This window comes from Rathayibacter sp. PhB1 (assembly GCF_004362935.1).
Lineage (GTDB): Bacteria > Actinomycetota > Actinomycetes > Actinomycetales > Microbacteriaceae > Rathayibacter > Rathayibacter festucae.
Genome location: NZ_SNYD01000004.1, coordinates 223,012 through 338,354, shown reverse-complemented (window position 1 = coordinate 338,354; position 115,343 = coordinate 223,012). Strand labels below are relative to the sequence as shown.

Genomic DNA, 115,343 nt, shown 5'->3' with positions numbered 1-115,343 from the left:
TGGCATCCTGGAACGCGGGACACGCGCGCTCGTCGATCGGCTCGGTCGGCGTCGTGCTCGGGGCCACGGTCGCACTCGGCGACTACGGCATCGGCACGGGCACTCCGCTCCGCCCCGCACTGCCGGTGCTGGCGCCCGGCTTCGGCCACCAGGGCGCCGACACCGCGGACGCGTCGAGGCTGTTCGGGGCGCTGGCCGCCTCGACGATCGTGAGCGAATCGCGCAGTGTCCTCGGCGCCGGACCCGACGGGATCGCCGCCGAGATCGACCGCCGAGCCGCACACCTCCAGGAGACCCTTGTCCGCTGAAGCCGTCAGCCCGATCGATCCCGCCGCCGAGGCGCCGTCCGCTGCGCGCCGCCCCGCGCCGCCCGCGGTCGACCGCCGCGCCGCCTCCGAGGCCGCGATCGCCGCCCGCCGCGCCCGCGCCCAGGTGAAGAAGGGCGTCGCCGCCGGCGACCGGCCCGCCACCGCCGTGCTCGCCGCCGCGCAGGAGGACCCGACCGGCGTCGAGGGCCGGATGCGCGTCAGCGAGCTGCTGCGCGCGGTGCCCGCCCTCGGCGTGGTCAAGACCCCGCGGGTGATGGAGCAGCTCGGCATCGCGCCGTCCAAGCGCCTGGGCGGTCTGGGCCGGCGCCAGGTCGAGGGCCTCGGCGCCTTCCTGGAGGAGCGCGAGTCGCGCCAGCGCCGCGGCGAGCGCAACCGGCTCGTCGTGCTGGCCGGTCCGACCGCGGTCGGCAAGGGCACCGTCTCCGGCTACATCCGCGAGAACTACCCCGACGTCCTGCTGTCCGTCTCGGCGACCACCCGCGCACCGCGCCCCGGCGAGATCGAGGGCGTCAGCTACTACTTCGTCGACGACGCCGAGTTCGACCGCATGGTCGAGGCGGGGGAGTTCCTCGAGTACGCGACGGTGCACAACGCGTACCGCTACGGCACGCCCCGCGGCCCGATCGACGCGGCCCTCGCCGCCGGCCGCCAGGTCATGCTCGAGATCGACATCCAGGGCGCCCGGCAGGTCCGCGAGCGGATGGGCGACGCCCGGCTGGTGTTCCTGCTGCCCCCGAGCTGGGAGGAGCTGGTGCGCCGCCTGGTCGGCCGCGGCACCGAGAGCCCCGAGGAGCAGGAGCGCCGGCTGGCCACCGCGAAGGTCGAGCTGGCCGCGCAGGACGAGTTCGATTTCTGCGTCGTGAACAGCACCGTGCCCGAAGCGGCCCGCGAGGTCGTACAATTGATGTCGCCTCGTGCCGACAGCACGCCCGCCGATCCGGGCCGCTGAGACCGAGACCACCGACCACCTCCGGGCCTTGCCCCGATCGCCCTCCCCGGTGATCGCGCGCCGTGCCGCTCCGGAGCCGCAGATCGGCGCTTCGCGCCACGCTAGGAGACACCATGGCCAACAACCTCGGCATCATCGACCCGCCCATCGACGAGCTGCTCTCGAAGGTCGACTCGAAGTACGCGCTCGTCATCTTCGCCTCCAAGCGCGCGCGCCAGATCAACGACTACTACGCCGACCTGCACGAGGGCAGCCTGTTCGACAACGTCGGCCCGCTGGTCGACTCCACCATCGACGACAAGCCGCTCTCCGTCGCGCTGCACGAGATCAACGAGGACAAGCTCGTCGCCCGTCCGGTCGCCGAGCCCCTCGACGAGTAGTCCCGACCGGGGGCGCTCCGCGACATGCGGTCATCGAGACGGGCCGCACGGCTGAACGTCGTCGTCGGGATCACCGGCGGCATCGCCGCCTACAAGGCGGTCGGAGTCGTCCGCGCGCTGGTCCTCGAGGGCCACGACGTCCACGTCGTGGCCACCGAGGCGGCGCTGCGCTTCGTCGGCAAGCCGACGCTCGAGGCCATCTCGCGGAACGCGGTGCACACCGAGCTCTACGAGGGCGTCGCCGAGGTGCGGCACGTGGCGATCGGCCAGGCGGCCGACCTCATCGTAATCGCCCCGGCGACGGCGCACACCCTGGCCAAGCTGGCGACCGGCCTCGCCGACGACCTGCTCGGCAACACCGTGCTCGCCAGCACCGCTCCGGTCGTGGTCGCTCCGGCGATGCACACCGAGATGTGGGCGAACGCGGCCACGGTCGCGAACGTCGCGACGCTCCGCTCCCGCGGCGTCCACCTCGTCGGCCCGGCCGTCGGCCAGCTCACCGGCGCCGACTCGGGCCCGGGCCGGATGGAGGAGCCCGCGACGATCGTCGCCGAGGCCCTCGCCGTCCACGCCCGCGCCACCGCCGCCCGGCGCGACCTCGAGGGCCTGCGCGTCCTCGTCACCGCCGGCGGCACCCGCGAGCCGCTCGACCCCGTCCGCTTCGTCGGGAACCGCTCCAGCGGCCGGCAGGGCGTCGCGCTCGCGGTCGCCGCGGCCGCGCGCGGAGCGAGGGTCACCCTCCTCGCCGCGAACCTCGACATCGAGGCGCCGCAGGGCGTCACGGTGATCCCCGTCGGGACCGCCCTCGAGCTGCGCGAGGCCGCGCTGGCCGCCGCCCGCGACGCCGACATCGTCATCATGGCCGCGGCCGTCGCCGACTACCGGCCGGCCGACGTCTCCGAGGCCAAGATCAAGAAGGAGCAGCAGGGCGACCGCCTCGTCCTCGAGCTCGTGAAGAACCCCGACATCCTCGCTGAGATCTCCGCCGCGAAGACCGACGGGCAGCTGATCGTCGGCTTCGCCGCCGAGACCGAGCCCGACCGGGACGCGATGCTCGCGCTCGGCCGCGCCAAGATCGCCCGCAAGGGCTGCGATCTGCTCGTCCTCAACAGGGTCGGCTGGGCCGAGGGCTTCCAGAGCGACAGCAACACCGTGGTGGTCCTCGATCCGGCCGGAGATATAGTGATCGAGGCTTCCGGCAGCAAGGCGTCGGTCGCCGATCGCGTCCTCGACGTGGTCGCGCGCTAGGGCGCCTCCCTGGCCCGGTCCGCCCCCGGTGAGAGGGCGAGCCCGGTGCGGGACTGCACCGGATCGAGACAGCTCCGGCTGCCGCGCCCTACGGAATGAGACGCTCGACATGACCTCCGGCCCCCTCCGCCTGTTCACCTCCGAGTCCGTGACCGAGGGTCACCCGGACAAGATCTGCGACCAGATCTCGGACCGCATCCTCGACGCGCTCCTCCGCGAGGACCCGCGCAGCCGGGTCGCCGTCGAGACGCTCGTCACCACGGGGCTCGTGCACGTCGCCGGCGAGGTCTCCACCTCGGGCTACGTCGAGATCCCCGCGATCGTCCGCGACACGATCGTCGACATCGGCTACGACTCCTCGCTCAAGGGCTTCGACGGCCGCTCCTGCGGCGTCTCCGTCTCGATCGGGCAGCAGTCGCCCGAGATCGCCGCGGGGGTCGACACGGCCCTCGAGGTGCGCGGCGACGCCTCCGACGAGGACGCGTTCGACCGCCAGGGCGCGGGCGACCAGGGCCTGATGTTCGGCTTCGCCACCGACGAGACCCCCGAGTACATGCCGCTGCCGAGCTGGCTCTCGCACCGCCTCGCGGAGCGCCTCGCCGAGGTCCGCAAGACCGGCGAGCTGGACTACCTCCGGCCCGACGGCAAGACGCAGGTCACCATCGGCTACGACGGCACGACGCCGGCGACGATCGACACGGTCGTGCTCTCCACCCAGCACGCCGAGCACGTCAGCACCGCCACGATCCACGCGGACATCGAGGAGCACGTGATCCGCCCCGTGCTCGAGCGCGTCGACCTCGACTCCTCCGGTGTGCGCCTGCTGATCAACCCCTCCGGCCGCTTCGAGATCGGCGGCCCGCAGGGCGACGCCGGGCTCACCGGCCGCAAGATCATCGTCGACACCTACGGCGGAGCCGCGCGCCACGGCGGCGGTGCCTTCTCGGGCAAGGACCCGTCGAAGGTCGACCGCTCGGCCGCCTACGCCATGCGCTGGGTCGCGAAGAACGCGGTCGCCGCAGGGCTCGCCCGCCGGATGGAGGTGCAGGTCGCCTACGCGATCGGCAAGGCCGCCCCGGTCGGCCTCTACGTCGAGACCTTCGGCACCGGCACGCTACCCGACGAGCAGATCACCGAGGCGATCCGCTCGGTCTTCGACCTGCGTCCCGCCGCGATCATCCACGCGCTCGACCTGCTCCGCCCGATCTACTCGCAGACCTCGGTCTACGGGCACTTCGGCCGCGAGCTGCCCGACTTCACCTGGGAGCGCCTCGACCGCGTCGACGACCTCCGCTCCGCCGCGGGTCTCTCGTAGGCGCCGACGCGGCGGGGGAGGCGGTGACCGGTCCGGCGGGGCGCGTCGCGCGCGTGCTCCTCGACTCGCCGCTCCCGCAGCTCGACCGGCTGCTCGACTACGCGATCCCCGAGGCGCTCCGCGAGGGCGTCCAGCCGGGTGTCCGGGTCCGCGTCCCGCTGCGCACCGGCGGGCGGATCGCGGACGCTTTCGTCGTCGAGGTCGGCGAGGGCTCCGAGCACGCGGGAGCCCTGAGCGAGCTCGAGGAGCTCGTCTCGCCGCTCGTCGTGCTCACCCCGGAGGTCTGGGCACTCGCCCGGCGGGTCGCCGACCGCGCCGCCGGGGGAGCGAGCGACGTGCTGCGCCTCGCCGTGCCGCGGCGCCACGTGCGGGTCGAGCGGGCGCACCTCGCGGCCCTCGCCGAGGCGGCGGCGACCGCCACCTCGTCCGAGGCGGACGCGGACGCCGGCCCGGCCGAGCCGGTCGCGGACGGCCCCGGGCCCGGCGCGGTGACCGGCTACCCCGTGGAGACGTTCGACGGCCTCCTCGACGGCGGCCGCCTCGCGGTGAACGCCGTGCCCGCGCCGGTGCAGCTCGCCTCGGAAGCCTGGGTCGGCGGCTGGGCGGTGACGCTCGCCGAGCTCGCCCGCACCGCGCTGGCGGCCGGACGCGACGCGATCCTGGCAGTGCCGGACTACCGCGACCAGGAGCAGCTCGAGCAGGCCCTCGCCGAGCACGTCCCCGAGGACGCGGTCGTCCGCCTCGACGCCCGGCAGAAGGGCGCGGGCCGCTACGCCGCGTTCCTGCGCTGCCTCACCCCCGGGCCGCGGGTCATCGTCGGCAACCGCTCCGTGCTCTACGCGCCCTCGTCGGCGCTCGGCCTGATCGCGCTCTGGGACGACGGCGATCCGCTCTTCGCCGAGCCGCTCGCCCCCTACGCGCACGCCCGCGACGTGGCGCTGGTGCGGCAGGAGCAGAGCGGCGCCGGGCTGGTGCTGCTCGGCAACACCCGCACGGTCGAGGTGGAGCGGCTGGTCGGCCTGGGCTTCGCCGCGCCGGTGCAGCCGCGGCCCTCGCGGCGCCCGCACGTCGTGCCGACCGCGCAGCAGACGGCCGCCGACGAGCACGACCAGGCCGCGCGCATCCCGTCCACCGCCTGGCGGCAGGCGCGGATCGCCCTCGACTCGGGCCCGGTGCTCGTCCAGGTCGCCCGTCCCGGCTACGCGCCGGTGGTCGCCTGCGCGCGCTGCCGCACCGTGGCGCGCTGCAACCGCTGCCAGGGTCCGCTCGCCGTGCACTCCGCCGGCGCGCGGCCGAGCTGCGGCTGGTGCGGCCTGATCGCCGCCGACTGGCACTGCTCGGTCTGCGAGGCGACGGCGCTGCGCCTGGTGAGCCTCGGCGCGGGACGGACGGCGGAGGAGCTCGGTCGCGCGTTCCCGGGAGTCAAGGTCGTCGTCGCGGACGGCGCGCATCCGATCCTCACCGTGCCCGGCACGCCCGCGCTCGTCGTCGCCACCCGCGGCGGCGAGCCCCGGGCCGACGGCGGCTACCACGCCGTGCTGCTGCTCGACGGCGAGCGGATGCTCGCGCGGGAGAGCCTGCGCGTCGCCGACGACGCCCTGCGCACCTGGTCCAACGCGGCCGCGCTGGCCCGCCCCGGCGCTCCCGTGCTGCTGGTCGGCGTCGCCGGGCGCCTCGCGACGGCCCTCGCGACCTGGCGCCAGGACGAGTACCTCCGCGCCGAGCTGATCGAGCGGCGCGAGCTGCGCTTCCCGCCCGCCGTCCGGCTCGCGACCGTCAGCGGCGACGCGCACGCGGTGACGGAGGCGCTCGACGCGCTGGACGAGGCGGACCGGCACGAGGTGCTCGGCCCGGTCGGGCTCGAGGACGGCTCCGTCCGGGCGATCGTGCGCTTCGACTACGCTCGCGGGGCGGAGGTCGCCGCCCGCCTCCGGTCCGCCGTGATCCGCAACGCGACCCGCCGCCGCCGGCCGCCCACCACGCCGGGCCGCTTCCGGCCGGCGCCGAAGCTGCGCGTCCGGCTGGACGACCCCGACATCCTCTAGACCCGTCCCTCCCGGACCCGTTCTCCGCTCGACCCCCACGCTCAGGAGCTCCTCGTGCGCCTCGTCTTCGCCGGCACGCCGGCCGCCGCCGTCCCCACTCTGCGCGCCCTCGCCGCCTCCGAGCACGAGATCGTCACGGTGGTCACCCGGGCGGACGCGCCCGTCGGCCGCAAGCGCGTGCTCACGCCCTCGCCGGTCGGCGCGGTCGCCGAGGAGCTCGGTCTGCCGGTGCTCAAGGCGAACCGCCTCGACGAGGAGGTCACCGACCGGATCGCGACCCTCGAGCCGGACCTCGGCGTGATCGTGGCCTACGGCGGCCTGGTCCGAGCGCGGCTGCTGGCGGTGCCGCGCCTCGGCTGGATCAATCTGCACTTCTCGCTGCTGCCGCGCTGGCGCGGCGCGGCGCCGGTCCAGCGCGCGCTGATGGCGGGGGAGCAGCGGATCGGCGCGGCCGTCTTCCAGCTGGTCGCCGAGCTCGACGCGGGCGACGTCTTCGCCGCGATCGAGGAGGAGGTCGCCGGGCGCTCGGCCGGCGAGCTGCTCGAGGTGCTCGCCGAGCGCGGCGCCGGGCTGACCGGCGAGGTCGTCGACGGGCTCGCCGCCGGCACCGCGGTGGCCGTGCCGCAGTCGGGCGAGGTGACCCTCGCGCCCAAGCTCGACGTGACCGACGGCCGGATCGACTGGACCCGGCCGACGTACCGGATCCTCGCGCTGGTCCGCGGGGTGACTCCTGAACCCGGCGCGTCCACGACGGTCGGCGACGCGCGGCTCAAGGTGCTCGCCGTCGACGAGGCGCTCACGGACGCTCCCCTCGCGCCCGGCGCCGTGCTCCTCGACGCCGGGCGCGCCCTGGTCGGCACGGGCGACGGCGCCGTCGAGCTCGTCTCGGTGCAGCCCGCCGGCAAGACCCCGATGCCCGGCGCCGCCTGGGCCCGGGGCCTGCGCGAGAGCACGGTGCTCGCGTGAGCGGCCGCACCCGCGTCGCGCCGGCGCGGCAAGTCGCCTACGACGTCCTGCTCGCGGTCAGCGGCGGCGACGCCTACGCCAACCTCGTGCTGCCCGCCCGGATCCGCGCCGCCGAGCTCTCGCCGGCCGACGCGGGCCTGGCCACCGAGCTCTGCTACGGCACGCTCCGCCTCTCCGGCTACTACGACCGGGTGATCGCCCTCGCCGCCGGCCGCGCCGTCGAGACAATCGACGCCCCGGTGCTCGACGCGCTCCGGCTCGGCGTGCACCAGCTGCTCGGCACCCGCGTCGCCGCGCACGCCGCCGTCAACGAGAGCGTCGCGCTGGTCGCGGGCGGCTCCTCCCGCGGCGCCGTCGCTTTCGCGAACGCGGTGCTGCGCTCGGTGACCCGCTCGAGCGCCGAGGAGTGGCAGCAGCGCGTCGCGGACGCGGCGACCTCGGGTGACGACCGGATCGCCGCGGCGACCTCGCATCCGGTCTGGATCGTCAAGGCCCTGCGCCGCGCCCTCGCCGCGGAGGGCGCCGCCGACGAGCTCGAGGCCCTGCTCGCCGCCGACAACGCGGCGCCGCGGGTGAACCTCGTCGCCCTGCCCGGTCTCGCGGAGGCCGCGGAGCTGCCCGACGCGGAGCCCGACCGCTACTCGCCGGTCGGTCTCGTCAGCACCGGAGGCGACCCCGAGGCGATCGCGCCCGTGCACGAGGGCCGGGTGCGCGTCCAGGACGAGGGCTCGCAGCTGGCCGCGCTCGCGCTCTCCCGCGCCGAGCCCGTCCGCGCGGGCGAGCGCTGGCTCGACCTCTGCGCCGGACCCGGCGGCAAGGCGGCGCTGCTGGCCGCCGAGGCGCGCGCGGGCGGTGCGACGCTGCTGGCCAACGAGGTCGTCCCCGCGCGGGCCGGGCTGGTCCGCCAGGCCCTCGCCGCGGTCGACCCGACCGTCGAGGTGCGCACCGGTGACGGACGCACGCTCGGCGAGGAGCAGCCGGGCGCCTTCGACCGTGTCCTCCTCGACGCGCCGTGCACCGGACTCGGCGCCCTCCGCCGCCGTCCGGAGGCGCGCTGGCGGAAGAGCGCCGACGACGTCGCCCCGCTCGCCGCTCTGCAGGGTGAGCTGCTCGACTCCGCCCTCGCCGCTCTCGCTTCCGGCGGTCTGCTCGCCTACGTCACCTGCTCGCCGCACCTCGGTGAGACCAAGCGCGTGCTCGCCCTCGCCGCGGAGCGCCACCCCGGCGGCTTCGAGCTCGTCGACACCCCCGCGGTCCTCGACGGCATCACCCGCGAGCCGCTGCCGCTCGCCGAGGGCGCACTGCACGCGCAGCTCTGGCCGCACCGGCACGGGACGGACGCGATGTTCATCCAGCTGCTGCGCCGCACGGAGGCCTGAGCACTCCACTCGGCGCTCCAGGCAGTCCACCCGGGGTGCCTGAGCGCTCCGTCCGCCGCGCCTAGGCTGGGGAGCATGCCCGCACGGATCAATCCCAGCATCCTGTCCGCCGACTTCGTCAACTTCGAGGCCGAGCTGCAGCGGATCGCCGGGGCCGATCTCGTGCACGTCGACGTGATGGACAACCACTTCGTGCCGAACCTCACCTTCGGCCTGCCGATGGTGCAGCGCCTGCAGGAGGTGTCGCCGCGCCCGCTCGACGTGCACCTGATGATCGACGACCCGGACCGCTGGGCGCCGGGCTACGCCGAGACGGGCGCCTACTCCGTCACCTTCCACGCCGAGGCCGCGCGCGACGCCGTCGCGCTGGCGCGCCGCCTCCGTGAGATCGGCGCGCGCGCCGGCATCGCGCTCAAGCCCGGCACCGCCGTCGACGACTACCTCGACCTGCTGCCCGAGTTCGACCAGGTGCTCGTGATGACGGTCGAGCCCGGCTTCGGCGGCCAGTCCTTCATGGCGGAGACGATGCCGAAGCTGCACGCGCTGCGAGAGGTCGTCGACCGCACCGGCCTCGACGTCTGGCTCCAGGTCGACGGCGGCATCGCCCCCGGCACGATCGAGATCGCCGCCGAGGCGGGCGCCGACACCTTCGTCGCCGGCTCCGCCGTCTTCGGCGCCGACGACCCGGAGGCGGCCATCGCCGCGCTCCGCGACACCGCGTCCTCCCTCCTGCACCGCCACTGACCCGGCCGCCCTCGCCGGTCCGCCGCCGCGTATAGACTTCCCCGGTGAAAACTTTCGACGACCTCTTCGCTGAGCTGGGCGAGAAGGCCGCCGCGCGTCCCGAGGGTTCGGGCACGGTCCGCGAGCTCGACGCCGGTGTGCACTTCATCGGCAAGAAGATCGTCGAGGAGGCCGCCGAGGTGTGGATGGCCGCCGAGTACGAGGGCGACGAGCGCACGGCCGAGGAGATCTCGCAGCTGCTCTACCACCTGCAGGTGCTGATGCTCGCGAAGGGCCTGACGACGGCCGACGTCTACCGACATCTGTGAGCGTCCCCCCGATCGCCGGAGTGCGCCGCCGCCACGTCGCCGCGCGCTCCCACGCTCTCCGAGGCGCCGTCGCGCCTCCGCTCACCGAATCACCCTCGACCTCCAGAGGACGTCCCGTCGTGACCACGACCACCCCCACCACTCCTGACACCACCGGTACCACCGCTCCGCCCGCGCTCCTGCGCGTCGCCGTCCCGAACAAGGGCTCGCTCTCCGAGACCGCCGGCCAGATGCTGGCCGAGGCCGGCTACACCGGCCGTCGCGATCCCAAGGAGCTGCACGTCGTCGACGTGCGCAACGGGGTCGAGTTCTTCTACCTCCGCCCGCGCGACATCGCGACCTACGTCGGCTCCGGCGCGCTCGACGTCGGCGTCACCGGCCGCGACCTGCTGATCGATTCCGGCTCCGAGGCGCGCGAGATCGCCAGCCTCGGCTTCGCCGACTCGACCTTCCGCTTCGCCGGTCCGGCCGGCCGCTACACCGAGCTGCAGCAGATCGACGGCCTCCGCGTCGCGACCAGCTACCCCGGCCTCGTCGGCCGCTTCCTCCGCGAGCACGGCGTCGAGGTCACCCTCATCCGCCTGGACGGCGCGGTCGAGTCGGCCATCCAGCTCGGCGTCGCCGACGTGATCGCCGACGTCGTCGAGACCGGCACCACGCTGCGGAAGGCGGGCCTGGAGATCTTCGGGCCCGTCATCCTGAAGTCCACGGCCGTCCTCGTCTCCGGCGCGGGCGAGCCCGAGGGCATCCCGGTCCTGCTGCGCCGCCTGCAGGGCGTCCTCGTCGCCCGCGAGTACGTGCTGCTCGACTACGACTGCCCCGTGGCCCTGCTCGAGACCGCCACCGCGCTCGCGCCCGGCTTCGAGTCGCCGACGGTCTCGCCGCTGCACGACCCCGAGTGGGTCGCCGTGCGCGTGATGGTGCCGCGCGCCGACATGAACCAGGTGATGGACCGCCTGTACGACCTCGGCGCCCGCGCGATCCTGGTCACCTCGATCCACGCCGCACGCCTCTAGGAGGGGGAGCGATGAGTCTCGCCGTCCGCGTCATCCCGTGCCTCGACGTGGCCGCCGGCCGCGTCGTCAAGGGCGTCAACTTCCAGAACCTGCGCGACGCCGGCGATCCGGTCGAGCTCGCCCGCCTCTACTTCGAGCAGGGTGCCGACGAGCTGACCTTCCTCGACGTCACCGCCACCGTCGACGACCGCTCCACCACCTACGAGGTCGTCCGCGCGACCGCCGAGCAGGTCTTCATCCCGCTCACCGTCGGCGGGGGAGTGCGCTCCGTCGAGGACGTCTCGCGCCTGCTCGCGCACGGCGCGGACAAGGTCGGCGTCAACTCCGCCGCGATCACCCGCCCCGAGCTGATCGGCGAGATCGCCGACGTCTTCGGCGCGCAGGTGCTGGTGCTCTCGCTCGATGTCAAGCGGAGCGACGCCACGCCCTCCGGCTTCGTCGTCACCACCCACGGCGGTCGCCGCGAGACGACCCTCGACGCCCTCGCCTGGGCGGCCGAGGCTGTCGAGCGCGGCGCGGGCGAGCTGCTGGTCAACTCCATCGACGCCGACGGCACCAAGCAGGGCTTCGACCTGCCGCTGATCACGGCGATGCGCGAGCTGAGCACCGTGCCGGTGATCGCCTCGGGCGGCGCCGGCGCCGTCGAGCACTTCGCCCCCGCCATCGAGGCGGGCGCCGACGCGGTGCTCGCCGCCTCCGTCTTCCACAATCGCGAGCTGACGATCGGCGACGTGAAGCGCGCCCTCGACGACTCCGGGATCGAGATCCGCCGATGAGCACCGAGACGACGACCGACGGCACGACGACCCCCGGCACGACGACCCCCGACGAGCTCACCGCGGTCCTCGACCGGGCGACCTTCGACGCGAGCGGCCTCCTGCCCGCCGTCATCCAGCAGCACGACACCGGCGAGGTGCTGATGCTCGGGTGGATGGACCGCGAGGCGCTGCGCCGCACGCTGACCGAGGGCCGGGTGACCTTCTGGTCGCGCTCCCGCCGGGAGTACTGGCGGAAGGGCGACACCTCCGGGCACGCCCAGTACGTCCGCGGGGCCGCGCTGGACTGCGACGCCGACACGCTGCTCGTGCAGGTCGAGCAGATCGGCGCCGCCTGCCACACCGGCGAGCACTCCTGCTTCGACGTCGATCCGCTCGCCCCGGTGACGGACCTCGGGCCGCAGGCGTGAGCGGCCGGCGCCTGAAGTACTCCGCGATCCTCGGGATCGTGCTGCTCGCCGCGCTCGAGCTCACCGCCTCCACCCAGCCCTGGGCGACGCTCGTGCTCACCCCGGGCGTCGGCGACGGCCGGGCGCTCTCCGTCGTCGGCACCGTCGCCGCGCCGGCCCTGTCGGCCCTGGCCCTCGCCGGGCTCGCTCTCGCGGCCGCGCTCGCCATCGCCGGGCCGGCCTTCCGGATCGTCCTCGGGCTGCTGCAGATCGTCCTCGGCGGCTCGGTCGTCCTGGCCGCCTCGACCGCGCTCGCCGATCCCGTGCGCGCCGGCTCGTCGCTGGTCACCGATGCGACCGCGATCGCGGGCCGGGAGTCGGTCGCGGCGCTCGTCGCCTCGTCCTCCGTCACCGCCTGGCCGGTCGTCGCGCTGGTGGCCGGAGTGCTGACCGCGGTCATCGGCGTGCTCGTGCTCGTCACGGTCCGGCGCTGGCCCGGCGCGAAGAAGAAGCGCGTCTCCCGGTTCGAGCCCGCCGACGGCTACGGCCACGGCGCGACGACCGTGCGGACCGACGACGGCGACATCGATCCCGTCGTCTCCTGGGACGAGCTGTCCCGCGGCGACGACCCCACGTCGGCCCGCTGAGCAAGCCCTCCGCAGACCCCGCCCGGCGGCGGAGCCCTTCGGCCCCGAGCCGCTAGACTGCTCTGGTTCCCACGCACGTCCAGGAGGAGAGCCATGAGCACCGAGCACGACGACGACAACCACGGCCACTCGCCCGCAGCGTGGACGGCCGTCGTCATCATGCTGGTCGGCTTCACGGTCGGCACGATCGCCTTCTGGTTCGACCTGCCCCTCGTCGTCTGGCTGTCCGCCGGGCTCGTCGTGGTCGGCCTCCTCGTCGGCGTGATCCTGGCCCGCCTGGGCTACGGCGTCGACGGCGCGAAGGCCAACCCGAAGGCGCGCGCGTAGAGTGCTCGGCGATCTGACCGCCGGCGCCCTGGCCGACGCGGCCCGGCGTCGCGAGACCGTCCCGCTCGCCGCCCTCGAGCGGCGTGCCGCCGAGCGCCCGCCCGCCCTCGACGCCCTCGCCGCGCTGGCTCCGGCCGAGCGCGTCAGGATCATCGCCGAGGTCAAGCGGTCCAGCCCGTCCCGCGGCGCCCTCGCCGAGATCCCCGACCCCGCGCTGCTCGCCGGGCAGTACGAGCTCGGGGGAGCGAGCGCGATCAGCGTCCTCACCGAGGAGCGCCGCTTCAAGGGCTCCCTCGCCGACCTCGAGGCCGTCCGCGCGAAGGTGTCGATCCCGGTCCTGCGCAAGGACTTCATCGCGGAGCCCTACCAGGTGCTCGAGGCGCGCGCCTCCGGAGCGGACCTCGTCCTGCTCATCGTCGCCGCGCTCGAGCAGCCCGTGCTGGCCGAGCTGCACGCCCTCGTCCTCGAGCTCGGGATGACCCCGCTGGTCGAGACGCACTCGGGCGACGAGCTCGAGCGGGCCGCCGACCTCGGCGCGCGCCTGATCGGGGTCAACGCCCGCGACCTCTCCACCTTCGAGCTCGACCGCGACCTCTTCGGCCGGCTCTCCGAGCGCTTCCCGGCCGACGCCGTCAAGGTCGCGGAGTCGGCGGTCCTCTCGGCCGACGACGTCGCGCACTACCGCCGCTCCGGCGCGGACGTCGTCCTCGTCGGCGAGGCCCTCGTCACCGGCGGCGACCCCGTCTCCACCCTCGCCGGCTTCCTGGCGCACTGATCACGATCCACCGATAGGCGGCACTGCCATGGCACTCCGAGACGAACTCGGTCCCTACTTCGGCGACTTCGGCGGACGCTACGTCCCCGAGTCGCTCGTGAAGGCGCTCGACGAGCTGAGCGCCGAGTACGAGCGCACCAAGGTCGACCCGGCGTTCCGCGCCGAGCTGACCGAGCTGCACCGCAGCTACACCGGCCGGCCCTCGATCATCACCGAGGTGCCGCGCTTCGCCGAGCACGCGGGCGGTGCGCGGATCATCCTCAAGCGCGAGGACCTCAACCACACCGGCTCGCACAAGATCAACAACGTGCTCGGCCAGGCGCTGCTGACCAAGCGCATCGGCAAGACCCGCGTGATCGCCGAGACCGGCGCCGGCCAGCACGGCGTCGCCACCGCCACGGCCGCCGCGCTCTTCGGGCTCGACTGCGTCGTCTACATGGGCGAGGTCGACACCGAGCGCCAGGCGCTCAACGTCGCCCGGATGCGCCTGCTCGGTGCCGAGGTCGTCTCGGTGACCACCGGCTCGCGCACCCTCAAGGACGCGATCAACGACGCGATGCGCGACTGGGTCACCAACGTCGAGACGACGAACTACGTCTTCGGCACCGTGGCCGGCCCGCACCCCTTCCCGGCGATGGTGCGCGACTTCCAGAAGATCATCGGCGAGGAGGCGCGCGAGCAGGTCCTCGCCCTCACCGGCGCCCTGCCCACCGCGGTCACCGCCTGCGTCGGCGGCGGCTCCAACGCGATGGGCATCTTCCACGCGTTCCTCGACGACCCCGAGGTCAGGCTGGTCGGCTTCGAGGCCGGCGGCGACGGGATCGAGACCCCGCGCCACGCGGCGACCATCAGCAAGGGCCGCCCCGGCGTGCTGCACGGCGCCCGCAGCTTCCTGCTCCAGGACGAGGACGGCCAGACCGTCGAGTCGCACTCGATCTCGGCCGGTCTCGACTACCCGGGCGTCGGCCCCGAGCACGCCTGGCTCTCCAGCATCGGCCGCGCCGACTACCGCGCGGTCACCGACTCCGCCGCGATGGACGCACTGATGCTGCTCAGCCGCACCGAGGGCATCATCCCCGCGATCGAGTCGGCGCACGCCCTCGCCGGCACGCTCGAGCTCGGCCGCGAGCTCGGCCCCGACGCGACCATCCTGGTCAACCTCTCCGGCCGCGGCGACAAGGACATGACCACCGCCGCGCGCTACTTCGGACTCGTCGACCAGGGCGCGGTGCAGTCGTGAGCGGCGTCGGCCCGAGCGTCGCCGAGACCGTCCGCCGCCGCAACCAGGAGGCCGCGGGCGCCCTGATCGGCTACCTGCCCGCCGGCTTCCCCGACCTCGCGACGAGCATCGACGCCGCAGTGGCCCTCGCCGAGAACGGCGTGGACGCGATCGAGCTCGGCCTGCCCTACTCCGACCCGGTGATGGACGGCCCCGTCATCCAGGAGGCGACCCAGGCCGCCCTCGCCGGCGGCTTCCGGCTGCGCCACGGCTTCGACGCGGTCCGCGAGATCCGCGCCCGCGTGGACGTGCCGGTGCTGGTGATGACGTACTACAACCCCGTGCTGCAGTACGGCGTCGAGCGCTTCGCCACCGACCTCGCCGAGGCCGGCGGGTCCGGTCTGATCACGCCCGACCTCATCCCCGACGAGGGAGCCGAGTGGATGGCCGTCTCCGAGCGCCTCGGCCTCGACCGGGTCTTCCTCGCCGCCCCCTCCTCGAGCGACGAGCGCCTGCGCGCGACCGTCGAGGCGAGCCGCGGCTTCGTCTACGCCGTCTCGACGATGGGCATCACCGGAGCGCGCGCCGATGTGGACCGCGCCGCCCGCACGCTCGTCGAGCGCCTGCGCACGGCCGGCTCGGACAGCGCCTGCGTCGGCGTGGGCGTCTCGACCGGCGACCAGGTCGCCGAGATCCTCGCCTACGCCGACGGCGCGATCGTCGGCTCGGCCCTCGTGCGCGCGCTCGCCTCCGGGGGAGTCGCCGCGGTGGCGGAGACGGCTCGCGGTCTGGCAGAGGGCACGCGTCCGCGCGCCTGACGCCTCCCAGTACACTCGGGATGCCCGTCGGGGCGCGGCGCCGCCGCGACCGCGGGATCCCTCCTTCGAAAGGTCGACGTACCGGTGTCCGTACCGCTGAGCATCCCGAGTCCGCCCGAGGCGTGGAGTCAGTACGACTTCACGCTCTTCGATCGCGCGTTCTCGATCCACACCTACGCCGTCTGCATCCTGGTCGGCATCGTGGTCGCCACGATCATGACGAACGCCCGCCTCAAGCGCCGCGGCGCCGAGCCGTGGGTCGTCCTCGACATCATCATCTGGGCCGTGCCGCTCGGCATCATCGGCGCGCGGCTCTACCACGTGCTCACGCACCCCGGCGACTACTTCTACGCCGGCGCGGACCCGTGGGAGATCATCCGGATCTGGAACGGCGGCAACGCGATCTTCGGCGGCCTCATCGGCGGCGCCGTCGGCGCCTGGATCGGCTGCCGCTGGACCGGCGTCCGGTTCTGGACCTTCGCCGACGCGCTCGCGCCCGGCATGCTCGCCGCGCAGGCCATCGGCCGCCTCGGCAACTGGTTCAACCACGAGCTGTTCGGCCTGCCGACGACCCTGCCCTGGGGCCTCGAGATCGAGAGCAGCAACCCGGCCTTCCCCGTCGGCCTGCCCGCCGGCACGCTCTTCCACCCGACCTTCCTCTACGAGATCCTCTGGAACGTTGTCGGCATCGCGGTCATCCTGCTGCTCGAGCGCCGCCTCAAGCTGCAGTGGGGCACCGTCTTCGCCGCCTACCTGATCTGGTACGGCATCGGCCGCGTCTGGTTCGAGTCCATCCGGATCGACCCGAGCGAGTTCTTCTGGGGCATCCGCACCAATGTCTGGGCGGCGCTGGCCGCCGTCGTCGTCGGCCTGATCCTCGTCGTGATCCAGCGGCGCGAGCACCCGGGTCGCGAGACCTCGGCCTATCGGCCCGGCCGCGAGTGGACGCCCGCCCCGGCTGCGGTAGAATTCGAGGACGTCGAGTCCGACTCCGACGCCACCACTCCTTCTTCCGGCACCGACGCCGAGAAGTCGACGGTCTCCCGCAGCTGACGCGGTCCGCGGCACCCCCGCGGCCCCGCATCCAGCTCACCTCTCCGTCCGTCCGCCCCACCGCGGCTCAGCCACAAGCGCTGCCGCGGGGGAGCGAGCGCACGACCCCGACGACGGCGCCAGACCTCCGCTCCGCGACCACCGAATGCACGGCCCTCCCGATCGGGGAGCCGCTCCTCCACCACCACACCGCGGGCCAGCGACGTCCCGATCCGCTACGACTCTCGTGAGGACGGTCCCCATGGCTCCCGTTCAGCCCTCGCCCCGCGTCCCCGCCGTGCCGTTCCTCGGCACCCCGTCCGCGCAGGGGATGTACGACCCGGCGGCCGAGAAGGACGCCTGCGGTCTCGCCATGGTCGCCACCATGCGCGGGACGGCCGGGCACGACATCATCGACGCCGCGCTCGACGCGCTGCGCAACCTCGAGCACCGCGGCGCGGTCGGCTCCGACGCCGGCACCGGGGACGGCGCGGGGATCATCACCCAGATCCCCGACGACTTCCTGCGCGCCGTCGCGGCCGTCGAACTGCCCCCCGTCGGGCAGTACGCGGTCGGCAACGCCTTCCTCCCGGTCGACGTCTTCGAGCGCGAGCGGGTCAAGTCGACCATCGCCGAGATGGCGCGGGAGGAGAACCTCACCGTCCTCGGCTGGCGCTCGATCCCGGTGCAGCCGGACGAGATCGGCACGCTCGCCCGCGCCGCCATGCCGGCGATCGAGCAGCTCTACGTCTCGAGCGAGCTCACCGACGCGGCCGGCGTGCCGCTGGCCGGGCTCCGCCTCGACCGCCTCACCTTCCGCCTGCGCAAGCGCGTCGAGCGCGAGCTCGAGGTGTACTTCATGTCGCTCTCGAGCCGCACGCTCGTCTACAAGGGCATGGTCACCACGCTCCAGCTCGAGCCGTTCTACCCGGACCTCTCCGACGAGCGCTTCACCTCCAAGCTCGCGCTGGTGCACTCGCGCTACTCGACCAACACCTTCCCGTCCTGGCCGCTCGCGCAGCCGTTCCGGATGATCGCGCACAACGGCGAGATCAACACGGTGCAGGGCAACCGCAACTGGATGCGCGCGCGCCAGTCGCAGCTGAAGAGCGCCGAGCTCGGCGACCTCTCGCCGCTGTTCCCGATCGTCTCGACCGGCCGCAGCGACTCCGCCTCGTTCGACGAGACGGTGGAGCTGCTCACGCTGGCCGGCCGCTCGCTGCCGCACGCGATCATGATGATGGTCCCGGAGGCGTGGGAGAACCAGGCCGCCGCGATCGACCAGAAGCGCCGCGCCTTCTACGAGTACCACTCGATGCTCATGGAGCCGTGGGACGGCCCGGCCGCGATCGTCTTCACCGACGGCGACCTCGTCGGCGCCACGCTGGACCGCAACGGCCTGCGCCCCGGCCGCTACGTCGTCACCGACGACGGCCTCGTCGTGCTCGCCAGCGAGATCGGCGTCCTCGACATCGACCCCGCGAAGATCGTCCGCAAGGGCCGGCTGCAGCCGGGCCGGATGTTCCTGGTCGACACCGAGCAGGGCCGCATCGTCGAGGACGAGGAGATCAAGGCGCAGCTCGCGGACTCCGGTCCCTTCGACGAGTGGCTCGACAAGGGCCGCATCAACCTCAAGGACCTGCCCGAGCGCGAGCACATCGTGCACACGCCCGCGTCGGTCAACCGCCGCCAGCGCACCTTCGGCTACACCGAGGAGGAGGTGCGGCTGCTGCTGCTGCCGATGGCGAAGGCGGGCGCCGAGCCGCTCGGCGCGATGGGCTCCGACACGCCCGTCGCGGTGCTCTCCAAGCGCCCGCGGCTGCTGTTCGACTACTTCACCCAGGCGTTCGCGCAGGTGACCAACCCGCCGCTCGACTCCATCCGCGAGGAGGTCGTCACCTCGCTGCGCCTCGGCCTCGGCCCGGAGCGCAACCTGCTCTCGGCCGGCGCCGAGCACGCCCGCCAGGTCGTCCTCGACTTCCCGGTGATCGACAACGACGAGCTGGCCAAGATCCAGCACATCGCGCCGCGCCCGCTCAGCCACATCACCACGACGATCCGCGGTCTCTACCGCGTCGACGCCGGTCCCCGCGCCATGCAGGACCGTCTCGACGCGATGTGCGCCGAGGCCGACGAGGCGATCGCCGCCGGAGCGCAGTTCCTCGTGCTCTCGGACCGCGACTCCACCAAGGACCTCGCGCCGATCCCCTCGCTGCTCATGCTCGCCGCCGTGCACCACCACCTGATCCGCACCGAGAACCGGATGCGCGTCGGGCTGGTCGTCGAGGCCGGCGACGTCCGCGAGGTGCACCACGTCGCGACGCTGATCGGCTACGGCGCCTCCGCGGTGAACCCGTACCTCGCGATGGAGACCTGCGAGCAGCTCGTCCGCAGCGGCATGATCTCGGACCTCTCGCCCGAGAAGGCCGTCAAGAACGTGATCAAGGCGCTCGGCAAGGGCGTCCTCAAGATCATGTCCAAGATGGGCATCTCGACCGTGTCCAGCTACGCCGGCGCGCAGACCTTCGAGGCCGTCGGCCTCAGCCAGGTCTTCGTCGACCAGTACTTCACCGGCACCGCCTCCAAGCTCGGCGGCATCGGGATCGAGGTCGTCGCCGAGGAGAACGCCGCGCGCCACCGCGCCGCGTACCCCGAGGACGGCGCGGTCGTCGCGCACGAGCGCCTCGCGGTCGGCGGCGAGTACCAGTGGCGCCGCGACGGCGCGCCGCACCTCTTCAACCCGGACACCGTCTTCCGGCTGCAGCACTCCACCCGCAACCGCCGCTACGACGTCTTCCGCGAGTACACCAAGATGGTCGACGACCAGGCGCTCTCGCTGATGACCCTGCGCGGCATGTTCACCCTCGACACGGAGGGCCGCACGCCCGTCCCGATCGACGAGGTCGAGCCGGTCGAGTCGATCGTCAAGCGCTTCTCCACCGGGGCGATGAGCTACGGCTCCATCTCGCCGGAGGCGCACGAGACGCTCGCCATCGCGATGAACCGCCTCGGCGCGAAGTCGAACACCGGCGAGGGCGGCGAGGACACCGAGCGACTGCTCGACCCGGAGCGCCGGTCCGCGATCAAGCAGGTCGCCTCGGGTCGCTTCGGCGTCACGAGCATGTACCTGACCCACGCCGACGACATCCAGATCAAGCTCGCCCAGGGCGCCAAGCCCGGCGAGGGCGGCCAGCTGCCGCCGACCAAGGTCTACCCGTGGATCGCGCGCACCCGGCACGCGACCGCCGGCGTCGGCCTGATCTCGCCGCCGCCGCACCACGACATCTACTCGATCGAGGACCTCAAGCAGCTGATCTTCGACCTCAAGCGGGCGAACCCGAAGGCGCGCATCCACGCGAAGCTCGTCAGCCAGTCGGGCATCGGCGCGGTCGCGGCCGGCACTGCCAAGGCCCTCGCCGACGTGATCCTCGTCTCGGGCCACGACGGCGGCACCGGCGCGAGCCCCGTCAACTCGCTCAAGCACGCGGGCACGCCGTGGGAGCTCGGTCTCGCCGAGACCCAGCAGACGCTGATGCTCAACGGCATGCGCGATCGCGTCGTGGTGCAGGTCGACGGCCAGATGAAGACCGGCCGCGACGTCGTGATCGGCGCCCTGCTCGGCGCCGAGGAGTTCGGCTTCGCCACCGCCCCGCTGATCGTCGAGGGCTGCATCATGATGCGCGTCTGCCACCTCGACACCTGCCCGGTGGGCGTCGCGACGCAGAACCCGGAGCTGCGCAAGCGCTTCAACGGCAAGCCCGAGTTCGTCGTCAACTTCTTCGAGTTCATCGCCCAGGAGGTGCGTGAGTACCTCGCCCAGCTCGGCTTCCGCTCGATCGACGAGATCGTCGGCCACCGCGAGCTGCTCGACGTCAACCGCGCCATCGAGCACTGGAAGGCGAGCGGGCTCGACCTGACGCCGATCCTGGTCGGCCCGGTCTTCCGCGCCGAGGAGCCGCGCCGCCACGGTCGCGCGCAGGAGCACGAGCTGGAGAAGCACTTCGACAACGAGCTGATCCGCCTCGCCGCGAACGTGCTCGACCACCGCGGCACCGTGGTGATCGACCGCGAGATCAAGAACACCGAGCGCGCGGTCGGCACGATGCTCGGCCACGCGGTGACCGTCCGCTACGGCGAGAACGGGCTGCCGGCCGACTCCATCACGGTGAACCTGCGCGGCTCGGCCGGGCAGTCGCTCGGCGCGTTCCTGCCCGCGGGCATCACGCTCCGCCTCGAGGGCGACTCGAACGATTACGTCGGCAAGGGCCTCTCCGGCGGCCAGATCGTGGTGCGGCCCGACCGCCGCAGCACCTTCGACGCGTCGGCGAACGTCATCGCCGGCAACGTCATCGGCTACGGCGCGACCCAGGGCACGATGTTCATCCGCGGGATGGTCGGCGAGCGCTTCCTGGTCCGCAACTCCGGTGCCACGGCGGTCGTCGAGGGCGTGGGCGACCACGCGCTCGAGTACATGACCGGCGGGCTCGCCGTCATCCTCGGCGCCACCGGCCGCAACCTCGGCGCGGGCATGTCCGGCGGCACCGCCTACATCCACGACCTGAGCCGCGAGCTCGTCAACCGCGACGCGATCGCCACCGGGGAGCTGACGCTCTCCGAGCTCGGCAGCGCCGACGTGGAGATCCTGCGCGACCTGCTCGAGCGGCACGTGGCCGAGACCGAGTCGACCCTGGCCCAGGGGATGCTCGACGATTTCGACGGAACCGTCTCGCGTTTCGTCAAGGTACTGCCCCGCGACTTCGCCGCGGTGCTCGCGACGCGAGCATCCGCTGTGGAGGAGGGGCTCGACCCCGACGGCGACGTCGTCTGGGGACGGATTCTGGAGGTGACCGGTGGCTGATCCCAAGGGATTCCTGAAGGTGCAGGACCGGGAGCTGCCCAAGCGGCGCCCGGTGTCCGTGCGACTGATGGACTGGAAAGAGGTGTACGAGCAGGGCGACACCGCCGTGCTGCGCCGGCAGGCCGGCCGCTGCATGGACTGCGGCATCCCGTTCTGCCACAAGGGCTGCCCGCTCGGGAACCTGATCCCCGAGTGGAACGACCTGATGTGGCGCGGCGAGGGCCGCCAGGCGATCGAGCGCCTGCACGCGACCAACAACTTCCCGGAGTTCACCGGCCGCCTGTGCCCGGCGCCCTGCGAGTCGTCCTGCGTGCTCGGCATCAACCAGCCCGCGGTCACGATCAAGCAGATCGAGGTCTCGATCATCGATCAGGCCTTCGGCAACGACTGGGTGCAGCCGCACCCGCCGGAGCGCCTGACCGGGAAGACGGTCGCCGTCGTCGGCTCCGGCCCCGCCGGTCTCGCCGCCGCGCAGCAGCTCACCCGCGCCGGCCACACCGTCGCGGTCTACGAGCGCGACGACCGCATCGGCGGCCTCCTGCGCTACGGCATCCCCGACTTCAAGATGGAGAAGAAGCACCTCGAGCTGCGCCTGAACCAGATGAAGGCCGAGGGCACCCGCTTCCGCGCCGGCGTCGACATCGGCACGGACATCACCTGGGACGACCTGCGCGCGCGCTACGACGCCGTCGTGGTCGCCACCGGCGCGATGGTCCCGCGCGATCTGCCGATCCCCGGCCGCGACCTGGCCGGCGTGCACTTCGCCATGGAGTACCTGGTGCAGTCGAACCACGCCATCGCGGGCGACCGCGTGTTCGAGCAGATCTCGGCCGAGGGCAAGCACGTCGTCGTCCTCGGCGGCGGCGACACCGGAGCGGACTGCATCGGCACCGCGCACCGCCAGAAGGCGGCCTCGGTCACCAACCTCGCGATCGGCACCCAGCCGCCGTCGCAGCGTCCGGACAGCCAGCCCTGGCCGATGGACCCGACCGTCTTCGAGGTCGCCAGCGCCCACGAGGAGGGCGGGGAGCGCGTCTACCTCGCCTCCACCGTCGAGTTCCTCGCGAACGAGGTCGGCGAAGTCCGCGCCGTGCGCGTGGCCGAGACCGAGTACCTCGACGGCCGCCGCGTGCCCAAGGCGGGCACCGAGCGCGAGATCCCGGCCGACCTGGTCCTCCTGGCCCTGGGCTTCACCGGCCCCGAGTCGGAGCACCTCGCCGGCCAGCTCGAGGTCCCCTTCACGGACCGCGGCAACGTGGTCCGCGGCGACCGCTTCGAGACCAGCGTCCCGGGCGTCTTCGTCGCCGGGGACGCCGGCCGCGGCCAGTCGCTGATCGTCTGGGCCATCGCCGAGGGCCGCTCCGTCGCGGCCGAGATCGACCGCTACCTCGAAGGCACCACCCAGCTGCCCGCGCCCGTCGGGCCCAACGACCGGGGCTTCACGCTCTAGTCCCACGGACGCGATAGTCTTCGCGCGCCAGCTTCACAGCTCACCCTCCCCGCTATCGACGCGCCCTCGGGCGCAGAACAACGGAGCACCCCCTCAATGAGACGAGCGAAAATCGTCGCCACCCTCGGCCCGGCAACGTCGTCGTACGAGACCATTCGTGCGATCATCGACGCCGGCGTGGACGTGGCCCGCATGAACCTCAGCCACGGCAGCTACGACGTGCACGAGGGCATCTACCGCCTCGTGCGCAAGGCCGCCGAGGACTCCGGTCGCGCCGTCGCGATCATGGTCGACCTGCAGGGTCCCAAGATCCGCCTCGGCAAGTTCGAGGGCGGTCCGTACCCCCTCGCCGAGGGCGACGTCTTCACCATCACCACCGAGGACGTCCTCGGCACCAAGGAGCTCTCGGGCACCACGTTCAAGGGCCTGCCCGACGACGTGAACCCCGGCGACATGCTCCTGATCGACGACGGCAAGGTCGCGGTCCGCGTCACCGCCGTCGAGGGCCCCCGCGTCATCACCGAGTGCGTCGTCCCCGGCAACATCTCGAACAACAAGGGCATCAACCTGCCCGGCGTCGCGGTCAACGTGCCCGCGCTGTCGCAGAAGGACGAGGACGACCTCCGCTGGGCCATCCGCCTCGGCGCGGACATCATCGCGCTGTCCTTCGTGCGCAACGCCAGCGACATCGTCCGCGTGCACGAGATCATGGCGGAGGAGGGCCGCAAGGCCCCCGTCATCGCCAAGATCGAGAAGCCGCAGGCCGTCGACAACCTGCAGGAGATCATCGACGTCTTCGACGGCATCATGGTCGCCCGCGGCGACCTCGGCGTCGAGCTGCCCCTCGAGGCCGTGCCGATCGTGCAGAAGCACGCCGTCGAGCTCGCCCGCCGCTGGGCCAAGCCCGTCATCGTCGCGACCCAGATGCTCGAGTCGATGATCGAGAGCCCGCGCCCCACCCGCGCCGAGGCCTCCGACGTCGCGAACGCCATCCTCGACGGAGCCGACGCGGTCATGCTCTCCGGCGAGACCAGCGTCGGCGCCTGGCCGGTCGTCACCGTCCAGACCATGGCCCGCATCGTCGAGTCCACCGAGGAGCACGGACTCGAGCGGATCCCCCCGCTCGGCAGCAAGCCGCGCACCCAGGGCGGATCCGTCACCCTCGCCGCCGCCGAGGTCGCCGAGTTCGTCGAGGCCAAGTTCCTCTGCGTCTTCACCGAGTCCGGCGACTCCGTCCGCCGCATGACGCGCCTGCGCCACGGCATCCCGATCATCGGCTTCACCCCCGAGCCCTCGGTCCGCCGCCGCATGGCGCTCAACTGGGGCGTCCAGTCCTACGTCACGCCCCGCGTGAACCACACGGACGCGATGTTCGCCCAGGTCGACGCCGTCCTCCTCCGCGAGAACCTCGCGAAGGCCGGCGACACCGTCGTCGTCGTCTCCGGATCGCCCCCCGGACGCGCCGGCACCACCAACGACATGCGCGTGCACGTCGTCGGCTCCTCCAGCTCCTCCGAGCCGGTGGAGAACTGGGACCACTGAGTCTCTGCAGAAGGGCCCGGTCGCTAGCGCGACCGGGCCCTTCTGCGACGGACTCCTCGTTCCTCGTCGTCCGTCGGCGGTCGGCTTCGCGACGGGTCGCGCTGGCAGGGGCCGGTCGCGTTCCGGGTACGACGATCCGCTGGCACGCGGATCGCCGGTGACCCTGCGGAGCGGCGGCCGGTCTGCCGGGGTGGCGACCCCTCCGGGGCGCCACGCTCCCGAGCGGGGGTGGGGGCTTCCGCTCCTGCTGATCGAGCAGCCGCGCCTTCCATGCTGGTCGAGTAGCCGCGCAGCGGCGTATCGAGACCCGGCGTCGTCAGCAGGGCGGGTCTGCAGACTCGTCTTCGGGCGTGGTGGATCTCGATACGCCGCGCTCCGCGGGCTACTCGATCGGCGTGCTCACGCCCACGGGTGCGGTGCCGATCCTCGGGGCGTCGCCGCCGGTCCGAGGGCGGCCGCGGGCCGCGCTAGCGTGGGGGCATGCGACTCGGCGTGCTCGACATCGGCTCCAACACGGTCCATCTGCTGCTCGTCGACGCGCACCCGGGGGCGCGGCCCGTGCCGTACCGCTCGCACAAGCGCAGCCTCGCGCTGGTCGCCTACCTCGACGCCGCGGGCGACATCACCGAGGAGGGGCAACGCGAGCTGATCGCCTTCGTCGCGGAGGCGCACGAGGTCGCCCGCCGCCACCGCGCGGAGGACCTGCTCGCCTTCGCCACCTCCGCGATCCGCGAGGCCGGCAACGGCGCCGCGGTGCTCGAGCGAGTCCGCACCGAGACCGGCGTGCACCTCCAGGAGCTCGGCGGCGAGGCCGAGGCGTCCGCGACCTTCCTCGCCGTGCGCCGCTGGTTCGGCTGGGGCGCCGGCTCGATCCTCGACCTCGACATCGGCGGCGGCTCCTTCGAGCTGTCGATGGGCGTCGACGAGGTGCCCGAGCTCGCCGTCTCGGTGCCGCTCGGTGCCGGCCGCGTCACCCGCGACCTCCTCGACGGCGACCCCGCCTCCGCCACGAGCGTCAAGGCCGCCCGCAGGCACGCCCGCGAGGTGCTCGCCGAGCCCGTCCGCGCCTTCCTCGCCCTCGGCACCCCCGACCTCGTCGCGGGCACCTCGAAGACCTTCCGCTCCCTGGCCCGCATCGCCGGCGCCGCTCCCAGCGCCGCCGGCCCGCTCGCCCGCCGCGAGCTGCACCTCGTCGACCTGCGGCTGTGGTCCTCCCGCCTCGCCGCGATCAGTGCGGCCGACCGCTCGGCGCTGCCCGGCGTCTCGACGCTCCGCGCCCCGCAGCTGCTGGCCGGCGCGCTCGTCGCCGAGGCGGCCATGGAGGCGCTGCACGTCGAGACGCTCGTGATCTGCCCGTGGGCGACCCGCGAGGGCCTGATCATCCGCCGCTTCGAGCTCCTCGACGCGCAGCTGCAGCGCGAGGAGCCTCAGCTGAGCGTGATGCTGTAGGAGAAGGCGCGCTGCTCGCCCGGGGCGAGCACGAACTGCCGCGGCTTGTCGACGATGTCGCCGTCCCAGCCCTCCGGCGTCGGCACGCTCCGCCACGGCTCGATGCAGACGAACGGCGCGCCGACCGGCTTCCAGACGCCGACGACGTCGAAGTCGCCGCTGTCGACCGCGATCGAGCGCGCGCCCTCGGCCTCGAGCGTCAGGGTGCGGCGTCGCGGCTCGTCGAAGATCAGCACGCCCTCCTCGAAGTGCGCGTCGTCCACCGTGAGCACGCCGTCCTCGAGCGGCGCCGGGTGCCGCTCGGCGACGAGCAGGTTCTCGGGAGCCCGGCGGAACCCCTCCGGCTCGGGCTGCGCGAAGCGGATCCGGTGCTCACCGGTCGCGCCGGGCAGCGGCAGGGCGAACGCCGGGTGGTTGCCGACCGAGGCGCCGAGCGGCTGCGTGCCGCGGTTCTCGACGGTCTGCGTGATCCGCAGCGTCGATCCGGTCACCGCGTAGGCGATCAGCAGCGACCAGTCGAAGGGGAACACCGCGCGGGTCGCGTCGTCGCTGCGCAGCCGGAAGACGGCCTCGTCGCCGCCGACGCCGGCCAGCTCGAAGACGCGGTCGCGCGCGAAGCCGTGCTGGCCCATCGGGTGGTCGCGGCCGTCGTGGTGCAGGGTGTCGCCCGGCAGCCGCCCGATGATGGGGAAGAGCACGGGAGCGTGCCGTCGCCACTCGGGGCCGGCCTGCCAGAGGTACTCGCGGTTCTCGGCGTCGCGGAGGGAGGTCATCTCGGCGCCCGCGGTCGTCAGCGCCACGCGCAGCTCGTCGCTGCCGATCGCGAGGACGGTGGGCTCGGGGGAGTCGTTGCTGCTCATCCTCCGATTCTGCCGCTGACCCGGGCCGGCGCGGTGACCGGCGCCGCACCGACCGCGGATCGGTGCCGGACCGGCGTGACAGCATGGGGCGATGCCTCCCGAGAAGTCCGCCGCCTCCTGGCGCGCCCGCGTGGGCGAGCTCAGCGGTGGCGAGCCCGGAGAGCCGACTCCGACGCTCACGCCGATCGGCCTGCAGTTCGAGCTGCGCCGCGTGGTCCGGCGCGCCGACGACCCGTGGCGCGCGCCGACGAGCGAGCGCGTCACCGCCGCGACCTACGTCCCCGCCGAGCGCGACGACCACCGCCTCGCCACCCGCCCGGTCGTGCCCGGCCGCGGCGGCGCCTGGAACCGCTCGACCCTCACCTGGAAGTCGCTGAACTTCCAGACCCACCGGCTCTCGCTCGATCCGGCGCACCAGCGCTGGTTCGCCGAGTTCGCCGCACTGCACCGGGCCACCCGCACCGTGCACCTCGGCCAGGACCCGGACTGGATCCACCTCGACGACTACGAGAGCCCGCTGCTCTGGCGGCTGCTCGAGCAGGCGGAGGGCCTGCGCATCCCGCTGCTCACCACCGGCGCGGGTGCTCTCGCGCGCTCCGCCTCGGCGCACGTCGCCCTGGTCGCGTCCGATCAGGCGGGCGCCCTGGAGCTCACCCCCGTCCTCCGGCTCGACGCCGGCGAGCGACCGCTCGAGGCCGCCCGGCCGATCGCCCGGCACGGCGTCTACCTGGTGGAGTCCGGCGACCCGACCGCGCTGCTGCTCGCGCCGACCCCGCAGCCGCTCGATGAGGAGGAGCTGCGGCTGCTCCGCCATCCCGAGCCGACGGGCATCCCGGCGGAGGACGTCGCCGAGTTCCTGGCGGAGCACCTGCCGACCCTGCGCGGCCGCGTCGCTGTGCGGGGCGCGGACGCCGGGATGGAGCTCGACGAGCCCGAGCCGCCCCAGCTGGTCTGCACCGTCTCGTTCGAGCCGCGCCGCGTCGTCCGCGTCGGCTTCCACTGGCGGCGCCGCCCCGACCGGGCGCGCGAGCTCGACGGGGGCGGGGACGACGTGCTCGAGGACTCGATCCTCCGCCGCGCCCGGACCGTCCTGGCCGCCGCGCAGTCGGACGTCGTCCCCGACGTCGACCGGCCCGCGGTCCTGCGCGGCGCGGCGGCGGCGGTCTTCGTCGTTGAGCAGCTGCCGCTCCTGGAGGGCGTCGGCGGCGTGCGGATCGAGCGCGAGGGCAAGCAGCCCGACTACCGGCTGCTGAACGGACCGCTCACCCTCACTCTCACCGCGGCCGACACCGAGAGCGCCGACTGGTTCGACCTCGGTGTCGTCGTCACGATCGGCGACGCGAGCGTCCCCTTCGGCCCGCTGTTCCGCGCGCTCGCGAACGGCGGCGACCGGATCCGGCTCGTGGACCACTCCTACCTCTCGCTCGCGCACCCGGGCCTCGACCGGCTCCGCGAGCTGCTGCAGCGCGCCGACGAGCTGGAGGAGTGGGAGACCGGCCCGCGGATCGGCCGGCACCAGACCGCGCTCTGGGAGGAGCTGGACGAGCTCGCCGATGCGAGCACCGCCTCCGACGCCTGGAAGGACGTGCTCGAGAACGCTCTGGCGGCCGGTGCGCCGGTCGACGTCGAGCCGCCGGCCGGCCTCACGGGCGAGCTGCGCTCGTACCAGCGCGAGGGCTACTCCTGGCTCGTGCACCGCCGCCGGCACGGGCTCGGCGGGATCCTCGCCGACGACATGGGGCTGGGCAAGACGCTGCAGACCCTCGCGATGATGCTCCAGGCGGTGGAGGAGGCGCGCGCCGCCGGAGTCCGCGCCGCGCCCTTCCTCGTGGTCGCGCCGACCTCGGTGCTGCCCGGCTGGCTCTCGGAGGCGGCCCGGTTCGCCCCGTCGCTCCGGGTCGCGGCGGTGACCAGCACCCGGGACGGGCGCGGCGACACCCTCGCCGCCCCGCCGGCCGATGTCGACGTCGTGGTCACCAGCTACGCGGTGCTCCGCCTGGCCGGCGAGCAGTGGGCCGAGCGGGAGTGGTCGGCCCTCGTCCTCGACGAGGCGCAGTTCGTGAAGAACCCGTCCTCGCAGGCGCACCGGGCCGCCCGCGGCGTCGGCGCGCCGATCACCCTCGCCCTCACCGGCACGCCGCTGGAGAACTCGCTCGACGAGCTGTGGGCGGTCCTCGCGCTGACCGCGCCCGGTCTCCTGCCGTCGCTGCGGCGCTTCCGGGAGGAGTTCACCCGCCCGATCGTGCACGCGGACGAGCCGGTCGGCATCGTCTCGCCGGACCTGTCGGCGGGGCGCACGGTCTCGCACTCCGAGGGAGCGCGGCGGCGCCTCGACCGGCTGCGCCGCCGGATCCGCCCGTTCCTCCTGCGCCGGACGAAGGAGGCGGTGGCGCCCGAGCTGCCGGAGAAGCAGGAGCAGACCCTCGAGGTCACCCTCGCCCCGAGCCACCGCGTGCTCTACGACGGCTATCTGCAGCGCGAGCGGCGGAAGCTCCTCGGGCTCGTCGATGACCTCGACCGCCAGCGCTTCACCGTGTTCCGCTCCCTCACGCTGCTCCGGCTGCTCGCCCTGGACGCCTCGCTGGTCGATCCTGCGTACCGGCACGTGCCCTCCGCCAAGCTCGACGCGCTGATCGAGCAGCTCGACGACGTGCTGGCCGAGGGGCGCCGGGCGCTCGTCTTCAGCACCTTCACCTCGTACCTCGAGCGGGCGGCCGAGCGGCTGCGGCGGCGGGGGATCCCGTTCGTGCAGCTCGACGGCTCCACCCGCGACCGGGGCGCGGTGATCGACGAGTTCCGCTCCGGAGCCGCGCCGGTGTTCCTGATCAGCCTGAAGGCGGGCGGGACGGGACTCACGCTGACCGAGGCCGACCACGTCTTCATCCTCGACCCCTGGTGGAACCCCGCCGCCGAGGCCCAGGCAGTGGACCGCGCGCACCGGATCGGCCAGGAGCGCCGGGTCAACGTCTACCGGCTGGTGGCGAAGGACACGATCGAGGAGAAGATCGTCCGGCTGAAGGAGCGCAAGGCTCGTCTGAGCACCGCCGTCCTCGACGAGGGCGACCTGTTCGCGCAGGCGCTCACCGCCGACGACCTGCGCGAGCTGCTGGGGGAGTGAGGCGGGCCCGGCACACCCGGCGTGATCCGAGGACCTCGGACGAGCCCGGCGGCCGGGAACCTCCTGCCCTGTAGCACCCCTGGCGGAGTGAGGGAAGAGACGGTCGCACCCAGGATCCGAGCGCAGACTCGACGGATGAGTCGACGCCGTCCCCGCCCCCGCCCCGATTGGGTCGCCGCCCTCGAGACGGGCGACGACGCGGGACTCTTCGGCCCCGGCAGCGCCGTCTGGGCGGTGAACGGCGCGATGCCGACGATGGTCGCCGGCGTCCGCGCCCTGCTGATGCAGACACTGCACGCGGGCGCGATGGCCGGCGTGCACGACCACTCCCGCTACCGCGAGGACCCGATGGGCCGCCTCGACAACACCGTGCGCTGGGTGCTCACCACCAGCTTCGGCGACACCGCCACCGCCTCCGGAGCCGCCCGCTGGGTGACCGGAGTGCACGAGCGGATCGTCGGCACCTACCAGGACGCGGCCGACGTCGAGCGGCACTACTCGGCCCAGGATCCGCGGCTGCTGCTCTGGGTGCACGACGCCTTCACCGATGCCTTCCTCGGCGCGCACGAGCTGTGGGGCGGTCCGATCCCGGGCGGCGCCGACGCCTACGTCCGCGAGTGGGCCGCGTCGGGCCGCCTGCTCGGGGTGGAGAACCCGCCCGAGAGCGTCGCCGAGCTGCGCGAGCAGCTGGCCGGGTTCGCGGGCGAGCTGCGCCCCGACGAGCGCGTGCACGAGGCGGTCGAGTTCCTCCGGACGGTGAAGCTCCCCGGGGAGGCGGGCGTGGTCTACCCGCTGCTCTTCGCCGGCGCCACCGCCTCGCTGTCGCCCGAGGTGCGCCGCCTCCTCGGCCTCCGCCGCCCGTGGTGGCCCGCGATCACCGCGACCCGCCTGCTGATGCGCTCCCTCGAGCTGTACCTCGGCCGCGTCTCGCCCAGCGAGCGCGCGGCACGTACCCGCCTCGGTCGCCTCGCCGCGACGCGCACCGCCGCGAGCTGACCGCGGGCTCGGACTCCGCCGTTCTGCCGCGGCCCATTCCGTGCACCTCCGGCTCGCGGAATCGCTCCCGGCACGCCGGAACCGCTCGTCCCCGCGTGCCGAAGCCGCTTCCACGGGCCGAAGGTGGCGCGCGGAGCAGCCGACTGCCCGTTCGGCTCGCGGATTCACGTCCGGCACGTCGGATCGGCTCGTTTCCGCGTGCCGAACGTGGTTTCGCGAGCCGGAGGTGGTGCGGCGAGTGGCCGCGTACCCGTTCGGCTCGCGGAATCACGTCGGGCACGTCGAACCAGCTCGTTCCCGCGTGCCGAAGCCGGTCTCGCGAGCCGGAGGTGGCCCGGAGAGCGGCCGGGCACACGTTCGGCTCGCCGAATCACGTCCGGCACGTCGGAACTGCTCGATTCTGCGTGCCGAAGCCGGTTCCGCGTGCCACGGGTGATGGCGCGAGCAGCCGCGCACGGCTCCGGCACGCAGAAACGCGTCCGCACGTCGGAGCCATCGGATCCCGCGTGCCGAACCGCTTCTCGCGAGCCGGAGCCGACCCCGCACCAGTTCTCCGGGCTTTCCGAACACCTGTCCGGGAAGTGGTAGACTGCCGGAGATGTCTTCCGCTCGAGCCGCCTCTCCGCACGGAGTGGAGGCACCCGTCACCCCCGGGCCCGCGTCGGCCGATCCGCGCACGCGCCGCACCCGCCGCCGGGTCTTCGACGCGGTCGAGCGGCTCGTCATGCAGACCGACGGCGGCCGTGCCGAGGGCATCGCGGTCAGCGACATCGTCCGCGAGGCCGGCATCAGCCGCAGCTCGTTCTACTCGCACTTCGAGGACGCGGCGGCCGTCGCCTCCGCCCTCCTCCGCGAGGACCTCGTCGTCGCGGACGTCGCCGCTCCCGACCCCGCGGACCGCACCGGCGCCCGCGCGCTCCGGCGCGGCTACGTCCGCCTCGTCGACCGGCTGGTCGACCGGCACGCCTTCCACGCCCGGCTCCGCGCCCGTGCCTCAGCCCGGGTCGCCTCGGACGACGCCGTCCTCGACACCGTGCTCGCGCTCCACCGCGAGGTGCTCGCCCGCGTCGACGCCCCCGCCGGCGTCGATCCCGAGCTGACGGCGACCTTCGCGGCCGGCGGCGTGCTCGCCGTGGTCGGCGCCTGGCTCGCTGGCGGCCTCGACGGCACCGACGAGGAGCTCGTCGAGCAGCTCGTCGCCCTCCTCCCGCCCTGGCTGGCCGACGCGCCGCTGCGGGCCCCGGACTCCTCCTCCCTCCCACCACGCCCCACGATGAAAGGCACGACATGATGACATTCGAGGTCGGCGAGACCCTGGTCTACCCGCACCACGGAGCGGTGACGATCACCGGGCTCGAGAAGCGCTCGGTCAAGGGCGTCGAGAAGACGTTCATGACGATGAACGTGCACACCAGCGAGCTCACGATCACCCTGCCCGTCGAGAACGCCGAGCTCGTCGGCGTGCGCGAGATCATCGACGACGCCGGTGTGCAGGCCGTCTACGACGTGCTCCGCAGCGACGTGGCCGAGGAGGCCAGCAACTGGTCGCGCCGGTTCAAGGCCAACCAGGAGAAGATGGCGAGCGGCAGCGTCTACCGCGTCAGCGAGGTCGTCCGCGACCTGTGGCGCCGCGAGCAGGCCGGCGGAGTCTCGGCCGGCGAGAAGCGCATGCTGCTGAAGGCCCGCCAGATCCTGGTCTCGGAGCTCTCGCTCGCGCTGAAGGCCACCGACGAGGAGGCTTCCGCGAAGCTCGACGAGGTCCTCGCCTCGGCGATCTGATCCGCCCCGACGGCGCGTCCACCCTCCGGGGCGGGCGCGCCGTCGGCGTCTCCGGACCCCGGCTCGCCGCCGTCGTCAGCCGTCCTAGGCTGGTGGAGCCGGCCGGACGCGGTCGCGTGCAGGGGAGCGGACGGGAGCGCGGGTCGATGACGGCATCGGACGAGGCGATGAGCGCCGCCGCCGCGCTGCAGGAGCTGCTCGCGCAGACCGTCGTCGAGCTCGAGCTCCGCGGTGTGCCCGATCAGGCCCTCGCCGAGCTCCGCCGGCCGCGCGCGATCCTCGGCTTCCGCCGCGCGCCCGTGATGGCCCCGGTCACCCGGGCCTGGCGACTCGGTGTCCTGCTGCTCGGGCACGACGGCGACGTCTTCGCGACCGGCTCGGTCACCCGCTCCGTGGCCCCGCTGCACGCCAACAACCAGTCGGAGTCGCAGGAGGCGCGCCGGGAGATCCGGAAGGCCGCCTTCGACGGACCCTTCCAGCAGGGCGAGATCGTCAACCACGGCTGGCGCCGCCTGGCGATCGACGCCGAGAGCCTCGCCGATGGTCAGGAGCCGCTGTCGCTCCGCGGCGACCGGGTGGTGGTCCGCTGGGCGCCCGGCCTGGGCGAGCAGGGCCTCATGCCCCTCGAGCGCTACCTCGCCGACCGGCTCGACCTGCTCGAGGGGGCGTAGGAGCCGACCGCTCCGGCCGGCTCCGCCGCGTCACCCCGCAGAGTCACTCCTCTTCGGCGACCGGGTGGAACCAGGGCGGGTAGACCGCGACGCGGGGAGTGGCCCCGCTGTTCTCGAACATCGCCTTGACCTTGTTCTTCATGGTGACCGACGGCACGCCGACGACGGCGATCTCCTCGATCGGGAAGCGGTCCGGCACGAGTGCCTCGGCGCTGCGCAGCGCGGGCTCGTCGACGAGGAGCCGCGCGAAGGTGCGGACGAGCGCGTCGCCCTCGGTGAAGCGGGTGAGCACGTGCGACGCGTCGCCGTCGCTCAGCACGGGGGCGGAGGACAGCGAGCCGACCAGGACGACGAACTGCGACGCCGTGGTGGTGTGCGCGCGGGGCGACCAGTGCGGCAGGACGCGGTCGCCGCGGAGGTCGGCCCAGAGCGCGGCGTCGGGGGAGAGGAAGAACGGGACGTAGCCGGCGACGCTGACGCCGTCCTTGACCTGGACGGCGCGGCGGTGCTCGCGGGTCGTCTCGGCGCTGACGTCGACCGCGGGGCGGCCCTCGAGGTACTGGTCGGCCAGGACGGCGCCGGCGGCGACGATCGCCTCGAGGTTGTCGAGGTGGGTCACGTGGTAGATGCGCTGCGCGGTGATGTCCACCTGCGGGAGCGGCTTCTCGCGGGCGGTGCCGCGGGCGGCGGCGCGAGCGGTGGCCGCGCGGGACGTGCCGGGCACGCGCACCGGAGCCCGGGTGCGGCCCTGCGGCTCGGGGAGCTTGGCGGGGGAGCAGACGTCGCAGAGAGCGATGTCCAGACCGTGGATGCATTCTTCGGGCACGCGTGTAATCCTTCTGCGCGCGGTCTCGGGATTCCGGCGCAAGGTCGACGTTACGCGACCGCGGCGACCCCGTGCCGTCCCGGCGGTGATCCGCGGACCTCCGACGTGCCCGGCCGCGCATCGCCTGGGAGCGGGAGAGGCGCCGCCGCCCGCCCGCGTAGCGTGGTCCGGATGAAGCGCACACCCCCCGCTGAGGGACAGGAATCCGTCTGGGACTACCCGCGACCGCCCAGGGTCGAGCCGACCTCCGAGCACGTCGTGGTCCGGCTCGGCGGCGTCGTCGTCGCCGACACCCGGGAGGCGTTCCGCGTCCTCGAGACCAGCCACCCGCCCGTCTACTACCTGCCGCGCAGCGCGTTCGCCGACGGCGCGCTCGAGCCCGCCCCCGGTCGCAGCATCTGCGAGTTCAAGGGCGCGGCCTCCTACCTGACGGTCCGCGGCGGCGAGGCCGTCGCCGAGGCGGCCGGCTGGATCTACCCCGAGCCGATGCCGGGCTTCGAGCAGCTCGTCGACACGGTCGCGCTCTACCCGGGGCGGATGGACTCCTGCACCGTCGACGGGGAGACCGTGCAGCCGCAGCCGGGCGACTTCTACGGCGGCTGGATCACCTCGCGCGTGGTCGGTCCGTTCAAGGGCGCGCCGGGGACGATGTTCTGGTGACGCTCCGGCGGCTCCGGCGTAACGCCGGGTAACCGCCCGACGCGCCGCCCCCCTCCTCTGCCACGGTGGTGCCCACTGCCGGAGGGCGGGCACGAGGGAGGCGGATCATGGCACGGCACGGGCACGCGAGCGAGGACGGCTGGGGCTTCTCGACCCGGCAGCTGCACGCCGGAGCGGTCGAGGACGCGCTGCACGCGCGGCGCACTCCGATCTACCTCACGGCCGGCTTCAGCTTCGACTCCTTCGACGAGGCGCGCGACCGCTTCGCCGGCGCGGACGGCTACACCTACACCCGGGTCGGCAACCCGACCACCGACGCCGTCGAGCGCCGCCTCGCCGCCCTCGAGGGCGGCGTCGAGGCGCTCCTGGTCGGCAGCGGCCAGGCAGCCGTCTCGGTCGCGCTGCTCGCGCTCGCCTCCGCCGGAGACCACGTGGTCGCCGCCGCGAGCCTCTACGAGGGCACCCGCAACCTCCTGCTGGAGAACCTCGCCCGCCTCGGCGTCGGCGCCACGTTCGTCGAGGACGCCGACGATCCGCTCGCCTGGGCCGCCGCGATCACCCCGCGCACCCGCGCCGTCCTGATCGAGTCGATCCCGAACCCGCGCAACGACGTGGTGGACGTCCGGCTCGTCGCCGAGGTCGCGCACCGCGCCGGCGTCCCCGTGGTCGTCGACAACACCTTCGCGACCCCGTACCTCCTCCGCCCGCTGGAGCACGGCGCCGACATCGTCGTGCACTCGGCGAGCAAGTTCCTGGCCGGGCACGGCGCCGTGATCGCCGGGGTGATCGTGGACGGCGGCCGCTTCGACTGGCGCACGACGCAGTACCCGCACCTCGCCGCCGCGATCGAGCGCGGTGGCGACCCCGAGCGGGCCTTCGCCGACTACGCCCGCCACGTCGTCGCCGGCCGGATGGGGCCGACCGTCTCGCCGCTCACCGCGTTCCTGCTCGAGCAGGGGCTCGAGACGCTGTCGCTGCGGGTCCGCCACCAGTCGCGCAGCGCCCTCGCCGTCGCGCGCTGGCTGGAGGAGCGGCCCGAGGTCGCGAGCGTCGACTACAGCGGACTCGCCTCCAGCCCCTCGCACGCGCTCGCCCGCCGCCTGCTGCCGCGCGGGCAGGGCTCGGTCTTCTCCTTCACCCTGCACGGCGGCGAGGAGGCGGCGCGCCGCTTCTCCGACGCCCTCGGCCTCTTCACCCGGATGACCCACCTCGGCGACGTCCGCTCGCTCGTGCTGCACCCGGCCTCGACCACGCACGTCGGCCGCACCGCCGAGCAGCTCGAGGCCGCGGGGATCGGCCCCGGTCTGCTGCGGCTCTCCATCGGCATCGAGGACGTCGAGGACCTCCTCGCCGACCTCGAGCTCGGGCTGCGCGCCGCAGCCGTCCGGCCGCTCGTGCTGGCGGAGGCGTCGTGAGCCGGCCGCAGCACTTCGCCTGGTTCCTCTCCCGCGGCTTCGGGCCGCAGGCCTGGGGGCAGCCCGGCTGGGAGTGGGACCACTCCTGGACGACGGCGGAGGTCTACCGGCGCAGCGCCCGCGAGCTCGAGCAGGCCGGCTTCGACCTCGTCATCATCGAGGACGCGCTGTCGCTCGGGAACGCGAGCACCCTCGACCTCCGGATCCGCCGGGCCTACGGCGGACCCAAGCACGATCCCCTGCTGCTCGCGCCCTCGCTCTTCGAGGCGACGCAGCACCTCGGCGTCGCGCCGACCGTGAACCCGATGGCCTACAGCCCGTATCAGGCGGCGCGCCAGTTCGCCACGCTGCAGCACCTCAGCGGCGGCCGGCTCGGGCTCAACGTCGTCACCGACGTCGGCAGCAGCAGGCACTTCGGCCTCGAGCCGCTGCCGCACGACGGCGCCTACGACCGCGCGCACGAGTGGCTCGACTCCCTGCGCGAGCTCTGGCGCAGCTGGGACGACGGCGCGCTCATCCAGGACGAGGCGACCGGCCGCTTCGCCGACGGCGACCGGCTGCACGCCCTGCAGCACCGCGGGACGCACTACTCCTTCGACGGCCCGCTGAACGCGCTGCCGTTCGGCACCGGGTCCTCCTCGGCCGCCGCCGGCCCGGGCGAGCCGGTCATCGTCTCGCCCGGCGGCTCGCCGCGCGGTATCGACTTCGCCGGCGCGCAGTCCGAGATCCAGCTGGCCCTCGCCTCGCTCGACACCGCGACGGTCCGCGCCTACCGCGAGCGGGCTCGCGCCGCGGCCGCCGCGCACGGCCGGAACCCCGACGACCTCACGATCCTCTTCGTCTTCAAGCCGATCATCGTGTCGAGCCGGGAGGAGGCGCAGCGTCTCGTCGACGCCTCCGCCCACCCCGACGACGCGGCGCTGCTCACCGCCGCGGCCGCCTGGTCGAGCGACCTCGAGACCGATCTGACCGCGCTCGACCTCGATCGCCCGATCGACCCGTCCGTCTTCGGCGAGCACGTCTCGCGCGGCAGCATCGCCGGCCTCTACGGCGGTGCCGACGAGGACGCCCCGCTGCGCGCCCTGCTCACCGCGAAGGCGCGGCTCGGCCTGATCGCCGACCGCGGCGGAGTGGTGGGCACCGCGGAGGAGGTCGCCGACTTCGTCCAGGAGCTCGGCGACGACGCGGACAACGACGGCGTCGCGTTCTCCGGCGACTTCCACCCGGTGACGCTGCACCGGATGCTCGACGAGCTGGTGCCGATCCTGCGCCGCCGCGGGATCCTGCGGCGGGAGTACCCCGGGGGCGGTCTGCGCGGGAGCCTCGCGGAGTTCTGAGCGGCTCGGCCCGGTCGGTCTCTCGCTAGGAGTCCGCCGCCGGCCCGGCGATCAGGAACGCACGGGCCGCCTCGAGACCGGACACCTCGAGCTCCCACTCCGGGCGGCGGAAGGTGTCGGGCGTGACGCGGAACCGGACCTCCTCGACCGCCACTCCGTCGGCGCCGACCGTGCGCTGGGTGCCGTTGGGCTCGTAGCCGAGCCCGGTCGACACCCGGATCGACGCCGTGTTCCACGCCAGCGCGCTGCTCTCCGCCACCTCCGCACCGAGGTGGTCGAAGGCGAGCAGGAGGGCCGCCGCCCGCATCTCCCGGCCGAGGCCGCGGCCCTGAGCCGCGCGGGTGAGCCACGAGCCGGAGGAGACGGTGCGCCGCGCCGCGAACTCGTCGGCGAGCAGGTCCTGGCAGCCGATCACCGCCCCGTCCTCGACGATCGCGAAGGCCACGCGCCAGGAGTCCGGCCGCGTCGCCGCCCGGAGCGACCACTGGTAGCGGGCGAGATCGGCGGGCAGCTGCTCGGCGGGCACCTCGGCCCAGGCCGCGGGGAACGGCGAGCGGCCGGGCTCGTGGATCCCGGCGACGGCGGCCGCGGCGAGGGCCGGCAGATCGGCGTCGCGGACCGCGTGCAGCTCGAGGCGCGGCGTGCGCAGCACGAGGGAGAAGAGCGGCCAGGCCGCGGAGGAATCGTCCATCCGACGACGCTAGCGAAGCGGCGACGCGCGCGGGGCGCCTGCGGTACCGGTGGTGGGACTCGAACCCACAAGCCCTCTCGGACAGAGCATTTTGAGTGCCCCGCGTCTGCCATTCCGCCACACCGGCTCATCACGAGCCTGTCGAGAATACCGTAGGCTCTTCGGCGTGACAGACCAGGAAACTCCGCAGACCGCACCCCGTCGGGTCGTCGTCGCAGAGGACGAATCGCTCATCCGCATGGACATCGTGGAGATCCTCCGCGACAACGGCTTCGAGGTCGTCGGTGAGGCGGGCGACGGCGAGACGGCCGTGGCCCTCGCCACCGAGCTGCGCCCCGATCTGGTGATCATGGACGTGAAGATGCCCCAGCTCGACGGCATCTCCGCCGCTGAGCGCCTCTCGAAGGCGCACATCGCCCCGGTCGTCCTGCTGACCGCCTTCAGCCAGAAGGAGCTGGTCGAGCGTGCGAGCGAGGCAGGCGCGCTGGCCTACGTGGTCAAGCCGTTCACGCCGAACGACCTGCTGCCGGCGATCGAGATCGCCCTCTCCCGCTACGCCCAGATCCTCACCCTCGAGGCCGAGGTCGCCGACATGGTCGAGCGCTTCGAGACCCGCAAGCTCGTCGACCGGGCCAAGGGCCTGCTCAACGAGAAGATGGGCCTCTCCGAGCCCGAGGCGTTCCGCTGGATTCAGAAGGCGTCGATGGACCGCCGCCTCACCATGCACGACGTCGCCCAGGCGATCATCGAGCAGCTCAGCCCCAAGAAGTAGGGCGGCGGCGGCCCGAGGGCCGCGCCGTCACGGCCAGAGGCGGGTGCGCTCCCACGGGGAGCCGCCCGCCTCTGTCGTTCCTGCGTCCGTCGTTCCCGCAGCGTCCGTGGCGCTGTACAGCAGGCGGGTGTGGTCCTGCTCCGCCCTGGTCGAGCCCTGCCAGAACTCGATCCGCTCGGGCACGACGCGGTAGACGGCCCAGTCGCGGTCGAGCGTCGCGGGGGAGCAGGCGACGGCGACGCCGGTCTGCAGTGTCACCAGGTCGAAGTCCTCGGCGCGTTTCATCGGCTCGCTCTGCCGGCCGACCAGCAGCGCCGTGCGCGCGGCCACCGAGCGCCGCTGGAAGTCCTTCTTCGACTCCTCGGCGGACGCGCGCTCGACGCGGCCCTCCACCCGGACCTGCCGGCCCTGCACCGGCCAGAAGAAGGTCAGCGCGGCGTGCGGGTTCGCCGCCATCGCGCGCCCCTTGGGGCTGGAGGCGTGGGTCGAGAACGCCCAGCCGGCGTCGTCGATGTCGCGGAGCACGAGCACGCGCGCCGAGACGGTCCCGTCGGCGTCGGCGGTCGACAGCGTCGCGCCGTGGGGGAGGAGCTGGCCGGCGTCCTTCGCCGCCTCCAGCCACTGCCCGAACAGCTCGACCGGATCGGCCGGAGCCGCCTCCGCATCGAAGTCGGGCAGCTCGGAGGGCATGGACGGCAGGGAGCGCAGCAGATCGCGGAAGGTCACGCCCCGAGCCTAGGTCGCCCGCCCCGCGATCGCGGGGGCTTGCGGACTCGTCCCGGCCTCCTCGTCCGGAGCGGCTGACCATCGACCTGCGCCGGCTCTGTCGCGTGACGACCGGCACAGGGCGACAGCGGTTGCACCCGGTCGGATCTCGTTGCTATCAATGCCATACCAGGATGGTCGTCGGGTCTCGCTGAGATGGTCCGCCTTCTCCGATGAAGACACCGAGGCATCCGGGTGGAGAGATCATCGTTCGAGTTCGACGAGGCCCAGCGACCGCAGGTGCAAGCTTTCTCGTGCGATGTCGACGCAATGGAGCGCACGATGAAAACACTGACCAGGCCTTCCTCCGTTCTTCTCACCGCTCTCGTCTTCGCGGCCGCTGCGCTCGGGAGCGCCCCTGCTGAGGCGAGTCCACGGTCGCTGTCGGAGTCGTCGGCGGCGAGTACCGCCGAGGACAGCAGGATTGCGCTGAACGCCCTGGCTGAGCGCGACCTCCTGGCTTCCGGAGTGACGGGACCCGAGGCGGGCATCGTCGCGGACGAGTCCGCGCCCTCAGGCGAGGGGATCCACTCGGAGGGAGCGCGTGACCTCGCCTCTGAGGAACTCGACGACGTCGACGGACTGACGGTGTCCACTTCGCAGGGGTCCCTCTCGCTGGCACCGGTGACGGAGTCGACCGGCGAGGAGGTGCAGCCCGGTGTCCTCCTCTACGAGGGCGAGCACGCCGACTACGTGCTCACCAGTTCCGAGAAGACCGCGGCCGCCGCCGGCTACGTGGTCGTCAAGGGAGCGGAGGCGCCGGAGGAGTACCGCTTCGCGGTCACCGCTGCAGGCGCTGACGCGCACCTCGAGCTCACGAGCAGTGGCGGCATCACCGTCTCCGACTCGCTCGGGAACGTCGTCAACACGATCGCGGAACCGTGGGCGGTCGACGCCGACGGTGCTCCTGTCGACACCTGGTACGAGATCGACGGCGCCGTCGTCGTCCAGCACGTGCAGCACGCGGGAGCCACCTATCCCGTCGTCGCGGATCCGAGTGTGGAATGCGATGCGGCCTTCTGCACCTTTCTGCTGAGCCGTTCCGACACTCACCGTCTGGCTAGCCAGTCCGGTGCCGTGACGGTCGTGTTGGCCTTCATCTGCGGTGGCGCCAGCTGGGCGTGTGAGCTGGGGGCGGCGGTCGCGATCGATGCCGCCAATCGTGCAGAGGACGAGGGGAAGTGCGTCGGCATCCGTCATCTGCACTATGTGGCGGTGGCTTCGTTCCCCGTCAGCGAGCCCTGCAAGGAGTGATTCCGTGAGGAAGACGTCGACGACACCCGAGGCACGGTGGGGTGCACCTCGATCGAGGCTCGGCTTGATCGTCTTCACGGTGTGCCTGGTTTCGTTCTTCATCATCGGGGCGTCGTTCCCCGAGGTGCGGCACTCCTCTCCGCTGGTGACGCTTCTCGTCATGGTCCCGCTGCTGGCGTTCGTTCCCCGAGCGATTCCGCTGGTCGAGAGATCGTGGCTGCTCGAACGGACGGCTCCACGAGTGACATCTGCTTCGTACTACTCCCAGGGTGCGGTCGGGCTGGTGGGGGCGACGCTGGCGCCCCTCGTCGATTCTCAGACGCCGAACCTGGTCGCTGCGGGGCTGATGCTTCTCATCGGGTCGGTCGTCGTCGTGACCGTTCCCGCCGCGCCTTGAACGGAACGGCCAGCGTGTGAAATCGCGCACGCTCACGCGTCACCCGTCGAAATCGCCGGCCGGGGCCGGCGGCGCGGGCACGCCCCGCCGGAGCTCGTCGCCCGCCGGCCGGCGGGCGGCTCGCGCCATTCAGCTCACGTCGGGCGACAGGGCGGTACGGCTGAGGCGGGCCGCCGCTAGAACGGACGAGGCGCGGGTGCAGGACCCGTCCGCAGATGAGGGAGTCGATCGTTGCGCCCTGCGAACCGATCACGGCAGCCGACCCGGCGCGCGTCCCGGTCCCGGCTCGCGTTGCTGCTCGTCTCTGCGACCGTCGTGCTCCAGCTCATGCTGGGCGCCTGCCTGCCGGAGCTGTGGCGGACACCGCCGCTGGTGCTCCTCCCGCTCGTCGTCTCCCTCCTCGCGCTCCTGCCTCGCGCCTTCCCGGTCGTCGAGGACTCGTGGCTGCTGGAGCGCACGGCGGCGCGGCCGATGATCGTCGCGTGCTCCGCGGAGGTGGCGGTCGGTCTCGCGGGGGCGCTCCTGGCGGTCGCCGTGGACTCGCCCAAGCCCCTCGTCGCGGCGGCGGGCGCGGTCCTCGTGCTCGGCTGCGTCGTCGTCGCCGTCGTTCCCGGCGCGGGCTGAGCGCAGCGGTCAGCGCGCGTCGCGGAGGATGTTCGTGATGCGGACCGTGCTGAGGCGGCGGCCCTGCTCGTCGCGGACGACGATCTCGTGCGTGGTGAGGGTGGAACCGAGGTGGATGGCGTCGCAGGTGGCGATCACGTGGCCGTGGGTGATCGAGCGGCTGTGGCTCGCGTTCAGCTCGATGCCCATCGCGAGGCGGCCCGCGCCGGCGTGCACGTTCGCGGCGATCGAGCCCATCGACTCGGCGAGGACGACGTGCGCGCCGCCGTGCAGGATGCCGACCGGCTGGCGGTTGCCCTCGACGGGCATCGACGCGACCGAGTGCTCGGGGGTGAGCTCGTGCCAGACGATGCCCATCCGCTCGGCGAGCTCGCCCATGCCGCGCCCGATGTGCGCCTCGAGGTCGAGGGCGGGCGGGCGGACCCAGGGGGCGGCGGTCGCGGCGGCGGGGGCGGATTCGGTCACGGTGCTCCTCGTGCTGGGCCTCCCGGAGGCCCTCCGCCGACGGGCGGGACCGGGCCCGAACCGGTGTCGGAGGCGCTGTGTAGTCTTGCCCTGTGTCAGATCCGGAACAGCCTACCCTCCTGCTCATCGACGGTCATTCCCTCGCGTTCCGGGCGTTCTACGCCCTCCCGGTCGACAGCTTCCAGACCCGCGACGGGCAGCACACGAACGCCATCCACGGCTTCCTGTCGATGCTGATCCTGCTGCTGAAGAACGAGAAGCCGACGCACCTCGGCGTCGCCTTCGACATCTCCCGCTACTCGTTCCGCACCCGCGAGTACCCGGAGTACAAGGGCACCCGCGGCGAGACCCCGCCCGAGTTCAAGGGCCAGGTCCCCCTCCTCGAGGAGGCGCTGCACGCGATGAACATCCGCACCGTCTCGAAGGAGGACTTCGAGGCCGACGACATCCTCGCCACGCTCGCCCGCCAGGGCGCAGAGGCGGGCTTCCGAGTGCTGGTCGTCTCGGGAGACCGCGACACCATCCAGCTGGTCACGCCCGACGTCACGCTGCTCTACCCGTCGACCCAGGGCGTCTCGCAGCTCACCCGCTACGACCGCGACAAGGTCTTCGAGAAGTACGGCGTCGAGCCGCACCAGTACCCCGAGATCGCCGCGCTCGTCGGCGAGACGAGCGACAACCTGCCCGGCGTCGACAAGGTCGGCCCGAAGACGGCCGCGAAGTGGGTCAACCAGTACGGCACCGTCGCCGACATCATCGCCCACGCGGACGAGATCAAGGGCGTCGTCGGCGAGAAGCTGCGCGAGCAGAAGGAGAACGCGCTCCGCAACCGCCGGCTCAACCGCCTGATCACCGACGTCGAGCTGCCGCTCGGCCCGCACGACCTCGACCGCCGTCCGATCGACCCGGACGCGGTCCGCGAGATCTTCAGCCGGCTCGAGTTCCGGACGCTCCAGGAGCGCGTGCTCACGATCGCCGCCGACGAGGGCGTCGAGGGCGCGGCGGAGGCGCTCGCGGGCGACACCGTCGTCACCGCGGCCCCGGCCGTGCGGAACCTGGTCGACGAGGAGCTCGCGCACTGGCTCGCCCGCGTCTCCGCGGACGGCACCGTGCCCGTCGCCGTGCAGGTGCAGCTCGGCGAGAGCGGGCTCGAGGGCGTCGGCCTGTCGGTCGAGGCCGAGTCGGCCTTCGTGCCCTGGGCCGCGGGCCGGCCCGACTACACCGCGCTCGAGGAGTGGCTCGCGAGCGACGCCCCCAAGTACTTCGCCGATGCCAAGCCGCAGGTCAAGGCGCTGCGCCGGGCCGGGCTCCCGGTGGCCGGACTCGCCTTCGACACCCGCATCGCGGCGTGGCTCCTGCAGCCCACCGGTCACGCGGCGACGCTGCCGGCCCAGGTCCAGCAGTACCTCGACGAGGCGATGATCCAGGGGGACCCGAACCAGCTCGTCCCGACCGCCCCGCCGATCGGTCCCGCGACCGAGGCCTGGTACGCGCACCGCCTGGTCGGCGTGCAGACCGAGCTGCTCGGCGAGGGCATGCTCTCGGTGCTCGTCGACATCGAGCTGCCGATCGTGCAGGTGCTCGCGACGATGGAGCTCACCGGCGTCGCGATCGACGCCGAGGTCCTCGCACGCCTGCGCGGCGAGCTCACCGCCACCTCGGTGGACCTCGCGAACCGCGCCTTCGCCGAGATCGGGCACGAGATGAATCTCGGCTCGCCCAAGCAGCTGCAGCAGGTGCTCTTCGAGGAGCTGGCGATGCCGCGCACCCGCGCGACGAAGACCGGCTACACGACCGACGCGTCCGCCCTGGCGGACCTGCAGGAGTCGCACCCGCACCCGTTCCTCGGTCTCCTGCTCGAGCACCGCGACGCGACCAAGCTCAAGCAGATCATCGAGACGCTGGAGAAGTCGGTCGCCGCCGACGGCCGGATCCACACCAGCTACGACCAGACCGGCACCGCGACCGGACGGATCTCCTCCAACGACCCGAACCTGCAGAACATCCCGGTCCGCAGCGAGGTCGGCCGCCGCATCCGCACCGCGTTCGTGCACGGCGAGCAGGCGAGCACCCTGATCACCGCCGACTACTCGCAGATCGAGATGCGGATCATGGCGCACCTCTCCGGCGACGCCGGCCTGATCGAGGCCTTCCACAGCGGCGAGGACCTGCACCGCTTCGTCGGCGCGCGGATCTTCGGCGTCGAGCCGTCGGACGTCACCTCGGCGATGCGCAACAAGGTCAAGGCGATGTCCTACGGGCTCGCCTACGGACTGAGCGCGTTCGGCCTCTCCAAGCAGCTGCGCATCTCCAGCAACGAGGCGAAGCAGCTGATGACCGACTACTTCGTCCGCTTCGGCGCGGTCCGCGACTACCTCCGCACGGTCGTCGAGCAGGCGCGGGAGACCGGCTACACCGAGACGATCTTCGGTCGCCGCCGCCCCTTCCCCGACCTGCAGAGCGGCAACCGCGTCCTCCGCGACAACGCGGAGCGCGCCGCGCTGAACTCGCCGATCCAGGGCTCGGCCGCCGACATCATGAAGATCGCGATGATCGGCGTCCAGGCCGACATCGGCGAGAAGGGCCTGGAGTCGCGGATGCTGCTGCAGGTGCACGACGAGCTGATCTTCGACGTGGCTCCCGGCGAGGAGGACGTGCTCGAGGAGGTCGTCCGCGCGCGGATGGCCGGCGCCGTCGATCTCTCCGTCCCGCTCGAGGTGCAGGTCGGCCACGGCTCCGACTGGGACGTCGCGGCGCACTGACGTCGCGCGGCGCCCGCCGGCCCGGGCCGTTCCGGACCGCTGGCTAGGCTCGAAGGCATGACCTCCGACATCTCCCGCGAGCCCACCGCCGTCGACCTCGTCGCCGAGCGGTGGGTCGACACCCTCGTCGAGCTCGAGCCCACCCTCGGCACCTCGATCGGCCGCGCCGAGGCGAACCGCCGCCTCGGCGACCTGTCGCCGGAGGGCGTGGAGCGGGCGCGGGCGGCGACGGCCGCCGCGCTGGCCGAGCTCGAGTCCGCCGTGCCGGTCGACGCCGTCGACGCCGTCACGGTCGCCGATCTCGGCGCCGATCTGCGGCTGTCGCTCGAGGCGCACGCGGCGCAGCTGCCACTCCGCGATCTGAACGTGATCGCCTCGCCCGCGCAGGAGCTGCGCGACGTCTTCGACCTGATGCCGACCGACTCCGTGAGCGACTGGGAGGACGTGGCGGAGCGGCTCCTCGCCGTCCCGGCCGCCCTCGCCGGCTACGCGGAGACCCTCCGCTCGGGCATCGGCGCCGGAGTGACGCCGGCGCGCCGCCAGGTCGGCCTCGTCGCCGAGCAGGCGGAGACGATCGCCGGCCCGCGGGGGTTCTTCGCGGCACTGGCCGCCGACGCGGCTCCGGCCACCGGATCGCTGCCCGCATCCCTCTCGCTGCGGCTCGAGGAGGGCGCGCGTCGCGCCTTTGCGGCCTACGGCGGCCTCGCCCGGTTCCTCCGCACCGAGCTCGCCTCGGCCGCGACGGAGCAGGACGCGGTGGGCCGCGAGCACTACGCGCTGCAGTCGCGCCGCTTCCTCGGCGCTGTGGTCGACCTCGACGAGACCTACGAGTGGGGGATCGAGGAGCTCGCGCGGATGACCGCCGAGCAGGAGGCGATCGCCCGCGAGATCCTGCCCGGCGCGAGCGTCGCCGAGGCGATCGCGCACCTCGACACCGACCCCGCCCGCACCCTGCACGGCGTCGACGCGCTGCAGCGCTGGATGCAGGAGACCAGCGACCGGGCCGTGAGCGAGCTCGCGGGCACCGCCTTCGACATCCCGGACGAGCTCCGCCGCCTCGAGTGCCGCATCGCGCCGACCCAGGAGGGCGGCATCTACTACACCGGCCCGAGCGACGACTTCTCCCGCCCGGGCCGGATGTGGTGGTCCGTCCCGCCGGGCGTCACCGAGTTCGCCACCTGGCGCGAGCTGACGACCGTCTACCACGAGGGCGTCCCCGGCCACCACCTGCAGGTGGGCCAGGCCGTGTACAACCGGGCGAGCCTCAACACCTGGCGCCGCCAGCTCGCCGGCAGCTCCGGGCACGCCGAGGGCTGGGCCCTCTACGCCGAGCGTCTGATGGAGCGCTTCGGCTACCTGGACGACCCGGCCGACCGCCTCGGGATGCTCGACGGGCAGCGGATGCGCGCCGCCCGCGTCGTCATCGACATCGGCGTGCACCTGCAGAAGCGGATGCCCGGCTCCTCGGACGTCTGGACGGCCGAGTCCGCCCTCGCCTTCCTGCGCGCGAACGTCAACATGGACGACGCCTTCGTCCGCTTCGAGGTCAACCGCTACCTCGGCTGGCCCGGCCAGGCACCCTCCTACAAGATCGGCCAGCGGATCTGGGAGGAGCTGCGGGACGAGGCGAGCGCGCGCGACGGGGCGGACTTCTCGCTCGCGTCGTTCCACCGCCGCGCCCTCGATCTCGGCGGCGTCGGGCTCGACACGCTGCGCGCGAGCCTCGGCGCCGGGGCCTGACCTCCGGCGGGCCGGCGGGGACCGATGGAACCCGCCAGGACACGCGGAACGGGGCCGGTCGAGATTGCTCTCACCCCGGTGGGTTCGATAGTCTGGAACGTCACATTCGTGGCGCCGCCGTGCCCACGGTGCGCTCGAGGTCCAGGATCACGGTCCCGGGTGTCGAGCTCTCCCGGGTCGCGGCATCCCCATCACCTCCGCAGTGGTCACCACCGCGTCACGCCCTCGGGCGTGTCGGTGCCCGCCGCCCGATACCCATCCATCCTGGAGCATCCCTTAATGACAACCGCAACGACCGAAAAGGCAACCAAGCAGGTCGCGATCAACGACATCGGGTCTGCTGAAGACTTTCTTGCCGCGGTCGAAAAGACTCTGAAGTTCTTCAACGACGGAGACCTCATCGAAGGCACCGTCGTGAAGATCGACCGCGACGAGGTCCTCCTCGACGTCGGTTACAAGACCGAGGGCGTCATCCCCTCGCGTGAGCTCTCCATCAAGCACGACGTCGACCCCTCCGAGGTCGTCAACGTGGGCGACAGCGTCGAAGCCCTCGTCCTGCAGAAGGAGGACAAGGAGGGTCGCCTGATCCTCTCCAAGAAGCGCGCGCAGTACGAGCGCGCGTGGGGCGACGTCGAGAAGATCAAGGAGTCCGACGGTGTCGTCACCGGTTCGGTCATCGAGGTCGTCAAGGGCGGGCTCATCGTCGACATCGGCCTCCGCGGCTTCCTCCCGGCCTCGCTCATCGAGCTGCGCCGCGTCCGCGACCTCACGCCGTACCTCGGCCAGGAGATCGAGGCGAAGATCCTCGAGCTCGACAAGAACCGCAACAACGTGGTCCTGTCGCGTCGCGCGCTCCTCGAGCAGACGCAGTCCGAGAGCCGCACCACGTTCCTGAACAACCTGCACAAGGGTCAGGTCCGCAAGGGCGTCGTGTCCTCGATCGTCAACTTCGGTGCGTTCGTCGACCTCGGCGGCGTCGACGGTCTCGTCCACGTCTCCGAGCTCTCCTGGAAGCACATCGAGCACGCCTCCGAGGTCGTCGAGGTGGGCCAGGAGGTCACCGTCGAGATCCTCGAGGTCGACCTCGACCGCGAGCGCGTGTCGCTCTCGCTCAAGGCGACGCAGGAGGACCCGTGGCAGGTCTTCGCCCGCACCCACGCGATCGGTCAGGTCGCCCCGGGCAAGGTCACGAAGCTGGTCCCGTTCGGTGCCTTCGTCCGCGTCGCGGACGGCATCGAGGGCCTCGTCCACATCTCCGAGCTCTCGGGCAAGCACGTCGAGCTCGCCGAGCAGGTCGTGTCGGTCGGTGAAGAGGTCTTCGTCAAGGTCATCGACATCGACCTCGACCGTCGTCGCATCTCGCTCTCGCTCAAGCAGGCGAACGAGAACGTCGACCCCGAGGGCACCGAGTTCGACCCGGCGCTCTACGGCATGGCCACCGAGTACGACGACCAGGGGAACTACAAGTACCCCGACGGCTTCGACCCGGAGACCAACGAGTGGCGCGAGGGCTTCGAGTCCCAGCGCGAGGCCTGGGAGCAGGAGTACGCCGCTGCTCAGGCTCGCTGGGAGGCCCACAAGGCCCAGGTCGCCAAGTCGCAGGAGGAGGCCGCCACGGTCTCCGAGGGCGTCTCGGTCGGCGGCGGCTTCACCAACACCGAGTCGGCTGCCGGCGGCGGAACTCTCGCCGACGACGAGTCGCTCGCCGCACTGCGCGAGAAGCTGTCCTCGAACAACTGATCTGCGGCACCATCACGACGAACGGCCGGTCCCCTCGGGGGGCCGGCCGTTCGGCGTTGCAGCAGGAGCCGACGGCGCGGGTCTCGATGCGCCGCTGCGCGGCTACTCGACCAGCATGTTCCCGACCGCGAAGGCGCCTCTTCATGCTGATCGAGTAGCCCGCGGAGCGGGCGTATCGAGATCCACCCCCGTACGGACGCGTGGGTCTCGATACGCCGCTGCGCGGCTACTCGACCAGCATGGTCGGAGCCGCGCCCCTGCCTCCATGCTGATCGAGTAGCCCGCGGAGCGGGCGTATCCAGATCCGCCCCCGCCCGGTGCGCAGCGCCGCTCGTTAGGCTTGCCGGGTGCATCTCGCAGCCCTCACCGGAGGCATCGCCTCGGGCAAGTCCACCGTCGCCCGCCGTCTCGCCGAGCTGGGAGCCGTCGTCGTCGACGCCGACCGGCTCGCCCGCGAGGTGGTCGAGCCGGGGGAGCCCGCGCTGGCCGCGATCGTCGAGCGGTTCGGCCCGGAGACCCTGCGCGCCGACGGCTCGCTCGACCGGGCGGCGCTCGGCGCGATCGTCTTCTCCGACTCCGCCGCCCGCGAGGACCTCAACGCGATCACCCACCCGGCGGTGTCGCTCCGCTCGCAGGAGCTGTTCGCCGCGGCGGCCGCCGCCGACCCCGCCGCGATCGTCGTCTACGACGTCCCGCTGCTCGCAGAGTCGCGCGGGGCGGGGGAGTTCGACGAGGTGATCGTCGTCCACGCCCCGCAGGAGACGCGCGTCGAGCGCCTCATCCATCTGCGCGGCATGACTGAGGCCGACGCCCGCGCTCGCGTCGCCGCGCAGGCGAGTGACGAGGACCGCCTGGCCCTCGCGGACGCCGTGATCGACGCCTCCGGAACTCTGGAGGAGACCCTGAGCCAGGTCGACGCGCTCTGGGAGCGGCTGCGCCGCCCCTCAGTCTGAGCGCACCCGGCGGCGGGAGACCGTCAGGCCCTGCTCCTACAGTGGGAGGGCCGCAGCACGGGGGACGGCCCCAGCACGATCGCCGAGTCGAGGGGTACGACGCATGAGCGCTTCCGGAGCACGCCCACCCGCCTCCGACTCCCGGCGCCTCCTGCTCGCCTCCGGGGCGGGCGTCCTGCTCGGTGCGGGTGCGGGAGCCGCCGCGGGTGCGCTCACCGGCCGGACCGGACCGGCGCCGGTCCAGGTGATCAGCCGTCCCGCCGGCACGTCCCGCATCGTCGACGTGCACGACCACCTCGACGAGTCGCTCCCCGCGGGAGCCGCGCGCGACACCGCCGCGTGGCAGGCGGCGCTGGCCTCCGCCGCCGTGCCGGAGGACGGGGTCGACCCGGCCGAGCACCACGCCGTCGTCACCGCGCCCGGCGGGAGCTTCGTCGTCGACGAGACGCTCTCCTGGGACGCCAGGGTCAGCATCGACGGCCACTGCGAGATCCGCTACGTCGGCGCGGGCCCTGCGCTGCAGACCGTCGGCCCCGTGCTGCAGTCCTCCGCCGCCGGCTACACCCGCCAGCACCAGACCGTGCTGAGCGATCTGCACCTGATCGGCGACGGCTCGAACACCGGCATCGCCGTGAGCGCACCGTCCCACCTGCGCGAGCCCGGGCCGAAGCCCGCCTACCTCTCGTTCGCGAACGTCGTCGCACGGAGCTTCGACACCGCGGTCGAGCTCGGGTCGCACGCCTATCTGCTCGAGTTCCGCTCGTGCTCGTTCCAGGGGAACCGCGTGGGAGTCGTGGCGGTGGAGGACGCCGTCGACTCGGGCGAGCGCATCGCCTTCCAGGGCTGCGACCTGACCAGCAACACCGAGAGCGCGCTCCAGATCCACGGCGACCAGGAGTTCTTCGTCGACCAGTGCTCGTTCGACACCTTCTCGACGAACCAGGGCCGCGCGGTCACGATCTCGCGCGGCCAGGCACACTTCTCGCACTGCCACTTCGAGATGCAGATCCCCGACAACCACGGCTGGTTCGAGCTGGACGGCTGGGGCGCCCTGCTCTCGCTCACCGACTGCCGCTTCCTGGTCAGGGCTCGGAAGGAGGTCGACGGTGACGCCGAGCGCGGACTGATCCAGTTCTCCGGGGCAGGGGGCCAGCGGGCTGTCGTCCGGGGCGGGCAGTTCCAGGGCGGCAACTCGCGGCTGCCCTTCCTGGCGCGCGGCGACGGCGTCCTGACGATCTCGGACACGTCGGCTCTGCCCTCGACCGCCCTGCGGTTCCACGCGGCCGAGCGGATCCGCGGTGTGCTCGATCCGCACGGCTCGCGCTCGGTGCTCGCCGACGACTGGACGGCCGAGGGCGGGGCGTCCGTCGCGCCGGTGGACTCGCCGGTCGCGGGACTCCGCGCGCTGGCAGTCGAGGACGGGTCGGGCTCCGGCGCGGTCCACCTCTTCGTGCCGATCGCCGCGGGAGCGCGGGTGCTCGCGTCGCTGGACGCGCTCTACGAGGGCTCCGGATCCGTCGCGATCGACCTGGGCTTCTCGACCGCGCGACGGTCCGACGGCCTGGGGCGGGACTGGTACTCGGCGACCGACGTCTCGGCCCGCGACTCCTTCGCCGGCGTCCGGCTCGACGACGCCTACTCCCTCCCCGCGCCGGAGTGGGCGGTCTGCGCGGTGCTCCGCGTGTGCACCGACGGCATGGCCGCGGGCGACCGCCTCCACCTGCGCGACCTGCGCGTCTCCCGGCTCTGATCGGGCGCCCTCCTGCCGGTCGGTCTGCAGACTCGGCTTTCGGGCCTGGTGGATCTCGATACGCGCGCTGCGCGCGCTACTCGATCAGCATGCAAGTGGGAGGACATGCGTTCGCCACGTGCTGGACGCCCATGGTGGTCGAGTAGCCCCGCAGGGGCGTATCGAGACCCGGCGCCCGAAGCCGGGCGGTCTGCCGACGGGTCCGGCACGAGCCTCGTTCGCCGTCGGCGCAGGGCCGCCCCGATGTCGGTGGTCGCGGTTACGCTTCGAGCATGGAGCCAACCCGTGCCGTGCACCCCTTCGAGGTCATCAGCGAATACCAGCCGAGCGGTGACCAGCCCGGAGCCATCGCCGATCTGAGCGCCCGGATCAACGCCGGCGAGACCGACGTCGTCCTGCTCGGCGCCACCGGTACCGGCAAGTCGGCGACCACCGCCTGGCTCGTCGAGGCCGTCCAGCGGCCGACCCTCGTGCTCGCGCACAACAAGACGCTCGCCGCGCAGCTCGCCAACGAGTTCCGCGAGCTCTTCCCCAACAACGCGGTCGAGTACTTCGTCTCCTACTACGACTACTACCAGCCCGAGGCCTACGTCCCGCAGACGGACACCTTCATCGAGAAGGACAGCTCGGTCAACGCCGAGGTCGAGCGCCTGCGGCACTCGACGACCAACTCGCTGCTCAGCCGGCGCGACGTCATCGTCGTCTCGACCGTCTCCTGCATCTACGGCCTCGGCCAGCCGGAGCAGTACCTCGAGGCGATGGTCGCGCTCCAGGTCGGCCAGCGGGTCGACCGCGACCGCCTGATCCGCAAGTTCGTCTCGATGCAGTACGCCCGCAACGACGTCGACTTCGCCCGCGGCACCTTCCGGGTCCGCGGCGACACGATCGAGATCATCCCGATGTACGAGGAGCTCGCGATCCGGATCGAGATGTTCGGCGACGAGATCGAGGCGCTCTACACGCTGCACCCGCTCACCGGGAACGTCGTGAAGAAGCTCGAGTCCGTCTCCGTCTTCCCGGGCTCGCACTACGTCGCCAGCCAGGACGTCATGCACCGCGCCATCGACACCATCCAGCAGGAGCTCGAGGTCCGCCTGGCCGACCTCGAGAAGCAGAACAAGCTCCTCGAGGCGCAGCGGCTGCGGATGCGCACCACGTTCGACCTCGAGATGATGCAGCAGATCGGCTTCTGCTCCGGCATCGAGAACTACTCGCGCCACATCGACGGCCGTGAGTCCGGCGAGGCGCCGCACTGCCTGCTCGACTACTTCCCCGACGACTTCCTCGTCGTCATCGACGAGTCGCACGTCACCGTGCCGCAGATCGGCGCGATGTACGAGGGCGACGCCTCGCGCAAGCGCACCCTGGTCGAGCACGGCTTCCGGCTGCCCTCGGCGATGGACAACCGCCCGCTGAAGTGGGAGGAGTTCAAGGGCCGCGTCGGCCAGACCGTCTACCTCTCGGCCACCCCCGGCCGCTACGAGATGGGGATCGCCGACGGCATCGTCGAGCAGATCATCCGCCCGACCGGACTGATCGACCCCGAGATCGTCGTCAAGCCGACCAAGGGCCAGATCGACGACCTGCTCGAGGAGATCAAGCTCCGCACCGAGCGCGACGAGCGCGTGCTGGTCACCACCCTCACCAAGCGGATGGCGGAGGAGCTCACCGACTTCCTCACCGAGGCCGGCGTCCGGGTGCGCTACCTGCATTCCGACGTCGACACGCTGCGACGGGTCGAGCTGCTCTCCGAGCTGCGCGCCGGTGTCTACGACGTCCTTGTCGGCATCAACCTCCTCCGCGAGGGCCTCGACCTGCCCGAGGTGTCGCTCGTCGCGATCCTCGACGCCGACAAGGAGGGCTTCCTCCGCTCGTCGACCTCGCTCATCCAGACCATCGGCCGCGCCGCGCGCAACGTCTCGGGCGAGGTGCACATGTACGCGGACAAGATGACCGACTCGATGAAGCTCGCGATCGACGAGACCGATCGCCGCCGCGAGAAGCAGGTCGCCTACAACCTCGACCACGGCATCGACCCGACCCCGCTGCGGAAGAAGATCGCCGACATCACCGACGCGCTCGCGCGCGAGGGAGCCGACACCGCGAAGCTCCTGGCCGGCCGCGACGCGAAGAAGAAGAGCCCGACGCCCAACCTGCGCCGGCAGGGTCTCGCCGCGAACGGCGGCAACGACCTCGAGGCGATCATCGCCGACCTCAACGGCCAGATGCTGCAGGCCGCCGGCGAGCTGAAGTTCGAGCTCGCCGCGCGCCTGCGCGACGAGGTCTCCGAGCTCAAGCGCGAGCTGCGGCAGATGGAGAAGGCCGGGCACCTGTCCTGATCGATCCGGGTCGGCCCCCGCGGGCCGGCCCGCCGGTGCGGGCGGCGTCGAGGAGCGCAAGTCGCGGGCTCCGGGATCAGCGGCCAGCGAACGCCCCGGGCGATGTCGGTGGCTCCGCATACACTTTCGAGGTGTCGATCCTGAACGCCGTTACGGACCCTTCCACCACCCCCTCACCCTCCTTCCACCGCTTCGTCTCCTCGCTGGACGAATCGGTGTCGAAGCTGGTGGTGAGCGGGGCCAGAGTGCACAACCTGCGCGATGTCGACCTCGAGATCCCCCGTGACTCGATGGTCGTCTTCACCGGACTGTCCGGGTCGGGCAAGTCGTCGCTCGCCTTCGACACGATCTTCGCCGAGGGCCAGCGCCGCTACGTCGAGTCGCTCTCCGCCTACGCGCGGCAGTTCCTCGGCCAGGTCGACCGGCCGGACGTCGACTTCATCGAGGGCCTCAGCCCCGCGGTGTCGATCGACCAGAAGTCGACCAACCGCAACCCGCGCTCGACCGTGGGCACGATCACCGAGATCTTCGACTACATGCGCCTGCTCTGGGCGCGCATCGGGATCCCGCACTGCCCCGTCTGCAGCGAGCCGATCTCGGCGCAGACCGTGCAGCAGATCGCCGACCAGCTGATGGAGCTCGACGAGGGCACCCGCTACCAGATCCTCAGCCCGGTCGTCTCGCAGAAGAAGGGCGAGTTCGTCGACCTCTTCAAGGAGCTGACCGCGGGCGGCTACTCCCGCGCCATGGTCGACGGGAAGCTCATCCAGCTGAGCGAGCCGCCGGTGCTGAAGAAGCAGTACAAGCACGACATCTCCGTCGTCGTCGACCGCCTCGTCGCCGGCCCGGACATCCTCGGCCGCCTGACCGACTCGCTCGAGACGGCGCTGCGCCTCACCGACGGCATCGTGCAGATCAACTTCGTCGACGGCGAGGGCGACGGCGCGTGGACGACGTACTCCGAGAAGCTGTCCTGCCCCAACAACCACCCGATCTCGCTCACCGAGATCGAGCCGCGCACCTTCTCCTTCAACGCCCCCTTCGGCGCCTGCCCCGAGTGCTCCGGCCTCGGCACGCGGATGTCGGTCGACGACGAGCTGCTGCTCGGCGACCCCGACCTCAGCATCGCCGAGGGCGTCATCATCCCCTGGACCACCCAGGGCAAGGGCCTCTTCCAGTACTACGAGAAGCTGCTCGACGGCCTCTCCCGCGACCTCGGCTTCAAGCTGACCACCCCGTGGAAGCGCCTCAGCTCGGAGGTGCAGCAGGCCGTGCTGCACGGCGACAACTTCGAGGTCAAGGTCAAGTGGAAGAACCGCTACGGCCGGGAGATGAGCTACACCTCCGGCTTCGAGGGCGTCGTGCCCTACATCGAGCGGCAGTACGTGCAGGCGGAGACCGACGTGCAGCGCTCGCGCTGGGCCGAGTTCCTCCGCGAGGTCGCCTGCCCCGTCTGCAAGGGCTCGCGGCTCAAGCCCGAGGTGCTCGCCGTGCTCGTGCACGGCGCGAGCATCGCCGACGTCGCCGACCTCAGCCTCGGCGACGCCCAGTCGTTCATGAGCGAGCTGCAGCTCACCCCGCGCGAGGCCACCATCGCCGCGCAGGTGCTCCGCGAGATCCGCGCGCGCCTCGACTTCCTGATCGAGGTCGGGCTCAACTACCTCAACCTCTCCCGTGCGGCCGGCTCGCTCTCCGGCGGCGAGGCGCAGCGCATCCGGCTCGCGACCCAGATCGGCTCCGGTCTCACCGGCGTGCTCTACGTCCTCGACGAGCCGAGCATCGGCCTGCACCAGCGCGACAACCGCCGGCTGATCGACACCCTGATCAAGCTGCGCGACCTCGGCAACACCCTGATCGTCGTCGAGCACGACGAGGACACCATCCGCACCGCCGACTGGATCGTCGACATCGGGCCCGGCGCCGGCGTCAACGGCGGCCGGGTCGTGCACTCCGGCTCCTACGAGTCGCTGCTCGAGAACACCCACTCGCTCACCGGCGACTACATCGCCGGTCGCCGCTCGATCGAGCTGCCGAAGAAGCGCCGCAAGATCGACCGCAAGCGCGTGATCAAGGTCGTCGGAGCCAACGCGAACAACCTGCAGAAGGTCGACGTCGAGTTCCCGCTCGGCACCTTCGTCGCGGTCACCGGTGTCTCCGGCTCCGGCAAGTCGACGCTGGTGAACGACATCCTCTACCGGGTGCTCGCCAACCAGCTCAACGGCGCCCGCAAGGTGCCGGGCAAGCACACCCGCGTCACCGGGCTCGAGAACCTCGACAAGGTCGTGCACGTCGACCAGAACCCGATCGGCCGCACCCCGCGCTCCAACCCGGCGACCTACACCGGCGTGTTCGATCGAATCCGCAACCTCTTCGCCGAGACCACCGAGGCGAAGGCCCGCGGCTACCTGCCCGGCCGGTTCAGCTTCAACGTCAAGGGCGGGCGCTGCGAGGCCTGCTCGGGCGACGGCACGATCAAGATCGAGATGAACTTCCTGCCCGACGTCTACGTCGCGTGCGAGGTCTGCGGGGGAGCGCGCTACAACCGCGACACCCTGACCGTGCACTACAAGGGCAAGAGCATCGCCGAGGTGCTCGACATGCCGATCGCCGAGGCGGCCGAGTTCTTCGAGCCGATCACCTCGATCCACCGGTTCCTCAAGACGCTGGTCGAGGTCGGCCTCGGCTACGTCCGGCTCGGGCAGAGCGCGACCACGCTCTCCGGCGGCGAGGCGCAGCGCGTCAAGCTCGCCACCGAGCTGCAGCGCCGCTCGAACGGGCGCAGCGTCTACGTGCTCGACGAGCCGACCACCGGTCTGCACTTCGAGGACGTCCGCAAGCTCCTGCTGGTGCTCAACGGCCTCGTCGACAAGGGCAACACGGTCATCACCATCGAGCACAACCTCGACGTCATCAAGTCGGCCGACTGGCTGATCGACATGGGTCCCGAGGGCGGCGCGGGCGGCGGCCAGGTCGTCGCCATCGGCACCCCCGAGCACGTCGCGAAGGTCAAGGAGAGCCACACCGGCACCTTCCTCGCCGAGATCCTGCCGTGACGCGGCTCCGCCTCGCCGGTCGTCCCCGGAGGGCCGGGGGAGCGGGGGCGCGGGCATGACGCAGACCGTCGACTTCCGGCCGAAGCCGGGCGAGATCCCGACCCTCCCGGGCGTCTACCGCTTCAAGGACGCCCGGGGCCGGGTCCTCTACGTGGGCAAGGCGAAGAATCTCCGCGCCCGGCTCAGCAACTACTTCGCTCCGCTGCCGAGCCTGCACGAGCGCACCCGGCGGATGGTCACCTCGGCGTCCGGCGTCGAGTGGACCGTGGTCGGCACCGACGTCGAGGCGCTGCAGCTCGAGTTCACCTGGATCAACGAGTTCGATCCGCCCTTCAACGTCAAGTTCCGCGACGACAAGTCGTACCCGTACATGGCGGTGACCCTCGGGGACGAGGCGCCGCGGGTGATGGTCACGCGCAACTCGAAGATCCGCGGGGCGCGCTACTTCGGTCCGTACCCGAAGATCTGGGCGATCCACGAGACGATCGACCTGATGATCAAGGCGTTCCCGATCAGGACCTGCAACGACTCCAACTACAAGCGGGCGATGCAGAGCGGGAAGCCCTGCTTCGCCTCGCAGATCGGCCGCTGCGGCGGTCCGTGCTCGCACCGGGTGACCTTCGCGGAGCACCGCGCGATCGTCGACCGCTTCGTCGCGTTCATGGGCAGCCACGACCGCAAGATGATCGGCGAGCTCGAGCGCGAGATGCGCGAGGCCGCCGAGGCGATGCAGTACGAGCGCGCCGGCAAGTTGCGCGACCAGGCCGCGGCGCTCGACGCCGTGCTGGCCAAGAGCGCGGTCGTGCTGAAGGACAACGTCGACGTCGACCTCTACGCGATCGTGCACGACGAGCTGGCCGCCTCGGTGCAGCAGTTCCGCGTGCGCGGCGGCCGGATCCGCGGTGAGCGCGGCTGGGTCGTCGACAAGGAGCTCGACATGAGCACCGCCGAGCTCGTCGACACAGCGCTGCAGGCGGCCTACGAGGGCGGCGACATCCCGCCGCGCGAGGTCGTCGTGCCCGAGCTGCCCGACGACTCCGAGGCGCTCGAGGAGTGGCTGGGCTCCCTCCGCGGTGCCAACGTGCGTCTGCGCGCCGCGCAGCGCGGCGACAAGGCGGCCCTCCTCGAGACCGCGACGCAGAACGCCAAGCACTCGCTGATGCTCTACAAGACCCGGCGGTCGGCGGACTTCACCGCCCGCACGCAGGCCCTGGAGGACATCCGCGACGCGCTCGGCATGGCCGAGGCCCCGCTGCGGATGGAGTGCTACGACGTCTCGCACCTCAGCGGCACGAACATCGTCGCGTCGATGGTCGTCTTCGAGGACGGCCTGGTGCGCAAGGACCAGTACCGCCGCTTCAGCATCGCCGAGTCGACCGACGACACCGAGTCGCTGCACCAGGTGCTGACCCGGCGCCTCGCCTACCTCAAGGAGCCGACCGAGCCCGCCGAGATCGATCCGGAGACGGGGGAGGCGAAGCGGCGCAAGTTCTCCTACCCGCCGAACCTGCTCATCGTCGACGGCGGGCAGCCGCAGGTCGCGGCCGCCCAGCGCGCGCTCGACGAGTCCGGCGTCACCGGGATCACGCTGTGCGGGATCGCCAAGCGGCTGGAGGAGATCTGGCTGCCGGACTCCGATTTCCCGGTGATCCTGCCGCGCAACAGCGACGCGCTGTTCCTCTTCCAGCGGATCCGGGACGAGGCGCACCGCTTCGCGATCACGCATCAGCGCCAGCGGCGCAAGCGCGACATCTCCTCGCAGCTGGCGGAGATCCCGGGGCTCGGCGGAACGCGGGTGCGCGACCTGCTGAAGCACTTCGGCTCGGTCACCCGGCTGCGGGAGGCCAGCGACGCCGAGATCGCGGAGGTGAAGGGCATCGGGCCGACGCTCGCGGCCGCGATCCACGGGCACCTGCATCCCTGAAGTACCGCGGTCCAGGCGTGGGTGGTCTCGATACGGCCCTGCGGGCCTACTCGACCAGCATGAAGCGGCGGCTCCACGACCTACGGCCACTTCATGCTGATCAAGTGGCCCGCGCAGCGGCCGCTTCATGCTGATCGAGCAGCCCGCGCAGCGGGCGCATCGAGATCCCCCCTCCGCCGGGTGCTCCGCTCAGGGCCACACCCTAGGCTGGAGGCCCGCCCTCCCCGAAGGAGGGTCCGCGACCACCCCACACGAGCACGGAGACCCCATGAGCACCGAGAGCGAGCAGCAGAACGTGCTGATCGTCACCGGGATGTCCGGAGCCGGACGATCCACCGCCGCCAACGCGCTGGAGGACCTCGGCTGGTACGTGGTCGACAACCTCCCGCCGCAGATGCTGCGCCCGCTGGTGGACCTCGCCCAGCGCGCGGGTGACACCGTGCCCAAGGTCGCGGCCGTCGTCGACGTCCGCGGGCGGGACTTCTTCGCCGACCTCGGCGAGATCGTGCGCGAGCTGCGCGTCGGCGTCGATCTGCGCGTCGTCTTCCTCGAGGCCGCCGACGCCGCTCTCGTCCGCCGCTTCGAGCAGGTCCGCCGCCCGCACCCGCTGCAGGGGCGCGGCACGCTCCTCGACGGCATCTCCGCCGAGCGGACCCGCCTGGCGCAGCTGCGCGAGTCGGCCGACATCGTGATCGACACCTCCGACCTCAATCCGCATCAGCTCGCGACCACGATCACCACGCGGTTCGCCGAAGCCGGCCGCGCGGGGCTGCAGATCACCGTGATGAGCTTCGGCTTCAAGTACGGCCTGCCGACCGACGCCGACATGGTCGCGGATGCGCGCTTCCTGCCCAACCCGTACTGGATCCCGGAGCTCCGCCCGCACACCGGTCTCGACGAAGAGGTGAGAGACTACGTGCTGGCCCAGCAGGGCGCGGAGGAGTTCATCGACTCCTACTCGCGCGCCCTCCGGCCGGTGCTCGACGGCTACCAGCGCGAGAACAAGCGCCACGCGACCATCGCCATCGGCTGCACCGGCGGCAAGCACCGCTCGGTCGCCGTCGCCGGCCGCGTCGCGGCCCGACTGGCCGAGCTGCCGGGTGTCGCCGTCAACGTGGCGCACCGCGACCTCGGCCGAGAATGATCCCCGCGCGCTCCGCCGCGCACCCGACGTAAGGAAAGAAGACTCCGTGGCCCTCACTGCAGATGTCAAGGGCGAACTGGTCGCGATCGTCTCGCGCAAGAACACCGTCCGTGCCGCTGAACTGGCGACCATCCTCCGCTTCTCCGGAGGACTGCACATCATCTCGAACCGCCTCGCGGTCGAGGTCGAGCTCGACTCCGCCCCCCTGGCCACCCGCGTCCGCCGCGACCTCGCCGAGCTCTACGGCGTCCGCAGCGAGGGCAGCATCGTGTCGGCCGGCGGCTCGCGCCGCACGACCAGCTGGCTCGTCCGGGTCGTCGAGGGCGGCGACACCCTCGCCCGCCAGACCGGTCTGCTCGATCAGCGCGGCCGTCCCGTCCGCGGCCTGCCGAACCGGCTGACCACCGGCACCCGCGAGGAGCTCGCCGCCGTCTGGCGCGGCGCCTTCCTCGCGCAGGGCTCGCTCACCGATCCCGGCCGCTCGGCCGCGCTCGAGGTGATCTGCCCCGGCAACGAGGCGGCGATGGCGATCGTCGGGGCGGCGGGCCGCCTCGGCGTCCAGGCCAAGTCGCGCGAGGTGCGCGGCGTGCACCGCGTGGTCGTCCGCGACGGCGAGAGCATCAGCGCGATGCTCACCCTGATGGGCGCGACCTCCACCGTCGCCAGCTGGGAGGAGCTCCGCCAGCGCCGCGAGGTGCGGGCGACCGCCAACCGCCTGGTCAACTTCGACGACGCGAACCTCCGCCGCTCCGCCCAGGCCGCCGTCGCCGCCTGCTCCCGGGTCGAGCGCGCGATGGAGATCCTCGGCGAGGACATCCCCGAGCACCTCCGCTACGCCGGCCGGCTCCGGCTCGCCCACCGCGACGCCAGCCTCGACGAGCTCGGCCACCACGCCGACCCGCCGATGACGAAGGACGCGGTCGCCGGCCGCATCCGCCGCCTGCTCGCGATGGCCGACAAGCGCGCCACCGACCTCGACATCCCCGGCACCGACGCGAACCTCCCCGCCGAGCTCCAGGACCTCTGAGCCCCGCGCGATCCGAAGGGCCGTCAGACGCGCGAACGCTGAGTGTCTCCTGGTTGAACGGAGGAAACGCTCCGAGTGCGGAGGGCGGCTCTCACTAGACTGGAAAGGTCGCTCAGGACACCCCGGCACACCCTCCCGCACAGCGGTGAGGGGCCGTGAGACCCGGCGGATCACTGAGGTCGACGACCACGAACAGGAGATCGCACATGGCTGACTACACGCTCGCCGAACTGCCCTACGACTACTCGGCTCTCGAGCCGCACATCAGTGGACGGATCATGGAGCTCCACCACGACAAGCACCACGCGACGTACGTGACCGGGGCGAACACCGCCCTCGCCGCGCTGCAGGAGGCTCGCGACAGCGAGAACCTCGCGAACGTCAACAAGCTCCAGAAGGACTTGGCGTTCAACCTCGCCGGTCACGTGAACCACACCGTGTTCTGGAACAACCTCTCGCCCGACGGCGGCGACAAGCCGACCGGCGAGCTCGCCGCGGCGATCGACGAGAACTTCGGCTCCTTCGACAAGTTCAAGGCGCACTTCACCGCCTCGGCCCTCGGCATCCAGGGCTCCGGCTGGTCGATCCTGGCCTGGGACTCCCTCGGCCAGAAGCTGCTCATCGAGCAGCTCTACGACCACCAGAGCAACCACGCCGCCGCGACCGTGCCTGTCCTGCTGCTGGACATGTGGGAGCACGCCTTCTACCTCGACTACGTCAACGTGAAGGCCGACTACGTCAAGGCGTTCTGGAACATCGTGAACTGGGCGGACGTCTCCGCGCGCTTCGAGAAGGCCCGCCAGAACACTTCCGGCCTCCTGCTACTGTCGTAGCGATTCCGGCGTCCCGGGTCCCGATCCGGGACGCCGCTCTCGCAGCGATCCACACCCTCCACTGCACCGTCGAGGTGCCCTTCCTCTCCAGGAGATATCTGTGTCCGTCAAGATCGGCATCAACGGCTTCGGCCGTATCGGCCGTAACTTCCTCCGTGCGGCCCTCGCCAAGGGCAGCGACCTCGAGATCGTCGCGGTCAACGACCTCACCGACAACAAGGCGCTCGCGCACCTCCTGAAGTACGACTCCATCACCGGCCGCCTCGACGCGACCGTGGAGCTGGACGGCGACAAGATCGTCGTCAACGGCAAGCCGATCATCGTGCTCGAGGAGCGCGACCCCGCGAACCTCCCCTGGGGCGAGCTGGGCGTCGACGTCGTCATCGAGTCGACCGGTCGCTTCACCAAGTCGGAGGATGCGCGCAAGCACATCACCGCCGGCGCCAAGAAGGTCATCGTCTCGGCTCCCGCCACCGGCGACGACGTCGCGACCATCGTCCTCGGCGTCAACGAGGGCACCTACGACCCCCAGGTCCACGACATCGTCTCGAACGCGTCGTGCACCACGAACTGCCTCGCGCCGCTCGCCAAGGTCCTGCTCGACAACTTCGGCATCGAGCGCGGTCTGATGACCACGGTCCACGCCTACACCGCCGACCAGAACCTGCAGGACGGCCCGCACAGCGACCTCCGTCGCGCGCGCGCCGCCGCGGTCAACATCATCCCGACGTCGACCGGTGCCGCCAAGGCCCTCGGCCTCGTCATCCCCGAGCTCGTCGGCAAGCTCGACGGCTACGCGCTGCGCGTCCCGGTCCCGACCGGCTCGATCACCGACCTCACGGTCGAGCTGTCGAAGTCGGCCACGGTCGAGGAGATCAACGCGGCCTACAAGGCCGCCGCCGAGGGCGACCTCAAGGGCATCCTCAAGTACACCGAGGACCCGATCGTCTCGAGCGACATCGTCACCGACCCGCACTCCTCGATCTTCGACGCCGGCCTGACCAAGGTCATCGGCAACCAGGTCAAGGTCGCCTCCTGGTACGACAACGAGTGGGGCTACTCCAACCGCCTCGTCGACGTCGCCGAGCTCGTCGCCGGCAAGCTCTGAGTCACGACTCCGTGACGAGTGACACCGTGACGCTCCGCACTCTGGACTCACTGGGCTCCCTCGCCGGCACGCGCGTCGTCGTCCGCTGCGATCTGAACGTCCCCCTGAAGGACGGAACGATCACGGACGACGGCCGCGTGCGCGCGTCGGTGCCCACGCTCCAGCGGCTCGTCGCCGAGGGCGCCCGAGTCGTGGTCGTGAGCCACCTCGGCCGCCCCGACGGCGCCCCCGACTCGAAGTACAGCCTCGCGCCGGTGGCGGAGCGCCTCGGCGAGCTGCTCGACGCCCCCGTCTCGTTCGCCGAGGACACCGTCGGCGATGCGGCCTCCGCCGCGGTCGACGCCCTCGAGGACGGCCAGGTCGTCGTGCTCGAGAACCTCCGCTTCAACCCGGGGGAGACCAGCAAGGACGCGGACGAGCGCCGCGCCTTCGCCGAGAAGCTCGCCGCCTTCGGCGACGCGTTCGTCTCCGACGGCTTCGGCGTCGTGCACCGCAAGCAGGCGAGCGTCTACGAGCTCGCCCAGCTGCTGCCCAGCGCCGCCGGAACCCTGATCGCCGCCGAGCTCGAGGTCCTGGACCGCCTGACCGAGAAGCCCGAGCGCCCCTACACGGTCGTCCTCGGCGGCTCGAAGGTCTCGGACAAGCTCGGCGTCATCGACCACCTGCTCCCGCGGGTCGACTCGATCCTGATCGGCGGCGGCATGCTCTTCACCTTCCTCAAGGCCCAGGGCCACGAGGTCGGCAAGAGCCTGCTCGAGGCCGACCAGATCGACACCGTCCTCGGCTACCTCGCGAAGGCGAAGGAGCTCGGGGTGGAGATCGTCGTCCCCACGGACGTCGTCGTCGCCTCGAAGTTCGGAGCCGACGCCGAGTACGTGACGGCCCCCGCCGACGCGATCGAGGACACCGCCTTCGGCGCGGACGGCCTCGGTCTCGACATCGGGCCCGACACCGCGAAGCGGTTCGCCGAGGTCGTCGCGGCCTCGAAGACCGTGTTCTGGAACGGCCCGATGGGCGTCTTCGAGCTCGAGCCGTTCGCGGCCGGCACGAAGGCCGTCGCCCAGGCCCTCACCGAGGTCGACGGACTCAGCGTCGTCGGCGGCGGAGACTCGGCCGCCGCGGTGCGCGCCCTCGGCTTCGAGGACGGGCAGTTCGGCCACATCTCGACGGGAGGCGGAGCCAGCCTCGAATTCCTCGAGGGGAAGCGCCTCCCCGGACTGGAGGTCCTCGGATGGCAGTGACATCCCGCATCCCGCTCATCGCCGGCAACTGGAAGATGAACCTGGACCACCTCCAGGCCATCGCCTTCGTGCAGAAGCTCGCGTGGAGCCTCAAGGACGCCGACCACGACTTCGACGGCGTCGAGGTCGCGGTGTTCCCGCCGTTCACCGATCTGCGTCCCGTGCAGATCCTCGTGGACTCCGACAAGCTGCCAGTCAAGTACGGCGCGCAGGACCTGTCGAAGTTCGACAGCGGTGCCTACACCGGTGAGATCTCCGGCCAGTTCCTCAAGCAGCTCGACTGCGACTACGTCATCGTCGGCCACTCGGAGCGTCGCACGCTCCACGGCGAGACCGACGCGGACATCGCTGCGAAGACGGCCGCGGCCGTCAAGCACGGCGTCCCGCCGATCGTCTGCGTCGGCGAGACCGCCGAGGACCTCGAGAAGCACGGCCCGTCCGCGGTGCCGGTCGCGCAGCTGAAGGAGGCCCTCACCGGCCTCCCCGCGGACGCCGACCTCGTCGTCGCGTACGAGCCGGTCTGGGCCATCGGCTCCGGCCAGGCCGCCACGCCCGAGCAGGCCCAGCAGGTCTGCAAGGCCCTCCGCGACGTCGTCGCCGACATCCTCGGCGCCGACACCGCGGCGAAGACGCGCATCCTCTACGGCGGCTCCGTCAAGTCCGGCAACATCGCCGGCTTCATGCGCGAGCCCGACGTCGACGGCGCCCTCGTCGGAGGCGCCAGCCTCCAGGTCGACGAATTCGCTGCGATCGCGCGCTTCCGCAACCACGTAGGCGTCTGACGCTCTGAGTCTCTGAAGGGGTGGGTCCACACGGGCCCACCCCTTCAGTGTTTCCGCGTCTCGCCATCCTGCTCACCGTGCACTGGCGGAGCGTGGCCCACTCGCCAGCTGGTGGGGAGCCTCGCGCCGGCGCGGGCGGAGGGGATGGCCTCGTCGCGGCGACAGGCTCGGGTCTGGCGGGCGCTCCGCAGGAGCGCGGGAAGGCGCCGCGACGAGGCCATCCCCTCCGCCCCTCACCAGAAGTCGAAGCCCCTGCGTATACAGCGGACAGAACACAGGGCGTCGCGATTCCCCGGGGGTTCGCAGGCGCCGTTATACTCGTCGAGGCGTGCAACGCGCCAGAACTTCGAAAGGTACCGCGTGGACATCCTCCAGGTCGTGCTCCAGGTCGTCCTGGGCATCACGAGCCTCCTGCTCACCATGCTGATCCTGCTCCACAAGGGGCGCGGCGGCGGACTGTCCGACATGTTCGGCGGTGGAGTCACCTCGAACCTCGGTGCCTCGGGCGTCGCAGAGCGCAACCTGAACCGCATCACCGTGATCCTCGGCCTCGTCTGGCTGGCGTGCATCGTGGTGCTCGGTCTTCTCACCAAGTTCGACACCGGAGCATAGGGGTAAACGGAATGGCATCAGGCGGCAGTGCAATCCGCGGTTCGCGCGTCGGCGCGGGACCCATGGGCGAGCAGGACCGGGGCTACCACGCCGAGCGCGTCGCGGTCTCCTACTGGGACGCCCTCGGCAACGAGACGGTGCGCCACTTCTCGGCGGCCCTCCCCGAGGACGAGATCCCCGAGGTGATCGACTCCCCGCAGTCCGGTCTCCCCGCGGGACGCGACCGGGCGAACCCGCCGCAGGTCGCGAAGTCGGAGCCCTACAAGACGCACCTCGCGTACGTGAAGGAGCGCCGCACCGAGGCCGAGGCCGCTCAGCTCCTCGAGGAGGCGCTGCAGCAGCTGCGCGCCCGCCGGGGCACCGCGACCCCCTCCTGAGCACCGCCGGCCGTACGGCCGGAGCAACGACGAAGGGCCCGTCCTCCCAGGAGGCGGGCCCTTCGTCGTTGCCGGACGAGCCGGGGGAGAGCTCAGTAGCTCGGCGCGATCAGCGACTCCGCCACCTCGGCCGCGGCCTCCTGGTCGACGAAGAACACCGTGCGCTTGCGGCCGAACGCGCCGGCTGCAGGCACTTCGTTCGTGCTCGCGCCCGCGAGGGCGAGCCCGAGGGCGGACGCCTTGTCGGCGCCGGCGAGGACCATCCAGATCCGGTCCGACTGGTTGATCAGCGGCAGCGTGAGCGTGAGGCGCTCGGGCGGCGGCTTCGGGGAGTTGCGGACCGCCAGCACGCCCGGCTGCGGGTGGCGGATGGCCGAGCGCTCCGGGAAGAGCGAGGCGATGTGGCCGTCGGGGCCGACGCCGAGGAAGGTGATGTCGAAGCGCGGGTAGTCGCGCCCCTCGGTGGCGTGCGCGCGGAGCTCCGCGTCGTAGGCGGCGGCCGCGCCGTCGAGGTCGAGGCCCTCGTCGGACGCGGGGTAGGAGTGCACGTTCTCGGCCGGCACCTCGAGGCGCTCGAAGAGATCGCCCGCCTGCACGTCGTTGCGGTCCTCGTGGCCGCGGGGCACCCAGCGCTCGTCGCCCCACCAGAAGTGCACGCGGGTCCAGTCGACGTTGCCCGCGGCGGAGGAGCCGCCGATCTCCTTGAGAGTCGCCGCCCCCATCGTCCCGCCGGTGAGGACCACGTTCGCCGTGCCCAGGTCGTCGAGGATGTCGATCGTCTTCGTCAGGAAGCGCGCGGCGACCGAGCCTGCGAGGGTCTGCTTGTCTCGGTGGACGAGCACACGGCGGTCAGTGGTCATCGGGGTCTCCTTCGGGTCGGTCGCCATCGGCGGATGGCCGTCCCCCCGGCCGCCGCGCCTGGCGTGCAGGGAGCGGCGGCCGGGGAGTGCGGCGGTGTCAGGACGCGCTGCGAGCGTCGTTCTTCTCGGTGAGCATGTCCACACCGCGCGAGATCACTTCACCGTACAGGTCATCCGGGTCGAGCCTGCGCAGCTCCTCCGCCAGGCAGTCGCGGAGGCTCCGTCGCGGCAGGGAGATGTCGTGAACGGGCTGGTCCGGCTGCGTCAGCGTCGCGACGTTCGGGATCGAGCGCTCGAGCTCGATCACGCCGGACTCGCGGAAGAGGCGCACCCCGTGGATCCCGCTGGACCCGGTCGCGCTGATGGTGAGCTCGTGGTCGACGGGGATGTCGAGCTCGAGCTGCAGCCAGGCCGCGAGGAGGATCGTCGAGGGGGAGTCCGGCGCACCGGAGACCTCGACGGCCGTGATCGGCTCGTACGGCGGCTGGTCGAGCACCGCGGCGAGCTGAGCGCGCCAGAGGGTGAGGCGGGTCCAGGCGAAGTCCGTGTCGCCGGGGGCGTAGGTCGAGGCCAGGTGGTGCAGAGCCTCGGCCGGGTTGGACTGCGCGGAGGCGTCGGTGATCCGGCGCGTCGCGATGCGGCCGATCGGCGACTTCGAAGCGCTGTCCGGTGCGCTGTTCGGCCACCAGGCGACCACGGGGGCGTCAGGGAGCAGCAGCCCGGTGACGAGGCTCTCCTCGTCCGTCGCCGCGTCGCCGAAGGGGCGGAGCACGACGACCTCGCTCGCGCCGGCGTCGCCGCCCACGCGGATCTGCGCGTCGACGCGCGGGGTGGCGTCGACGGGGACCGTCGTCAGCCCGTCGTCCTTCGAGACGACGATGACGCGCATCGGGTGCTCGCGGGACGCGTCGTTGGCGGCGTCGATCGCCTCCTCCTCGTGGCCCCGGGAGGTCGCGATGATGAGGGTGAGCACGCGGCCGAGGGCGACGGCGCCGCCCTCCTCGCGGATCTTGACGAGGGTCTTCGAGACCTCGCTCGTCGTGGTGTCGGGCAGATCGACGATCACGGGCGCCTCCAGGTGCGGCCGTCGCGAGCGAGGAGCTCGTCGGCGGAATCGGGGCCCCAGGTTCCGGGGCGGTACTGCTCGGGCTGGCCCTGCGTGCTCCAGTACTCCTCGATCGGGTCGAGGATCTTCCAGGAGAGCTCGACCTCCTCGTGCCGCGGGAAGAGCGGCGGCTCGCCGAGGAGGACGTCGAGGATCAGGCGCTCGTAGGCCTCGGGGCTCGCCTCGGTGAAGGCGTGGCCGTAGCCGAAGTCCATCGTGACGTCGCGGACCTGCATGCCCGCGCCGGGCACCTTCGAGCCGAAGCGCATGGTGACGCCCTCGTCGGGCTGGACGCGGATGACCAGGGCGTTCTGGCCGAGCGAGGTGGTCTGGCTCTCGGCGAAGAGCTGCTGCGGCGCGCGCTTGAAGACCACGGCGATCTCGGTGACGCGGCGGCCCAGGCGCTTGCCCGCGCGCAGGTAGAACGGCACGCCCGCCCAGCGGCGGGTGCCGATGTCCAGGCGCATCGCGGCGAAGGTCTCGGTCGTCGAGGTGGGGCTCATGCCGTCCTCCTCGAGGAAGCCGAGCACCTTCTCGCCGCCCTGCCAGCCGCCGGAGTACTGCCCGCGGGCGGTGACGGTCGAGAGGTCCTTCGGCAGGCGGACGGCCGCGAGGACCTTCTCCTTCTCGGCGCGGAGGTCCGCGGCGTCGAACGAGATCGGCTCCTCCATCGCCGTGAGGGCGAGCAGCTGGAGCAGGTGGTTCTGGATGACGTCGCGCGCGGCGCCGATGCCGTCGTAGTAGCCGGCCCGGCCGCCCACGCCGATGTCCTCGGCCATGGTGATCTGCACGTGGTCGACGTAGTTCGAGTTCCAGAGGGGCTCGTACATCATGTTGGCGAAGCGCAGCGCCAGGATGTTCTGGACCGTCTCCTTGCCGAGGTAGTGGTCGATGCGGAAGACGGAGTCCGGCGGGAAGACCGACTCGACGACGGCGTTGAGCTCACGCGCGGTCTTCAGGTCGCTGCCGAAGGGCTTCTCGATGACCACGCGGCGCCACTGGCCGTCCTTCTGCTCCGCGAGGCCCGAGTTGCGCAGCTGCTCGGTGACCTGGGGGAAGGACTTCGGCGGGATCGAGAGGTAGAAGGCGAAGTTGCCGTTCGTGCCGCGCTCGCGGTCGAGCTCGTCGACGGTCGTCTTCAGGCGGCTGAAGGCCTCGGGGTCGTCGAACTCGCCCTGCACGAAGCGGATGCCCTGCGCGAGCTGCGTCCAGACCTCCTCGTGGAACTCGGTGCGGGCGTGCTTCTTGACCGAGTCGTGCACGACCTTCTCGAAGTCCTGGTCGTCCCAGTCGCGCCGGGCGAAGCCGACGAGCGCGAAGCCGGGAGGAAGCAGGCCGCGATTGGCGAGGTCGTAGACCGCCGGCATGAGCTTCTTGCGGGAGAGATCGCCGGTGACGCCGAAGATGACGAGGCCGCTCGGCCCCGCGATCCGGTTCAGCCGGCGGTCGAAGCTCAACCGCAGCGGATTGAACTCGGGAGTGATGTCCACAGACATGTGCAGTGTCCTTCTGTGTGCCGCGGTCCGGCGGGGCCGGCGCCTCGGCGCACTGCTATCGGTGACGGAGGGGGAGTGGTGACGCCTGCCCGCTCCGCTGAGGGCTTGCGAGCGCGGCCTCGGCGGACCGCGCGGACGACCGCGGGCGCGGCGCCCCGCCTCCGCGAGGAGGACGGGACGCCGCGCCCGGCGGATCAGGTGTTGAGCGCCTCGAAGAGGGCCTCGAGGTCGGCCTCGGGGTCCGTCAGCGTCAGCGTCAGGACCGGGCGGCCGTGCTCGGCGAGCACGCTCGCGTCGCCCGCGGCCTGGGCCTGGATCAGCTGGCCGAAGGTGAACGGGCTCTCGGGGATCTCGAGGTCCGTGCTCGCGCGCTCGGCGATCTGGAGGAAGACGCCGGTCGGCGCTCCGCCCTTGTGGTACTGACCGGTCGAGTGCAGGAAGCGCGGGCCCCAGCCGAAGGTCACCGGACGCTTCGACTGCGCGGCGAGGAGGTCGCGGACGCCCTCCAGCTGCGGCAGCGCGAGGCGGTCGACGTAGGCCTGGATCGACACGTAGCCGCCCTCGCCCAGCTGGGCGAGGAGGCGATCGACAGCGGCCGCGACGGTCGAGACGCCCTCGGTCACCTCCGACGTGCCGGTGACCTCGATGCCCGCGTCGGTGAACGCCGGTGCGGCGGGCTCGGGACGCTTCTCGAGCAGGGCCCGGGTCGCGACCTTCGCCGACTCGACGTCGGGCTGGTCGAACGGGTTGATCCCGAGCAGGCGCCCGGCGACCGCGACCGCGTACTCCCAGGTCAGCATCTGCGCGCCGAGCGAGCCGGACAGGAGGATCTCGCCCTCGTGCCGGTCGCGCGGGAACAGGTGCAGCGCGCTCGCGTCCTCGACCAGGCGGACGACCTGCACGTCGGCGAGGTCCTCCGACAGCTCGGGGGCGAGGGTGCCGAGGACGACGGGGAGGATGCCCGTGCCGTCCTTGCCGGTGGACTCGGCGATGAGCTGCTCGGCCCAGTCGGCGAAGCCCACGATGTGCGTGCCGTCAGCCACGATCGCGAGCTTGTCGCGACGGGGGCTGGTGGCGGCGATCGCGGCGCCGAGGAGCAGACCCGGGTTCTCCGGGGTGTCCACGGCCAGGCCGAGGGAGGCCTCGGCCGCCTCGTCGAGGAGGGCCTCGATGTCGGCGCCGGCGAGCCCGGACGGCACGAGGCCGAACGCGGAGAGCGCCGAGAAGCGGCCGCCGATGTTCGGGTCGGCGTTGAAGACCCGGTAGCCGGCCTCGCGCGAGGACGAGTCGAGCGGCGAGCCGGGGTCGGTCACGATGACGATGCGGTCGAGCGGGTCGATGCCCGCCTCGGTGAACGCCTTCTCGTAGGCCTTCTTCTGGCTGGCGGTCTCGACCGTCGAGCCGGACTTGGACGAGATGACGACCGCGGTCGACGCGAGGCGGTCGTTCAGGGCCGCGAGGACCTGCCCGGGCGCGGTGGAGTCGAGCACGGTGAGCTCGACGCCGGCGGTCCGGGTGATGACCTCGGGCGCGAGCGAGGAGCCGCCCATGCCGCCGAGCACGATGTGGTCGATGCCCTTGGCCTGGAACTCCTCGCGGAGCGCCAGGATCTCGGGGATCAGCGGGCGGGAGACGGTGGTCGACTCGGTCCAGCCGAGGCGCTTCGCGGACTCCTCCTCGGCCGCCGCACCCCAGAGGGTGGGGACCTGGGCGGTGATGCCCGAGGCGACCTCGTCGGCGACGAGCTCCGGCACGACGCGGTCGGCGGCCTTCTCGGCGTCTCCACTGAGGTGGATCTGGATCGCCATGATCAGGCCTTCGCCTTCGCGCCCTCGAGCGCGGCGGTGACGGTGTCGAGCAGCTCGTTCCAGGAGACGACGAACTTCTCGACGCCCTCCTTCTCGAGCAGCTCGGTGACCTCGGCGTAGGAGACGCCCTGCGCGGCGACGGCGTCGAGGACGGCGTTGGCGTCGGCGTAGGAGCCGGTCACCGTGTCGCCGGCGATGACGCCGTGGTCGAAGGTCGCCTCGAGGGTCTTCTCGGGCATGGTGTTGACGACGCCCGCCGCGACCAGCTCGGTCACGTAGAGGGTGTCGGGCAGATCGGTCGACTTGACGCCGGTCGAGGCCCACAGCGGACGCTGGCGGTTGGCGCCGGACTCCTGCAGGAGCAGCGCGCGCTCGGTGGCGAACGCCTCGACGAAGACCTCGTAGGCGAGCTGCGCGTTGGCGACGCCGGCCTTGCTCTTCAGCGCGAGGGCCTCGTCGGTGCCGACGGCCTCGAGGCGCTTGTCGATCTCGGTGTCGACGCGCGACACGAAGAACGAGGCGACGGAGTGGATCGTCGACAGGTCGATGCCGGCGTCCTTGGCCTTCTCGAGGCCGGCCAAATACGCGTTGATGACGGCGCGGTAGCGGGCGAGCGAGAAGATCAGCGTGACGTTGACCGAGATGCCGGAGCCGATGGCCTCAGTGATGGCCTCGAGGCCCTCGACGGTCGCGGGGATCTTGATCATCGCGTTCGGGCGGTCGACCTTGGCCCAGAGGGCCTTGGCCTGCTCGATGGTGCCCTGCGCGTCGTGCGCGAGGCCCGGCTCGACCTCGATCGAGACGCGGCCGTCGTAGCCGTTGGTCGCGTCGTAGATCGGGCGGAAGACGTCGGAGGCGGCGGCCACGTCGTCGGTGGTGATCGCGAAGACCGCGTCGGTCACCGAGGTGTCGGCGGCGGCGAGCTCCTCGACCTGCTCGTCGTAGGACTCGCCCTTGGCGAGGGCCGCGGCGAAGATCGTGGGGTTGGTGGTGACGCCGACGACGTTCTTCTCGTCGATGAGCTTCTGCAGGCCGCCGCTCGAGATGCGCGAGCGTGACAGGTCGTCGAGCCAGATGCTGACGCCGGCGGCGGAGAGGTCTGCGGTGGGGGTGTTCTCGGTCATGTCTCTTCTTCTCGCTAGATGGTGCGGGTCGGTGGGGAGTCGTGGGCCCGATGGCGAAGGCCGCGCCCGGGTGGACGCGGCCTTCGTGGTCAGGACGCCGCGAGCGACTCCTTGGCGGCGGTGATGGCCGCCTCGGTGGTGATCCCGAACTCGCGGAACAGGGTCTTGTAGTCGGCGGAGGCGCCGAAGTGCTCGATGGAGACCGAGCGGCCGGCGTCGCCGACGTACTTCTGCCAGCCGAGGCTGAGGCCGGCCTCGATCGAGACGCGCGCCTTCACGGCGGAGGGCAGCACCCTCTCGCGGTACTCGGCGTCCTGCTCCTCGAACCACTCGAGCGACGGGGCCGAGACGACGCGGGCGTTGACGCCCTCGCCCTTGAGCAGCTCGCGCGCCTCGACGGCGATCTGCACCTCGGAGCCGGTGGCGATGAGGATCACGTCGGGGGTGCCGTTCGGCGCCTCGGCGAGGATGTACGCACCGCGGGCGACGTTCGACGCGTGGGCGAAGGTCTCGCCGGTGGCGTCGCCCTCTCCGCGCTCGAAGACGGGGATGTTCTGGCGGGTCAGCGCGAGGCCGGCCGGGCCCTCGCGGCGCTCCAGGATCGTCTTCCAGGCGTAGGCGACCTCGTTGGCGTCGCCGGGGCGGACGATGTCCAGTCCCGGGATCGCGCGGAGGGCCGCCAGCTGCTCGACCGGCTGGTGCGTCGGGCCGTCCTCGCCGAGCGCCACGGAGTCGTGGGTCCAGACGTAGATGGCCGGCGCCTTCATGAGCGCGGCGAGACGGACCGCCGGGCGCATGTAGTCGGAGAAGATCAGGAAGGTGCCGCCGAAGGGGCGGGTGTTGCCGTGCAGGACGATGCCGTTGAGGATCGCGCCCATGGCGTGCTCGCGGATGCCGAAGTGCAGCACGCGGCCGCCCTTCTTGCCGGTCCACTCGTGGGTCGAGAACTCGCTCGGCACGAAGGAGCCGGCGCCCTCGATGGTCGTGTTGTTCGACTCGGCGAGGTCGGCGGAGCCGCCCCAGAGCTCGGGCACGACGCCGGCGAGGGCGTTGATGACCTTGCCGGACGCGGCGCGGGTCGACACCTCCTTGCCGGGCTCGAAGACCGGGAGGGCCTCCTGGACGCCCGCGGGGAGGTCGCCGCTCAGGACGCGGTCGAGGAGGACCTTCTTCTCGGGGTTCGCGGTCGCCCACGCCTCGAGCGTCTCGTTCCACTCGGCGTGCTGCGCCTGGCCGCGCTCGACGGCCTTGCGGGTGTGCTCGAGGACCTCGTCGGCGACGTCGAAGGTCTTCTCGGGGTCGAAGCCGAGCACCTCCTTGAGGCCGCGGAGCTCGTCGGCGCCGAGGGCGGAGCCGTGGATCTTGCCGGTGTTCTGCTTCTTCGGCGAGGGCCAGCCGATGATCGTGCGCAGGATGATGAGCGACGGCTTGTCGGTCTCGCCCTTGGCGGCCTCGATCGCGGCGTGCAGCTCGGCGACGTCCTCGTGGTACTCGCCGGTCTTCTTCCAGTCGACGACCTGGACCTGCCAGTCGTAGGCCTCGTAGCGCGCCTTGACGTCCTCGGTGAAGGCGATGTTGGTGTCGTCCTCGATCGAGATCTGGTTGGAGTCGTAGATGACGACGAGGTTGCCGAGCTGCTGGTGGCCGGCGAGCGAGGAGGCCTCGCTGGTGATGCCCTCCTGCAGGTCGCCGTCGCCGGCGATGACGTAGACGAAGTGGTCGAACGGCGAGGTGCCCGCGGCGGCCTCGGGGTCGAACAGGTCGCGCTCGAAGCGCGCCGCGTAGGCGAAGCCGACGGCCGAGGCGAGGCCCTGGCCGAGCGGGCCGGTGGTGATCTCGACGCCGTCGGTGTGGCCGTACTCGGGGTGGCCCGGGGTCTTCGAGCCCCAGGTGCGCAGCGCCTTGAGGTCGTCGAGCTCGAGGCCGTAGCCGCCCAGGTAGAACTGGACGTACTGCGTCAGCGAGGAGTGGCCGACCGACAGGATGAAGCGGTCGCGGCCGATCCAGGTGGCGTCGGACGGATCGCGGCGCATGACCTTCTGGAACAGGAGGTACGCGGCCGGCGCGAGGCTCATGGCGGTGCCGGGGTGGCCGTTGCCGACCTTCTCGACCGCGTCCGCGGCGAGAACCCTCGCCGTGTCGACTGCCTTCTCGTCAATGGAATCCCATTGCAGTTCTGACACTAGGTACTGACCCTTCTCGAGACGTGGGGCAGACGGGGACCGTCCGCCCTCTCGCATGGTGGAGCGCGCATGACGACTTCGACACGATGCTTCCGACGACGCCCCGTTCGGCCTCGCGCGACTGATCAGTCGGGCGGAACTCGGGTGCGGGCCGGGCGCTCTGGCGAGCAGTTCCGAGTATACGGAGGGGGGTGCGCCGGGGATCGGGGGTTGCGCCTCGCATATGTCGGCCCCCGATTGGACAAGCGTGCACTCCGGGCCCGCCCCCATCCGGCGCGCATTACACTCGTTCGGGATCATCGATCGTTAGAGGAGCAATGGACGTAGTCGCAGAGACCACCGCGATCGAGCGGGGAGGGCCCGTCCGGTCGCCCCTGTCGCGCAAGGTGAGGGCGTACGTCGCGCTGACGAAGCCGCGGGTGATCGAGCTGCTGCTCGTGGTCACCGCGCCCACGATGATCCTGGCGCAGAACGGGATCCCGAACCTGTTGCTGGTCCTCAACGTCCTCATCGGCGGGGCGCTCAGCGCAGGGTCGGCCGGCGCGTTCAACTGCTACATCGACCGCGACATCGACCGCGTGATGAAGCGGACCCGCAACCGCCCGCTCGTCACCGGCGAGGTCTCCGACCGGGAGGCGCTGGTCTTCGCGACCACGATCGGCGTGCTGTCGATCGCCTGGCTCGGCCTGACCGCCAACTGGCTGGCCGCGTCGCTCTCGCTCGCCGCGATCCTCATCTATGTGCTCTTCTACACGCTGTTCCTCAAGCGGCGCACGCCGCAGAACATCGTCTGGGGCGGCATCGCGGGCTGCATGCCCGTGCTGATCGGCTGGGCCGCGGTCACGAACTCGCTCGACTGGGCGCCGATCATCCTGTTCTCGGTCATCTTCCTCTGGACGCCGCCGCACTACTGGCCGCTCTCGATGAAGTACCGCGAGGACTACCGCGCCGCCGGCGTGCCGATGCTCGCCGTCGTCCGCGGGCGCAGTATCGTCGGTCTCCAGGTCATCCTCTACGCGTGGGCCACCGTCGCGTGCTCGCTGCTGCTCATCCCCGTCGCCGGCATGGGCGTCGTCTACACGGTCGTCGCCCTCGCCAGTGGCGTCTGGTTCATCGCCGAGACGCACCGCCTCTACAGCCTCGCGATCCGTCACGAGCACGTCTCGCCGATGCGCGTCTTCCACGGCTCGATCGGATACCTCACGCTGCTGTTCCTCGCCGTCGGCATCGACCCGCTGCTGCCGTTCTGATGGTGACGCCGTTCTCGTTCCTCGCCGAGCGGGTCACCCTGAGCCCCCGCGCCCTGCGCTGGGGGACGACGGCCGCCCTGGTCGCGAGCATCCTGATCATCTTCTTCGGCGGCGTCGTGCGCCTGACCGGCTCGGGCCTCGGCTGCCCGACCTGGCCCGCCTGCGACGCGGGCTCGCTGACCTCGACGCCCGAGCTCGGGATCCACGGCTTCATCGAGTTCACCAACCGCGCCTTCACCGGCGTGCTGATCGTCGCGGTCGGCTGGGCCATCACCGCGGCCCGGCTGCAGAAGCCGCGCGACCGCACGATGACCCGCCTGGCCTGGTCGCAGTTCTGGCTCGTGGTCGCGAACGCGCTCGCGGGCGGCGCGACCGTGCACTCGGGCCTCAACCCGTACATCGTCGCGGGTCACTTCATGCTCGCGATCGCCCTGCTGACGACCACGGCGCTGACCTGGCACCGCGCGCACCGCTCGCAGTCCGTCGCGTTCGAGCCGGATGCACTCACCCGAGGGGTGAGCATCGCGCTCGTCGCGGTGACGCTGGCCGTGATCGCCGTCGGCACCCTGGTGACCGGCACCGGCCCGCACGCGGGCGACTCGGCCGAGGTCCCGCGGATGCGGTTCCACTGGGAGAGCGTGACCGTCGTGCACGGGGTCCTCGGGACGGCCACGCTCGTGCTCGGCCTCGCGCTGCTGGTGCTGCTGGCGCGCGTGCCGGGCTCCGAGCTGGCACGGCGCCGCGTGATCACCTTCCTCGTCGTGGTGGGGCTGCAGGCGCTCGTGGGCGTCGCCCAGTCGCTCCTCGCCCTGCCGGAGGCGCTCGTCGCCGTCCACCTCCTCGGCTCCGCGTTCGTCTGGGTCGGTGCGCTGCGGGTCCTGCTCGACGTGAATCCGCGGCTCTTCACGGTGCGCGCTCAGCGTCGGCAGGCCGTCGAGGAGCTCGCGCCCGCGCTCTGACTCGGACGGTGGCCGGCTCGGGGGCCCTTCCCACCGGACCGCAGGTGGCGGCGCAGCCGGACCAGCGCGAGCGCGAGCCGCGGCAGCGGGAGGCTCCGCGCGAGCGGCTCGGCCAGCGCGCCGAAGTCGCGTACGGGCCTCGGCTCCAGGCCGGTGCGCGCGAGCGTGAGGAGGAGGCGGGGGAGGGTCGGGATGCTGTCGTCGTTCGTCATGCGGACACTCCAGCACGGACCACCGACACGGGTATGGTCATGCGGGTCTGGCGGCGCGGGCTCCAGTGCCCGGGCGACACCCAGGTGCAGAGGTTCCACTGGGAGCACGGCTTCCGTAGGATGAGTAGCTGGTTCAGGTTCGACGCGGGACGCGTCGGTCGCCGTGACGGCGAGACCCGGACCTCGGCCCGATGGAGCGCCACCGCAAGCCTCAGGACTTCCCGGGACGCACCGCTCCGCTCCGCCCATCGACTCGATGGCGTGATCGGCCCGGATGTGCTCCTCGGATCCCCCTCGGGGAATGACTCCGGAACCCGACCGGTTACCAGTGGGTAGGAAACGAGGTACTTATGTCAGACATCCTGATCGACCGCCCCGAGCTCGCGAGCCTGGGCGTCTACGAGTTCGGCTGGTCCGACTCGGACTCCGCCGGCGCCTCCGCGCGCCGCGGCATCTCGCCCGAGGTCGTCTCCGACATCTCCGCGCTCAAGAACGAGCCGGCCTGGATGCGCGAGCGGCGCATGAAGGCGCTCGCCCTCTTCGAGCGCAAGCCGATGCCCACCTGGGGCGCCGACCTGTCGGACATCGACTTCGACAACATCAAGTACTTCGTCCGCTCCACCGAGAAGCAGGCGCAGACCTGGGAGGACCTCCCGGACGACATCAAGAACACGTACGAGAAGCTCGGCATCCCCGAGGCGGAGCGCCAGCGCCTCGTCGGCGGCGTGGCCGCGCAGTACGAGTCCGAGGTCGTCTACCACCAGATCCGCGAGGACCTGGAGGAGCAGGGCGTCATCTTCATGGACACCGACACCGCCCTTCGCGAGCACCCCGAGATCTTCGAGGAGTACTTCGGCACCGTCATCCCGGCCGGCGACAATAAGTTCGCCGCGCTGAACACGGCGGTCTGGTCCGGCGGCTCGTTCGTATACGTCCCCAAGGGCGTGCGCGTCGACATCCCGCTGCAGGCCTACTTCCGGATCAACACCGAGAACATGGGCCAGTTCGAGCGGACGCTGATCATCGCCGACGAGGGCAGCTACGTCCACTACATCGAGGGCTGCACGGCGCCGATCTACAAGTCGGACTCCCTGCACTCGGCCGTCGTCGAGATCATCGTGAAGAAGAACGCCCGCGTGCGCTACACGACGATCCAGAACTGGTCGAACAACGTCTACAACCTCGTTACCAAGCGCGCGATCGCTCACGAGGGCGCGACGATGGAGTGGATCGACGGCAACATCGGCTCCAAGGTCACGATGAAGTACCCGTCGATCTTCCTGGTCGGCGAGCACGCCAAGGGCGAGACCCTCTCCGTCGCGTTCGCGGGCCCCGGCCAGCACCAGGACGCCGGCGCGAAGATGATCCACATGGCTCCGTACACGCAGTCGTCGATCGTCTCCAAGTCGATCGCCCGCGGCGGCGGTCGGGCCGGCTACCGCGGCGAGGTCCGGGTGGACGCCAACGCGCACCACTCCGCGAACACGGTGCGCTGCGACGCGCTCCTGGTCGACACGATCTCGCGCTCGGACACCTACCCGGCGATCGACATCCGCGTGGACGACGTCCAGCTCGGCCACGAGGCCACGGTCTCGAAGGTCAGCGAGGAGCAGCTCTTCTACCTGATGTCGCGCGGCATGCCCGAGGACGAGGCCATGGCCATGATCGTCCGCGGCTTCATCGAGCCGATCGCGCGCGAGCTGCCGATGGAGTACGCCCTCGAGCTCAACAAGCTCATCGAGATGGGGATGGAGGGCAGCGTCGGCTGACGCTCGCCCCACCCGCCCCCGAGGCCGCCCGAGTCGGGCGGCCAGCACCCTTCGAAAGGAACCACCGCCTGATGACGGTCCCCACGAGCGCCCCGACGTCCCCTGCGATCGACGGCGCGGACGCCGCCGCGCGCCTGGGCATCGCCGCGCACTCCGACGGGGCGTTCACGCCCGTGCAGACCCGCTCCGAGCGCTTCGCGTCCACCGACGTCGACGCCTTCGAGACGGTCACCGGTCGCGAGATCGCCTGGAAGCTGACCCCGGTCGCCCGCCTCGGCGACCTGATCGACGGCCCCCTCGACGGCTCGCCGACTCCGCTGGAGTCGGCGGCGGTCGAGGGCGTCGACGTCTCCTGGGTCGGCCGCGACGACGCGCGGATCGGCACCGCCGGCCTCCCCGAGGACCGCGCCGCCGCGAACGCCTGGTCGCAGTTCGAGCAGGCCCTCTCGATCCGGGTGACCGGCGAGGACGAGAAGGTCGCGACGCTCGTGCGCGCCGGTCTCGGCTCCGCCCCCCGAGCCGCGCACACGATCATCGAGGCCGCGCCGTACGCGCGCGGCGTCGTCGTGCTGCAGAACGAGGGCGAGGCGACTCTCGCCGAGAACGTCGAGGTGCTCGTCGGCGAGGGCGCGCAGCTGACCATCGTCACGCTGCAGGAGTGGGCCGACGACGCCCGCCACCTCGCAAACCACTTCCTCCGCGTCGGCCGCGACGCGAAGGTCAAGCACATCGTCGTCACGCTCGGCGGCTCGATCGTCCGGGTGAACCCCTCGGCGCACCTCGTCGAGCGCGGCGCGGACGGCGAGCTCCTCGGCCTGTACTTCGCCGACGGCGGCCAGCACCTCGAGCAGCAGGTCTACGTCGACCACGACGCCCCCGACACCCGCAGCCGCGTCACCTACAAGGGTGCGCTGCAGGGCCAGGGCGCTCGGACGGTCTGGATCGGCGACGTGCTGATCCGCCAGAGCGCGAACGGCACCGACAGCTACGAGCAGAACCGCAACCTGGTCCTCTCGGACGGCACGCGGGCGGACTCGATCCCGAACCTCGAGATCGAGACCGGCGACATCGCCGGAGCGGGCCACGCCTCGGCGACCGGTCGCTTCGACGACGAGCAGCTCTTCTACCTGCAGTCGCGCGGCATCCGCGAGGACGAGGCGCGCCGCCTGGTCGTCCGCGGCTTCCTCAGCGAGATCGTGCAGCAGATCGGCGTGACCGAGCTCGAGGACCGCCTCCAGCTCGCGATCGAGGCCGAGCTGGCCGGCAGCGCCGGGCAGACCGGCGCGTACAGCCCGGAGGTGTCCGCATGAGCGACGCCGCCCGGATCTGCGCCGCCTCGGAGCTGATCCCGAACCAGGCCGTCCGCTACGTCGTCGACGGCATCGCCATCGCGATCGTGCAGGACACGGCCGGCGAGATCCACGCGATCGGCGACACCTGCACGCACGGCGAGGTCTCCCTCGCCGAGGGCTTCGTCGAGGACGACACCCTCGAGTGCTGGGCCCACGGCTCGGCGTTCTCGCTGCGCACCGGTGCCCCCCTGAACCTGCCGGCCTTCGAGCCGGTTCCCGTCTTCGTCGTCGAGGTCATCGACGGCGACGTCTACATCGACCCGACCGTCACGAAGGAAGTCTGAATGTCCGTTCTCCAGATCAGCGATCTCCACGTCAGTGTCGAGACCGAGCAGGGGACCAAGCAGATCCTCCGCGGTGTCGACCTCACCATCAACCAGGGTGAGATCCACGCCGTGATGGGCCCGAACGGGTCCGGCAAGTCCACCCTCGCGTACACGATCGCGGGCCACCCGAAGTACCACGTCGACGGCGGCTCGATCACGCTCGACGGCGTCGAGGTCCTCGATATGACCGTCGACGAGCGCGCCCGCGCCGGCCTCTTCCTCGCCATGCAGTACCCGGTCGAGATCCCCGGCGTCACCAACACGAACTTCCTCCGCACGGCCAAGACCGCGATCGCGGGCGAGGCACCGGCGATCCGCACCTGGACCAAGGACGTCAAGAAGGCCATGGCCGACCTGCGGATGGACCCGTCCTTCGCGGCGCGCAACGTCAACGAGGGCTTCTCCGGCGGCGAGAAGAAGCGCAACGAGATCCTGCAGCTCGAGCTGCTCGCCCCGCAGTTCGCCGTCCTCGACGAGACCGACTCCGGACTCGACGTCGACGCGCTGAAGATCGTCTCGGAGGGCGTCAACCGCGCTCACGCCTCGACCGGTCTCGGCGTCCTGCTGATCACGCACTACACGCGGATCCTGCGCTACATCCAGCCTGACTTCGTGCACGTCTTCGTCGCCGGCCGGATCGCCGAGCAGGGCGGCAAGGAGCTCGCGACCCGCCTCGAGGACGAGGGCTACGACCGCTTCCTCGCTCCGGCGACGGCCTGATCATGGCGGTCACCACGCTCGACCCGAAGCTCTTCGACCAGGTCGAGGAGGCGCTCAAGGACGTCATGGACCCCGAGCTCGGCGTCAACGTCGTCGACCTCGGTCTCATCTACGACCTGGGCTGGGACGACGAGAACGATGCCCTGGTCATCCACATGACGCTGACCTCGGCGGGCTGCCCGTTGACCGACGTGCTCGAGGAGCAGACCGCGGAGTCGCTCGACGGCGTCGTGGAGGCGTTCCGGATCAACTGGGTCTGGATGCCGCCCTGGGGTCCGGACCGGATCACCGAGGACGGGCGCGACATGATGCGCGCCCTCGGCTTCTCGATCTAGAGCCGCGCCGCTCGATCGGCCGCAGGTACGAGGAAGGGCCCGGAGGATCATCCTCCGGGCCCTTCCTCGTACCTGCGGGGCGGGTCAGCCCTTGCGGCGGCCGAGCAGCGCCCACGTGGTGGGCAGGAGCGCGGCGGCGAGCAGGATCTTGAGGGTGTCACCGACGAGGAAGGGCACGAGGCCGGCGGTCAGCACCGAGCCGAGGTCGGCCGGGTAGCCCATCGAGCCGAGCGCGGTGGCGAGCCAGGGGAGTCCGACCAGGTAGATGGTGGCGGTGCCGGCGAGGAAGGTCACGACGGTGCCGACGACGCGGCGGTCCCACTGGCGCTGGGCGAGCCAGCCGGTGACGATCGAGGCGAGGACGAAGCCGACGATGTAGCCGCCGGTCGGGCCGGCGAGGACGGCCCAGCCGCTCGAGCCCTCGGTGAAGATCGGGGCTCCGAGGGCGCCGACGAGCGCGTAGACGCCCATCGAGAGGGCACCGCGGAGGGCGCCGAGCGTGGTGCCGACGAGCAGGACGGCGAAGGTCTGGCCCGTGATCGGGACCGGCCACATCGGGATGTACAGCTGCGCCATGCCGGCGGTGAACGCGGCGGCGGCGAGGACGAGCACCAGATCGGTGACCAGCGAGCGGGTGAGCAGCCGGTCCGCCAGGACCGGTCGCGACGGGGCGAGAGAGTAGCTGGACATGTCTGTTCTCCAAAGACCGTGTCGCCCGAGAGCGAGGAGCGAGCGCGTCCGCGGTGAGCGGACGTGGATCCGCCCCGCGGCTCAGGAAATATACTAGGGGGCTGCCGCTCCGCGGCCTCTTGCCCCACACCTCCCGAACCGAACGCCATTTCTTGGCGGGAACGGACAGCACAGTGCTCAGCGTGCACGACCTCGAACTCCGAGTCGGCGCCCGACTCCTGATGGAGAACGTGTCCTTCAGAGTCGGCGACGGCGACAAGGTCGGCCTCGTCGGCCGCAACGGCGCGGGCAAGACGACGCTGACCAAGGTCCTCGCCGGCGACCTCATCGCCGCGAAGGGCTCGGTCGACCGCGGCGGCGAGATCGGCTACCTGCCGCAGGACCCGCGCTCCGGCGACCCGGAGGAGCTGGCGCGCACGCGCATCCTCGACGCCCGCGGCCTCGGCCAGCTGGTGCTGGGCATGCAGGAGGCCACCGTCGCGATGTCGAGCAGCGACACGGCCGTCAGCGAGGCCGGGATGAAGAAGTACGGCAACCTGACCGACCGGTTCCTCTCGCTCGGCGGCTACGCGGCCGAGGCGGAGGCGGCGTCGATCGCGAGCAACCTGAACCTGCCGGACCGGATCCTCGACCAGCCGCTGAAGACGCTCTCGGGTGGTCAGCGCCGCCGCATCGAGCTCGCGCGCATCCTCTTCTCCGACGCGCAGACGCTCATCCTCGACGAGCCGACCAACCACCTCGACGCCGACTCCGTCGTCTGGCTCCGCGAGTTCCTGAAGAACTACCGCGGCGGCTTCATCGTGATCAGCCACGACATCGAGCTGGTCGGCGAGACGGTCAACCGCGTCTTCTACCTCGATGCGAACCGCCAGGTCATCGACGTCTACAACATGAACTGGAAGAACTACCTCCGCCAGCGCGCGGCCGACGAGGAGCGCCGCAAGAAGGAGCGCGTCAACGTCGAGAAGAAGGCCGGGGCACTGCAGCTGCAGGCCGCGCGCTTCGGCGCGAAGGCGTCGAAGGCCGCGGCCGCGCACCAGATGGTCGCGCGCGCCGAGCGGATGCTCAGCGGCCTCGAGGAGGTCCGCGCCGTGGACCGCGTCGCGAAGCTCCGCTTCCCGACCCCGTCCGCCTGCGGCCGGACCCCGCTGCAGGCGCAGAACCTCTCGAAGAGCTACGGCTCGCTCGAGATCTTCACCTCCGTCGACCTCGCGATCGACCGCGGCTCGAAGGTCGTCATCCTCGGGCTGAACGGTGCGGGGAAGACGACGCTGCTGCGCATCCTCGGCGGTGTGGACGCGCCCGACACCGGCGTGATCGAGGCCGGCCACGGCCTGCGCATCGGCTACTACGCCCAGGAGCACGAGACGATCGACGTCAGGCGCTCGGTGCTGGAGAACATGGTCTCCTCGAGCCCGAACCTCACCGAGACCGAGGCCCGCCGCGTGCTGGGCTCGTTCCTCTTCACCGGCGACGACTCGCACAAGCCGGCCGGAGTCCTCTCCGGCGGCGAGAAGACCCGCCTCGCCCTGGCGATGATCGTCGTCTCGGGTGCCAACGTGCTGCTGCTCGACGAGCCCACCAACAACCTCGACCCGGCCAGCCGCGAGGAGATCCTCGACGCGCTCGCGCACTACGAGGGCGCGGTCGTCCTGGTCAGCCACGACGAGGGGGCCGTCGAGGCGCTCAACCCCGAGCGCGTGCTGATCATGCCCGAGGGCACCGAGGACCACTGGACCGCGGACTACCTCGACCTGATCATGCTGGCCTGATCGGCGGCGTCGTGGGTCTCGATACGCCGCGTGCCGCGGCTACTCGACCAGCATGCGGCTCATGCTGATCGAGTAGCCCGCGGAGCGGGCGTATCGAGATCCATCACCATCAGAAGTCGAGTCTGCAGACCCGCCATGCTGGTGACGGCGGGTCTCGATACGCCCCTGCGGGGCTACTCGACCAGCATGTGTGCGGGCATGTCCTCCCAGTGGATCCCGCTCCGTCAGCGGGCGTCGAGCAGTTCGTCCTCGATCTCGGCGTCGGTGCGGCCGCGGCGGAGGCGGCGCTGCTCGCGGCGCTCCTCGGCGGCGATGACCTCGGGGTCGTCCGCGTTGCGGATCCGGTACTCGTGCCGGATCGCCCAGGCGAGACCGCCGAAGCCCATGATCGCGAAGAGCACCCACTGGATCGCGTAGCTGATGTGCAGGCCCTCGTCGGCGACCGGCTTGATCGCGGCGAGGGGCCGCTCCTCGATCGGCGCCGGGTCCTCCTGGACCAGCAGCCCGTAGCCGGCGGTGCGCAGCGGCTCGTCGAGCTGGGCGGAGAGGTCGTCGAGCTGGATCGTGGCGATCTGGCCGGCGGGCGCGCCGCGGCCCTCGATGCGGCCCTCGCCGGGCTTGAGCCGGGCCGTGACCGTGACCTCGCCCTCGGGCGGGGCCGGGACGACGTCGGGGGAGTCCTGGGTGGAGCCGACCGGGACCCAGCCGCGATCGACGACGAAGACGGTGCCGTCCGCGAGGCGCAACGGCGTGAGGATCTCGAAGCCGGGATTGCCGTTGTACGGCCGGTTGCGGACGAGCGTCTCGCCGTCGGTCTCGTAGACGCCGCTGACCTCGACGGGGCGGTACTCGAGCGCGTCGTCCCAGCTCGCTCCCTCGGGGAGCAGCCCGTCGAGTGCGACGGGGTCCGCGTTCCAGTTGGCGGTGACGAGCCGGTTGGTGCTCGCCGCCTCGTCGAGCCGCGCGACCTGCCAGCGCGAGAGCAGCACGCAGGCGACGGCGAAGACGATCGTGAGGGCCAGGTAGCCGAACCAGCGGCGCGAGAAGGCGAAGCGCCAGGACGGCCGCGTCGCCGTCGCGCTCACAGAGCGGCTCCGCGGTCCACCGTCAGCAGAGGCTTCACCTCGAGCGGGAACTCCCGGGCCGCGAGGAACTCGCGCAGGTAGTCGAGGTGCTCACCGCAGGCGAGCCAGGTCTTCCGGCGGTCCGCGGTGTGGATGCGCGGGTTCCGCCACTCGATCGCCCAGGTCGCGGTCAGCGCGCAGCCGGCGCGCGAGCAGGCGTGCTGATCGGGCACGCCGCCGAGCGGGATCACCGTCGTCCCTCGCTCGGGTCGCCGCCCTCGGGCACGTCGGCGGAGGGAGCGGCGTCGTCCGCCGTGGGCGGCACGTATGGCGGCACCGGCCGGGACAGCACGATCGCGCCGGGACGCTCGACCGTGCCGCTCTCACCGGCGCTGCCGACGTTGGCGAGCACGACGGCGAAGTAGGGGAGCACGATCGCGCCGAGGGCGAAGAAGAGCAGCCACCAGCCCTGGGCGAAGATCAGGCAGATCACGCAGACCATCCTGATGCCCATGGCGATGGAGTACTTGATCGCGCGGGAGCGACGCGCGGCACTGGGCGACGGCGGGAGGGAGGTGAGCGATTCGCGTGATTTCACAGCCCGACAAGACTACGTCGTGCGCGCCAAGCGAAGGCTGAGACGGCCCTATCCGCGGATGTGTTGCGCCGAGCGCCTCTAAGATGTACGGGTCGTCCGGAGCCGCCCGCGCACCGGCGGAGAGGGACACCATGACCACGCCGCGCACCGTTCTCGTCACGGGGGGCAACCGGGGGATCGGCTACGCCATCGCCGAGGAGTTCGTGGCGGCCGGTCACCGGGTCGCGGTCACCGCCCGCTCCGGCTCGGGCCCCGAGGGCTCCTTCACCGTCGTCGCCGACGTCACCGACTCCGCGTCCATCGACGCCGCCTTCTCGCAGATCGAGGCCGAGCTCGGCCCCGTCGAGGTCGTCGTCGCGAACGCCGGCATCACCCGCGACATGCTGCTGCTGCGCATGTCGGAGGACGACTTCACCTCCGTCGTCGACACCAACCTCACCGGCGCCTTCCGGGTCGTCAAGCGGGCGTCGAAGGCGATGCTGAAGCAGAGGTTCGGCCGCATCGTCCTGATCTCGAGCGTCGTCGGCCTCTACGGCGGACCGGGCCAGATCAACTACTCCTCGTCGAAGGCCGCACTCGTCGGCTTCGCCCGGTCGCTGACCCGCGAGCTCGGCGCCCGCAACATCACGGCGAACGTCGTCGCACCCGGGTTCATCGAGACCGACATGACGGCGGAGCTCCCGGCGGAGCAGCAGGCGGAGTACCGCAAGAGCATCCCGCTGGCCCGCTACGGCACGGCCGCCGAGGTCGCGAAGGTCACCCGCTGGCTGGCGAGCGACGAGGCGGACTACATCTCCGGCGCCGTCATCCCCGTCGACGGCGGCCTCGGGATGGGTCACTGACCGTATCAGCTGAGAGCTTATATCCGACAGATATCAGCTGTAGGCTTATGCGATGACCGAACCCCCCGTCGTCGCGGTGCTGCTCGACCTGGTCGACTCCCGGGAGATCACTGCCCGGTCCTCCGTGCAGCGCGAGATCGAGCGCGGCTTCGCGGCGGTCGACGCGGCGGTCCCGGCCCTCGAACCGCTGCACCCGACGGTCGGGGACGAGTTCCAGGCGGTCTACGCCTCCGTCTCCGCGGCCCTCGGGGCGACGCTCCAGGCGCGCCTGGCGCTGCCGCCCGGGGTGGACTGCCGGGTCGGCCTCGGCCGCGGCGAGATCAGGGTGGTCGGCTCCGGAGTCGCCGGCGGCCTGCAGGACGGGTCCGGCTGGTGGCGCGCGCGAGCGGCCATCGAGCGGGCGCACGCCCTCGAGGACGGAGCCGTGCCGACCGCACGGGGCTGGTTCATCGCCTCGGACGCCCCGGACGCGCAGGAGGCCGCGGTGAACGCCTACCTCCTCGCCCGCGACGCTCTCGTCGGCGAGATGAGCGACCGCGACCGGCGGCTCGTGCTCGGCACCGCGCGCGGGCTGCCGCAGAAGATCCTGGCCGAGCAGGAGTCGATCACGCAGTCGGCGGTGTCGCAGGCGCTGAAGCGCGCGGGCGCCGGCGCCCTGCTCACCGGCGCGCGGCTGCTGGCGGACGCGTGCTGACCGCGCTGCTGCTCGCGCTCGTCGGGCTGGCCGACCTCGCGCGGACGCACCTCGGCAGGCCGGTCGCTGCCGGGGCTGTCGTCGTGCTCTGGGTGGGAGCAGCGCTCTCCGCCGTGCTGGGCCTCGGGGCGCCGCCGCTCGGTGTCGCGACCGTCGCGGTCCTCGCCGGAGTCTGGCTGCTGCTCACGACGACCGCGGCGGGCAGCCGGCCGCCCGGTGGGCTCCGACCCGCCGTCGGCCTCGTCGTCGCGGTCCTCGTCCTCTCGTTTCTGGATCGCGCGACCGGCCCCGCCGCCGGCCCCCTGGTCGACGCCTACGCGGGGCTCGGGCGCTCCGGGCCGATCCCGCCGATCGCCCAGGCGCTGCTCGCCGGGGGCGCCGCGCTCTTCCTCCTCGAGAGCGCCAACGTCGTCGTGCGCGCCGCGCTCTACCGCGAGCTGCCGCAGCCGGTCGCCGCCCGCAGCCGCTTCTCGCTCCGGGATCGATTCGCCCGGTCGGCGCCCCAGGAGGTGCGCGTCCCGGATCTCCGCGGCGGTCGCGCCATCGGGCCGCTGGAGCGGCTCCTCGTGGCCGGGCTCACCCTCGCCGGAGCGATCGGGCTGGCCGGCGCCGTCTTCGCGGCGAAGGGCATCGTGCGCTTCCCGGAGATCTCCCGCGACGGCGAGGGCGGCTCGAAGGCGGAGTACTTCCTGGTCGGCTCGCTGGTCAGCTGGGCGCTGGCCCTGGGCGCGGCGGCCCTGGTCGCGACGGCGGGCAGCTGAGGCGCCGCCCCAGCGTCAGCCGCGCAGGCCGAGGACCGGCAGCAGCTGGCTGAGATCGAGCCCGTCGATGACGAGGTCGGCGCGCTCGCGGACCACGGGCTTCGCGTTGAAGGCGACCGAGAGGCCGGCCACCCGCATCATCTCGAGATCGTTCGCGCCGTCGCCGACCGCGATCGCGCGCCGGAGCGGGACGCCGGACTCCGCCGCCCACTCGCACAGGGCCGCGGCCTTCGCGGCGGCGTCGATGACCGGGCCCTCGACCGCGCCGGTCAGGCGGCCGTCGCGGCTGCCGAGCCGGTTCGCGCGGACGAAGTCGAGGCCGAGCGCCCCGGCGACCGGATCGAGCACCTCGTGGAAGCCGCCCGAGACGACGCCGATCCGACCGCCGGCGGAGTGGATGCCGGCGATCAGCTCCTCCACTCCCGGGGTGACCCGGACGCGGCCGCTCACTCCGGCGCAGACGCCGTCGAGCACGCCGGCGAGGGTGGCGACGCGCTCGCGCAGGCTCTCGCCGAAGTCGATCTCGCCGTGCATCGCGCGCTCGGTGATCGCGGCGACCCGCTCCTCGGAGCCGGCGTGCGCGGCGAGGAGCTCGATTACCTCGTCCTGCAGCAGCGTGGAATCGGCGTCGACGACGACCAGGAAGCGGGCGGGTGTGCGCAGCGGCTCACTCAAGGACGGGCCAATCGGTCGGGTCCGCCCGCCGGTGGGACCGGCGGCGCGGAAGCGCAGTGCTCTCGACCCGCGGGGGTGCTACGGGCGGACGACGACGCCCTTGCCGACGACGGTGATGCCCGACTCGGTGACGGTGAACCCGCGCTCGCGGTCGTGGTCGTGGTCCACGCCGACACGGGCGCCGGGCTCGACGACGACGTCCTTGTCGAGGATAGCGCGGGCGACCACGGCGTCCGGGCCGATCCGGACCTTGTCGAAGACGACCGAGTCGGAGACAGTGGCGTTCGACTCGATGACCGCCCACGGACCCACGACGCTGCGCTCGATGTGCGCGCCCGAGATGACGGTGCCGAGCGAGACGACCGAGTCGACCGTCGTGCCGAGGTTGCCCTTGCCGTCGCGGACGATCTTCGCGGGCGGCGAGTTCAGCTGCGACGAGAAGATCGGCCACTGCTGGTTGTAGAGGTTGAAGACGGGCAGCGCCGAGATGAGGTCCTGGTGCGCCTCGAAGAACGAGTCGATCGTCCCCACGTCGCGCCAGTAGTAGCGGTCGCGATCGGTGGAGCCGGGGACCTCGTTGAGCTTGAGGTCGTAGACGCCGGCCTCGCCGCGAGCGACGAAGTCGGGGATGATGTCGCCGCCCATGTCGTGGTCGGAGGTCGAGAGCTCGCCGTCGCGGATGACCGCGTCGATCAGGGCGTCGGCGTCGAAGACGTAGTTGCCCATCGAGGCGAGGACCTCGTGCGGCGAGTCGGCGAGGCCGACCGCGTCCTTGGGCTTCTCGAGGAACTCGGCGATCTTGGTGGGGACGATGCCGTCGCCGGCCTCGTCGCCCGCGAGCTGGATGACGCCGAACTGGTCGGCCAGCTCGATCGGCTGGCGGATGGCCGCGACCGTCGCCTTGGCGCCGGACTTGATGTGCGCCTCGATCATCTGCGAGAAGTCCATGCGGTAGACGTGGTCCGCGCCGACCACGACGACGATGTCGGGCTTCTCGTCGCGGATCAGGTTGAGACTCTGCAGGATCGCGTCGGCGGAGCCGCTGAACCAGCGCTTGCCGAGCCGCTGCTGCGCCGGGACGGACGCGACGTACGAGTTCAGCAGCCCCGACAGCGTCCAGGTCTGCGAGACGTGGCGGTCGAGCGAGTGCGACTTGTACTGGGTCAGCACCACGATCTGGGTCAGACCCGAGTTGATGAGGTTGGACAGCGCGAAGTCGATCAGACGGTACTGCCCGCCGAACGGCACCGCGGGCTTGGCCCGGTCCGCCGTCAGGGGCATGAGCCGCTTGCCTTCGCCACCCGCGAGGACGATGCCGAAAATCTTCTTTGACTGCATGGCTCCACAGTAGGGGTTGGCGGAGGTCCGCGAACCCGCGTGAAGTCGGCTGTCGCCGGGGGATCGCGCTGTACTACGGTTCGGGGTGTGCGAGTCGATCTGCTGACCAAGGAATATCCGCCCGAGGTGTACGGGGGAGCCGGTGTGCACGTGGCCGAGCTCACCAAGGCCCTCCGCCACGACATCGAGGTCGTGGTGCGCTGCTTCGGCGCGCCGAGGGACGAGGAGGGGGCGTTCGCGTATCCGGTGCCCGCCGAGCTGGCGCAGGCCAACGGCGCGCTGCAGACCCTGGGCGTCGATCTCCAGATCGCCCAGGACGCGGCCGGAGCCGATCTCGTGCACTCGCACACCTGGTACGCCAACGCGGCCGGGCGCCTCGCGCAGCTGCTGCACGGCATCCCGCACGTCGTCTCGGCGCACAGCCTCGAGCCGCTGCGCCCGTGGAAGGCCGAGCAGCTCGGCGGCGGCTACCGCGTCTCGAGCTGGATCGAGCGCGAGGCGTACGAGAGCGCGGACGCCGTGATCGCGGTGTCCGGCGGGATGCGCAACGACATCCTCCGCTCCTACCCCGCTCTGGACCCGGCGAAGGTGCACGTCGTCTACAACGGCATCGACCTCGACGCCTGGCACCCGGTGGAGGACGAGGCCGTCCTCGCCGAGCTGGGCATCGACCCGTCGCGTCCGTCCGTCGTCTTCGTCGGCCGGATCACCCGGCAGAAGGGGCTGCCCTACCTGCTGCGCGCGGCCGCGATGCTGCCGCCGGAGGTGCAGCTGGTGCTCTGCGCCGGCGCCCCGGACACTCCCGAGATCATGGCCGAGGTCACCGCGCTGGTGCGGGGGCTCCAGCAGGAGCGCACCGGCGTCGTCTGGATCGACCGCCACCTGCCGCGCCACGAGCTCTCCGCGGTGCTGACCGCCGCGACCACGTTCGTCTGCCCGTCGATCTACGAGCCGCTCGGCATCGTCAACCTCGAGGCGATGGCGTGCGGTGCCGCGGTCGTCGGAACCGCGACCGGCGGCATCCCGGAGGTCGTCGTCGACGGCGTCACCGGGCGCCTCGTGCCGATCGAGCAGGTGACGGACGGCACGGGCACGCCCGTGGATCCGGACCGCTACGTCGCCGACCTCGCGGCCGCGATGGCCGAGGTCGTCGCCGACCCGGCCGCCGCCAAGCGGATGGGCGAGGCCGGACGCCTGCGCGCGCAGAGCGACTTCAGCTGGACGCAGATCGCCCGGGACACCCGTGCGATCTACGACTCGCTCGTCTGAGCCCGCCGCCCGCTCCCTTTAGACTGGTCCGCATGCCCAGCGTTGTCTCGTTCGTCGATGTGTCCTTCGTCCGGAACGGCAAGCGGATCCTCGACCACGTCGACTGGACCGTGTCCGAGGAGGAGCGCTGGGTGATCCTCGGCTCCAACGGAGCCGGGAAGACCTCGATCCTGCAGATCGCCGCGGCGCAGAACTATCCGTCGACCGGCTCCGCGCACCTGCTCGAGGAGACGCTCGGCCGCGTCGACGTCTTCGAGCTGCGCCCCCGGATCGGCTACGCGTCGACCGCGATGGCGCGCCGCCTGCCCGCGGGCGAGACGGTGCTCGACGTCGTGATGACCGCCGCGTACGCGGTCACGGGGCGCTGGAACGAGGGCTACGACGAGATCGACGAGCGCCGCGCGCGCCGCGTCCTCGTGGAGTGGAAGCTCGACCACCTCGCCGACCGCACCTTCGGCACGCTCTCCGACGGTGAGCAGAAGCGCGTCCAGATCGCCCGCGCGATCATGACCGACCCCGAGCTGCTGCTGCTCGACGAGCCGGCCGGCAGCCTCGACCTCGGCGCCCGCGAGGAGCTCGTGCAGCTGCTCGGCGGCTTCGCGCAGGACCCGGCCTCGCCCGCGATCGTGATGGTGACCCACCACGTCGAGGAGATCCCGGCCGGGTTCACGCACGCGCTGCTGCTGCGCGACGGCGCCGTCGTCGCCGCCGGCCCGCTGGCCGAGGCGCTCACCGAGGCGACCCTCGCGGACGCCTTCGGGCTCGACATCGCGCTGACGCACGAGAACGGGCGCTACTCGGCCCGCGCCCGCTGAACGCGGGCTCGCGCGACCGCGTGCCGCACCTCCCCGTGGCGGCGGCCGTCTGCTATTCTCGGTAGCTGGTTCGGGCCCGTTCGCGGTGCGCCCGCCACTCATCCACCCGCACCCGTCGACGACAGGCGCGGTTCAGGACCACAAGCGACAGGACACGATCATGCAGACCGACATCCACCCCAAGTACGAGGCCATCGTGTTCCGCGACCTCGCCTCCGGTGAGACCTTCCTCACCCGCTCGACGGCGACCAGCAGCAAGACGATCGAGCTCGACGGCGTCACGTACCCCGTCATCGACGTCGAGATCTCGTCCGCCTCGCACCCGTTCTACACGGGCAAGCAGCGCATCATGGACTCGGCCGGCCGCGTCGAGAAGTTCAACTCGCGCTACAAGAACTTCGGCAAGTAGGCTCCGGCCTCCTGCCTCCGAAGGGCCCTCGACCTTGCGGTCGGGGGCCCTTCGTCGTCGGCGCCGGCGCAGGGCGGGGAAGAGGCCGACGTCCTCGGGGTGGGCGGGTCTCGATACGCCGCTGCGCGGCTACTCGACCAGCATGTGCAGCGCGCTCGTCTCGGCGGTCGCTTCATGCTGATCGAGTAGGCCGCGCAGCGGGCGTATCGAGATCCACCGTCGCGGGCGCGCTGGTCGCCGGGTCTCGATACGCCGCTTCGCGGCTACTCGACCAGCATGGGTGGCACGTGCGTCCGATCCCTCCGGAGTCGCCCCCTTTCATGCTGATCGAGTAGCCCGCGGAGCGGGCGTATCGAGATCCACCACTGCCCGCGCGCTGGTCGGCGGGTCTCGATACGCCGCTTCGCGGCTACTCGACCAGCATGGGTGGCGATTCAGCTCGCGGAGCGAGTCCTCTTCCTCTGCTGATCGGGCAGTCGGCCGATTCAGTAGCGGTAGAAGCCCTCGCCGGTGGCGGTGCCGAGCCTGCCCTGGTCGAGGTACTCGGTCTTGAGGTGGGCGGCGAAGGCCTGGGAGGCCTCGTCGGGGGCGGCGACGGCGACGTGGTAGGCGGTGTTGAGGCCGATGACGTCGAAGATCTGGAAGGGGCCGAGCGGGGCGCCGGTGCCGATCCGCCAGGTCTTGTCGATGGTCTCGGGGTCGGCGTAGCCGCCCATCAGGAGGCCGCTCGCGGCGTTCAGGAGCGGCACCAGCAGCGAGTTGAGCAGGTAGCCGGCCTTCTCCTTCTGCAGGCGGATCGGCTCGAGACCGCTCTCGACCGCGAAGGCGACGACCGCGTCGACGACGGCCGGGTCGGTGTCGGCCGTGCCCATGATCTCGGCGGTGTTCTGCACCCAGACGTGGTTGGCGTAGTGCAGGGCGAGGAAGCGGTCGGGGCGGCCGGTCGACTCCTTGAGATCGCTGGGGAGCAGCGTCGAGGAGTTGGTGGCGAAGATCGTCCGCTCGGGGGCGAGGGCGCCGAGGCGGCCGTAGAGCTCCTGCTTGAGCGCGAGGTCCTCGGGGACGGCCTCGATCACGAGGTCGGCGTCGGCGACGGCCTCGGCGAGGTCGGAGGTGAGGCGCAGCGACTCGAGGGCCGCGGCGGCGCCGCCGGGGATCCCTCCGGAGACCTGTGCCGACTCGTAGACGCCCGCGAGGCCGCGGAACCGCTCGCGGGCGGCGTCGAGCACCTCGTCGGTGACGTCGTAGCTGGTGACGGCGAAGCCGTGGAAGGCGGCCTGGAACGCGATCTGGGAGCCGAGGACTCCGCTGCCGAGGACGGTGACCGTGCGGATGGTGGGCATGACTGCTCCTTGCCGGGGACTCGGGTGGTCCCGCTGTCCTCCGATCCCAGCGCAGGGCGCGGCGATGGTCGAGCGGTTGCGCGCGGGGGCCGCCGCATGTCCTCGTGACGGGAGCACGGGTTCCGGGCCCGTGACGCGGCGGGCCGGGAGGCGGTAGCGTCCGGGGATGGTGTCCTTCGCCGACAAGCCGATCCTGCCGCTCACGACGCCCGAGGAGTGGGACGCCTACCTCCGCGGTGAGCCGGACCCGGGCGGTGTGCGGTTGAAGCTGCGGAAGAAGGCGGCCGTCGACCCGGGCATCACCTACGCGGAGGCGCTCGACGTCGCGCTCTGCCACGGCTGGATCGACGGGCAGGCGGGCGCGTTCGACGAGCAGTTCAAGCTGCAGGCGTTCACACCGCGGCGCCGGGCGAGCCCGTGGTCGAAGGTGAACCGCGACCACGTGGCGCGGCTGCTCGAGGAGGGCCGGATGCTGCCGGCCGGACTCGCCGAGGTGGAGCGGGCACGGGCGGACGGGCGCTGGGAGGCCGCCTACCGCCAGCGCGACGCGGAGGTGCCGGACGACTTCACGGCGGCACTGGCCGCGGATCCGGCGGCCGCCGCCTTCTTCGCGACGGTCGGCGGGCAGAAGCGCTTCGCGTTCCTGTTTCGGCTGTCGCAGCTGAAGCGGCCGGAGACGCGGGAGCGGCGGATCGCGGAGTACGTGGCGCTGCTGGCGGAGGGTCGCACGCTCACCTGAGCCGCGACGTCAGTGCCGAGAGGCCGGTGCGGGACGCTCAGTGCCGGACGGGCCAGGCGCCGTCGGCGACGAAGCTCTCGTCGCGGACGCGGCGCATGTACTCCTGGAACGACTCGGCCTGGGTGCGGCACCAGTCGATCTGCAGGGCGTGCAGCGCTTCGGCACCACCGCCGAGCTCCTCGGCGAAGGCGCGGCCGAGGGCCTGGGCGACGCGGCCCGCGGCGATCGCGTCGGCGCCGGCGTCGTGCGCCTCGGTCAGCGGGACACCGTAGTGCAGCGCGGCCTGGACGAGGGTGCGCTTGCCCTTGCGGTAGCGGTCGACCGCCTTGTCGATGACGAGCGGGTCGATCACGGGACTCGGGTCGATCAGCACCGGGACGCCCCAGCGGCGGGCCTCGAAGGCGAGCAGCGAGAGGTCGTAGGGGGCGTTGTAGATGACGACGGGGATGCCGCGGGCCAGGAGCGAGCGCAGCGCCTCCGACACCTCGGCGACGACCTCGCCGGCGGGGCGGCCGTGCTCGCGGGCGTGCTCGGTGCTGATGCCGTGCACCGCGCTCGCGCCGGCCGGGATCTCGACGCCGGGATCGGCGAGCCAGGTGGTGCCCTCGACCGGGGTGCCGTCGGCGTCGATCACGCCGACGTGCGCGGTGACGATGCGGCTGGTGCGGACGTCGATGCCGGTGGTCTCGAGGTCGAAGACGGCGAGACGGTCGTACCAGCGGGCGCCGTCGGAGCCGGCTGTCGCCTCCGACGAACCCGCCGACGCGCCGGAGGACCCGGACTCGTCGAGGAGGCTCTCGTCGAAGAGCGTCGGTGCCTGGTTCGTCTCGGTGGTGCTCACGCCGACAGCCTAGGCGGGGCCTCCGACATCGTCGGGAGGCCCCGCGGCTTGCTGCGCGGTCGAGCGGGCGAAGGCCGGGTCAGCGGGTGAGCCCGTCGCGGGCCTGGCCGGCCTTGGCGACGTGCAGCCAGAAGAAGCCCTGGGTGCCGAGCGTCATCGTCAGCGCGCCGTCCTCGGAGAAGCCGGGGAAGCGGCCGCCGCCGAAGAGGTCGGTGAGCGTCGAGCCGGGGTTCCCGGGGTCGGTGATCGTCACCGAGACCGGGTTGTGGTTGAAGCTGAAGACGCAGAGCACCTCCTCCGGCTGGTCGCCCATCGCAGTGCCCGAGCCGGCGTAGTCGCGGACGAAGGCGAGCACCGACTCGTGGTCGGTCTCGAGCACGCGCATGGAGCCGAGGCCGAAGGCCGGGTGGCCGCGGCGCACGTGCAGCACGTTCCGCATCCAGTGCAGCAGCGAGCGCGACTGGGCGAGCTGCGCCTCCACGTTGACCTGGTTGTAGTGGTAGACGAGCGACTGCACGATCGGCTGGACGAGCTTGCCCGGGTCGGCGGCCGAGAAGCCGGCGTTGCGGTCCGGGGTCCACTGCATCGGCGTGCGCGAGGCGTCGCGGTCGTTCAGCCAGATGTTGTCGCCCATGCCGATCTCGTCCCCGTAGTAGAGGAACGGGCTGCCGGCGAGCGAGAAGAGCAGGGCGTTGATCAGCTCGAGCTCGGCGCGCGAGTTGTCGAGCAGCGGCGCCAGCCGGCGGCGGATGCCGATGTTGGAGCGCATCCGCGGGTCGTAGGCGTACCAGCCGTACATCGCCTGGCGGTACTCCTCCGAGACCATCTCGAGGGTGAGCTCGTCGTGGTTGCGGAGGAAGACGCCCCAGGCGGCGCCGGAGGGGATGTCGAAGGTCTCGGAGAGCACTTTCTTCAGCTCGTTCGCGGTCTGCGCGCGGAGGGAGTAGAAGATGCGCGGCATGACCGGGAAGTCGAAGGCCATGTGGCACTCCGGCTCCTCCTCGGTGCCGAAGAACGCGGCGACCTCGCGCGGCCACTGGTTCGCCTCGGCGATCAGGATGCGGCCGGGGTAGTCGCGGTCGACCATCGTGCGCAGGTTCTTGATGAAGTCGTGCGTGGGCGGCTCGCCCTCGCCGTTGCCCTCGTCGGACTCGTAGAGGTAGGGGATCGCGTCGAGCCGGATGCCGTCGACGCCGAGGTCGAGCCAGAACTTGACGACGTCGTGGATCGCCTCGTGCACGGCCGGGTTCTCGAAGTTGAGGTCGGGCTGGTGCGAGAAGAAGCGGTGGAAGTAGAACTGGCGGCGCTCGGCGTCGAAGGCCCAGTTCGAGTCCTCGGTGTCGACGAAGATGATCCGGATGTCCGGGTACTTGTCGTCGGTGTCGTTCCAGACGTAGAAGTCGCCGTAGGGGCCCTCGGGGTCGGAGCGCGACTGCTGGAACCACTCGTGCTGGTCGCTGGTGTGGTTCAGCGGGAAGTCCATCACGATGCGCATGTTGCGCTCGTGGGCCTTGCGGACCAGCTCGCGGAAGTCCTCCATGGTGCCGAACTCGGGGAGGATCGCCTTGAAGTCGGAGACGTCGTAGCCGCCGTCGCGCAGAGGCGACATGTAGAAGGGCGGCAGCCAGAGCGCGTCGATGCCGAGCCACTGCAGGTAGTCGAGCTTGGACGCCAGGCCGTTGATGTCGCCGGCGCCGTCTCCGTTCGAGTCGTAGTACGACCGGATCATGACCTCGTAGAACACGGCCCTGCGGTACCACTGCGGATCGAGGGCGAGCCCGGGGAGTTGGATCGGGGACGTGAAGCTCACGGTGCTCCTTCTGCTGCTGCCTGAGCGGATGACCGGCGCCGCGCCGGGATCGGAGCGGAGGACGGGGGACGGGCGGTGCGTCGCGTGCGAACGCGCCTTCATGCTTGCGGCTCGGATCGAGGGCCCGCAAGGCGTTGCGGCGGGAAGTTCGACGGGCTTTCCCTACGATGGGGACCGTCATGACCATAGCCTCCCCCTACGCCGCCGACCTCGGGCGACTCGCCATCAGCGAGAGCGCCGTCGACGTCGCCGGGGCCACCACCGCCTACTGGAGCTACGGCGACCCCGACGCCGGGACCGTGCTGGTCCTGGTGCACGGATTCCGCGGCGAGCACCACGGGCTGGAGCCGGTGATCGCGCGGCTGCTGGCGGGCGGCGCGGACGCCCGCGTGATCGCGCCCGACCTGCCCGGCTTCGGCGCGTCACCGCCGATGACGGCGCACGCGCACGACGTCGAGGGCTACGCGGCCTGGCTCGGCGAGTTCCTGGACGCGCTCGGGCTGCGGGGGAGCGCGGTCGTGCTCGGGCACTCCTTCGGCTCGATCGTCTCCGCGGCGGCCGTCGCGGGCGGGCTGGAGACTCCGCTGCTCGTGCTCGTCAATCCGATCGCCGCGCCCGCCCTCGCCGGGCCCCGTGGCGTGCTGACCCGGCTCGCGGTGCTCTACTACCGCCTCGGCGCGGTGCTGCCCCGCCCGCTCGGGCTGCGCCTGCTCGGCGATCCGCTGATCGTGCGGGTGATGAGCCTCGCGATGGTGAAGACCAAGGACGGGCCGCTGCGCCGCTTCGTGCACGACCAGCACGACCGCTACTTCAGCGCCTTCGCCTCGCGCGACACGGTGCTGGAGGCGTTCCGCGCCTCGGTCTCGCACGACGTCAGCGAGTACGCCGCGCGGATCGCGGTGCCGACGCTGCTGATCGCCGCGGCGCAGGACGACATCACCCCGCTCGCCGCGCAGTACCGACTGCTCGAGGCGCTGCCCCACGGTCGCCTGCACGTGATCGACGGGGTCGGACACCTCATCCACTACGAGACGCCGGACGAGGCGGCCGCCGTCCTCCGCGCGGCCCTGGACGAGGGGATCGACCGATGAGGATCGTCGTCGACTGCCGGTACACCCGGCTCGAGCGCCACGACGGCATCAGCCGCTACACCGCGGAGATCGTGGCCGAGCTGGCGAAGCTGCACGACGTGACGATGCTGATCAGCGACCGCCGGCAGCGGACGATGCTGCCGGACCTGCCGTGGGAGAAGGTCACCTCGCCGACCGGGCCGTTCGAGCCGTTCGTGGCGCTGCTGGTCAACCGGCTGCGGCCCGACGTGGTGTTCTCGCCGATGCAGACGATGGGCTCGCTCGGCCGGCGCTACAAGCTCGTGCTGACGGTGCACGACCTGATCTACTACCGCCACCGCACGCCGCCGCGCGACCTGCCGCTCCCGGTGCGCGGGCTCTGGCGGCTCTACCACCTGGCGTGGTGGCCGCAGCGGCGCCTGCTGCAGCGCGCCGACGCGATCGTGACGGTGTCCGAGACGACCCGCGGGCTGCTGCGCACGCACCGGCTGACGACCCGGCCGGTCGTCGTGGTGCCGAACGCGGCGACGGCGCCGGACGAGGCGAGCGCGGCCCTCGCGGCGGCGCTGACCGACCGCTCCGACGCGCGCTCGCTCGTCTACATGGGCTCGTTCATGCCGTACAAGAACGTGGAGTCGCTGGCGCGGGCGATGCGGCTGCTGCCCGACTACGAGCTGCACCTGATGAGCCGGGCGAGCGACGAGACGGTGGAGACCCTCCGCTCGCTCGCGCCGACGGCGAAGCTGGTCTTCCACCAGGGGGCGGACGACGCCTCCTACCGCGAGGCGCTCGCGCGCGCCACGGCGCTGGTGACGGCGAGCCGGGACGAGGGCTTCGGCATCCCGCTGGTCGAGGCGATGGCGCTCGGCACGCCGGTCGTGGTGAGCGACATCCCGATCTTCCGCGAGATCGGCGGCGACGCGGCGGTCTACGTGGATCCCTCGAGCGCGAAGGGCATCGCCGAGGGCGTGCGCTCGCTCGAGGACCCGGAGCGCTGGCGGGAGCTGTCGGCGAAGGCGCGGAAGCGGGCGGCCGCGTACTCGTGGCGCGACTCCGCGCGGGTGCTGCTGGAGCTGCTGACGAGCGTCGGGCGCTGAGCGCCGCCGGGCCGGGCGCTGAACTGCGCCGGGCCGGGCGTCAGGCGGAGGCGCTCGGGCTGAGCACGTCGTCCAGGTCGGACTGCAGGTCGGCGTCGACGACGACCACGTCGCCGGAGTCGTCGACCGCGACGATCTGCAGGGCGCCGTCGACGATCGCGAAGTCGTGCCGCGAGCCGTTGCCGACCGTGGTGCCCTGGGCGGGCAGCTCGTCCTCGCTGAGGGCGCGGAGCAGGCTGCCGATGACGGCGCCGTGCGTCGCGACGATCACGCGCTGCTCCGGGAAGCGCTCGGCGATCTCGAGCAGCGCGGCGGTGGCGCGCTCGACGACCTGAGCGCGGGTCTCGCAGCCGGGGATGCGGGCGCCCTCGATGCCGCCGGGGAAGAGCTCGCGGAGCTCGTCGCCGGTCATGCCCTCCGCCTCGCCGTAGGCGCGCTCGGCGACGCCCTCGACGACCTCGGGCTCGGGCAGGCCGAGACCGCGGGCGATGATCGCCCCGGTCTCGTGCGCGCGCTGCAGCGGGCTGGCAACGACGACGTCCCAGTCGCGGTCGCGCAGCAGCCGGGCGGCGGCCCGGGCCTGGGAGCGGCCGGTGTCGTTGAGCGGGATGTCGCTCGCGCCCTGGATGCGGCGGGCGGCGTTCCAGTCGGTCTGGCCGTGCCGGACGAGGGTGAGCTGGGTCACGAGGGCCTCTCGGGTGGTGGGGGAGCGGTGGGTCAGCGCGACGGGAGGCGCTCGGCGAGGGCGCGGAGGACCTCGCTCGTGCCGCCGTCGATCTTGATGCCGGCCCGCGAGTCGCCCTTGGTGGTGCCGCGGTTGACGATGACGATCGGCATCTTCGCGCGCCGGGCGATCTCGAGGAAGCGGATGCCGGAGTTGACGACGAGGGACGAGCCGGCCACGAGCAGCGCGTCGGCGCCCGCGACGATGGCGCGCGCCTCCTCGAACCGCTCGGTCGGGATGAACTCGCCGAAGAAGACGATGTCGGGCTTGAGGATCCCGCCGCAGACCGTGCACTCGGGGACGGTCATCGCCGAGACGTCGTGCACCTCGGCGTCGCCGTCGGGGTTGAGCGAGGAGATGTCGGGGTCGTCGAGCCAGGGGTTGAGCGCCTCGATGCGCTCGGCGATCGCGTCGCGGGCGAAGTACTGGCCGCAGGTCATGCAGCGGACGCGGTCGGCGGAGCCGTGCAGATCGACGACGCGCTGCGATCCGGCCCGCACGTGCAGGCCGTCGACGTTCTGGGTGACGACACCGGTGAGCAGGCCGCGCTCCTCGAGCCGGGCGAGGGCGCGGTGGCCGTCGTTGGGCAGCGTGGCGGTGAAGCGGCGCCAGCCGAGCTGGCTGCCGGCCCAGTAGCGGCGGCGGTAGTCGGGGTCCGCGACGAACTGGGAGTAGGTCATCGGGCTGCGGACGGGGGCTCCCGCGCCGCGGTAGTCGGGGATGCCGGAGTCGGTGCTCACGCCCGCGCCGGTGACGGCGGCGATGCGGCGGCCGGCCAGGAGCTCGACGGTGCGGTCGAGGGCGGCGGAGCGCTGCGCGTCGGCCCGCTGCAGATCGGCCTCCGCGGCCTGCAGCCGTTCGGCCTGCTGGTCGGCTTTCCGCTCGTCGCTCTGCTCGTCCTCGGCCCTGCGGCCGTCGGCGATCGGTGTCGGACCCGACTCCATCCACGCCTCCCTCGGACACCCGCGCACGCGGGCACTCCATCGGCCAGTTTAGACCGCGCCGTGCCCTAGGGTTCCGGGATGCCGATCGTGCACATCGAGGACCTCGACCACCCGCTGCTGGCGGACTACCACCGCCTGACCGACGTGGCGCTGCGCCGGGTGCTCGAGCCGGAGGGCGGCCTCTACATCGCGGAGTCGTCGAAGGTGATCGTCCGCGCGCTCGACGCCGGGCACGTGCCGAAGTCGGTGCTGGTGCAGGAGAAGCGCCTCCCCGACGCGGCAGAGGTGCTCGAGCGCTTCCCGGACGTGCCGGTGTTCGTCGGGCCGGACGCGATGATCGAGGAGCTGACCGGCTTCCACCTGCACCGCGGGGCGCTCGCCTCGATGCGGCGGCCGGAGCTGCCGTCGATGGCGTCGCTGCTCGAGGACGCGCGGCTCGTCGTCATCCTCGAGGACCTCGTCGACCACACCAACGTCGGTGCCGTCTTCCGCGCGGCGGCGGGCATGGGCGCGGACGCGGTGCTGGTGAGCCCGCGCTGCGCGGACCCGCTCTACCGGCGGAGCGTGCGGGTGAGCATGGGGACGGTGCTGCAGGTGCCGTGGACGCGGATCCCGGAGTGGGGGCTGGCGCGGACCGAGCTGCTCGCCGCGGGGTTCTCGGTCGCCGCCCTGGCGCTCGCGCCCGACGCGGTGCCGCTGGACGAGTACGCGGCCGACCGGCCCGAGCGCGTGGCGATCGTGCTGGGTGCCGAGGGGGACGGGCTGAGCCGGGCGGCGCTCGACGCGGCCGACACCGTGGTGACCATCCCGATGCTGCACGGGGTGGATTCGCTGAACGTGGCCTCGGCGAGCGCCGTCGCACTGTGGGCGCTGACGCGGGGGCGCTGAGCCGAGAGCGGGCGTCCCGCGCAGCCTCCGCGGTGTCCGGCGGGGGTCCGCCTACGATGACCGGGTGACTTCTCCCACCGGCCCCGACCGCTCGCCGATCGACGTCGTGGGCAGCGTCACCCCGGAGGCGGCAGCAGTCGCTCCCCGGCGTCGGCGCCCGCGACCGCTCGCGGTGATCGGAGTCGTCCTCGCGGCGGCGGTCGTCAGCGCCGGCGGCGCGTACGCGGCGAACGCGGCCGGTGCCGAGCTGCCCGTCGCGACGGCCGTCGTTCAGGAGACGCCGCCGACGGTGATCGATGCGCCCGCGGTCGCGTGGCCGTTCTACGGCGCCGGGGCGATCTCGGCGGTGGGCGTGCAGGGGCCGGCGGACGGCGGGATGCTCTCGAGCTACGGCTCGACCGGGCAGCTGCCGATCGGCAGCATCGCGAAGGTGGTGACGGCGCTGGTCGTGCTGTCGGCGAAGCCGATCGCGGAGGGGACGGACGGCGAGACGATCGCGTTCACGAGCACGGACGTCGGCTACTACAACGACTCGGTCGCCGAGAACGGCTCGGTCGCTCCGGTGTCGGCGGGGCTGGAGCTCACGGAGCGCGAGGCGCTGACCGTGCTGATGCTGCCCTCCGCCAACAACTACGCGAAGTCGCTCGCCGTCTGGGCCTTCGGCTCGGAGGAGGGCTACCTCGCCGCCGCGCGCACCTGGCTGGACGAGCGCGGGCTCACCGGCACCGTGGTCGCGGACACCAGCGGGCTGTCGCCGGCGACCGTCAGCACGACCCTCGAGATGGTGGTGCTCGGCGAGCTGCTGATCGGCGACCCGGTGCTCGCGCCCATCGTCGCGATGCCCTCCGCGGTGATCCCCGGGGTGGGGACGGTCGAGAACACGAACAAGCTCCTCGGCCAGGCCGGGGTGGACGGGATCAAGACGGGGACGACCGACGAGGCCGGCGCGTGCCTGCTGTTCTCGCTCGACACCACGGTCGAGGGACGGCCGGTGACGCTCGTCGGCGTCGTGGTCGGTGCGCGGACGCATCCGCAGCTCGCGGCGGACGTCCTGACGCTGATCCCGACCGTCGAGGCGGGCTTCCGGACGGTGACGCTGACCGAGGAGGGGCAGGACTTCGGCAGCTACACCAGCGCCTGGGGCGAGTCGGCGGTGGCCGAGAGCAGCGAGGCGCAGTCGCTCCTGGTCTGGGGAGCGACCACGGTCACCACGAGCGTGTCGCTGGATCCGGTCGAGGTCGTCGCGGACGGGCAGGAGGTCGGGACCGTGAACGTGGACGTGAACGGGCAGGCGTATCCGGTGCCGCTCGTCGCGGACGGGACGATCGAGGATCCGGGGTTCGGCTGGCGCGTGACGAACCCGGGCGAGCCGTTCAGGTAGGCGGGTCTCGAGACGCCGCTTCCTTGCTGATCGAGTAGCCCTCGGAGAGGGCGTCTCGAGATCCGCCGTTCTCAGCAGGGTGGGTCTCGATACGCCGCTGCGCGGCTACTCGACCAGCATGAAGTGGCCGCTGCGCGGCCACTCGACCAGCAGGGGAGTACGCGTCTGAGACGCGTGCAGCTTTTTTGCTGATCGAGTAGCCCTCGGAGAGGGCGTATCGAGATCCGCCGTGTCCAGCAGGGTGGGTCTCGATACGCCGCTGCGCGGCTACTCGACCAGCATGCAGGTGCGCCGCTGCGCGGCTGCTCGACCGGCATGCATCTGATGCTGATCGAGTAGCCCTCGCAGAGGGCGTATCGAAATCGCTCAGTCGTCGTCGACGACGATGCGGACGCCGGCCGTCGCGATGTCGGCGGCGACCTCCTCCGGGGTCGCGTTGCCGGGGACGGGGGTGCCGGGGATCGACTCGGGCGGGCGCTGCAGGTAGGGACCGGCGTCCGGCCGCTTGGCGGTGATGAAGTCGCCGGAGGACTGGTGGCGCACCCGGCGCAGCACCCACGGGACGAGGTACTCGCGGGCCCACTTCGCGTCCTCGCGGCGGGCGGCCCGCCAGGTCGGCGTCGGCACGGGTTCCGGAGCGAACGGGCGGAGGGTGTTCTCGACGTTGAGGGCCTTCAGCACCATCCGCGCCACCTCGTGGTGGCCGTGCGGGTTGAGGTGCAGGCGATCCGGCGCCCACATCCGCACGTCCTGGATCTCCTGCAGCGACCACTGGTCGGCGACGATGCAGTCGTAGCGCTCGGCGAGCGCGCGGAGGTTCTCGTTGAAGATGGCCACCTTGCCGCGGATCCGCGCGAAGACGGGGGAGAAGCTGACGTCGACACCGGTGAAGAGCACCACCGTCGCGCCGTCGGAGCGCAGCCGCGCCAGTCCCTCCTCGAAGCGGCGGGCGATGTCGTCCGGGTCGGTGCCGGGACGGATCACGTCGTTGCCGCCCGCGGAGATGGTGATCAGGTCCGGGCGCAGCGCGAGAGCCGGCTCGATCTGCTCGTCGACGATCTGCTGCAGCAGCCGCCCGCGCACGGCCAGGTTCGCGTAGGCGAAGTCGTCGTTCTGACTGCCGAGCACCTCCGCGACGCGGTCGGCCCAGCCGCGGTGACCGCCGGGGCTGGAGGGCTCGGGATCGCCGATCCCCTCGGTGAAGGAGTCGCCCAGGGCGACGTAGCGGGACCACGGATGACGCTGCTCGACCATCCCTCCATTCTGCGCTCCGAGCGGGCGGAGGGGGTCCGTCGCCCGGACGATCCCGACACGCCGGGCCCTGCCCCGCGGGTGCGCGGACCGGCGCCCGGCGTCGGAGGTGTCGGCTAGCCTCGGTCCACGTGAACAGTCCCTCGAACTTCGGTCATCAGGTCGGCACCTCCGCCGCGGAGCACCTGTCCCCGTCGTTCCCCGGCAGGGCGCCGTGGGGCACCGCGAACAAGCTGCGGGCCTGGCAGGCGGAGGCCCTCGAGGCCTACTTCCAGCACGAGCCGCGCGACTTCCTCGCGGCCGCGACGCCCGGCGCCGGCAAGACGACGTTCGCCCTCCGCCTGGCCGCCGAGCTGCTGCACAACCGCACCGTCGACCGCATCACCGTCGTCGCCCCGACCGAGCACCTCAAGCGCCAGTGGGCCGAGGCGGCGCACCGAGTCGGCATCCGGCTCGACCCCACCTTCACCAACCGGATGGGCCGGCACGCCAAGCACTACCACGGCGTCGCCGTCACCTATGCGCAGGTCGCCGTGCGGCCCGAGCTGCACCGCGAGCTGACCCTCTCCGGCCGCTCGCTGGTCATCCTGGACGAGGTGCACCACGGCGGCGACGCGCTGAGCTGGGGCGACGCGATCCGGGAGGCCTTCGAGCCGGCCGCCCGCCGGCTCTCGCTCACCGGGACCCCGTTCCGCTCCGACACCGCGCCGATCCCGTTCGTCAGCTACTTGCCCGATCAGGAGGGCATCCGCACCTCGCTGACCGACTACGCCTACGGCTACGGCCGCGCGCTCGCCGACGGCGTCGTCCGGCCGGTGCTCTTCATGGTCTACGCGGGCCAGATGCGCTGGAAGTCGAAGGCCGGCGACGAGATGGAGGCGCGGCTCGGCGAGGGCAACACCAAGGACATCACCTCGCAGGCCTGGCGCACGGCGCTCGACCCCAAGGGGGAGTGGATCCCGTCTGTCCTTCGCGCGGCGAACACCCGGCTGACCGAGGTGCGCCGCGGGATCCCCGACGCGGGCGGCCTCGTCATCGCGACCGACCACTACGCGGCCCGCGCCTACGCGGCGATGCTCCGCGAGATCAGCGGCGAGCCGGTCACCGTCGTCCTCTCCGATGAGAAGGAGGCGAGCGACCGGATCGAGGAGTTCTCCAAGGGCGACAGCCGGTGGATGGTCGCCGTGCGGATGGTGTCGGAGGGCGTGGACGTGCCGCGCCTAGCCGTGGGCGTCTACGCCACCTCCGCCTCCACTCCGCTCTTCTTCGCGCAGGCGATCGGGCGCTTCGTCCGGGCCCGGCGCCGCGGCGAGACCGCCTCGATCTTCCTTCCCAACGTGCCGGGGCTGCTCGCGCTCGCGGGCTCGATGGAGCAGCAGCGCGACCACGCCCTCGACCGCCGCGTCTCGGACGACGAGGAGTACCCCGAGGCCGACCTGATGGCCGACGCGGAGCGCGAGGCCAAGGCGTCCTCCGACCTGCTCGAGGAGGGCCGCTTCGAGTCGCTCGGCTCGGCCGCCACCTTCGACCGCGTGATGTACGAGGGCGCGGAGTTCGGGATGGAGGTGGAGGTCGAGAGCGAGGAGGAGCTCGACTTCATCGGCCTGCCCGGACTGCTCGAGCCCGAGCAGGTGCGCGAGCTGCTGCAGCACCGCCAGCAGCGGCAGGCGAAGCGCGCGGGCGGGCGGGCTGGCGCCCACGGTGCGCAGGCTCCGGTGGAGGCGAAGGAGAGCGAGATCCCCGCGCCGCTCTACCGCACGCTCAAGGAGCAGCGCAGCCTGCTGAACTCGCTGGTCGGGCTCTGGGCCCGCAACACGGGGGAGACCCACGGCCAGGTGCACACCGAGCTGCGCCGGCTCTGCGGCGGGCCCGCGGTCGCCCAGGCGAGCGTGACGCAGCTGCAGGCGCGGATCGACCTGCTGCGGAAGCGGATCGGCTCGCACTGAGCCGCGAGAACGGCGGATCTCTACTGGATGCGAGGCGACGGGTCCAGCCCTCGCCGCGGATCGGCGGGGTCCGTACTGTCTGAGCGTGGCCTCCCCGGAAGCGCGGGAGGAGCCTCTCGCTAAGCTGGGCAGTCGGTCCGTCGCGAAGGTGACGGACCATCACCCCCGACGTCGGGCATCCGCAGACCGCCCGTCGGCCTCCCCCGGATCGCCCGAGACCAGAACTCAGAGGAGTCTCGTGGAGACCTGGCCCGGAACCGCCTACCCCTTGGGCGCCACCTTCGATGGAAGCGGCACGAACTTCGCCCTCTTCAGCGAGGCCGCCGAGCGCGTCGAGCTGTGCCTCTTCGAGGAGGACGGCACCGAGACGCGCGTCGAGGTGCTCGAGTCGGACGCCTACGTCTGGCACTGCTACCTCCCGCAGGTCCAGCCCGGCCAGCGCTACGGCTACCGCGTCCACGGCGCGTACGACCCGGACGGCGGACACCGCTGCAACCCGAACAAGCTGCTGCTGGACCCTTACGCGAAGGCCGTCTCGGGCGAGATCGACTGGGACCAGTCGCTCTTCTCGTACACCTTCGGCGACCCGGACTCGACCAACGACGAGGACTCGGCGCCGCACATGATGATGGGCGTCGTCATCAACCCGTTCTTCGACTGGGCCGGCGACCGCCGTCCGCGCACCTCCTACGACAGCACCGTGATCTACGAGGCGCACGTGAAGGGGCTCACCAAGAGCCACCCCGACGTGCCGGAGGAGCTGCGCGGCACCTACGCCGGCGTCGCCCACCCCGCCGTGATCGCGCACCTCAAGCACCTCGGCATCACCGCGCTCGAGCTGATGCCGGTGCACCAGTTCGTCAACGACTCGACGCTGATCGAGAAGGGCCTCTCGAACTACTGGGGCTACAACACGATCGGCTTCTTCGCGCCGCAGAACACCTACACCGCCACCGGCGACCTGGGCCAGCAGGTCCAGGAGTTCAAGAGCATGGTGAAGGCGCTGCACGCGGCCGGCATCGAGGTCATCCTCGACGTGGTCTACAACCACACCGCGGAGGGCAACCACCTCGGCCCGACGCTGTCGTTCCGCGGCATCGACAACGAGGCGTACTACCGCCTGGTCGACGACGACAAGCGCTACTACATGGACTACACCGGCACCGGCAACACCCTCAACGTGCGCCACCCGCACTCGCTGCAGCTGATCATGGACTCGCTGCGCTACTGGGTGACCGAGATGCGCGTCGACGGCTTCCGCTTCGACCTCGCCTCGGCACTGGCTCGCGAGTTCTACGACGTCGACCGGCTCTCCACCTTCTTCGAGCTCGTCCAGCAGGACCCGGTGGTCTCGCAGGTCAAGCTGATCGCCGAGCCGTGGGACGTCGGCCCCGGCGGCTACCAGGTCGGCAACTTCCCGCCGCAGTGGACGGAGTGGAACGGCAAGTACCGCGACACCGTCCGCGACTTCTGGCGCGGCGAGCCCTCGACGCTGGGCGAGTTCGCCTCGCGGCTCACCGGCTCGGCCGACCTCTACGCGCGCTCCGGCCGCTACCCGGTCGCCTCGATCAACTTCGTCACCGCGCACGACGGCTTCACCCTCCGCGACCTCGTCTCCTACAACGAGAAGCACAACGACGCCAACGGCGAGGACGGCAACGACGGCGAGTCGCACAACCGCTCCTGGAACCACGGCGCCGAGGGCCCGACCGACGACCCGAAGGTCCTCGGCCTCCGCGCCCGCCAGCAGCGCAACTTCCTCGCGACGATGCTGATCTCGCAGGGCGTGCCGATGATCCTGCACGGCGACGAGCTCGGCCGCACGCAGAACGGCAACAACAACACCTACGCGCAGGACAGCGAGCTGACCTGGATCGACTGGGAGAAGGCGGACAAGCCCCTGGTGGAGTTCACCGCGGCGCTGATCCGCCTCCGCGCCGAGCACCCGACCTTCCGTCGCGGCCGCTTCTTCGACGGGCGCCCCGTCCTGCGCGGCACCGGCGAGCCGCTGCCGGACATCGTCTGGTTCAAGGCCGACGGCACCGAGATGACGCCGTCGGACTGGGACTCGGGCCTGGACCGCTCGGTCGGCATCTACCTCAACGGCAACGGGATCCGCGAGCGCGACGAGCGCGGCCAGCCGGTCGTCGACGACAGCTTCCTGCTCTACTTCAACGCCGACGACGTGGACGTGGAGTTCACGATCCCGGCCGACGAGTACGCAGTGGAGTGGGCCGTCCTGGTCGACACCGCCGGAGCGGAGGCCGACTCGGTCCCGCGGCCTGCCGGCGCGATCCTCACCGTGCAGGCGAAGTCGCTCGTGATCCTCCAGGAGCACAGCGCGCCCGAGCCCGAGGTCGACCACTCGGTCGCCGCCTCGCTGGCCTCGCTCGCCGCCACCTCGGCCATCCCGATCATCACCACCACGGGCCACACCAGCCCCCACGAGGAGTCGACCGACTCCGCGACCGCCCCCTCGACAGGAGCCTGACGTTGCGACTGCCCGCCTCCACCTACCGACTCCAGATCCGCTCCGGCTTCGATCTCGACGAGGCCGCGACGGTGGCCGACTACGTGCGCTCCCTCGGCGCCGACTGGCTGTACTTCTCGCCGCTGCTGACCGCCGAGCCCGGCTCGGACCACGGCTACGACGTCGTCGACCACTCGAAGGTCGACCCGGCCCGCGGCGGCGGCGAGGGCCTCGCCCACGCCTCCGCGGCGGCGAGGAAGGAGGGCCTCGGCGTCCTCATCGACATCGTGCCGAACCACATGGGCGTCGCGACGCCGGTGGAGAACGCCTGGTGGTGGGACCTGCTCAAGCACGGGCGGGACTCCCGCTACGCCGAGGCGTTCGACATCGACTGGGCGGCGGGTGACGGCAAGCTGCGCGTGCCGATCCTCGGTGACGGAGCCTCCGAAGGCGACAGCGACAGCGAGCTGGACGCGCTCGAAGTCGTCGGCGACGAGCTGCACTACTACGAGAACCGCCTGCCGATCGCGCCCGGCACCGCCGAGCCCGGCGACTCCGGCCGCATTGTGCACGCCCGGCAGAGCTACGAGCTGGTCAACTGGCGCCGCGCCGACGCCGAGCTGAACTACCGCCGCTTCTTCGCGGTCAACACCCTCGCCGCGATCACGGTCGAGCGGCCCGAGGTCTTCGAGGCCTCGCACCGCGAGATCGTCCGCTGGTTCACCGAGGGCCTGGCCGACGGCCTGCGCGTCGACCACCCGGACGGCCTGGCCGACCCGGGCGGCTACCTGGACGACCTCGCCCGCGCCATCGGCGGCGCGCCGGTCTGGGTCGAGAAGATCCTTGAGGGCGACGAGCAGCTGCCCGCGCACTGGGCGACCGTGGGCACCACCGGCTACGACGCGCTCGCCGACATCGACCGCATCCTCGTCGACCCCGACGCCCGTCCGGTGCTCGAGGGCCTGGACGCGGAGCTGGGCGACGGCGGCGAGCCGGTGGACTGGGCCGACCTGATCCACGACACCAAGCGCGGCATCGCCGACGGCATCCTCCGCTCCGAGGTGCTCCGCCTGGCCCGGCTCATCCCGCAGGTCGACGGCGCGGACGACGCGATCGCCGAGCTGCTCGCGACCTTCCCGGTCTACCGCAGCTACCTGCCCTACGGCGCCGAGCACCTCGAGCACGCTCGGCTCGACGCGCGGCACCGCCGCCCCGAGATCGCCGCGACGATCGACGAGGTCGCCGCGCTGCTCGAGGAGACCGGCACCCCCGTGTCGGTCCGCTTCCAGCAGACCTCCGGCATGGTGATGGCGAAGGGTGTCGAGGACACGGCGTTCTACCGCTACAGCCGCCTCACCTCGCTCAACGAGGTCGGCGCCGACCCGGACGAGTTCGCGATCGACCTGGAGGAGTTCCACCGCCGCCAGGGCGTCCGCCAGGCGTCCTTCCCGGCCTCGCTCACCACGCTGTCGACGCACGACACCAAGCGCGGTGAGGACACCCGCGCGCGCATCACCGCCCTCGCGGAGGACGCCGAGGCCTGGGCCGAGACGCTCCGATCGCTGCACGAGCACGCCGGCTTCGGCGACGGACCGGTCGAGCACCTGCTCTGGGAGGCGATCGTCGGCACCTGGCCCGCGTCCCGCGAGCGCCTGCACGCCTACGCCGAGAAGGCGTCGCGCGAGGCCGGCAGCTCGACGATGTGGACCGCACCGGACGAGGCGTTCGAGAAGCGGATGCACGCGGCGGTCGACGCCGCCTTCGACGACGCGGCCGTGCGCCGCCTGATCGAGGACACCGTGGCGCGCGTCTCGGCCGACGGCTGGTCGAACAGCCTCTCGGCGAAGCTCGTGCAGCTGACGGCGCCGGGCATCCCGGACGTCTACCAGGGCAGCGAGCTGTGGGAGACGTCGCTCGTCGACCCCGACAACCGCCGCCCGGTCGACTTCGCCGAGCGCCGGGCGCTGCTCGAGCGGATCGACGGCGGCTGGCTGCCGGAGATCGACGCGGAGGGCGCGGCCAAGCTGCTCGTCACCTCGCGGGCCCTGCGCCTGCGCCGCGACCGGCCGGAGCTGTTCACGCGCTACGCCGCCGTCCCCGCCATCGGGCCGGCCGCCGAGCACGCGATCGCCTTCGACCGCGGCGGTGCGCTGACGGTCGCCACCCGCCTGCCCGCGCGGCTCGCGGCCGAGGGCGGCTGGGGCGAGACCCTGATCGTCCTGCCCGGGCACCCGGTCGTGAACGTCCTCACCGGTCGCACCTTCGCCGGCGGGCCGACCGCCGTGTCGGAGATCCTCGGCGGCGGCTACCCGGTCGCCCTGCTCGCGCCGGTCGCCTGACCCGGCGAGTCCCTTCCTGCCGACCCCGTTCGAACGACCCTGGAGAACCCCGTGATCAGCACGACGCCCTACCGCTACGCCCTGCCCGTCTCCGGACCCGAGCGCTTCGACGTGTGGGCGCCCGAGGCGTCCTCCGTCGAGCTCGCCCTGGGTGCGGGCGGGACGGTCGCGATGGCCCGCTTCGGCGACGAGGGCTGGTGGCGGGTCTCCGGGTCGGTCGCCGCGACCGGCGAGGTCGACTACGGCTACCTGGTGGACGGCAAGGGGCCGTTCCCGGACCCGCGCTCGCGCCGCCAGCCCGGCGGAGTCCACGAGCTGTCCCGCAGCTACGACCCGAGCGCGTTCGAGTGGGCCGACCAGGCCTGGACGGGCCGCCAGCTGGCGGGGGCCGTCATCTACGAGCTGCACATCGGCACCTTCACCCCCGAGGGCACGCTCGACTCGGCCGCCGGCCGGCTGGAGCACCTGCGCTCGATCGGCGTCGACTTCATCGAGATCCTCCCGGTCAACGCGGTGAACGGCACGCACAACTGGGGCTACGACGGCGTCCTCTGGTACGCCGTCTCGGAGGCCTACGGCGGACCGGAGGCGTACCAGCGCTTCGTCGATGCGGCGCACCGCGCGGGACTGGGCATCGTGCAGGACGTGGTCTACAACCACCTCGGCCCGAGCGGCAACTACCTGCCCGAGTTCGGCCCGTACCTCAAGAACGAGAAGGCCAACACCTGGGGCAGCTCGATCAACCTCGACGGGGAGGGCTCGGACGTCGTCCGCGGCTACATCCTCGACAACGCGCTGATGTGGCTGCGCGACTACCACGTCGACGCCCTGCGCCTCGACGCGGTGCACGCGCTCTCGGACGAGCGCGCCGTGCACGTGCTCGAGGAGATGGCCGCGGAGGTCGCGGTGCTCTCGGCCGACGTCGGGCGCCCGCTGACCCTGATCGCGGAGTCCGACCTCAACGACCCGACGCTGATCACCCCGCGCGAGGCGGGCGGCTACGGGCTCGACGCGCAGTGGAGCGACGACTTCCACCACGCCGTGCACGTCGCCCTCACCGGCGAGACGACCGGCTACTACGAGGACTTCGCGCCGCTCGGCGCGCTCGGCAAGGTCCTCACCCGCGGCTTCTTCCACGACGGCACCCTCTCCACGTTCCGCGGCCGGCACCACGGACGCCCGATCGACACCGAGCGGATGCCGACCTGGCGCCTCGTGGTCTGCAGCCAGAACCACGACCAGATCGGCAACCGGGCGATCGGCGACCGGCTGACCGCGACCCTCGACGAGGGCCGGCTGGCGATCGCCGCCGCGCTGACGCTGCTCGGCCCGTTCACACCGATGCTCTTCATGGGCGAGGAGTGGGCGGCGTCCACCCCGTGGCAGTTCTTCACCTCGCACCCGGAGAAGGATCTGGGTGAGGCGACGGCGAAGGGCCGCATCGAGGAGTTCGCGAAGATGGGCTGGGACCCGGAGGTCGTGCCCGACCCGCAGGACCCCGAGACCTTCGAGCGCTCCAAGCTCGACTGGTCCGAGGCGGAGGAGGGCCGCGGCGCGCGGATCCTCACCGTCTACCGCGAGCTGGCGGCGCTGCGCCGCCGCTTCCCCGAGCTGACCGACCCGCGCTTCGGCTCGGTGCGTGTCGAGCTCGACGAGGACGAGCGCTGGCTCACCCTGGGCCGTGGCCGGGTGACGATCGCGATCAACGTCGGCGAGTCGTCGGCGCGGGTCCCGCTGCCCGAGGTGGCGGAGTCGCTCCTCGCCGTGGGCGAGTACGCGGTCCAGCCCGGCGACACCGAGGTCGACCTCGGCGCGTCCTCGCTGCTGATCACGCTCAGCGACGCCGAGTAGTCGTCCGCCGCGCGCCGGTCCGAGTCGACTCGGACCGGCGCGCGTGTCGTTCCTCTCACCCGTCGCGCCCGAGCCCGTGCTCACCTCCGCCCGCCGGAGACCTGTCAGCGGGTCGGCACGGAGTGCTCGGCGTCGGCGATGATCCGCACGCCGTCGTCGTGCACAAGCAGCAGGGCACGCAGCGGCATGGCCCGCCGGTGGCAGGCGGCGCTCAGCTGGCGGGCGAGCACCCGGTCGGTCTCGCCGAGGAACGCCCGGCCCGGGCGCTCGAGTGCGAACGCGAGCGAGCCCACGTCGTGATGTGCGACCGCTTTCGCGAGGGTCGCGACGATGCGCTCGGTCTTCTCCTCGTCGGGGTGGACGGGCAGGCCGTCCACCGGGTAGAGGATCGGCAGCTGGTAGCCGGCCCGGTCGAGCAGGATCGGCCAGAGCGCACGCCGGTAGGCGGGACCGATGAGGGACGAGACGCGCTCGCGCAGGTCCCGGTCGTCGCGCAGCGGCACGTCGAGCGCCGAGGGGTGGAGGGCGTGGTCCGTGTTCGTCATGGTGTCGCTTTCTCGCGGGTGATGCGGGCGCGGAAGCGCTCGCGGTGCTGGGGCGGTCGTGGTCCGTCGGGCGGTCATCGGAAGTTGCGGGCGGTGGTCCGGGCGGTGACCGACAGCGCCTCGAAGCGGTCGGCGAGGAGGTTGGTCACCCCCTCGTCGGAGCGCTCGAGGATCCCGCGGATGAGGAGGGCGGGAGCCTCGCGCGCGGTGCGCCGGTAGCGGTTCCATACTCCGACGGAGCAGATGACGTTGAGGATCCCGTGCTCGTCCTCGAGGTTCATGAAGGTCACTCCGGCGGCTGTGGAGGGACGTTGGCGGTGGATCACGACCCCGCCGACCTCGATCCGGGTGCCGGAGGGAGTGCCGGGCAGGTCGGCCGTGGACCGCGCTCCTCGCCGGGTGAGGCTCTCCCTCAGATGCCGGAGCGGGTGGTCGTCGGGCGAGATGCCGGTGGCCCAGAAGTCGAAGACGACCCGCTCCTGCGCCGAGAGCATCGGCAGCAGCGGAGGCTGGACGGCGACGATCGAGTCGGGGAGGAACTCCTGGCGGTCGGCGGCGGCGGAGCCCGCCTCCCAGAGTGCCTGGCGGCGCTGGAGCCCGAGGGAGTCGAACGATCCCGCGGCGCCGAGCGCCTCGAGCTGGGTCGCGTTCAGTCCCACGCGGCGCGAGAGGTCGGCCATGCTCGCGTAGGGCCCGCCGCGCTCCCGCTCGGCGACGATGTGCTCGGCCAGCGCCGTGCCGATGCCCTTCACCCCGGCGAGGCCCAGGCGGATGACGAAGCCGGCGTCGCGGCGGTGGTCGTCGGTGTCGAAGTGCTGCGACCGGTCGAAGAGGCCGGTCGGCGCCTGCTCGGCGGAGAGGCAGGAGTCCTGCCCGTGCGGCGCCCCGCCTCGGCGCCGGGCCGGTGGGCCGTCGAGCGCCTCGAGGCCAGGGTGCGACAGCGAGCGGTTGACGTCGGGGGACTCGACGCGGACGCCGTGCCGGCGGGCGTCGGCGACCAGGGTGTGCGGGGCGTAGAAGCCCATCGGCTGAGCCCGGAGCAGGGCCGCGGTGAAGGCGGCGGGGTAGTGCAGGCGCAGCCAGGCGCTGGCGTAGACCAGCAGCGCGAAGCTGATCGCGTGGCTCTCGGCGAAGCCGAAGTTGGCGAAGGCCTGGATCCGTCGGTAGATGTCGTCGGCGACCTCGTCGGTGATCCCGTTGCGGGCCATGCCCTCGTAGAGCCGCTCCCGGAGCGACTCGATCTTCTCGGTGCCCCGCTTGGAGCCCATCGCGCGGCGCAGCAGGTCCGCGTCCTCCGCGTTGCAGTCGCCGACCGCCACCGCGACCTGCATCAGCTGCTCCTGGAACAGCGGCACGCCGAGCGTGCGCTTGAGCGGCGTGACCAGCAGGGGGTGCTGGTAGGTGATCGGCTCCTCGCCGAGCTTCCGCCGGATGTAGGGGTGCACCGCGCCGCCCTGGATCGGACCGGGGCGGATCAGTGCCACCTCGATCACGAGGTCGTAGAAGCGCCGCGGCTGGAGCCGGGGGAGGGTGCCCATCTGCGCGCGGCTCTCGACCTGGAACACCCCGATGGAGTCGGCCCGGCAGAGCTGGTCGTAGACGCCCTTCTCCTCGCGCGGGATCGTCGAGAGGTCCCACTTCTCGCCGACGTGCTCGGCCACGAGGTCGAAGGTGTACTGCAGGGCGGCGAGCATCCCCAGCC

General features: G+C 72.0%; 100 protein-coding genes and 1 tRNA gene (2 of these 101 only partly in view). 74 read left to right on the top strand and 27 right to left on the bottom strand.

The features are described from left to right. The 23 genes from pyrF to EDF17_RS11880 form a co-directional block, all read left to right on the top strand. On the top strand, positions 1-308 hold the final stretch of the coding sequence (gene pyrF, locus EDF17_RS11990) for an orotidine-5'-phosphate decarboxylase (protein WP_123446224.1). The gene continues 580 nt to the left of window position 1, outside the view; 308 of the gene's 888 nt are visible here — the last part of the coding sequence; its start codon lies off the left edge, out of view; it ends in the stop codon at positions 306-308. Positions 309-321: 13 nt separating this feature from the next. Then, positions 322-1,278, top strand: a complete 957-nt coding sequence (gene gmk / locus EDF17_RS11985) for a guanylate kinase (protein ID WP_123446562.1) — start codon at positions 322-324, stop codon at positions 1,276-1,278. 113 nt (positions 1,279-1,391) lie between these two features. Then, positions 1,392-1,658, top strand: coding sequence for a DNA-directed RNA polymerase subunit omega (gene rpoZ / locus EDF17_RS11980; RefSeq protein WP_123446225.1), 267 nt, complete (start codon positions 1,392-1,394; stop codon positions 1,656-1,658). Between the two features lie 51 nt (positions 1,659-1,709). Further along, on the top strand, positions 1,710-2,906 hold the full coding sequence (coaBC, locus tag EDF17_RS11975) for a bifunctional phosphopantothenoylcysteine decarboxylase/phosphopantothenate--cysteine ligase CoaBC (protein ID WP_123446563.1): 1,197 nt from the start codon (positions 1,710-1,712) through the stop codon (positions 2,904-2,906). A gap of 109 nt (positions 2,907-3,015) precedes the next feature. Further along, on the top strand, positions 3,016-4,221 hold the full coding sequence (metK, locus tag EDF17_RS11970; protein WP_123446226.1) for a methionine adenosyltransferase: 1,206 nt from the start codon (positions 3,016-3,018) through the stop codon (positions 4,219-4,221). Positions 4,222-4,244: 23 nt separating this feature from the next. Next, complete coding sequence (locus EDF17_RS11965) at positions 4,245-6,266, top strand: primosomal protein N' (protein WP_123446227.1); 2,022 nt, start codon at positions 4,245-4,247, stop codon at positions 6,264-6,266. Positions 6,267-6,320: 54 nt separating this feature from the next. Beyond that, positions 6,321-7,232: a methionyl-tRNA formyltransferase gene (locus EDF17_RS11960; RefSeq protein WP_123446228.1), complete on the top strand. Its 912-nt coding sequence runs from the start codon at positions 6,321-6,323 to the stop codon at positions 7,230-7,232. Then, positions 7,229-8,611, top strand: coding sequence for a transcription antitermination factor NusB (locus tag EDF17_RS11955; RefSeq protein ID WP_166649662.1), 1,383 nt, complete (start codon positions 7,229-7,231; stop codon positions 8,609-8,611). Before EDF17_RS11960 ends, EDF17_RS11955 begins: the two co-directional genes overlap by 4 nt. A gap of 75 nt (positions 8,612-8,686) precedes the next feature. Continuing rightward, a complete protein-coding gene (rpe, locus tag EDF17_RS11950) occupies positions 8,687-9,355 on the top strand; it encodes a ribulose-phosphate 3-epimerase (RefSeq protein WP_123446230.1) in 669 nt (222 codons plus the stop codon). Between the two features lie 44 nt (positions 9,356-9,399). Next, entirely contained in the window at positions 9,400-9,663 is a 264-nt protein-coding gene (locus tag EDF17_RS11945; protein ID WP_055791842.1) for a phosphoribosyl-ATP diphosphatase, read from the top strand. Positions 9,664-9,782: 119 nt separating this feature from the next. Further along, on the top strand, positions 9,783-10,679 hold the full coding sequence (gene hisG / locus EDF17_RS11940; RefSeq protein WP_123446231.1) for an ATP phosphoribosyltransferase: 897 nt from the start codon (positions 9,783-9,785) through the stop codon (positions 10,677-10,679). Positions 10,680-10,690: 11 nt separating this feature from the next. Further along, positions 10,691-11,455 carry an imidazole glycerol phosphate synthase subunit HisF gene (gene hisF / locus EDF17_RS11935; RefSeq protein WP_123446232.1) on the top strand — a complete coding sequence of 255 codons (765 nt, stop codon included), beginning with the start codon at positions 10,691-10,693 and terminating at the stop codon, positions 11,453-11,455. Continuing rightward, positions 11,452-11,865 (top strand): phosphoribosyl-AMP cyclohydrolase, encoded by a 414-nt coding sequence (hisI, locus tag EDF17_RS11930; protein ID WP_123446233.1) that lies wholly within the window; start codon positions 11,452-11,454, stop codon positions 11,863-11,865. Before hisF ends, hisI begins: the two co-directional genes overlap by 4 nt. Further along, positions 11,862-12,491 carry a Trp biosynthesis-associated membrane protein gene (locus EDF17_RS11925; protein ID WP_123446234.1) on the top strand — a complete coding sequence of 210 codons (630 nt, stop codon included), beginning with the start codon at positions 11,862-11,864 and terminating at the stop codon, positions 12,489-12,491. Before hisI ends, EDF17_RS11925 begins: the two co-directional genes overlap by 4 nt. A gap of 93 nt (positions 12,492-12,584) precedes the next feature. Then, complete coding sequence (locus EDF17_RS11920; RefSeq protein ID WP_123446235.1) at positions 12,585-12,818, top strand: DUF6704 family protein; 234 nt, start codon at positions 12,585-12,587, stop codon at positions 12,816-12,818. Position 12,819: 1 nt separating this feature from the next. Beyond that, positions 12,820-13,593 (top strand): indole-3-glycerol phosphate synthase TrpC, encoded by a 774-nt coding sequence (gene trpC, locus EDF17_RS11915; RefSeq protein WP_123446236.1) that lies wholly within the window; start codon positions 12,820-12,822, stop codon positions 13,591-13,593. 28 nt (positions 13,594-13,621) lie between these two features. Continuing rightward, complete coding sequence (trpB, locus tag EDF17_RS11910; protein WP_123446237.1) at positions 13,622-14,833, top strand: tryptophan synthase subunit beta; 1,212 nt, start codon at positions 13,622-13,624, stop codon at positions 14,831-14,833. Further along, positions 14,830-15,630, top strand: a complete 801-nt coding sequence (gene trpA / locus EDF17_RS11905; protein WP_123446238.1) for a tryptophan synthase subunit alpha — start codon at positions 14,830-14,832, stop codon at positions 15,628-15,630. The genes trpB and trpA overlap by 4 nt, the downstream gene beginning before the upstream one ends. A gap of 102 nt (positions 15,631-15,732) precedes the next feature. After that, positions 15,733-16,683: a prolipoprotein diacylglyceryl transferase gene (gene lgt, locus EDF17_RS11900; protein WP_243732891.1), complete on the top strand. Its 951-nt coding sequence runs from the start codon at positions 15,733-15,735 to the stop codon at positions 16,681-16,683. A 310-nt stretch (positions 16,684-16,993) separates the two neighbouring features. Continuing rightward, entirely contained in the window at positions 16,994-21,520 is a 4,527-nt protein-coding gene (gltB, locus tag EDF17_RS11895; RefSeq protein ID WP_243732890.1) for a glutamate synthase large subunit, read from the top strand. After that, the gene (locus EDF17_RS11890; RefSeq protein WP_123446240.1) at positions 21,513-22,970 is read left to right on the top strand and encodes a glutamate synthase subunit beta; all 1,458 of its coding nucleotides are present in this window, start codon (positions 21,513-21,515) and stop codon (positions 22,968-22,970) included. Before gltB ends, EDF17_RS11890 begins: the two co-directional genes overlap by 8 nt. 96 nt (positions 22,971-23,066) lie before the next feature. Further along, positions 23,067-24,512 carry a pyruvate kinase gene (pyk, locus tag EDF17_RS11885; protein WP_123446241.1) on the top strand — a complete coding sequence of 482 codons (1,446 nt, stop codon included), beginning with the start codon at positions 23,067-23,069 and terminating at the stop codon, positions 24,510-24,512. Positions 24,513-24,992: 480 nt separating this feature from the next. Then, positions 24,993-25,961 (top strand): Ppx/GppA family phosphatase, encoded by a 969-nt coding sequence (locus EDF17_RS11880; protein ID WP_123446242.1) that lies wholly within the window; start codon positions 24,993-24,995, stop codon positions 25,959-25,961. Here the strand turns inward: EDF17_RS11880 and EDF17_RS11875 are convergent. Further along, positions 25,940-26,821 (bottom strand): aldose 1-epimerase family protein, encoded by an 882-nt coding sequence (locus EDF17_RS11875; RefSeq protein ID WP_123446243.1) that lies wholly within the window; start codon positions 26,819-26,821, stop codon positions 25,940-25,942. The two genes, EDF17_RS11880 and EDF17_RS11875, sit on opposite strands and share 22 nt — an antisense overlap. A 91-nt stretch (positions 26,822-26,912) precedes the next feature. Between EDF17_RS11875 and EDF17_RS11870 the strand changes: the two genes are divergently transcribed. From EDF17_RS11870 to EDF17_RS11850, 5 genes are all read left to right on the top strand, one after another. After that, complete coding sequence (locus tag EDF17_RS11870; protein ID WP_123446244.1) at positions 26,913-29,939, top strand: DEAD/DEAH box helicase; 3,027 nt, start codon at positions 26,913-26,915, stop codon at positions 29,937-29,939. A 135-nt stretch (positions 29,940-30,074) separates the two neighbouring features. Further along, positions 30,075-30,935 carry an oxygenase MpaB family protein gene (locus EDF17_RS11865; protein WP_123446245.1) on the top strand — a complete coding sequence of 287 codons (861 nt, stop codon included), beginning with the start codon at positions 30,075-30,077 and terminating at the stop codon, positions 30,933-30,935. A 598-nt stretch (positions 30,936-31,533) separates the two neighbouring features. Beyond that, positions 31,534-32,226, top strand: a complete 693-nt coding sequence (locus tag EDF17_RS11860) for a TetR/AcrR family transcriptional regulator (protein WP_123446246.1) — start codon at positions 31,534-31,536, stop codon at positions 32,224-32,226. Further along, complete coding sequence (locus EDF17_RS11855; protein ID WP_123446565.1) at positions 32,226-32,714, top strand: CarD family transcriptional regulator; 489 nt, start codon at positions 32,226-32,228, stop codon at positions 32,712-32,714. Before EDF17_RS11860 ends, EDF17_RS11855 begins: the two co-directional genes overlap by 1 nt. A 146-nt stretch (positions 32,715-32,860) precedes the next feature. Next, complete coding sequence (locus EDF17_RS11850) at positions 32,861-33,385, top strand: hypothetical protein (protein WP_123446247.1); 525 nt, start codon at positions 32,861-32,863, stop codon at positions 33,383-33,385. 43 nt (positions 33,386-33,428) lie between these two features. On the opposite strand, the gene EDF17_RS11845 is transcribed toward EDF17_RS11850, so the two are convergent. Then, positions 33,429-34,211 carry a DarT ssDNA thymidine ADP-ribosyltransferase family protein gene (locus tag EDF17_RS11845; RefSeq protein WP_166649661.1) on the bottom strand — a complete coding sequence of 261 codons (783 nt, stop codon included), beginning with the start codon at positions 34,209-34,211 and terminating at the stop codon, positions 33,429-33,431. Between the two features lie 171 nt (positions 34,212-34,382). Between EDF17_RS11845 and EDF17_RS11840 the strand changes: the two genes are divergently transcribed. The 3 genes from EDF17_RS11840 (at position 34,383) to EDF17_RS11830 (ending at position 37,623) form a co-directional block, all read left to right on the top strand. After that, entirely contained in the window at positions 34,383-34,871 is a 489-nt protein-coding gene (locus EDF17_RS11840) for a DUF427 domain-containing protein (RefSeq protein ID WP_123446248.1), read from the top strand. A gap of 107 nt (positions 34,872-34,978) precedes the next feature. Continuing rightward, complete coding sequence (locus EDF17_RS11835; protein WP_123446249.1) at positions 34,979-36,286, top strand: PLP-dependent transferase; 1,308 nt, start codon at positions 34,979-34,981, stop codon at positions 36,284-36,286. After that, on the top strand, positions 36,283-37,623 hold the full coding sequence (locus EDF17_RS11830; RefSeq protein WP_123446250.1) for an NtaA/DmoA family FMN-dependent monooxygenase: 1,341 nt from the start codon (positions 36,283-36,285) through the stop codon (positions 37,621-37,623). Before EDF17_RS11835 ends, EDF17_RS11830 begins: the two co-directional genes overlap by 4 nt. Before the next feature lie 25 nt (positions 37,624-37,648). On the opposite strand, the gene EDF17_RS11825 is transcribed toward EDF17_RS11830, so the two are convergent. Both EDF17_RS11825 and EDF17_RS11820 read right to left on the bottom strand, forming a co-directional pair. Beyond that, positions 37,649-38,314 carry a GNAT family protein gene (locus EDF17_RS11825; protein ID WP_123446251.1) on the bottom strand — a complete coding sequence of 222 codons (666 nt, stop codon included), beginning with the start codon at positions 38,312-38,314 and terminating at the stop codon, positions 37,649-37,651. Positions 38,315-38,358: 44 nt separating this feature from the next. Beyond that, positions 38,359-38,441 (bottom strand) — tRNA-Leu (locus EDF17_RS11820). 39 nt (positions 38,442-38,480) lie between these two features. On the opposite strand from EDF17_RS11820, the gene EDF17_RS11815 reads away from it, so the two are divergent. After that, on the top strand, positions 38,481-39,086 hold the full coding sequence (locus EDF17_RS11815) for a response regulator (protein WP_123446252.1): 606 nt from the start codon (positions 38,481-38,483) through the stop codon (positions 39,084-39,086). 27 nt (positions 39,087-39,113) lie between these two features. Here the strand turns inward: EDF17_RS11815 and EDF17_RS11810 are convergent, their stop codons facing one another. Next, entirely contained in the window at positions 39,114-39,812 is a 699-nt protein-coding gene (locus EDF17_RS11810; protein WP_123446253.1) for a pyridoxal 5'-phosphate synthase, read from the bottom strand. A gap of 234 nt (positions 39,813-40,046) precedes the next feature. Here EDF17_RS11810 and EDF17_RS11805 point away from each other — a divergent pair, with 234 nt between their 5' ends. From EDF17_RS11805 to EDF17_RS11795, 3 genes are all read left to right on the top strand, one after another. After that, positions 40,047-41,105, top strand: a complete 1,059-nt coding sequence (locus tag EDF17_RS11805) for a hypothetical protein (RefSeq protein ID WP_123446254.1) — start codon at positions 40,047-40,049, stop codon at positions 41,103-41,105. A gap of 4 nt (positions 41,106-41,109) precedes the next feature. Further along, positions 41,110-41,502: a hypothetical protein gene (locus EDF17_RS11800; RefSeq protein WP_133672040.1), complete on the top strand. Its 393-nt coding sequence runs from the start codon at positions 41,110-41,112 to the stop codon at positions 41,500-41,502. A gap of 291 nt (positions 41,503-41,793) precedes the next feature. Then, entirely contained in the window at positions 41,794-42,126 is a 333-nt protein-coding gene (locus tag EDF17_RS11795) for a hypothetical protein (RefSeq protein WP_123446256.1), read from the top strand. Positions 42,127-42,135: 9 nt separating this feature from the next. Here EDF17_RS11795 and EDF17_RS11790 read toward each other — a convergent pair whose 3' ends face one another. Beyond that, positions 42,136-42,504, bottom strand: coding sequence for a hotdog fold thioesterase (locus EDF17_RS11790; RefSeq protein WP_123446567.1), 369 nt, complete (start codon positions 42,502-42,504; stop codon positions 42,136-42,138). Positions 42,505-42,683: 179 nt separating this feature from the next. Here EDF17_RS11790 and polA point away from each other — a divergent pair, with 179 nt between their 5' ends. The 16 genes from polA (at position 42,684) to EDF17_RS11710 (ending at position 65,976) form a co-directional block, all read left to right on the top strand. Next, positions 42,684-45,353: a DNA polymerase I gene (gene polA / locus EDF17_RS11785; RefSeq protein ID WP_123446257.1), complete on the top strand. Its 2,670-nt coding sequence runs from the start codon at positions 42,684-42,686 to the stop codon at positions 45,351-45,353. A gap of 57 nt (positions 45,354-45,410) precedes the next feature. Then, a complete protein-coding gene (locus EDF17_RS11780) occupies positions 45,411-47,093 on the top strand; it encodes a DUF885 domain-containing protein (protein WP_123446258.1) in 1,683 nt (560 codons plus the stop codon). Between the two features lie 279 nt (positions 47,094-47,372). Further along, entirely contained in the window at positions 47,373-48,833 is a 1,461-nt protein-coding gene (gene rpsA, locus EDF17_RS11775) for a 30S ribosomal protein S1 (protein WP_123446259.1), read from the top strand. A gap of 347 nt (positions 48,834-49,180) precedes the next feature. Then, positions 49,181-49,786 (top strand): dephospho-CoA kinase, encoded by a 606-nt coding sequence (gene coaE, locus EDF17_RS11770; RefSeq protein WP_123446260.1) that lies wholly within the window; start codon positions 49,181-49,183, stop codon positions 49,784-49,786. 103 nt (positions 49,787-49,889) lie between these two features. Further along, entirely contained in the window at positions 49,890-51,536 is a 1,647-nt protein-coding gene (locus EDF17_RS11765) for a hypothetical protein (protein WP_123446261.1), read from the top strand. A 272-nt stretch (positions 51,537-51,808) separates the two neighbouring features. Continuing rightward, entirely contained in the window at positions 51,809-53,875 is a 2,067-nt protein-coding gene (uvrB, locus tag EDF17_RS11760; protein WP_123446262.1) for an excinuclease ABC subunit UvrB, read from the top strand. Between the two features lie 203 nt (positions 53,876-54,078). Further along, the gene (uvrA, locus tag EDF17_RS11755) at positions 54,079-56,928 is read left to right on the top strand and encodes an excinuclease ABC subunit UvrA (protein WP_123446568.1); all 2,850 of its coding nucleotides are present in this window, start codon (positions 54,079-54,081) and stop codon (positions 56,926-56,928) included. A gap of 55 nt (positions 56,929-56,983) precedes the next feature. Next, positions 56,984-58,852: an excinuclease ABC subunit UvrC gene (gene uvrC / locus EDF17_RS11750; RefSeq protein ID WP_123446263.1), complete on the top strand. Its 1,869-nt coding sequence runs from the start codon at positions 56,984-56,986 to the stop codon at positions 58,850-58,852. 268 nt (positions 58,853-59,120) lie between these two features. Then, positions 59,121-59,996: an RNase adapter RapZ gene (rapZ, locus tag EDF17_RS11745; protein WP_123446264.1), complete on the top strand. Its 876-nt coding sequence runs from the start codon at positions 59,121-59,123 to the stop codon at positions 59,994-59,996. A gap of 46 nt (positions 59,997-60,042) precedes the next feature. Beyond that, positions 60,043-61,023 (top strand): DNA-binding protein WhiA, encoded by a 981-nt coding sequence (gene whiA / locus EDF17_RS11740; RefSeq protein WP_123446265.1) that lies wholly within the window; start codon positions 60,043-60,045, stop codon positions 61,021-61,023. A 206-nt stretch (positions 61,024-61,229) separates the two neighbouring features. Next, positions 61,230-61,856 carry a superoxide dismutase gene (locus tag EDF17_RS11735; RefSeq protein WP_123446266.1) on the top strand — a complete coding sequence of 209 codons (627 nt, stop codon included), beginning with the start codon at positions 61,230-61,232 and terminating at the stop codon, positions 61,854-61,856. A 100-nt stretch (positions 61,857-61,956) separates the two neighbouring features. Next, positions 61,957-62,964 (top strand): type I glyceraldehyde-3-phosphate dehydrogenase, encoded by a 1,008-nt coding sequence (gap, locus tag EDF17_RS11730; protein ID WP_123446267.1) that lies wholly within the window; start codon positions 61,957-61,959, stop codon positions 62,962-62,964. 26 nt (positions 62,965-62,990) lie between these two features. Next, a complete protein-coding gene (locus EDF17_RS11725; protein WP_123446268.1) occupies positions 62,991-64,205 on the top strand; it encodes a phosphoglycerate kinase in 1,215 nt (404 codons plus the stop codon). After that, the gene (gene tpiA, locus EDF17_RS11720) at positions 64,196-64,987 is read left to right on the top strand and encodes a triose-phosphate isomerase (protein WP_123446269.1); all 792 of its coding nucleotides are present in this window, start codon (positions 64,196-64,198) and stop codon (positions 64,985-64,987) included. The genes EDF17_RS11725 and tpiA overlap by 10 nt, the downstream gene beginning before the upstream one ends. A 360-nt stretch (positions 64,988-65,347) precedes the next feature. Beyond that, on the top strand, positions 65,348-65,599 hold the full coding sequence (gene secG / locus EDF17_RS11715; RefSeq protein WP_123446270.1) for a preprotein translocase subunit SecG: 252 nt from the start codon (positions 65,348-65,350) through the stop codon (positions 65,597-65,599). 11 nt (positions 65,600-65,610) lie between these two features. Then, positions 65,611-65,976 (top strand): RNA polymerase-binding protein RbpA, encoded by a 366-nt coding sequence (locus EDF17_RS11710; protein WP_123446271.1) that lies wholly within the window; start codon positions 65,611-65,613, stop codon positions 65,974-65,976. Positions 65,977-66,068: 92 nt separating this feature from the next. Here EDF17_RS11710 and pgl read toward each other — a convergent pair whose 3' ends face one another. The 6 genes from pgl to tkt form a co-directional block, all read right to left on the bottom strand. Continuing rightward, the gene (gene pgl, locus EDF17_RS11705; RefSeq protein ID WP_123446569.1) at positions 66,069-66,836 is read right to left on the bottom strand and encodes a 6-phosphogluconolactonase; all 768 of its coding nucleotides are present in this window, start codon (positions 66,834-66,836) and stop codon (positions 66,069-66,071) included. A gap of 97 nt (positions 66,837-66,933) precedes the next feature. Beyond that, entirely contained in the window at positions 66,934-67,902 is a 969-nt protein-coding gene (locus EDF17_RS11700; RefSeq protein WP_123446272.1) for a glucose-6-phosphate dehydrogenase assembly protein OpcA, read from the bottom strand. Then, positions 67,899-69,437, bottom strand: coding sequence for a glucose-6-phosphate dehydrogenase (zwf, locus tag EDF17_RS11695; protein ID WP_123446273.1), 1,539 nt, complete (start codon positions 69,435-69,437; stop codon positions 67,899-67,901). Before zwf ends, EDF17_RS11700 begins: the two co-directional genes overlap by 4 nt. 194 nt (positions 69,438-69,631) lie before the next feature. After that, positions 69,632-71,245: a glucose-6-phosphate isomerase gene (locus EDF17_RS11690; protein WP_123446274.1), complete on the bottom strand. Its 1,614-nt coding sequence runs from the start codon at positions 71,243-71,245 to the stop codon at positions 69,632-69,634. Positions 71,246-71,247: 2 nt separating this feature from the next. Beyond that, entirely contained in the window at positions 71,248-72,369 is a 1,122-nt protein-coding gene (gene tal, locus EDF17_RS11685; protein WP_123446275.1) for a transaldolase, read from the bottom strand. 89 nt (positions 72,370-72,458) lie between these two features. Beyond that, the gene (gene tkt / locus EDF17_RS11680; RefSeq protein WP_123446276.1) at positions 72,459-74,552 is read right to left on the bottom strand and encodes a transketolase; all 2,094 of its coding nucleotides are present in this window, start codon (positions 74,550-74,552) and stop codon (positions 72,459-72,461) included. Positions 74,553-74,869: 317 nt separating this feature from the next. On the opposite strand from tkt, the gene EDF17_RS11675 reads away from it, so the two are divergent. Further along, positions 74,870-75,802 (top strand): heme o synthase, encoded by a 933-nt coding sequence (locus EDF17_RS11675; RefSeq protein ID WP_123446277.1) that lies wholly within the window; start codon positions 74,870-74,872, stop codon positions 75,800-75,802. Further along, a complete protein-coding gene (locus tag EDF17_RS11670) occupies positions 75,802-76,761 on the top strand; it encodes a COX15/CtaA family protein (RefSeq protein WP_123446278.1) in 960 nt (319 codons plus the stop codon). Before EDF17_RS11675 ends, EDF17_RS11670 begins: the two co-directional genes overlap by 1 nt. Here EDF17_RS11670 and EDF17_RS11665 read toward each other — a convergent pair. Continuing rightward, positions 76,719-76,973, bottom strand: coding sequence for a hypothetical protein (locus EDF17_RS11665; RefSeq protein WP_123446279.1), 255 nt, complete (start codon positions 76,971-76,973; stop codon positions 76,719-76,721). The genes EDF17_RS11670 and EDF17_RS11665 overlap by 43 nt on opposite strands. A 350-nt stretch (positions 76,974-77,323) precedes the next feature. On the opposite strand from EDF17_RS11665, the gene sufB reads away from it, so the two are divergent. The 5 genes from sufB to EDF17_RS11640 all read left to right on the top strand — a co-directional run bounded on the left by sufB (position 77,324) and on the right by EDF17_RS11640 (position 81,475). Continuing rightward, positions 77,324-78,742 (top strand): Fe-S cluster assembly protein SufB, encoded by a 1,419-nt coding sequence (gene sufB, locus EDF17_RS11660; RefSeq protein WP_123446280.1) that lies wholly within the window; start codon positions 77,324-77,326, stop codon positions 78,740-78,742. 71 nt (positions 78,743-78,813) lie between these two features. After that, positions 78,814-80,052 (top strand): Fe-S cluster assembly protein SufD, encoded by a 1,239-nt coding sequence (sufD, locus tag EDF17_RS11655; RefSeq protein WP_123446281.1) that lies wholly within the window; start codon positions 78,814-78,816, stop codon positions 80,050-80,052. Continuing rightward, entirely contained in the window at positions 80,049-80,378 is a 330-nt protein-coding gene (locus tag EDF17_RS11650) for a non-heme iron oxygenase ferredoxin subunit (RefSeq protein WP_123446282.1), read from the top strand. Before sufD ends, EDF17_RS11650 begins: the two co-directional genes overlap by 4 nt. Then, on the top strand, positions 80,379-81,140 hold the full coding sequence (sufC, locus tag EDF17_RS11645; RefSeq protein ID WP_123446283.1) for a Fe-S cluster assembly ATPase SufC: 762 nt from the start codon (positions 80,379-80,381) through the stop codon (positions 81,138-81,140). Positions 81,141-81,142: 2 nt separating this feature from the next. Next, on the top strand, positions 81,143-81,475 hold the full coding sequence (locus EDF17_RS11640; protein WP_123446284.1) for a metal-sulfur cluster assembly factor: 333 nt from the start codon (positions 81,143-81,145) through the stop codon (positions 81,473-81,475). Positions 81,476-81,559: 84 nt separating this feature from the next. On the opposite strand, the gene EDF17_RS11635 is transcribed toward EDF17_RS11640, so the two are convergent. Beyond that, positions 81,560-82,165 (bottom strand): biotin transporter BioY, encoded by a 606-nt coding sequence (locus EDF17_RS11635; protein WP_123446285.1) that lies wholly within the window; start codon positions 82,163-82,165, stop codon positions 81,560-81,562. Between the two features lie 173 nt (positions 82,166-82,338). Between EDF17_RS11635 and EDF17_RS11630 the strand changes: the two genes are divergently transcribed. Beyond that, positions 82,339-83,937 carry an ABC-F family ATP-binding cassette domain-containing protein gene (locus EDF17_RS11630; RefSeq protein WP_123446286.1) on the top strand — a complete coding sequence of 533 codons (1,599 nt, stop codon included), beginning with the start codon at positions 82,339-82,341 and terminating at the stop codon, positions 83,935-83,937. Positions 83,938-84,161: 224 nt separating this feature from the next. On the opposite strand, the gene EDF17_RS11625 is transcribed toward EDF17_RS11630, so the two are convergent. Genes EDF17_RS11625 through EDF17_RS11615 form a run of 3 tightly spaced genes read right to left on the bottom strand, consistent with a single transcriptional unit; the run spans position 84,162 to position 85,599 of the window. Beyond that, positions 84,162-85,022 (bottom strand): SURF1 family protein, encoded by an 861-nt coding sequence (locus EDF17_RS11625; protein WP_123446287.1) that lies wholly within the window; start codon positions 85,020-85,022, stop codon positions 84,162-84,164. Further along, positions 85,019-85,252, bottom strand: a complete 234-nt coding sequence (locus EDF17_RS11620; RefSeq protein ID WP_243582970.1) for a hypothetical protein — start codon at positions 85,250-85,252, stop codon at positions 85,019-85,021. Before EDF17_RS11620 ends, EDF17_RS11625 begins: the two co-directional genes overlap by 4 nt. Next, entirely contained in the window at positions 85,249-85,599 is a 351-nt protein-coding gene (locus tag EDF17_RS11615) for a DUF3099 domain-containing protein (RefSeq protein ID WP_123446288.1), read from the bottom strand. The genes EDF17_RS11620 and EDF17_RS11615 overlap by 4 nt, the downstream gene beginning before the upstream one ends. A 131-nt stretch (positions 85,600-85,730) precedes the next feature. Here EDF17_RS11615 and fabG point away from each other — a divergent pair, with 131 nt between their 5' ends. Genes fabG through EDF17_RS11600 form a run of 3 tightly spaced genes read left to right on the top strand, consistent with a single transcriptional unit; the run spans position 85,731 to position 87,896 of the window. Beyond that, a complete protein-coding gene (gene fabG, locus EDF17_RS11610; protein WP_123446289.1) occupies positions 85,731-86,441 on the top strand; it encodes a 3-oxoacyl-ACP reductase FabG in 711 nt (236 codons plus the stop codon). A 52-nt stretch (positions 86,442-86,493) separates the two neighbouring features. Beyond that, positions 86,494-87,135, top strand: coding sequence for a SatD family protein (locus EDF17_RS11605; RefSeq protein ID WP_123446290.1), 642 nt, complete (start codon positions 86,494-86,496; stop codon positions 87,133-87,135). After that, positions 87,129-87,896 carry a hypothetical protein gene (locus EDF17_RS11600; protein ID WP_123446291.1) on the top strand — a complete coding sequence of 256 codons (768 nt, stop codon included), beginning with the start codon at positions 87,129-87,131 and terminating at the stop codon, positions 87,894-87,896. The genes EDF17_RS11605 and EDF17_RS11600 overlap by 7 nt, the downstream gene beginning before the upstream one ends. 15 nt (positions 87,897-87,911) lie before the next feature. On the opposite strand, the gene serB is transcribed toward EDF17_RS11600, so the two are convergent. Next, positions 87,912-88,571: a phosphoserine phosphatase SerB gene (serB, locus tag EDF17_RS11595; protein ID WP_123446292.1), complete on the bottom strand. Its 660-nt coding sequence runs from the start codon at positions 88,569-88,571 to the stop codon at positions 87,912-87,914. A 78-nt stretch (positions 88,572-88,649) separates the two neighbouring features. Continuing rightward, positions 88,650-89,909: a glucose-1-phosphate adenylyltransferase gene (locus EDF17_RS11590; RefSeq protein ID WP_123446293.1), complete on the bottom strand. Its 1,260-nt coding sequence runs from the start codon at positions 89,907-89,909 to the stop codon at positions 88,650-88,652. Positions 89,910-89,996: 87 nt separating this feature from the next. On the opposite strand from EDF17_RS11590, the gene glgA reads away from it, so the two are divergent. From glgA to EDF17_RS11575, 3 genes are all read left to right on the top strand, one after another. Beyond that, positions 89,997-91,178, top strand: coding sequence for a glycogen synthase (glgA, locus tag EDF17_RS11585; RefSeq protein WP_123446294.1), 1,182 nt, complete (start codon positions 89,997-89,999; stop codon positions 91,176-91,178). A gap of 32 nt (positions 91,179-91,210) precedes the next feature. Continuing rightward, a complete protein-coding gene (locus EDF17_RS11580; RefSeq protein WP_123446295.1) occupies positions 91,211-91,993 on the top strand; it encodes an ABC transporter ATP-binding protein in 783 nt (260 codons plus the stop codon). Positions 91,994-92,153: 160 nt separating this feature from the next. Further along, a complete protein-coding gene (locus EDF17_RS11575) occupies positions 92,154-92,402 on the top strand; it encodes a type B 50S ribosomal protein L31 (protein WP_123446296.1) in 249 nt (82 codons plus the stop codon). 485 nt (positions 92,403-92,887) lie between these two features. Here EDF17_RS11575 and EDF17_RS11570 read toward each other — a convergent pair whose 3' ends face one another. Beyond that, the gene (locus tag EDF17_RS11570; protein WP_123446297.1) at positions 92,888-93,745 is read right to left on the bottom strand and encodes a 3-hydroxyacyl-CoA dehydrogenase; all 858 of its coding nucleotides are present in this window, start codon (positions 93,743-93,745) and stop codon (positions 92,888-92,890) included. Between the two features lie 166 nt (positions 93,746-93,911). On the opposite strand from EDF17_RS11570, the gene EDF17_RS11565 reads away from it, so the two are divergent. After that, complete coding sequence (locus EDF17_RS11565; RefSeq protein WP_123446298.1) at positions 93,912-94,484, top strand: YdeI/OmpD-associated family protein; 573 nt, start codon at positions 93,912-93,914, stop codon at positions 94,482-94,484. 37 nt (positions 94,485-94,521) lie between these two features. Here the strand turns inward: EDF17_RS11565 and EDF17_RS11560 are convergent, their stop codons facing one another. After that, the gene (locus EDF17_RS11560; protein WP_123446299.1) at positions 94,522-95,325 is read right to left on the bottom strand and encodes a 3'-5' exonuclease; all 804 of its coding nucleotides are present in this window, start codon (positions 95,323-95,325) and stop codon (positions 94,522-94,524) included. A gap of 79 nt (positions 95,326-95,404) precedes the next feature. Further along, positions 95,405-97,135: a maltose alpha-D-glucosyltransferase gene (gene treS / locus EDF17_RS11555; protein WP_123446300.1), complete on the bottom strand. Its 1,731-nt coding sequence runs from the start codon at positions 97,133-97,135 to the stop codon at positions 95,405-95,407. Between the two features lie 179 nt (positions 97,136-97,314). Here treS and EDF17_RS11550 point away from each other — a divergent pair, with 179 nt between their 5' ends. Both EDF17_RS11550 and EDF17_RS11545 read left to right on the top strand, forming a co-directional pair. After that, positions 97,315-98,226 carry an alpha/beta hydrolase gene (locus tag EDF17_RS11550; protein ID WP_123446301.1) on the top strand — a complete coding sequence of 304 codons (912 nt, stop codon included), beginning with the start codon at positions 97,315-97,317 and terminating at the stop codon, positions 98,224-98,226. Continuing rightward, a complete protein-coding gene (locus EDF17_RS11545; RefSeq protein WP_123446302.1) occupies positions 98,223-99,302 on the top strand; it encodes a glycosyltransferase family 1 protein in 1,080 nt (359 codons plus the stop codon). Before EDF17_RS11550 ends, EDF17_RS11545 begins: the two co-directional genes overlap by 4 nt. Positions 99,303-99,342: 40 nt before the next feature. On the opposite strand, the gene EDF17_RS11540 is transcribed toward EDF17_RS11545, so the two are convergent. After that, positions 99,343-99,987 (bottom strand): histidine phosphatase family protein, encoded by a 645-nt coding sequence (locus tag EDF17_RS11540; protein WP_159422587.1) that lies wholly within the window; start codon positions 99,985-99,987, stop codon positions 99,343-99,345. Positions 99,988-100,019: 32 nt separating this feature from the next. After that, on the bottom strand, positions 100,020-100,970 hold the full coding sequence (locus tag EDF17_RS11535; protein WP_123446304.1) for a Sir2 family NAD-dependent protein deacetylase: 951 nt from the start codon (positions 100,968-100,970) through the stop codon (positions 100,020-100,022). Positions 100,971-101,048: 78 nt separating this feature from the next. Here EDF17_RS11535 and EDF17_RS11530 point away from each other — a divergent pair, with 78 nt between their 5' ends. After that, the gene (locus EDF17_RS11530; RefSeq protein WP_123446305.1) at positions 101,049-101,858 is read left to right on the top strand and encodes an RNA methyltransferase; all 810 of its coding nucleotides are present in this window, start codon (positions 101,049-101,051) and stop codon (positions 101,856-101,858) included. Positions 101,859-101,922: 64 nt separating this feature from the next. Further along, complete coding sequence (locus EDF17_RS11525) at positions 101,923-103,239, top strand: D-alanyl-D-alanine carboxypeptidase (RefSeq protein WP_123446306.1); 1,317 nt, start codon at positions 101,923-101,925, stop codon at positions 103,237-103,239. 366 nt (positions 103,240-103,605) lie between these two features. On the opposite strand, the gene EDF17_RS11520 is transcribed toward EDF17_RS11525, so the two are convergent. Further along, complete coding sequence (locus EDF17_RS11520; protein WP_123446307.1) at positions 103,606-104,493, bottom strand: SGNH/GDSL hydrolase family protein; 888 nt, start codon at positions 104,491-104,493, stop codon at positions 103,606-103,608. Positions 104,494-104,621: 128 nt separating this feature from the next. Here EDF17_RS11520 and EDF17_RS11515 point away from each other — a divergent pair, with 128 nt between their 5' ends. The 4 genes from EDF17_RS11515 to treZ all read left to right on the top strand — a co-directional run bounded on the left by EDF17_RS11515 (position 104,622) and on the right by treZ (position 113,096). Then, the gene (locus EDF17_RS11515) at positions 104,622-106,436 is read left to right on the top strand and encodes a DEAD/DEAH box helicase (protein WP_123446308.1); all 1,815 of its coding nucleotides are present in this window, start codon (positions 104,622-104,624) and stop codon (positions 106,434-106,436) included. Between the two features lie 238 nt (positions 106,437-106,674). Beyond that, on the top strand, positions 106,675-108,927 hold the full coding sequence (gene glgX, locus EDF17_RS11510) for a glycogen debranching protein GlgX (protein ID WP_123446309.1): 2,253 nt from the start codon (positions 106,675-106,677) through the stop codon (positions 108,925-108,927). 2 nt (positions 108,928-108,929) lie between these two features. Then, positions 108,930-111,245, top strand: coding sequence for a malto-oligosyltrehalose synthase (gene treY, locus EDF17_RS11505; RefSeq protein ID WP_123446310.1), 2,316 nt, complete (start codon positions 108,930-108,932; stop codon positions 111,243-111,245). Positions 111,246-111,296: 51 nt separating this feature from the next. Next, positions 111,297-113,096: a malto-oligosyltrehalose trehalohydrolase gene (gene treZ, locus EDF17_RS11500; protein ID WP_243732872.1), complete on the top strand. Its 1,800-nt coding sequence runs from the start codon at positions 111,297-111,299 to the stop codon at positions 113,094-113,096. Positions 113,097-113,200: 104 nt separating this feature from the next. Here the strand turns inward: treZ and EDF17_RS11495 are convergent, their stop codons facing one another. Together EDF17_RS11495 and EDF17_RS11490 are read right to left on the bottom strand one after the other, a co-directional pair. Next, the gene (locus tag EDF17_RS11495; protein ID WP_123446311.1) at positions 113,201-113,641 is read right to left on the bottom strand and encodes a hypothetical protein; all 441 of its coding nucleotides are present in this window, start codon (positions 113,639-113,641) and stop codon (positions 113,201-113,203) included. A gap of 74 nt (positions 113,642-113,715) precedes the next feature. Beyond that, positions 113,716-115,343 carry the 3' end of an error-prone DNA polymerase gene (locus EDF17_RS11490; protein ID WP_123446312.1) on the bottom strand. The gene runs 1,786 nt beyond the window's last position, so only the last 1,628 of its 3,414 coding nucleotides appear in the window; the start codon falls outside the window, past its right edge; it ends in the stop codon at positions 113,716-113,718.

Coding starts and splice junctions, on each gene's coding strand:
- EDF17_RS11875 (WP_123446243.1), bottom strand. CDS start 26,821: ATGAGCAGCAACGACTCCCCCGAGCCCACCGTCCTCGCGATCGGCAGC.
- EDF17_RS11545 (WP_123446302.1), top strand. CDS start 98,223: ATGAGGATCGTCGTCGACTGCCGGTACACCCGGCTCGAGCGCCACGAC.
- EDF17_RS11790 (WP_123446567.1), bottom strand. CDS start 42,504: ATGGGCGAGCTCGCCGAGCGGATGGGCATCGTCTGGCACGAGCTCACC.
- EDF17_RS11565 (WP_123446298.1), top strand. CDS start 93,912: ATGGTGTCCTTCGCCGACAAGCCGATCCTGCCGCTCACGACGCCCGAG.
- EDF17_RS11530 (WP_123446305.1), top strand. CDS start 101,049: ATGCCGATCGTGCACATCGAGGACCTCGACCACCCGCTGCTGGCGGAC.
- EDF17_RS11735 (WP_123446266.1), top strand. CDS start 61,230: ATGGCTGACTACACGCTCGCCGAACTGCCCTACGACTACTCGGCTCTC.
- EDF17_RS11920 (WP_123446235.1), top strand. CDS start 12,585: ATGAGCACCGAGCACGACGACGACAACCACGGCCACTCGCCCGCAGCG.
- gltB (WP_243732890.1), top strand. CDS start 16,994: ATGTACGACCCGGCGGCCGAGAAGGACGCCTGCGGTCTCGCCATGGTC.
- EDF17_RS11535 (WP_123446304.1), bottom strand. CDS start 100,970: ATGGAGTCGGGTCCGACACCGATCGCCGACGGCCGCAGGGCCGAGGAC.
- EDF17_RS11675 (WP_123446277.1), top strand. CDS start 74,870: ATGGACGTAGTCGCAGAGACCACCGCGATCGAGCGGGGAGGGCCCGTC.
- EDF17_RS11835 (WP_123446249.1), top strand. CDS start 34,979: ATGGCACGGCACGGGCACGCGAGCGAGGACGGCTGGGGCTTCTCGACC.
- fabG (WP_123446289.1), top strand. CDS start 85,731: ATGACCACGCCGCGCACCGTTCTCGTCACGGGGGGCAACCGGGGGATC.
- EDF17_RS11670 (WP_123446278.1), top strand. CDS start 75,802: ATGGTGACGCCGTTCTCGTTCCTCGCCGAGCGGGTCACCCTGAGCCCC.
- EDF17_RS11580 (WP_123446295.1), top strand. CDS start 91,211: ATGCCCAGCGTTGTCTCGTTCGTCGATGTGTCCTTCGTCCGGAACGGC.
- EDF17_RS11710 (WP_123446271.1), top strand. CDS start 65,611: ATGGCATCAGGCGGCAGTGCAATCCGCGGTTCGCGCGTCGGCGCGGGA.
- EDF17_RS11850 (WP_123446247.1), top strand. CDS start 32,861: ATGACGGCATCGGACGAGGCGATGAGCGCCGCCGCCGCGCTGCAGGAG.
- sufD (WP_123446281.1), top strand. CDS start 78,814: ATGACGGTCCCCACGAGCGCCCCGACGTCCCCTGCGATCGACGGCGCG.
- EDF17_RS11650 (WP_123446282.1), top strand. CDS start 80,049: ATGAGCGACGCCGCCCGGATCTGCGCCGCCTCGGAGCTGATCCCGAAC.
- EDF17_RS11590 (WP_123446293.1), bottom strand. CDS start 89,909: ATGCAGTCAAAGAAGATTTTCGGCATCGTCCTCGCGGGTGGCGAAGGC.
- sufC (WP_123446283.1), top strand. CDS start 80,379: ATGTCCGTTCTCCAGATCAGCGATCTCCACGTCAGTGTCGAGACCGAG.
- EDF17_RS11780 (WP_123446258.1), top strand. CDS start 45,411: ATGACCTCCGACATCTCCCGCGAGCCCACCGCCGTCGACCTCGTCGCC.
- pyk (WP_123446241.1), top strand. CDS start 23,067: ATGAGACGAGCGAAAATCGTCGCCACCCTCGGCCCGGCAACGTCGTCG.
- pgl (WP_123446569.1), bottom strand. CDS start 66,836: ATGACCACTGACCGCCGTGTGCTCGTCCACCGAGACAAGCAGACCCTC.
- rpsA (WP_123446259.1), top strand. CDS start 47,373: ATGACAACCGCAACGACCGAAAAGGCAACCAAGCAGGTCGCGATCAAC.
- trpB (WP_123446237.1), top strand. CDS start 13,622: ATGGCACTCCGAGACGAACTCGGTCCCTACTTCGGCGACTTCGGCGGA.
- uvrC (WP_123446263.1), top strand. CDS start 56,984: ATGACGCAGACCGTCGACTTCCGGCCGAAGCCGGGCGAGATCCCGACC.
- EDF17_RS11570 (WP_123446297.1), bottom strand. CDS start 93,745: ATGCCCACCATCCGCACGGTCACCGTCCTCGGCAGCGGAGTCCTCGGC.
- metK (WP_123446226.1), top strand. CDS start 3,016: ATGACCTCCGGCCCCCTCCGCCTGTTCACCTCCGAGTCCGTGACCGAG.
- EDF17_RS11520 (WP_123446307.1), bottom strand. CDS start 104,493: ATGGTCGAGCAGCGTCATCCGTGGTCCCGCTACGTCGCCCTGGGCGAC.
- EDF17_RS11825 (WP_123446251.1), bottom strand. CDS start 38,314: ATGGACGATTCCTCCGCGGCCTGGCCGCTCTTCTCCCTCGTGCTGCGC.
- EDF17_RS11665 (WP_123446279.1), bottom strand. CDS start 76,973: ATGACGAACGACGACAGCATCCCGACCCTCCCCCGCCTCCTCCTCACG.
- tpiA (WP_123446269.1), top strand. CDS start 64,196: ATGGCAGTGACATCCCGCATCCCGCTCATCGCCGGCAACTGGAAGATG.
- hisF (WP_123446232.1), top strand. CDS start 10,691: ATGAGTCTCGCCGTCCGCGTCATCCCGTGCCTCGACGTGGCCGCCGGC.
- uvrB (WP_123446262.1), top strand. CDS start 51,809: ATGGAGCCAACCCGTGCCGTGCACCCCTTCGAGGTCATCAGCGAATAC.
- EDF17_RS11865 (WP_123446245.1), top strand. CDS start 30,075: ATGAGTCGACGCCGTCCCCGCCCCCGCCCCGATTGGGTCGCCGCCCTC.
- rpoZ (WP_123446225.1), top strand. CDS start 1,392: ATGGCCAACAACCTCGGCATCATCGACCCGCCCATCGACGAGCTGCTC.
- rpe (WP_123446230.1), top strand. CDS start 8,687: ATGCCCGCACGGATCAATCCCAGCATCCTGTCCGCCGACTTCGTCAAC.
- zwf (WP_123446273.1), bottom strand. CDS start 69,437: ATGTCTGTGGACATCACTCCCGAGTTCAATCCGCTGCGGTTGAGCTTC.
- EDF17_RS11495 (WP_123446311.1), bottom strand. CDS start 113,641: ATGACGAACACGGACCACGCCCTCCACCCCTCGGCGCTCGACGTGCCG.
- EDF17_RS11840 (WP_123446248.1), top strand. CDS start 34,383: ATGAAGCGCACACCCCCCGCTGAGGGACAGGAATCCGTCTGGGACTAC.
- rapZ (WP_123446264.1), top strand. CDS start 59,121: ATGAGCACCGAGAGCGAGCAGCAGAACGTGCTGATCGTCACCGGGATG.
- EDF17_RS11880 (WP_123446242.1), top strand. CDS start 24,993: ATGCGACTCGGCGTGCTCGACATCGGCTCCAACACGGTCCATCTGCTG.
- EDF17_RS11690 (WP_123446274.1), bottom strand. CDS start 71,245: ATGGCGATCCAGATCCACCTCAGTGGAGACGCCGAGAAGGCCGCCGAC.
- tal (WP_123446275.1), bottom strand. CDS start 72,369: ATGACCGAGAACACCCCCACCGCAGACCTCTCCGCCGCCGGCGTCAGC.
- EDF17_RS11855 (WP_123446565.1), top strand. CDS start 32,226: ATGACATTCGAGGTCGGCGAGACCCTGGTCTACCCGCACCACGGAGCG.
- EDF17_RS11765 (WP_123446261.1), top strand. CDS start 49,890: ATGAGCGCTTCCGGAGCACGCCCACCCGCCTCCGACTCCCGGCGCCTC.
- EDF17_RS11860 (WP_123446246.1), top strand. CDS start 31,534: ATGTCTTCCGCTCGAGCCGCCTCTCCGCACGGAGTGGAGGCACCCGTC.
- EDF17_RS11575 (WP_123446296.1), top strand. CDS start 92,154: ATGCAGACCGACATCCACCCCAAGTACGAGGCCATCGTGTTCCGCGAC.
- EDF17_RS11635 (WP_123446285.1), bottom strand. CDS start 82,165: ATGTCCAGCTACTCTCTCGCCCCGTCGCGACCGGTCCTGGCGGACCGG.
- hisI (WP_123446233.1), top strand. CDS start 11,452: ATGAGCACCGAGACGACGACCGACGGCACGACGACCCCCGGCACGACG.
- sufB (WP_123446280.1), top strand. CDS start 77,324: ATGTCAGACATCCTGATCGACCGCCCCGAGCTCGCGAGCCTGGGCGTC.
- EDF17_RS11550 (WP_123446301.1), top strand. CDS start 97,315: ATGACCATAGCCTCCCCCTACGCCGCCGACCTCGGGCGACTCGCCATC.
- EDF17_RS11870 (WP_123446244.1), top strand. CDS start 26,913: ATGCCTCCCGAGAAGTCCGCCGCCTCCTGGCGCGCCCGCGTGGGCGAG.
- EDF17_RS11605 (WP_123446290.1), top strand. CDS start 86,494: ATGACCGAACCCCCCGTCGTCGCGGTGCTGCTCGACCTGGTCGACTCC.
- EDF17_RS11640 (WP_123446284.1), top strand. CDS start 81,143: ATGGCGGTCACCACGCTCGACCCGAAGCTCTTCGACCAGGTCGAGGAG.